The organism is Streptomyces sp. NPDC096048, from assembly GCF_044763415.1.
Classification (GTDB): Bacteria; Actinomycetota; Actinomycetes; order Streptomycetales; family Streptomycetaceae; genus Streptomyces.
On the sequence record NZ_JBIWGG010000005.1, the window covers coordinates 444235 to 549972 of the forward strand.

Annotated in this window: 102 protein-coding genes and 2 pseudogenes (1 of these 104 only partly in view); 48 read left to right on the forward strand and 56 right to left on the reverse strand. The window is 72.7% G+C overall.

Annotated features, from left to right (window positions below; translation table 11 throughout):
- Window positions 1-1450: the 5' portion of a glycoside hydrolase family 65 protein gene (locus tag ACIQ6R_RS16415; RefSeq protein ID WP_404221970.1), read on the reverse strand. The gene continues 905 nt to the left of window position 1, outside the view; 1450 of the gene's 2355 nt are visible here — the first part of the coding sequence; its start codon is at window positions 1448-1450; the stop codon falls past the left edge of the window.
- Entirely contained in the window at window positions 1447-2187 is a 741-nt protein-coding gene (locus ACIQ6R_RS16420) for a beta-phosphoglucomutase family hydrolase (RefSeq protein WP_404221972.1), read from the reverse strand. The genes ACIQ6R_RS16415 and ACIQ6R_RS16420 overlap by 4 nt, the downstream gene beginning before the upstream one ends.
- Window positions 2188-2241: 54 nt before the next feature.
- Here ACIQ6R_RS16420 and ACIQ6R_RS16425 point away from each other — a divergent pair, with 54 nt between their 5' ends.
- The gene (locus ACIQ6R_RS16425; protein WP_404221974.1) at window positions 2242-2940 is read left to right on the forward strand and encodes a nucleoside/nucleotide kinase family protein; all 699 of its coding nucleotides are present in this window, start codon (window positions 2242-2244) and stop codon (window positions 2938-2940) included.
- A 176-nt stretch (window positions 2941-3116) separates the two neighbouring features.
- Here ACIQ6R_RS16425 and ACIQ6R_RS16430 read toward each other — a convergent pair whose 3' ends face one another.
- Both ACIQ6R_RS16430 and ACIQ6R_RS16435 read right to left on the reverse strand, forming a co-directional pair.
- Window positions 3117-3554 (reverse strand): DUF3662 domain-containing protein, encoded by a 438-nt coding sequence (locus tag ACIQ6R_RS16430; RefSeq protein ID WP_404221976.1) that lies wholly within the window; start codon window positions 3552-3554, stop codon window positions 3117-3119.
- Window positions 3555-3630: 76 nt separating this feature from the next.
- Window positions 3631-3792 (reverse strand): hypothetical protein, encoded by a 162-nt coding sequence (locus ACIQ6R_RS16435; RefSeq protein WP_404178259.1) that lies wholly within the window; start codon window positions 3790-3792, stop codon window positions 3631-3633.
- Between the two features lie 274 nt (window positions 3793-4066).
- On the opposite strand from ACIQ6R_RS16435, the gene ACIQ6R_RS16440 reads away from it, so the two are divergent.
- Entirely contained in the window at window positions 4067-4984 is a 918-nt protein-coding gene (locus tag ACIQ6R_RS16440; protein WP_404178256.1) for a MurR/RpiR family transcriptional regulator, read from the forward strand.
- Between the two features lie 362 nt (window positions 4985-5346).
- Complete coding sequence (locus ACIQ6R_RS16445) at window positions 5347-5730, forward strand: hypothetical protein (protein WP_404178253.1); 384 nt, start codon at window positions 5347-5349, stop codon at window positions 5728-5730.
- A gap of 186 nt (window positions 5731-5916) precedes the next feature.
- Here ACIQ6R_RS16445 and ACIQ6R_RS16450 read toward each other — a convergent pair whose 3' ends face one another.
- Entirely contained in the window at window positions 5917-6405 is a 489-nt protein-coding gene (locus tag ACIQ6R_RS16450) for a flavin reductase family protein (protein WP_404221978.1), read from the reverse strand.
- 24 nt (window positions 6406-6429) lie between these two features.
- Window positions 6430-7266 carry a hypothetical protein gene (locus ACIQ6R_RS16455; protein WP_404221981.1) on the reverse strand — a complete coding sequence of 279 codons (837 nt, stop codon included), beginning with the start codon at window positions 7264-7266 and terminating at the stop codon, window positions 6430-6432.
- 137 nt (window positions 7267-7403) lie between these two features.
- Here ACIQ6R_RS16455 and ACIQ6R_RS16460 point away from each other — a divergent pair, with 137 nt between their 5' ends.
- Entirely contained in the window at window positions 7404-8138 is a 735-nt protein-coding gene (locus tag ACIQ6R_RS16460) for a TetR family transcriptional regulator (RefSeq protein WP_404221984.1), read from the forward strand.
- A gap of 174 nt (window positions 8139-8312) precedes the next feature.
- The gene (locus ACIQ6R_RS16465; protein ID WP_404178241.1) at window positions 8313-8726 is read left to right on the forward strand and encodes a Zn-ribbon domain-containing OB-fold protein; all 414 of its coding nucleotides are present in this window, start codon (window positions 8313-8315) and stop codon (window positions 8724-8726) included.
- Window positions 8727-8927: 201 nt separating this feature from the next.
- Here the strand turns inward: ACIQ6R_RS16465 and ACIQ6R_RS16470 are convergent, their stop codons facing one another.
- Window positions 8928-9608: a TetR/AcrR family transcriptional regulator gene (locus ACIQ6R_RS16470; RefSeq protein ID WP_404222183.1), complete on the reverse strand. Its 681-nt coding sequence runs from the start codon at window positions 9606-9608 to the stop codon at window positions 8928-8930.
- A 113-nt stretch (window positions 9609-9721) separates the two neighbouring features.
- Between ACIQ6R_RS16470 and ACIQ6R_RS16475 the strand changes: the two genes are divergently transcribed.
- Window positions 9722-10675: an NAD(P)-dependent alcohol dehydrogenase gene (locus ACIQ6R_RS16475; protein ID WP_404221986.1), complete on the forward strand. Its 954-nt coding sequence runs from the start codon at window positions 9722-9724 to the stop codon at window positions 10673-10675.
- Between the two features lie 20 nt (window positions 10676-10695).
- On the opposite strand, the gene ACIQ6R_RS16480 is transcribed toward ACIQ6R_RS16475, so the two are convergent.
- The 3 genes from ACIQ6R_RS16480 to ACIQ6R_RS16490 form a co-directional block, all read right to left on the reverse strand.
- A protein-coding gene (locus ACIQ6R_RS16480) for an IS5 family transposase (RefSeq protein WP_404221988.1) occupies window positions 10696-11572 on the reverse strand; the annotation gives its coding sequence in 2 pieces (ribosomal slippage) (window positions 10696-11013 and window positions 11015-11572; 876 coding nt in all).
- Window positions 11573-11664: 92 nt separating this feature from the next.
- Window positions 11665-12051 carry a PPOX class F420-dependent oxidoreductase gene (locus tag ACIQ6R_RS16485; protein WP_404178238.1) on the reverse strand — a complete coding sequence of 129 codons (387 nt, stop codon included), beginning with the start codon at window positions 12049-12051 and terminating at the stop codon, window positions 11665-11667.
- Between the two features lie 42 nt (window positions 12052-12093).
- Window positions 12094-13272: a MalY/PatB family protein gene (locus ACIQ6R_RS16490; protein WP_404221990.1), complete on the reverse strand. Its 1179-nt coding sequence runs from the start codon at window positions 13270-13272 to the stop codon at window positions 12094-12096.
- A gap of 609 nt (window positions 13273-13881) precedes the next feature.
- Here ACIQ6R_RS16490 and ACIQ6R_RS16495 point away from each other — a divergent pair.
- Window positions 13882-15264 carry a S1 family peptidase gene (locus ACIQ6R_RS16495; RefSeq protein ID WP_404221992.1) on the forward strand — a complete coding sequence of 461 codons (1383 nt, stop codon included), beginning with the start codon at window positions 13882-13884 and terminating at the stop codon, window positions 15262-15264.
- 251 nt (window positions 15265-15515) lie between these two features.
- On the opposite strand, the gene ACIQ6R_RS16500 is transcribed toward ACIQ6R_RS16495, so the two are convergent.
- The 5 genes and pseudogenes from ACIQ6R_RS16500 to ACIQ6R_RS16520 all read right to left on the reverse strand — a co-directional run bounded on the left by ACIQ6R_RS16500 (window position 15516) and on the right by ACIQ6R_RS16520 (window position 18874).
- Complete coding sequence (locus ACIQ6R_RS16500) at window positions 15516-16340, reverse strand: EamA family transporter (protein ID WP_404221994.1); 825 nt, start codon at window positions 16338-16340, stop codon at window positions 15516-15518.
- A gap of 56 nt (window positions 16341-16396) precedes the next feature.
- Entirely contained in the window at window positions 16397-16582 is a 186-nt protein-coding gene (locus ACIQ6R_RS16505; RefSeq protein WP_404178227.1) for a hypothetical protein, read from the reverse strand.
- A gap of 150 nt (window positions 16583-16732) precedes the next feature.
- Window positions 16733-17041 (reverse strand): annotated as a pseudogene (locus ACIQ6R_RS16510) (MarR family transcriptional regulator); the annotation flags it as partial.
- Window positions 17042-17207: 166 nt separating this feature from the next.
- Window positions 17208-17903, reverse strand: a complete 696-nt coding sequence (locus ACIQ6R_RS16515) for a L,D-transpeptidase family protein (protein WP_404178224.1) — start codon at window positions 17901-17903, stop codon at window positions 17208-17210.
- Window positions 17904-18073: 170 nt separating this feature from the next.
- Window positions 18074-18874 (reverse strand): SDR family NAD(P)-dependent oxidoreductase, encoded by an 801-nt coding sequence (locus tag ACIQ6R_RS16520; RefSeq protein WP_404221996.1) that lies wholly within the window; start codon window positions 18872-18874, stop codon window positions 18074-18076.
- 49 nt (window positions 18875-18923) lie between these two features.
- Between ACIQ6R_RS16520 and ACIQ6R_RS16525 the strand changes: the two are divergent.
- Window positions 18924-19465 (forward strand): annotated as a pseudogene (locus ACIQ6R_RS16525) (hypothetical protein).
- On the opposite strand, the gene ACIQ6R_RS16530 reads toward ACIQ6R_RS16525, so the two are convergent.
- The 3 genes from ACIQ6R_RS16530 to ACIQ6R_RS16540 all read right to left on the reverse strand — a co-directional run bounded on the left by ACIQ6R_RS16530 (window position 19449) and on the right by ACIQ6R_RS16540 (window position 22213).
- Window positions 19449-20387, reverse strand: a complete 939-nt coding sequence (locus tag ACIQ6R_RS16530; RefSeq protein ID WP_404221998.1) for an SDR family oxidoreductase — start codon at window positions 20385-20387, stop codon at window positions 19449-19451. The pseudogene ACIQ6R_RS16525 and the gene ACIQ6R_RS16530 overlap by 17 nt on opposite strands.
- 108 nt (window positions 20388-20495) lie before the next feature.
- Window positions 20496-21125, reverse strand: a complete 630-nt coding sequence (locus tag ACIQ6R_RS16535) for an MBL fold metallo-hydrolase (protein ID WP_404178214.1) — start codon at window positions 21123-21125, stop codon at window positions 20496-20498.
- Window positions 21125-22213, reverse strand: a complete 1089-nt coding sequence (locus ACIQ6R_RS16540; protein ID WP_404222000.1) for an S-(hydroxymethyl)mycothiol dehydrogenase — start codon at window positions 22211-22213, stop codon at window positions 21125-21127. Before ACIQ6R_RS16540 ends, ACIQ6R_RS16535 begins: the two co-directional genes overlap by 1 nt.
- Window positions 22214-22346: 133 nt before the next feature.
- Here ACIQ6R_RS16540 and ACIQ6R_RS16545 point away from each other — a divergent pair, with 133 nt between their 5' ends.
- Window positions 22347-24104, forward strand: a complete 1758-nt coding sequence (locus ACIQ6R_RS16545) for an ABC transporter ATP-binding protein (RefSeq protein ID WP_404222002.1) — start codon at window positions 22347-22349, stop codon at window positions 24102-24104.
- A 78-nt stretch (window positions 24105-24182) separates the two neighbouring features.
- Here ACIQ6R_RS16545 and ACIQ6R_RS16550 read toward each other — a convergent pair whose 3' ends face one another.
- Window positions 24183-24467 carry a hypothetical protein gene (locus ACIQ6R_RS16550; protein WP_404178206.1) on the reverse strand — a complete coding sequence of 95 codons (285 nt, stop codon included), beginning with the start codon at window positions 24465-24467 and terminating at the stop codon, window positions 24183-24185.
- A gap of 176 nt (window positions 24468-24643) precedes the next feature.
- Here ACIQ6R_RS16550 and ACIQ6R_RS16555 point away from each other — a divergent pair, with 176 nt between their 5' ends.
- The gene (locus ACIQ6R_RS16555) at window positions 24644-25009 is read left to right on the forward strand and encodes a nuclear transport factor 2 family protein (protein ID WP_404178203.1); all 366 of its coding nucleotides are present in this window, start codon (window positions 24644-24646) and stop codon (window positions 25007-25009) included.
- Window positions 25010-25104: 95 nt separating this feature from the next.
- On the opposite strand, the gene ACIQ6R_RS16560 is transcribed toward ACIQ6R_RS16555, so the two are convergent.
- A complete protein-coding gene (locus ACIQ6R_RS16560) occupies window positions 25105-25773 on the reverse strand; it encodes a TetR/AcrR family transcriptional regulator (RefSeq protein WP_404178201.1) in 669 nt (222 codons plus the stop codon).
- Between the two features lie 172 nt (window positions 25774-25945).
- On the opposite strand from ACIQ6R_RS16560, the gene ACIQ6R_RS16565 reads away from it, so the two are divergent.
- The gene (locus ACIQ6R_RS16565) at window positions 25946-27199 is read left to right on the forward strand and encodes a YncE family protein (RefSeq protein WP_404222004.1); all 1254 of its coding nucleotides are present in this window, start codon (window positions 25946-25948) and stop codon (window positions 27197-27199) included.
- 277 nt (window positions 27200-27476) lie between these two features.
- On the opposite strand, the gene ACIQ6R_RS16570 is transcribed toward ACIQ6R_RS16565, so the two are convergent.
- From ACIQ6R_RS16570 to ACIQ6R_RS16590, 5 genes are all read right to left on the reverse strand, one after another.
- On the reverse strand, window positions 27477-27977 hold the full coding sequence (locus ACIQ6R_RS16570; protein WP_404178197.1) for a metallophosphoesterase family protein: 501 nt from the start codon (window positions 27975-27977) through the stop codon (window positions 27477-27479).
- A 51-nt stretch (window positions 27978-28028) separates the two neighbouring features.
- Window positions 28029-29000, reverse strand: a complete 972-nt coding sequence (gene rfbB / locus ACIQ6R_RS16575) for a dTDP-glucose 4,6-dehydratase (protein WP_404222006.1) — start codon at window positions 28998-29000, stop codon at window positions 28029-28031.
- 159 nt (window positions 29001-29159) lie between these two features.
- Window positions 29160-29339, reverse strand: coding sequence for a hypothetical protein (locus tag ACIQ6R_RS16580; protein WP_404222007.1), 180 nt, complete (start codon window positions 29337-29339; stop codon window positions 29160-29162).
- An 85-nt stretch (window positions 29340-29424) separates the two neighbouring features.
- The gene (locus tag ACIQ6R_RS16585) at window positions 29425-29844 is read right to left on the reverse strand and encodes a CBS domain-containing protein (protein ID WP_404222009.1); all 420 of its coding nucleotides are present in this window, start codon (window positions 29842-29844) and stop codon (window positions 29425-29427) included.
- 68 nt (window positions 29845-29912) lie between these two features.
- The gene (locus ACIQ6R_RS16590) at window positions 29913-32369 is read right to left on the reverse strand and encodes a SpoIIE family protein phosphatase (RefSeq protein WP_404222011.1); all 2457 of its coding nucleotides are present in this window, start codon (window positions 32367-32369) and stop codon (window positions 29913-29915) included.
- Between the two features lie 263 nt (window positions 32370-32632).
- Between ACIQ6R_RS16590 and ACIQ6R_RS16595 the strand changes: the two genes are divergently transcribed.
- Window positions 32633-34747, forward strand: a complete 2115-nt coding sequence (locus ACIQ6R_RS16595; protein ID WP_404222185.1) for a SpoIIE family protein phosphatase — start codon at window positions 32633-32635, stop codon at window positions 34745-34747.
- 301 nt (window positions 34748-35048) lie between these two features.
- Here ACIQ6R_RS16595 and ACIQ6R_RS16600 read toward each other — a convergent pair whose 3' ends face one another.
- On the reverse strand, window positions 35049-36398 hold the full coding sequence (locus tag ACIQ6R_RS16600) for a S1 family peptidase (RefSeq protein WP_404222013.1): 1350 nt from the start codon (window positions 36396-36398) through the stop codon (window positions 35049-35051).
- 567 nt (window positions 36399-36965) lie between these two features.
- Here ACIQ6R_RS16600 and ACIQ6R_RS16605 point away from each other — a divergent pair.
- The 9 genes from ACIQ6R_RS16605 to ACIQ6R_RS16645 all read left to right on the forward strand — a co-directional run bounded on the left by ACIQ6R_RS16605 (window position 36966) and on the right by ACIQ6R_RS16645 (window position 46579).
- On the forward strand, window positions 36966-37181 hold the full coding sequence (locus tag ACIQ6R_RS16605) for a hypothetical protein (RefSeq protein WP_003978108.1): 216 nt from the start codon (window positions 36966-36968) through the stop codon (window positions 37179-37181).
- 193 nt (window positions 37182-37374) lie between these two features.
- Entirely contained in the window at window positions 37375-38181 is an 807-nt protein-coding gene (locus tag ACIQ6R_RS16610) for an HlyD family efflux transporter periplasmic adaptor subunit (protein ID WP_404222015.1), read from the forward strand.
- Window positions 38178-40400, forward strand: a complete 2223-nt coding sequence (locus tag ACIQ6R_RS16615) for an NHLP family bacteriocin export ABC transporter peptidase/permease/ATPase subunit (RefSeq protein WP_404222017.1) — start codon at window positions 38178-38180, stop codon at window positions 40398-40400. Before ACIQ6R_RS16610 ends, ACIQ6R_RS16615 begins: the two co-directional genes overlap by 4 nt.
- Before the next feature lies 1 nt (window position 40401).
- Window positions 40402-43224: an NHLP bacteriocin export ABC transporter permease/ATPase subunit gene (locus ACIQ6R_RS16620; protein ID WP_404222020.1), complete on the forward strand. Its 2823-nt coding sequence runs from the start codon at window positions 40402-40404 to the stop codon at window positions 43222-43224.
- A 107-nt stretch (window positions 43225-43331) separates the two neighbouring features.
- Window positions 43332-44342, forward strand: a complete 1011-nt coding sequence (locus tag ACIQ6R_RS16625; RefSeq protein ID WP_404178174.1) for a Ppx/GppA family phosphatase — start codon at window positions 43332-43334, stop codon at window positions 44340-44342.
- A 68-nt stretch (window positions 44343-44410) separates the two neighbouring features.
- Complete coding sequence (locus ACIQ6R_RS16630) at window positions 44411-44590, forward strand: hypothetical protein (RefSeq protein ID WP_375907968.1); 180 nt, start codon at window positions 44411-44413, stop codon at window positions 44588-44590.
- A gap of 56 nt (window positions 44591-44646) precedes the next feature.
- Window positions 44647-45678 carry an iron-containing redox enzyme family protein gene (locus ACIQ6R_RS16635; protein WP_404178168.1) on the forward strand — a complete coding sequence of 344 codons (1032 nt, stop codon included), beginning with the start codon at window positions 44647-44649 and terminating at the stop codon, window positions 45676-45678.
- A gap of 30 nt (window positions 45679-45708) precedes the next feature.
- The gene (locus ACIQ6R_RS16640; RefSeq protein WP_404178166.1) at window positions 45709-46353 is read left to right on the forward strand and encodes a HemK2/MTQ2 family protein methyltransferase; all 645 of its coding nucleotides are present in this window, start codon (window positions 45709-45711) and stop codon (window positions 46351-46353) included.
- Window positions 46334-46579, forward strand: a complete 246-nt coding sequence (locus ACIQ6R_RS16645; protein ID WP_404178163.1) for a CDGSH iron-sulfur domain-containing protein — start codon at window positions 46334-46336, stop codon at window positions 46577-46579. The genes ACIQ6R_RS16640 and ACIQ6R_RS16645 overlap by 20 nt, the downstream gene beginning before the upstream one ends.
- A 158-nt stretch (window positions 46580-46737) precedes the next feature.
- On the opposite strand, the gene ACIQ6R_RS16650 is transcribed toward ACIQ6R_RS16645, so the two are convergent.
- Window positions 46738-47172 carry a protease inhibitor gene (locus tag ACIQ6R_RS16650; protein ID WP_404222022.1) on the reverse strand — a complete coding sequence of 145 codons (435 nt, stop codon included), beginning with the start codon at window positions 47170-47172 and terminating at the stop codon, window positions 46738-46740.
- Window positions 47173-47531: 359 nt separating this feature from the next.
- Here ACIQ6R_RS16650 and ACIQ6R_RS16655 point away from each other — a divergent pair, with 359 nt between their 5' ends.
- Window positions 47532-48701 carry a lactate 2-monooxygenase gene (locus ACIQ6R_RS16655; RefSeq protein ID WP_404222025.1) on the forward strand — a complete coding sequence of 390 codons (1170 nt, stop codon included), beginning with the start codon at window positions 47532-47534 and terminating at the stop codon, window positions 48699-48701.
- A gap of 260 nt (window positions 48702-48961) precedes the next feature.
- Here the strand turns inward: ACIQ6R_RS16655 and ACIQ6R_RS16660 are convergent, their stop codons facing one another.
- The 5 genes from ACIQ6R_RS16660 to ACIQ6R_RS16680 form a co-directional block, all read right to left on the reverse strand.
- On the reverse strand, window positions 48962-50569 hold the full coding sequence (locus ACIQ6R_RS16660; RefSeq protein WP_404222027.1) for a ricin-type beta-trefoil lectin domain protein: 1608 nt from the start codon (window positions 50567-50569) through the stop codon (window positions 48962-48964).
- A 413-nt stretch (window positions 50570-50982) separates the two neighbouring features.
- On the reverse strand, window positions 50983-51360 hold the full coding sequence (locus ACIQ6R_RS16665) for a toxin Doc (protein WP_404178151.1): 378 nt from the start codon (window positions 51358-51360) through the stop codon (window positions 50983-50985).
- A gap of 3 nt (window positions 51361-51363) precedes the next feature.
- Complete coding sequence (locus ACIQ6R_RS16670; RefSeq protein WP_404178148.1) at window positions 51364-51612, reverse strand: hypothetical protein; 249 nt, start codon at window positions 51610-51612, stop codon at window positions 51364-51366.
- A 97-nt stretch (window positions 51613-51709) separates the two neighbouring features.
- Window positions 51710-53953 (reverse strand): glycoside hydrolase family 9 protein, encoded by a 2244-nt coding sequence (locus tag ACIQ6R_RS16675; protein WP_404179079.1) that lies wholly within the window; start codon window positions 53951-53953, stop codon window positions 51710-51712.
- Between the two features lie 155 nt (window positions 53954-54108).
- A complete protein-coding gene (locus ACIQ6R_RS16680; RefSeq protein WP_404222029.1) occupies window positions 54109-57198 on the reverse strand; it encodes a glycoside hydrolase family 2 TIM barrel-domain containing protein in 3090 nt (1029 codons plus the stop codon).
- Window positions 57199-57464: 266 nt separating this feature from the next.
- Between ACIQ6R_RS16680 and ACIQ6R_RS16685 the strand changes: the two genes are divergently transcribed.
- Together ACIQ6R_RS16685 and ACIQ6R_RS16690 are read left to right on the forward strand one after the other, a co-directional pair.
- Complete coding sequence (locus tag ACIQ6R_RS16685) at window positions 57465-59843, forward strand: SpoIIE family protein phosphatase (protein WP_404178142.1); 2379 nt, start codon at window positions 57465-57467, stop codon at window positions 59841-59843.
- A 139-nt stretch (window positions 59844-59982) separates the two neighbouring features.
- Window positions 59983-60645 (forward strand): DUF4232 domain-containing protein, encoded by a 663-nt coding sequence (locus ACIQ6R_RS16690; protein WP_404222031.1) that lies wholly within the window; start codon window positions 59983-59985, stop codon window positions 60643-60645.
- A 16-nt stretch (window positions 60646-60661) separates the two neighbouring features.
- Here the strand turns inward: ACIQ6R_RS16690 and ACIQ6R_RS16695 are convergent, their stop codons facing one another.
- The 3 genes from ACIQ6R_RS16695 to ACIQ6R_RS16705 all read right to left on the reverse strand — a co-directional run bounded on the left by ACIQ6R_RS16695 (window position 60662) and on the right by ACIQ6R_RS16705 (window position 62731).
- Window positions 60662-61630 carry an aldo/keto reductase gene (locus ACIQ6R_RS16695; protein WP_404178136.1) on the reverse strand — a complete coding sequence of 323 codons (969 nt, stop codon included), beginning with the start codon at window positions 61628-61630 and terminating at the stop codon, window positions 60662-60664.
- Between the two features lie 78 nt (window positions 61631-61708).
- Window positions 61709-62287: a flavoprotein gene (locus ACIQ6R_RS16700; RefSeq protein WP_404178133.1), complete on the reverse strand. Its 579-nt coding sequence runs from the start codon at window positions 62285-62287 to the stop codon at window positions 61709-61711.
- A 9-nt stretch (window positions 62288-62296) separates the two neighbouring features.
- Window positions 62297-62731 (reverse strand): nuclear transport factor 2 family protein, encoded by a 435-nt coding sequence (locus tag ACIQ6R_RS16705; RefSeq protein WP_404178130.1) that lies wholly within the window; start codon window positions 62729-62731, stop codon window positions 62297-62299.
- A 121-nt stretch (window positions 62732-62852) separates the two neighbouring features.
- Between ACIQ6R_RS16705 and ACIQ6R_RS16710 the strand changes: the two genes are divergently transcribed.
- Window positions 62853-63461: a TetR/AcrR family transcriptional regulator gene (locus tag ACIQ6R_RS16710; protein WP_404222033.1), complete on the forward strand. Its 609-nt coding sequence runs from the start codon at window positions 62853-62855 to the stop codon at window positions 63459-63461.
- On the opposite strand, the gene ACIQ6R_RS16715 is transcribed toward ACIQ6R_RS16710, so the two are convergent.
- A complete protein-coding gene (locus ACIQ6R_RS16715; protein WP_404222035.1) occupies window positions 63436-63630 on the reverse strand; it encodes a hypothetical protein in 195 nt (64 codons plus the stop codon). The genes ACIQ6R_RS16710 and ACIQ6R_RS16715 overlap by 26 nt on opposite strands.
- 116 nt (window positions 63631-63746) lie before the next feature.
- On the opposite strand from ACIQ6R_RS16715, the gene ACIQ6R_RS16720 reads away from it, so the two are divergent.
- Window positions 63747-64196, forward strand: coding sequence for a nitroreductase family deazaflavin-dependent oxidoreductase (locus tag ACIQ6R_RS16720; RefSeq protein WP_404178121.1), 450 nt, complete (start codon window positions 63747-63749; stop codon window positions 64194-64196).
- 64 nt (window positions 64197-64260) lie between these two features.
- On the opposite strand, the gene ACIQ6R_RS16725 is transcribed toward ACIQ6R_RS16720, so the two are convergent.
- Entirely contained in the window at window positions 64261-65181 is a 921-nt protein-coding gene (locus ACIQ6R_RS16725) for a cation diffusion facilitator family transporter (protein ID WP_404179076.1), read from the reverse strand.
- 220 nt (window positions 65182-65401) lie between these two features.
- Here ACIQ6R_RS16725 and ACIQ6R_RS16730 point away from each other — a divergent pair, with 220 nt between their 5' ends.
- Entirely contained in the window at window positions 65402-66427 is a 1026-nt protein-coding gene (locus tag ACIQ6R_RS16730) for a glutathione S-transferase family protein (protein ID WP_404178118.1), read from the forward strand.
- A 68-nt stretch (window positions 66428-66495) separates the two neighbouring features.
- Complete coding sequence (locus ACIQ6R_RS16735) at window positions 66496-66798, forward strand: DUF4235 domain-containing protein (RefSeq protein WP_121745504.1); 303 nt, start codon at window positions 66496-66498, stop codon at window positions 66796-66798.
- 45 nt (window positions 66799-66843) lie between these two features.
- Here ACIQ6R_RS16735 and ACIQ6R_RS16740 read toward each other — a convergent pair whose 3' ends face one another.
- Together ACIQ6R_RS16740 and ACIQ6R_RS16745 are read right to left on the reverse strand one after the other, a co-directional pair.
- Window positions 66844-67236 (reverse strand): VOC family protein, encoded by a 393-nt coding sequence (locus ACIQ6R_RS16740; protein WP_404178115.1) that lies wholly within the window; start codon window positions 67234-67236, stop codon window positions 66844-66846.
- A 77-nt stretch (window positions 67237-67313) separates the two neighbouring features.
- Complete coding sequence (locus ACIQ6R_RS16745) at window positions 67314-67778, reverse strand: pyridoxamine 5'-phosphate oxidase family protein (RefSeq protein WP_404178112.1); 465 nt, start codon at window positions 67776-67778, stop codon at window positions 67314-67316.
- Between the two features lie 237 nt (window positions 67779-68015).
- Between ACIQ6R_RS16745 and ACIQ6R_RS16750 the strand changes: the two genes are divergently transcribed.
- Window positions 68016-69047, forward strand: coding sequence for a 7-epi-alpha-eudesmol synthase (locus ACIQ6R_RS16750; protein WP_404178109.1), 1032 nt, complete (start codon window positions 68016-68018; stop codon window positions 69045-69047).
- A gap of 71 nt (window positions 69048-69118) precedes the next feature.
- Here ACIQ6R_RS16750 and ACIQ6R_RS16755 read toward each other — a convergent pair whose 3' ends face one another.
- Genes ACIQ6R_RS16755 through ACIQ6R_RS16775 form a run of 5 tightly spaced genes read right to left on the reverse strand, consistent with a single transcriptional unit; the run spans window position 69119 to window position 73574 of the window.
- Window positions 69119-70366, reverse strand: a complete 1248-nt coding sequence (locus ACIQ6R_RS16755; protein WP_404178106.1) for a cytochrome P450 — start codon at window positions 70364-70366, stop codon at window positions 69119-69121.
- Window positions 70363-70968, reverse strand: a complete 606-nt coding sequence (locus tag ACIQ6R_RS16760) for a GTP-binding protein (protein ID WP_404178103.1) — start codon at window positions 70966-70968, stop codon at window positions 70363-70365. The genes ACIQ6R_RS16755 and ACIQ6R_RS16760 overlap by 4 nt, the downstream gene beginning before the upstream one ends.
- Entirely contained in the window at window positions 70949-71320 is a 372-nt protein-coding gene (locus ACIQ6R_RS16765; RefSeq protein ID WP_345638037.1) for a DUF742 domain-containing protein, read from the reverse strand. Before ACIQ6R_RS16765 ends, ACIQ6R_RS16760 begins: the two co-directional genes overlap by 20 nt.
- Window positions 71317-71727, reverse strand: a complete 411-nt coding sequence (locus ACIQ6R_RS16770; RefSeq protein WP_404178100.1) for a roadblock/LC7 domain-containing protein — start codon at window positions 71725-71727, stop codon at window positions 71317-71319. Before ACIQ6R_RS16770 ends, ACIQ6R_RS16765 begins: the two co-directional genes overlap by 4 nt.
- A gap of 5 nt (window positions 71728-71732) precedes the next feature.
- Complete coding sequence (locus ACIQ6R_RS16775; protein WP_404222037.1) at window positions 71733-73574, reverse strand: ATP-binding protein; 1842 nt, start codon at window positions 73572-73574, stop codon at window positions 71733-71735.
- A 245-nt stretch (window positions 73575-73819) separates the two neighbouring features.
- On the opposite strand from ACIQ6R_RS16775, the gene ACIQ6R_RS16780 reads away from it, so the two are divergent.
- Window positions 73820-74770 carry an NADP-dependent oxidoreductase gene (locus ACIQ6R_RS16780; RefSeq protein ID WP_404178094.1) on the forward strand — a complete coding sequence of 317 codons (951 nt, stop codon included), beginning with the start codon at window positions 73820-73822 and terminating at the stop codon, window positions 74768-74770.
- A gap of 152 nt (window positions 74771-74922) precedes the next feature.
- Window positions 74923-75309: an anti-sigma factor antagonist gene (locus tag ACIQ6R_RS16785; protein ID WP_404178091.1), complete on the forward strand. Its 387-nt coding sequence runs from the start codon at window positions 74923-74925 to the stop codon at window positions 75307-75309.
- On the opposite strand, the gene ACIQ6R_RS16790 is transcribed toward ACIQ6R_RS16785, so the two are convergent.
- On the reverse strand, window positions 75275-76228 hold the full coding sequence (locus ACIQ6R_RS16790; RefSeq protein ID WP_404178088.1) for a ribose-phosphate diphosphokinase: 954 nt from the start codon (window positions 76226-76228) through the stop codon (window positions 75275-75277). The genes ACIQ6R_RS16785 and ACIQ6R_RS16790 overlap by 35 nt on opposite strands.
- Before the next feature lie 210 nt (window positions 76229-76438).
- Here ACIQ6R_RS16790 and otr(A) point away from each other — a divergent pair, with 210 nt between their 5' ends.
- From otr(A) to ACIQ6R_RS16810, 4 genes are all read left to right on the forward strand, one after another.
- On the forward strand, window positions 76439-78307 hold the full coding sequence (otr(A), locus tag ACIQ6R_RS16795; protein WP_404179073.1) for a tetracycline resistance ribosomal protection protein Otr(A): 1869 nt from the start codon (window positions 76439-76441) through the stop codon (window positions 78305-78307).
- Window positions 78308-78488: 181 nt separating this feature from the next.
- On the forward strand, window positions 78489-79151 hold the full coding sequence (locus tag ACIQ6R_RS16800) for a DUF4230 domain-containing protein (protein WP_404222039.1): 663 nt from the start codon (window positions 78489-78491) through the stop codon (window positions 79149-79151).
- Window positions 79152-79234: 83 nt separating this feature from the next.
- Window positions 79235-79774, forward strand: a complete 540-nt coding sequence (locus tag ACIQ6R_RS16805; RefSeq protein ID WP_404178082.1) for a VanZ family protein — start codon at window positions 79235-79237, stop codon at window positions 79772-79774.
- Between the two features lie 128 nt (window positions 79775-79902).
- On the forward strand, window positions 79903-81150 hold the full coding sequence (locus ACIQ6R_RS16810) for a ricin-type beta-trefoil lectin domain protein (RefSeq protein WP_404222041.1): 1248 nt from the start codon (window positions 79903-79905) through the stop codon (window positions 81148-81150).
- A gap of 26 nt (window positions 81151-81176) precedes the next feature.
- Here ACIQ6R_RS16810 and ACIQ6R_RS16815 read toward each other — a convergent pair whose 3' ends face one another.
- Both ACIQ6R_RS16815 and ACIQ6R_RS16820 read right to left on the reverse strand, forming a co-directional pair.
- Window positions 81177-81413 carry a hypothetical protein gene (locus tag ACIQ6R_RS16815; protein ID WP_375907880.1) on the reverse strand — a complete coding sequence of 79 codons (237 nt, stop codon included), beginning with the start codon at window positions 81411-81413 and terminating at the stop codon, window positions 81177-81179.
- Between the two features lie 78 nt (window positions 81414-81491).
- On the reverse strand, window positions 81492-82301 hold the full coding sequence (locus tag ACIQ6R_RS16820; protein WP_404222043.1) for an SDR family oxidoreductase: 810 nt from the start codon (window positions 82299-82301) through the stop codon (window positions 81492-81494).
- Window positions 82302-82500: 199 nt separating this feature from the next.
- On the opposite strand from ACIQ6R_RS16820, the gene ACIQ6R_RS16825 reads away from it, so the two are divergent.
- The 4 genes from ACIQ6R_RS16825 to ACIQ6R_RS16840 all read left to right on the forward strand — a co-directional run bounded on the left by ACIQ6R_RS16825 (window position 82501) and on the right by ACIQ6R_RS16840 (window position 86844).
- Window positions 82501-83532 (forward strand): PHP domain-containing protein, encoded by a 1032-nt coding sequence (locus ACIQ6R_RS16825; RefSeq protein WP_404222187.1) that lies wholly within the window; start codon window positions 82501-82503, stop codon window positions 83530-83532.
- A gap of 56 nt (window positions 83533-83588) precedes the next feature.
- Window positions 83589-84245: an HAD family hydrolase gene (locus tag ACIQ6R_RS16830; RefSeq protein WP_404178073.1), complete on the forward strand. Its 657-nt coding sequence runs from the start codon at window positions 83589-83591 to the stop codon at window positions 84243-84245.
- 64 nt (window positions 84246-84309) lie between these two features.
- Window positions 84310-85500, forward strand: a complete 1191-nt coding sequence (locus ACIQ6R_RS16835) for an aromatic acid exporter family protein (protein ID WP_404222045.1) — start codon at window positions 84310-84312, stop codon at window positions 85498-85500.
- 312 nt (window positions 85501-85812) lie between these two features.
- A complete protein-coding gene (locus ACIQ6R_RS16840) occupies window positions 85813-86844 on the forward strand; it encodes an SDR family oxidoreductase (protein WP_404222047.1) in 1032 nt (343 codons plus the stop codon).
- A 121-nt stretch (window positions 86845-86965) separates the two neighbouring features.
- Here the strand turns inward: ACIQ6R_RS16840 and ACIQ6R_RS16845 are convergent, their stop codons facing one another.
- The gene (locus ACIQ6R_RS16845; RefSeq protein WP_404178064.1) at window positions 86966-87286 is read right to left on the reverse strand and encodes a hypothetical protein; all 321 of its coding nucleotides are present in this window, start codon (window positions 87284-87286) and stop codon (window positions 86966-86968) included.
- Window positions 87287-87361: 75 nt separating this feature from the next.
- Entirely contained in the window at window positions 87362-88651 is a 1290-nt protein-coding gene (locus ACIQ6R_RS16850) for an ROK family protein (protein ID WP_404222049.1), read from the reverse strand.
- Window positions 88652-88856: 205 nt separating this feature from the next.
- Between ACIQ6R_RS16850 and ACIQ6R_RS16855 the strand changes: the two genes are divergently transcribed.
- The 3 genes from ACIQ6R_RS16855 to ACIQ6R_RS16865 all read left to right on the forward strand — a co-directional run bounded on the left by ACIQ6R_RS16855 (window position 88857) and on the right by ACIQ6R_RS16865 (window position 91917).
- Window positions 88857-89351 (forward strand): FBP domain-containing protein, encoded by a 495-nt coding sequence (locus ACIQ6R_RS16855; protein WP_404222051.1) that lies wholly within the window; start codon window positions 88857-88859, stop codon window positions 89349-89351.
- Window positions 89352-89465: 114 nt separating this feature from the next.
- Window positions 89466-90722, forward strand: coding sequence for an FUSC family protein (locus ACIQ6R_RS16860; protein WP_404178055.1), 1257 nt, complete (start codon window positions 89466-89468; stop codon window positions 90720-90722).
- A 133-nt stretch (window positions 90723-90855) separates the two neighbouring features.
- Complete coding sequence (locus ACIQ6R_RS16865) at window positions 90856-91917, forward strand: hypothetical protein (RefSeq protein ID WP_404222053.1); 1062 nt, start codon at window positions 90856-90858, stop codon at window positions 91915-91917.
- 93 nt (window positions 91918-92010) lie between these two features.
- Here the strand turns inward: ACIQ6R_RS16865 and ACIQ6R_RS16870 are convergent, their stop codons facing one another.
- Entirely contained in the window at window positions 92011-92736 is a 726-nt protein-coding gene (locus ACIQ6R_RS16870; RefSeq protein WP_404222056.1) for a DUF2470 domain-containing protein, read from the reverse strand.
- 184 nt (window positions 92737-92920) lie between these two features.
- Window positions 92921-93529 carry a TetR/AcrR family transcriptional regulator gene (locus ACIQ6R_RS16875; RefSeq protein WP_404222058.1) on the reverse strand — a complete coding sequence of 203 codons (609 nt, stop codon included), beginning with the start codon at window positions 93527-93529 and terminating at the stop codon, window positions 92921-92923.
- 121 nt (window positions 93530-93650) lie between these two features.
- Here ACIQ6R_RS16875 and ACIQ6R_RS16880 point away from each other — a divergent pair, with 121 nt between their 5' ends.
- Window positions 93651-95201, forward strand: coding sequence for a cytochrome P450 (locus ACIQ6R_RS16880; protein WP_404222061.1), 1551 nt, complete (start codon window positions 93651-93653; stop codon window positions 95199-95201).
- Here the strand turns inward: ACIQ6R_RS16880 and ACIQ6R_RS16885 are convergent.
- From ACIQ6R_RS16885 to ACIQ6R_RS16905, 5 genes are all read right to left on the reverse strand, one after another.
- Window positions 95163-95993 carry a pentapeptide repeat-containing protein gene (locus ACIQ6R_RS16885; RefSeq protein WP_404222063.1) on the reverse strand — a complete coding sequence of 277 codons (831 nt, stop codon included), beginning with the start codon at window positions 95991-95993 and terminating at the stop codon, window positions 95163-95165. The genes ACIQ6R_RS16880 and ACIQ6R_RS16885 overlap by 39 nt on opposite strands.
- Window positions 95994-96078: 85 nt before the next feature.
- Window positions 96079-97026 carry a sigma-70 family RNA polymerase sigma factor gene (locus ACIQ6R_RS16890; RefSeq protein ID WP_404222065.1) on the reverse strand — a complete coding sequence of 316 codons (948 nt, stop codon included), beginning with the start codon at window positions 97024-97026 and terminating at the stop codon, window positions 96079-96081.
- A gap of 4 nt (window positions 97027-97030) precedes the next feature.
- Entirely contained in the window at window positions 97031-97774 is a 744-nt protein-coding gene (locus tag ACIQ6R_RS16895; protein WP_375925207.1) for a PIG-L deacetylase family protein, read from the reverse strand.
- A gap of 57 nt (window positions 97775-97831) precedes the next feature.
- On the reverse strand, window positions 97832-99133 hold the full coding sequence (locus ACIQ6R_RS16900) for an alpha/beta fold hydrolase (RefSeq protein ID WP_404178031.1): 1302 nt from the start codon (window positions 99131-99133) through the stop codon (window positions 97832-97834).
- Between the two features lie 115 nt (window positions 99134-99248).
- Complete coding sequence (locus tag ACIQ6R_RS16905) at window positions 99249-100274, reverse strand: LacI family DNA-binding transcriptional regulator (RefSeq protein WP_404178028.1); 1026 nt, start codon at window positions 100272-100274, stop codon at window positions 99249-99251.
- A gap of 245 nt (window positions 100275-100519) precedes the next feature.
- Between ACIQ6R_RS16905 and ACIQ6R_RS16910 the strand changes: the two genes are divergently transcribed.
- The 5 genes from ACIQ6R_RS16910 to ACIQ6R_RS16930 all read left to right on the forward strand — a co-directional run bounded on the left by ACIQ6R_RS16910 (window position 100520) and on the right by ACIQ6R_RS16930 (window position 105622).
- The gene (locus ACIQ6R_RS16910; protein ID WP_404222067.1) at window positions 100520-101275 is read left to right on the forward strand and encodes a (Fe-S)-binding protein; all 756 of its coding nucleotides are present in this window, start codon (window positions 100520-100522) and stop codon (window positions 101273-101275) included.
- Window positions 101272-102750, forward strand: coding sequence for a LutB/LldF family L-lactate oxidation iron-sulfur protein (locus ACIQ6R_RS16915; RefSeq protein WP_404222070.1), 1479 nt, complete (start codon window positions 101272-101274; stop codon window positions 102748-102750). The genes ACIQ6R_RS16910 and ACIQ6R_RS16915 overlap by 4 nt, the downstream gene beginning before the upstream one ends.
- Window positions 102747-103379, forward strand: a complete 633-nt coding sequence (locus tag ACIQ6R_RS16920; RefSeq protein WP_404222072.1) for a lactate utilization protein C — start codon at window positions 102747-102749, stop codon at window positions 103377-103379. Before ACIQ6R_RS16915 ends, ACIQ6R_RS16920 begins: the two co-directional genes overlap by 4 nt.
- Window positions 103380-103516: 137 nt before the next feature.
- On the forward strand, window positions 103517-104308 hold the full coding sequence (locus ACIQ6R_RS16925; protein ID WP_404222075.1) for an ABC transporter ATP-binding protein: 792 nt from the start codon (window positions 103517-103519) through the stop codon (window positions 104306-104308).
- A gap of 3 nt (window positions 104309-104311) precedes the next feature.
- Window positions 104312-105622 carry an FtsX-like permease family protein gene (locus ACIQ6R_RS16930; RefSeq protein ID WP_404222077.1) on the forward strand — a complete coding sequence of 437 codons (1311 nt, stop codon included), beginning with the start codon at window positions 104312-104314 and terminating at the stop codon, window positions 105620-105622.
- Window positions 105623-105738: the final 116 nt, after the last annotated feature.

Below are 105738 nucleotides of genomic sequence, written 5' to 3' on the forward strand. Positions count from 1 at the left end.
TGACGCCGTCGATGTGGAAGACGCCGTGGTGGTCGTGGTGTCCCAGCGAGCGCCACAGCCGGGCCGTCTCCACCAGGAGTTCGAGGGCGGTGTCGCGTTCGAAGTCGGTGTCGCCGGTCGCCGCCGTGTACCGCACCGCGGCGTGCGCGATGTCGGCGGCCACGTGGAACGCGGCCGTGCCGGCCGGCCAGTACGCGGAGCCCTCCGAGCCGTCGATGGTCCGCCACGGGAACGCGGCGCCGCGCAGCCCCAGCTGGGTGGCGCGGTCCCGGGCGGCGGGCAGGGTGTCCCGGCGCCAGCGCAGCGCCTCGGCGACGGCCTTGGGCTCGGTGTAGGTCAGCACGGGCAGCACGAACATCTCCGTGTCCCAGAACGCGTGTCCGTCGTAGCCGGAGCCGGTCAGTCCCTTCGCCGGGATCGCCCGCTGCTCGGCGCGGGCTCCGGCCTGCAGGACGTGGAACAGGGCGAAGCGCACGGCCTGCTGGATCTCTTCGTCGCCGTGCACCTCCACGTCCGCGCGCGCCCAGAAGTCGTCGAGGTAGGCACGCTGTTCCGCCACCAGTCCGTCCCAGCCGCTGTGCGCGGCGGCGGCGAGCGCGGCCTCGACCTGGTCGCTCATCGCGGGGCGGGAGCGGGCGCCCGACCAGCCGTGGGCGACCGTCTTCTGCACCCGCAGCCGCTGTCCCGGCGCCAGCACGGAGGTGATGGTCAGCCGGGCCACGTCCGTGTTGCTCTCGCTGCTGGTGGTGATCTCCCCGGAGGTGTCGACGACGTGGTCGGCGGCCACGGCGACCCTGAGTCCACTGCGCCGCGTCCGGTGGACCAGGCGCAGCCGCGAGCCCACGGCGAGGTCCTCCTCCGGCTCCAGCGGGGACTGGAGCGCCTTGGCCGTCCGGGGGTCGCCGTCCGGGGAGGGCAGGCTCTCGTTGGTGACCAGCTCCGACTGGATGACCACCCGGGTCCGGCTGTCGACGGGCTCGACCTCGTACTCCACGGCGGCGATGGCCCGCTGGGTGAGGGAGACCAGCCGGGTGGAGCGCACCCGGATGGTCGTACCGGCCGGGGAGGTCCACTCGCAGGTCCGCTCCAGCACGCCGCGTCGCAGGTCCAGGGTGCGTTCGTGCTTGACGAGCCGCCCGTAGCGCAGGTCGAAGGGCTCGTCGTCGACGAGCAGCCGCAGCAGCTTGCCGTTGGTGACGTTGATGACGGTCTGGCCGGACTCGGGGTAGCCGTAGCCCGCTTCGGCGTACGGCAGCGGGTGCAGTTCGTAGACGCCGTTGAGGTAGCTGCCGGGGAGGCCGTGGGGCTCGCCCTCGTCGAGGTTGCCGCGCCAGCCGATGTGCCCGTTGGACAGGGCGAAGACGGACTCGCTCTGCGCGAGGAGGTCGAGGTTGAGGGCGGTCTCGCGCACGGACCAGGGCTCGACGGTGTACGTCCGGTTGGTGATCACGCCTGGCCTCCCAGCTCGGCGAGGTCCTTGACGACGCGGTCGGCACCGTGGGCGTACAGCGCGTCGGTCTGGCCGACGCGGTCCACGCCGACGACGTAGCCGAAGTGCCCGGAGCGTCCCGCGTCCATGCCGGCCAGCGCGTCCTCGAAGACGGCGGCGCGGGACGGGTCGACGCCGAGGTCGCGGGCGGCGGCCAGGAAGGTGTCGGGGCGCGGCTTGCCCGGCAGCTTCCGGGTCCGGGCCACCACGCCGTCGACCCGCACGTCGAACAGGCGCTCGGCATCGATGGAGTGCAGCACGTCCTGCGTGTTGGCGCTGGAGGAGACGATCGCGGTGGCGAGGCCGGCGGCGCGGACCGCCTCGATGTAGCGCAGCGTGCCCTCGTACGGCTCCACGCCGTCGGTGCGGATCTTCTGGAGGAGCAGTTCGTTCTTGCGGTTGCCGACGCCGTTGACGGTCTGCGCGTCCGGCGGGTCGTCGGGGTCCCCGTCGGGCAGTTCGACGCCTCGGGAGGCGAGGAAGGAGCGCACCCCGTCGGCGCGCGGGCGGCCGTCCACGTACTCGGCGTAGTCGGAGTCGGTGAAGGGGCGGAAGTCCGCGCCGTCCCGCTCGCGCAGGAAGGCGTCGAACGTCTCCTTCCAGGCGGCGGCGTGCACCACCGCCGTCCTGGTCACGACCCCGTCGAGGTCGAAGAGGCAGGCCTGGATGTCGTCGGGAAGTCCCAGCTGCGTCGTCATAGCCGAGACAGTTCCCCGCCGGGGCGGGTCCGATCAGGTGACACACTCTGCGGTGTGCCGCTGACTTTCGACGACCTTCTCGACCGGGCCCGCTCCCTGCCGGGCGGCGGGCGGCGCGCGATCCTCGGCATCGCCGGAAGCCCCGGCGCCGGGAAGTCGACGCTCGCCGGCCATCTGGTGCGGGAGCTGAACGGGACGGGCGAGCCGTGGGTCGCGCACGTCCCCATGGACGGCTTCCACCTCGCCGACGCCGAACTGGACCGCCTCGGCCGCCGGGACCGCAAGGGCGCGCCCGACACCTTCGACGCGGCCGGGTACGCGGCGCTGCTGCGCCGGCTGCGCGAGGAACCTGACGACGAGGAGGCGGGCGGCGAGACCGTGTACGCGCCCGGCTTCGAACGCGTACTGGAGCAGCCGATCGCCGGGGCCGTGCCGGTGCCGGCGACGGCACGGCTGGTCGTGACGGAGGGCAACTACCTGCTGCTGGGGACCGGCGCGTGGGCGCGGGTGCGCTCCCGGCTCGACGAGGTGTGGTTCTGCGAGCCGGCGGAGACGGAGCGGATCCGCCGGCTGGTGGCGCGGCACGAGCGGTTCGGCAAGTCCCACGAGGACGCGGTCGCCTGGGTGCTCGGCACCGACCAGCGCAACGCCGACCTGGTCGCCGGGACCCGGGACCGCGCCGACCTCGTGGTACCGGCGGGGGCGATGCCGGGCGCGGACGGAGGGAGTGGGCGGGACCGGCCCGGTGCGTGACGTCCGGGTTTCCGGCGGGGGTGGGGCGTCACCGTGTGCTCGTCCTCGACCGGACGTTCGACGGCGTCGATGCCGCCCGTTCGGCCACGTCGCCACTCGGTCGCGCGTCGGCGTCTCTCGGTCGCGCCTCGGCGTCACTCGGTCGCGCGTCCGCGTCACTCGGTCGCGCGTCCGCGTCACTCGGTCGCGCGTCCGCCGTCGGTGGAGCGCGGCTGGGACTCCGCGTGCGGGAAGCCGACGGCGCTCACGTGCGGCATCACGCTGCTCGCCACGCGGTAGCGGCCGTTGGGCACGTCGTCCGACTCGGTGATGTGCACGGCCAGCGGGCCGGCCCACTCGTATCCCTGCCGTTCGGCGTGCCGGGCCAGGCTGTCGGTGAGCACCTGGCCCACCCGGCCGTCGCGGCGCGCCAGTTCCTCGTGGACGACGCCGGCGAGTGCGACGTCGTAGGCGTTGGGCACCATGACCCGCCCCTCGGGCGAGACCACGGCGTTGCTGTCGCATTCCGTGCGCAGGGCGTCGAGGAGTTCGACAGGGTCCCTGTCGAAGACCCGCGCCCACAACGCTTCCCAACCGTTTTCCAGGACCTTCTCCAGCGCGCTGATGGCGCCCATGCGGTACTCACCTGCCGGGTGTTCTCGGGGGTCGGCCGCCCGGGTGCGGCGCGGGCGCCGCGCGGGTGTCGGGCGGTCATTCCTCGTCGTAGTCGGCGGGGCGGACGTGCGCCTCCTCCAGGGCCTCGCGCATGGTCCGGCCGGTGCCACCCGGCGGGCGGGGCGCCTCCTCGTCGCGCTGCTCGAGAACGTCGTCGGTGGTGTCGGTCTTCGGCCGGTTCTCTTCCGGGACGGTCATGACGGCGGCTCCTCGTCCGTAGTGTGGCTTGCTTCCGTGACGGCGGGTTCCCGGACAGGCCCGTGCTATCCCCCCGCGGGCGCGGATGCCGTTTCGTGCGGGGCGGACGACGGCTGTGGGGCGGGGCGGATCTGACTCCCGAGCGGGGCGGTGTCCGGTCCGGGGCGGGGTGGATTCCGGCCCTCGCGGGCTCAGGGGCGGCCCATGACGCCGTCCTGATGGAAACAGGGGGTGAGCTATGTTGACCTCCGTGGGAGACAAAGGAGGCGGATCCGTGCCATCGCCGCAGCAGGCACGTGCGCAGGCTTCGGCGATCACCTCGGGGCGGGCGGTCCCGGAGACGGAGGTCTCCCCCACGACCCGGCTCAGGACGCTGTTCGACCGGCCTCGCCTCTCCCCGGGCCAGCGGCGCATCGCGCAGTACCTCATCGAGCACCTCACCGAGGCGGCGTTCCTGTCGATCACCGACCTCGCCGACCGGGTGGGCGTGAGCCAGCCCTCGGTGACGCGGTTCGCCTCGGCGGTCGGCTTCAGCGGTTACCCGGCGCTGCGGGAGCAGCTCCAGTCGATCGCGCTGGGCACCCGCGGCGCCGCTCCGGCCGAGGAGAACCGGGGCAACGAACTCCAGGCGGCCGTCGACGCCGAGATCGAGAACCTGGAGAACCTGCGGCGCGACTTCGCCGACGCCGACCGGGTGATCGACGTCGGACGGAAGCTGGCCGCTTCCGCGCCGCTGACCGTTCTCGGGCTGCGCATCTCCGTCTCGCTCGCCGAGTACTTCGCCTACGCCGCCCGCCGCGTCCACCCCGACGTGCGCCTGGTGACCCGGGGCGGCACCGTCGCCTACGACGCCCTGCTCCAGTCCCGGGAGGCGGGCGGCACCTGGGTGCTGGCCTTCTCCATGCCCCGGCACGCCCACGAGACCCTGGGCGCCGTCCGGGTGGCACGCGGTGCCGGACTGAAGGTGGCGTTGATCACCGACCTGGCGCTCGGCCCCCTCGTGGACGAGGCCGACGTCACCTTCGCCACCGGCACGGGGTCCCGGCTGGTCTTCGACTCCTACGCGGCGCCGGGCGTGATGTGCGCGGCGCTGCTCCAGGCCATGACCGACGCCGATCCCGAGCGGACGCAGGCCCGCCTGGAGGAGTACGAGCAGGTCGCCGACCAGCACCAGTTCTTCCTCCGGGACTGAGCCGGTCCCGGTTTCGGTCCCGGTTTCAGGCCCGGTGTCCGGCCCCGAGTTCCGGACCGGCAGGGCAATTGGTCGGCGCAGACGGGGGCCATCCCCGTCAAAGCAGGCATGAATGTTTTCATACGCCTTGCAAAGCAGATGGCATATATAAATACTGCTCACGGATCGCGACCCGGCCGCCCCGGAGCGCGTCCACACCTGCGCGAACATCCCTGGCCGCCGGCTCCTACCCGCTCCGGCGCACCCGGGGTGTTCCGCCGGGCATCGCCTGCGCGAGCGCCCGCGGCGGTCCCGGTCGTCCCCTGGACCGGGACCGCCCCAACCGTCGCCCCACCCCGTCGACGCCGCACACCCCGGAAGCGATGATCATGCCCCTGACGACCACGCGCATCAGCCCGGACTGGCCGTGCCAGGTCAAGACGCCCGGCAGCTACGACTGGGAACGCTCGGCGGCCAAGTGGCTGCGCGAGCTGGTGCCGGCCCGTTACGCGGGCTACCCGGCGCTGATCCGCCATCCCGTGCTGCTCGCCCGCCATGCGCAGATCCAGGTCCAGCACGAGATCCGGGTGGCCCGCACCGCCCTGCAGACCGCCCGGGCGGACCTGCCCCGGCTCGGCCTGCCCGAGTCGGTCATCGAGCACACCATCAAGCTGTACGCGGCAGAGGTCCTGCAGTTGCAGCACATCGCGCGCAGCGTGCGGGCGGTCACCGACGCACTGGCCGAACGGGGCACCGCCGGACGCTGACCCGCCCTGTCCTGTGCTGTTCCGGGTTGCCCCGCATGGGTCCAGTCTGTCCCGTACGGTCCCGGCCCATCCCGTACAGTCCCGTACAGTCCCGGGCTGTCCCGCACGGACCCGGGCGAGACCGCACGGACCCGGGCGAGACCGTACGGATGTCGACCGAACCGGCCGCGTCCCCGTCGGCGCCGGTCAGTCCACCGGGTGCCCCGGCCGGATGGTGTGGGCGTCGGCCAGCCGCAGCAGCCGTCCGCCGGCCGTCTCCCGCCCGCCCCACTCGACCGGGTCGAGCACGAAACCGACGTGATCACCCCCGGCGGCCCGCTCCACCACGCGGCCGACGAACCACGCCTCGGCGTCGTCCAGCACGACCGCCCCGCCGTACCCCTCACGCCAGCCGACTTGCCGGAACTTGTCCACCCGGTCGCCGGTCTGCCCGCCGAAGATCTCGGCCGTCCCGCGCTGGTCGCGGGCGAGCAGATGGACGGCCAGGACGTCGGCGGACCGTGCCACCCGGAAGGTCCGGTTGACCTCGGAGAGCCATACGACGAAACGCACGGGGTCGAGGGAGCACTGCGAGGAGAAACCGACCAGGCAGCCCGCCCGTTCCCCGTCCGCCGCGGCCGTCACCACGCACATGTCCGGGTCCAGTCGGCCGAGAAACGCGTCCATGACGGCCATGCTAGGCGCCCTCCCCGGACGGGCTCATGCCGCGAGGAGGTGTCGCAGGGCCGTCCGCAGGGCGGTGACGAAGGAGTTCCGGCCCGCCTCGTCGAGGGCGTCCAGGGACAGGTAGGGGTTCAGGTCCTCCAGTTCGACCAGGAGCAGCTCACCGCCGGGCGCGCGGCAGGCGTCGACGCGCTGGATGCCGTGTTCGACGCCGTTCCAGTCGATGAACCGCCGCGCGAAGTCGAGGTCCTCCGGTGAGGCGTCGTACGGCTCCAGCCGCCAGCGCCGGTCGGGACGCGGCGCGTACAGGGCGTACTGGAAGTCGTGGTCGACGAAGTAGAAGGAGACCTCGTAGGCGAAGTCGACGCGCGGCTGGACGAGTATGTCTCCGGCGTCGCCGCGCACCGTCTCCCGTACGCGGTCCGCGGGCACGAACCGCAGGCCCACCGAGTCCGCGCCGAGCCTGGGCTTGACGACGTACTCGTCCGACGGGGGCAGCCGGTGCAGGTCCTCCGGCCGGCCGACGGTGGGGATGACCGGGTATCCCGCGTCGGTCAGGTCGATGAGGTATTGCTTGCCGGCCATGTCCGCCCGGCCGGTGAGCTGGTTGTAGACGCGGGTTCCGCGCTCGGCCGCGCGCTCGCGAAAGGCGTCGTGGGCGGCCTGGTACCCCAGCACGGGGCCGCTGTTGCGGACGACGACCGCGTCGAAGGCGTCCAACAGGGCGGCGGCCTCACCGGGGTGGCACAGGGCCAGGTCGAAGTCCTCGCGCAGACGGGAGGTCAGGAAGATGTCCTCGTCGCGGTAACGCCGACCGCGTGCCTCGTAGGCCAGGTCGGTGACGTACAGGATGCGGGGGCGGGCGGACGGCATGCGGAACTCCTCGGGGCTGACCGGAAGTGATCGTATGCGACCGGCGCAGCAAGGAAGCGAAACGTCGAGGGCACTCAGTTCCCTCTGATCACTGCACTGAGTGTCATGTGTGCCGGTGAGCTGCTACGTTCCCCTTCATGAGCTCCAGCAGTGCGGCGCCCCGCCGCGGGGACCGGACGGACACGGCGGGTATCCGGCCGCCGATGCGGGAGGCGCTGGTCGCGGCGGCCTTCCAGCTGTTTCTCGAACGGGGCTACGAGCAGACGACCGTCGACGACATCGTCGCGCTCGCCGGTGTCGGACGGCGGTCGTTCTTCCGCTACTTCCCCTCCAAGGAGGACGTGGTCTTCCCCGACCACGAGCGGTGCCTGGCCGACATGACGGCCTTCCTGGCCGCCTCCCCCGAGGACGCCGACCCGGTGACACGGGTCTGCGACGCGGCCCGGCTCGTGCTGCGCATGTACGCCGAGAACCCGGCCTTCTCGGTGCAGCGTTACCACCTCACCAAGAAGGTCCCCGGACTGCGGGCGTACGAGCTGTCGGTGGTGTGGCGCTACGAGCGGGCCCTCGCCGAGTACCTGCGCGATCGCCTGGGCGGGCGGCCGGACGGGATCCTGCGGGCCGACGTGATCGCGGCCGCGGTGGTCGCGGCGCACAACAACGCCCTGCGGTCCTGGCTGCGTTCGGACGGGCGGGACGACGCGGGCGCCGCGGTGGACCACGCGCTGGGGTACGCCCAGTCCACGTTCGGCGGTGCTCCCCTCGCGTTCCCCGACGAGGCGCCCGAGGACGTGGGGGTCGTGGTCTCCCGGCGCGGGACGCCCCTGTGGCAGGTCGTGCGGGAGGTCGAGACCGCGTTCGCCCGCGACTGACGGCCGACGGTCACGGCGTCACGGGTGCGGAATCGAGGGTACGCAGTGCCTTTACGAGTGACACTCAGTGCCATACGCTGTGGGGCGTGCACGGTGGCACGGCGAGCCGCGCATACGCGTGCCCGGGTGACCGCGCACGAGGGATTCCGGCCCGAGTGCAGGGAGTTGACCAGCGTGTACCACCACTCAGGAAACGTCGCTCAGCAGGCAGTCGGCTCCGCGACGGGCGTACTCGACCCCACAGCCCCGGACGCCGAGGCCGTCTTCTACCAGCGCTGCACCTGGTGCGGCACCGCCATGTACCACCGGGTGCTGTGCCCGGTCTGTCGCGGCAGCGACCTGCGGACCGAACGCAGCGAGGGCACGGGGACGGTGCGCCACGCCACGGTGGTGCACCGCAACACACCAGCCGCGCGCAATGTCTCCCTGATCGAGATGGCCGAGGGCTTCGTGCTGCGCGGCCGGGTCATGGGCCCGCTCATCGGCATCCACAGCGGCGACCGGGTGCGGCTGTCCACGGCCAAGGACCCGGTACGCGGCGAGCCCGTCTTCCAGCTGATCGACGAGCCGTACCGGGCCTGGACCTGAGAGCCGGTCAGCCCTCCGCGGGGGCGCTCCGCCCCGGACACCAGCGCGCCGGTGGGCACCGGCGTCCGTGTCCGCCGGCGGGCCGCCCCACCCCGGTCGACGGGGCGGCCTACTCCCCCGGATCACCGAGTCACTCCTAGGGCCTGTTGCGAAAGTGGAGTTATCGGGCTGGATGTGCTCTGCGGCAAGTACCGTTTCTTGTCAGGCTCGGGAGGGTCGTTGCCCCTGAGGACTGTCTGTCGCAATCGGGAGGCTGCGCAGTGTCAGTGCAGCCGGTGGGGGCAGCGGTTTGTTGGCCGGGTCGGTGCGGAACGACTGGAGCAGATAGGCCACCAGGCGCCGGGACGCTGCACCGTCATCCGGTAGGGCGGTCGCCAGACCGCAGTGTGCCAATAGGGCCACGGCGAGGTCGGAAGGGTGAAAATCGGACCGTAGCGCGCCCGACGCCTGGGCCCTGCGTACCAGAGTTGTGAAGTCCCGCTCGGCTCGTTGCCGGGACTGCGCGTGTTCCGACGCGGTTTCCGGGAAGGCCGCGACGAACGCGGCCGGGAACCCGCGTTCCTCCCGTTGCAGAGCGCAGACCGTCTCGACCAGCTGCTGGAAGCCCTGCCACGGGTCAGGGGCGGCCAGAGCCTCGGTGAGCGCCCGCGCGCAGGTCTCCATCTGCTGCGCGAACGCTCCTCTCACCAGGGCGTCCCGGGTCGGGAAATGCCGGTACAGCGTCGCCACGCCGACCCCGGCCCGTCGGGCCACGGTCGCCATCGGGGCGTCGATCCCGTGCTCCGCAAAGACCGCACGGGCGGCGACGAGGACGCGCTCTCGGTTGCGCCGGGCATCCGCCCGCACCCCGTCCCGGGCTGTGATCCGAGAGGATTCCGCCATCACTGTCTCTCGCTTCCGGTCCAAGCGGACGATTGCGTCCACTTAAGAGCTTACGGTCGATGCCAGATCCCTGTACGGCCCCCGGCGGCAAAGGCAGAACGGTGAACGACCGCATGATGAAGGCAGTGCTCTACGACCGCTATGGCGGCCCCGATGTGCTCTACACGGGCTGCATGCCACGCCCTGAGCCGACCCCCGGCGAGGTCCTTGTGAAGGTGCGCGCGTTCAGCGTCAACGGCGGCGAACTGGCAGCACGTGCCGGCCGTCTCCGCCTCCTGAGCGGCCGGAGATTCCCCAAGCGCGTCGGCTTGGACTTCACCGGCGAGGTCGCCGCACTGGGCGCCGGAGTCACCCGGTTCGCGGCAGGCGACCGCGTATGGGGGGTCTTGGGCCGCACCTCCGGGTTCGGCAGCGCCGCCGAGTACGTGACCGTACCCGCTGAGCGGGTCGGCCCGCTCCCCGACGGCCTTGACCTGGTGGACGCCGCCGCGCTGCCGGTAGCCACCACGGCCATCACCGCGCTGCGGGACAAAGCCGGGCTGCGCCCCGGCGAACGACTCCTCGTCCGGGGTGCTTCGGGCGGTGTCGGCAACGCCGCCGTCCAGCTCGGACGGGCGTACGGCGCCGAGGTCACGGCCCTGGCCCGTGCAGCCAACCTCGACTTCGTCCGCGGGCTCGGCGCGCACAAGGCAGTCGACCACAGGACCGTGCTGCCGGCGGAACTGGGGCGCTTCGACGTGGTCCTGGACACCGCGGGGACCGACCTACGGGCCTTCCGGCGCCTACTGAATCCGGGCGGGCGCATGGTCACCATCGCCTTCGACCTGAAACGGCCCGCGGCGTCGCTCGGCTACCTCGCGGCCAGCACGGTCCACGGACACGGCCGGGTGCGCTTCTTCAGCGGCAACCCCACGCGGGCGGACTTCGACGACCTCGCCCGCCATGTGGTCGAGGGCAAGCTAAGCCCTGCGGTGGACACGGTCTTCGCCCTGGAGGAGACAGCAGCGGCACACCAGGCGCTGGAAGCGGGCGGCGTCCAGGGCAAGTACGTGGTCAGGGTCGCGTAGGACGGCTGTGGAGGTGCTGATCACAGCCACTCGTTGATGGCAGCGATGAGGACGGTCGCCTCGTAGCGGACCGCCAGCTTGTCGTATCGCGTGGCGACGGCGCGGTGCCTCCTGAGGCGGTTGATCCCACACTCGACCGCGTGCCGCTGTTTGTAGTCGTCCTTGTCGAACTTCGGCGGCCGGCCGCCACGCGATCCACGCTTAAGGCGGTTGCGCGCCTGGTCGGCTTTGTCGGGGATAGTGCAGCGGATTCCGTGGCGGCGCGGGTAAGCGCGGTTTCTGCGGGAGGCGTATGCCCTACAAGCGCGGACTCGATGGGGACGGACACGTGGCCGCCCCGGCCACAATGGGGGGCACGCGGATCTTCTCCAGGACAGGTTCGAACTGCGGCGAGTCCCCGCGCTGCCCAGCGGTCACCACGATCGGCATGGGCTTTTGGCCCTGCTCGACGGCCAGGTGGAGTTTGGTGGTGAACCCGCCGCGTGAGCGTCCCAGCCCGTGATCACCAGGCTCGGTGAAGATGCCGCCTGGTGGTTCTTTCTGTGAGTCACCCCGCTTGCGGACCCCGGCCCCGTGCTGATGGGCACGGCATACCGCGGAGTCGACGCTCAGGTCCCACGTGATCGCGCCTTTCGCGTCGGCCAGGGACTGGAGCTGGGTGAGTATCCGGTGCCAGGTGCCGTTCCGCTGCCATCGGCGGAACAGGTCGTAGACCCGGTTCCATGGTCCGTACTCGACGGGCACGTCCCCCCATGGGACTCCCGTCCCGGCACGAAACCGTATGCCGTCGATCAGCTGCCGCCGAGGCCAGACGGGTGACCACACCGTCCTGGCGCCCTTCGGCAACACCGGCTCCAGCACCGACCATTGCTCGTCCGTGAGATCTCCCCGGCCCATGAACGGTGATCATTCACAGCCCAAGACCTACTTTCGATAAACGGCCTGGCGCAACCGCCGGTTACCGACGGCGGGTCGTGGCCGCCGGGCGTTCAGGAGGCGAGCGTGATGCGGATCCCCAGGGTGCCGTCCAGGCCCCGGCGCAGCCGACTGCCGAGCAGGGTGAGCCGGCCGATGACGCCGTACTTGCGGGCGATCAGCCGGCGGTAGCGGCCGGTGGTGGCCGGGTCGCAGATCTCCGCGGTCGCCGGGACCTGCTCGCCGGTCGGCCTCCCGCGCACGTCGCAAGGGCCGACCAGGACGTCGGCACGGTTGCGCACGCGCTTGACCTTCCAGGAGTCGGCGGCCGTCCAGACGCCGAGGGTGCCCTCGTCCCGCACGACCCACACCGGGGTGGCGACCGGCGTGCCGTTCTTCCGGTAGGTGGTGACCAGCAGGTACTTGCCGGCGCCCAGCCGGGCGAGTGAGGCGTCGTCCATGGTCCGGAAGTATAGGTGCCGGACGTTGTCGCGCCCCACGGCTCAGGCCAGAGCCGCCGCCATCCTACGCACCGCCTCCGTGATCACCTCGGGCGAGGTCGCCAGGTTGAGGCGCACGTGTCCCGCCCCGCCGGCGCCGAAGGGGATACCGGAGCTGAGGGCCACCCGGCCGCGGTGGAGGAAGATGTCCGCAGGATCGTCGCCGAGGCCGAGCGCGCGGCAGTCGAGCCAGGCGAGGTAGGTCGCCTCCCCGGGACGGTGGACGACACCGGGCAGATGCTCGGCCAGCAGGTCGGTGAGCAGCCGCCGGTTCTCGTCGATCCCGGCCAGCACCGCGTCCAGCCAGGCGGCGCCGTCGCGCAGGGCGGCGGTGTGGGCGAGTACGCCGACATGGCTCGGTCCGTGGCCGACCTCCTCGGGCATCCGCGCCAGGTCGGCGGCGGCGCCGGGTCCGGCGAGGGCGAGCGCGGCCTTGAGCCCGGCCAGGTTCCAGCCCTTGGACGCCGACATCAGCGCGAGACCGCGCTCCGCGCCGGGCACGCTCAGGTACGGCACGAACCCCGCGCCCGAGGTCACGACCGGCGCGTGGATCTCGTCGGCGACGACCCGGACGCCGAACCGCTCGGCGAGGGCGGCGACGGCGGCCAGCTCGTCGGCGGTGTGCACGGTTCCGGTCGGGTTGTGCGGGCTGCACAGCAGGTAGGCGGCCCGCCCGCCGTCGGCGACGGCGCGCCGGAGCGCCTCCTCCAGTGTCCCGAGGTCGATGCGCAGGTCATCGCCGAGCGGCGCCTCGACGACGCGCCGGTCCAGGTGCGTCACGAACTGGTAGAACGGCGGGTACACGGGCGGGTTCACGATCACCGGGTCGCCCGGCCCGGTGACCAGCTTGAGCATCTCCACGACGCCCAGCATCACGTCGGGCACGATCGCGGTGCGTTCCACGGCGAGGTCGTCCCAGCCCCACCGCTTGCCGGCGAAGGCGGCCAGGGCCTCGGCGTAGGCGGTGCCGACGGGGTAGCCGGTGTCGCCGAGTTCCATGGCCTCGATGACGGCGCGCGCGACGGGTTCGGCGAGCGGCACGTCCATCTCGGCCACCCACAGCGGCAGCACGTCGGCCGGGTGGGTGCGCCACTTCATGCTCGTACGGCGGCGCAGCTGGTCGAGGGTGAGTGCGCGCAGGGGGTTCGATTCACCGGGCTGGTGCTGCGGGATGCTGGTCATGGGGCACAAGATAGGCGCCGTGGTGCGACCGGGAAACGGGGCAACGGGCCGGGGACGGCGCCGGTGCCGGTCGGGGGCGGGGGACGTCGTGGGAGGTCGCGTGTGACGAGCGCGGGCGAGTGTTCCGACCCGCGCACGACCGGCGGCACGTGGTGACGCCGGAGCACATCGCCCGGGTCGAGGAGACGGCCGGCTACCAGCGTCCGGCCCGACCACCCGGAGCCCGGCCTGGCTGTCCAACGCCCGGCCCGGCTGCCCGGCGTCCGCCTCGGCAGGCTGCGGCCGGTTCGCGTGGACCTGGAGCCCGGGTGCGGCTCGCCGACTTACTCGCCGGGACCGCCCGCCGGGTCGCATCCGACGAGCTGGGCCGGAGGCGGTGACACCGCGTTCACCGCGCTGCCGCGGCAGCCCTGCGTCGACGTGCCCTCCGTGTCCCGGGACGAGAGGAGACGGCCCGGCCGAGGCGGGCCACCGCGCCCGCCGCGGGATCGACAAGACCGCCGGCCGGGTGAACACGGGCGGGCCCGCCCCCGTATGGGAGGGAGGGCGCTCGACGTCCGGAGGCCCCCGCGGCGGCGACGCCGTGTGTTCGGGTTCGGGAGCGCACGCATGAGGCACGCACGACGACGCATCGTCCGGCGAGTGGCACGGCTGGCGGCCGTCGGCGGACTCCTGGTCGGGGGGACGATGGTCACCCGGGCGGTGGCGAGCGAACCCCCCGACACGTCCGCCGCTCCGCACACGCTGGCGCAGCCCGCGTCCGGTACCGGCGCCGGCCTCGTGTCACGGTTGGGCGCCTCCCGTACGGCGGGCCACTGGGTCGGCTCCGACGGGCGGCCGGTCGTCGCGGTCACCGACGAGGGCACGGCCGAGGAGGTGCGGCGGGCCGGTGCCGAGGCGAAGCTCGTGCGGCACAGCATGTCCGAGCTGAAGTCGGCGACCTCGACGCTGCGTTCGGCGCCCCGGGTGCCCGGTACGGCGTGGGCCCTCGACTACCGGTCGAACGAGGTGGTGGTACGGGGTGACAGCACGGTCTCCGGATCCGACTGGTCCCGGCTGACGGGCGTCGCGGAGGGCATCGGCGGCTTCGTCCGCATGGAGCGTACCGAGGGCACGTTCACGACCCGGTTGAACGGCGCGGAGCCGATCCTGTCCACGGCGGGGCGGTGCTCGGCGGGCTTCAACGTGACCGACGGACAGAGCGACTTCGTCCTCACCGCCGGCCACTGCGGGCCGACGGGATCGGTCTGGTTCGGCGACGACGGGGGTGACCGGCAGGTCGGCAAGACGGTCGCCGGGAGCTTCCCAGGGGACGACTTCTCCCTCGTGGAGTACGCGAACGGCAAGGCGGGCGACGGCGCCGACGTGGTGGCGGTAGGCGGTGGCAAGGGGATACGGATCACGGGCACCGGTGAACCGGCCGTCGGGCAGCGGGTGTTCCGCAGCGGCAGCACCAGCGGGCTGCGCGACGGTCAGGTGTCCGCGCTCGACGCGACGGTGAACTACCCGGAGGGCACGGTCACCGGTCTCATCGAGACCGACGTGTGCGCCGAGCCCGGGGACAGCGGGGGGCCGATGTTCTCCGAGGGCATCGCGCTCGGTGTGACGTCGGGTGGCAGCGGCGACTGCGACAAGGGGGGTACGACGTTCTTCCAGCCGCTGCCGGAGGCCATGAAGTCGCTCGGCGTACAGCTGATCGTCTCGGCGGAGAAGGGGGCGGCGCCCGGCGCCGCGCCCTCCTCGCCGGCCGCCACCGGTGGCGGTGGCGGTGGCGGTGAAACCGCGCCGGGCGCTGCGGCACCCGGCGCCTCGGCGCCCGTGACGGGCGTCAACGGCTCGACCCTGCTCTCCCGCCTCACCGACCGCCGCAACGTCGGCCCGGGCATGCTCGTCGTCGCGGGCAGCCTGATCGCCCTGGTGGCGACCCGGTGGATCCGCGCGGAACAGGACCGCAAGGCCTATCGGCGGCACTACTCGGCGACGTGGGGCTGAGCCGCGGGCGAGCACGGGCGGGCGAACCGGCAGACCGGCGTCCGCCCCGGGCGGTACCCGCCGAGGACCGTCGCTGTCGCCGCGCCGCTCGGCCGTGCCCCTCGGACCGCCGTGACGCACGGCCCGCGGGCCCGAGCCGCCCGGACGGCGCCGGGCCGTCCGCGGCGCCCCGCTCAGCCGCCACGGCCGCCCGTGTCCGCCCGTGCCCGGGCGTGGGGCGGCGACCTTCGCCGCAGAGGGCGCCCCGGGTCTCAGCCCAGCGTCAGCAGCACCGTGGCCGCCGCCGCGCCGATCAGGCCCACGGCCTGCCGCCGGTCGACCCGTTCGTGGAGGAGGGCGAGGCCCAGGACGACGGGAAGTGCCGGGTAGAGAGAGGCGAGGACCACCGCGACCGACAGCAGTTGCTGCTGGGCGGCGAGGAGGTACAGGATCAGGCCGAGTGCGGCACCGGCGCCGATCAGCAGTGCCTCGACGGATCGACGCGGCGGCAGCCGCAGGCGCCCGGTGTGCCGGGCGACGCCGGGAAGCAGCAGGAGTACGGCGGCGACGCGGCCGGCCGCCACGGGCCACAGGCCGCTTTCGGGGCCCGCCTGCCCGAGGGCGAGGTACTGGACGGCGACGCCCGCGCTGGCGAGCAGACCGTCGGTGACGGCGTGGCCCGGGCCGGTGCCGCCGCCGGAGACGAACCAGAGCGCGGGCACGGTGACGGCGATCCCCGCCCATGCGAGGGCGCCGGGTCGGTCTCCGAGGACGAGTACGCCGCACAGGACGGAAAGCGCGACGCCTGTGACGGCGCTCACCGGCACCACCACGCTCATCGCGCCGCGGCTCAGGCCCCGGTTGAGGAAGTGCATGGCGGCGCCGCTGCCCATGCCGGACAGGGCGCCCCACAGCAGATCCGCGGAGCGGACGTCGGGGGCGGTCACGAGGAGGCCGGCCACGCAGGCGAGCGCGAGCCCGCCGACCTGGCCGAGGAAGGTGACGGCGGCGAAGTGGACGCGCCGGGACAGCAGGCCGCCGGCGAAGTCGACGACGCCATAGCAGACAGCCGAGGCCAGTGCGAGAAGGGCACCCATCCCGAGGGGGTGCCCGGGGCCGGGGCTCCGATGCGCCGAGGAGCCTCAGCCTCCGCTCAGGCGGCCCTCACAGGCTCCGGGGCCGCTGTGGCCCACTCCATGACCAGCCGCTGGTACTCCGCGCGCTGCTCGACGCTCAGTGTCCCGCCCGACCGGAGCCACAGGGCCCGGATCTCCTCGTTGACCTCGGCAGCCGATCGCTCGGAGGAGGGTTCAACAGTGGTGGACATGCTGTGAAGCATACGGCGCCCGGCGTGAAGACGATGTGAGTAATGCCGAACCAAACGGACATACCGGACCGTGTTGCTGATCACGTCGATCTTCTCATCTGTCAAGGTCTACGGGCGAGTTCGTTCACAACGACTGTGTTCCGCCGCACACGGCCCGCCACTTCACACCTGTGCGGCACCCAGCACCAGCACCAGCACCAGCACCTGGATCGCCGACACGGCGGCACCGCGCGCCCAGTCGTGGAAGTCGGACACCCTGGTCTCCGGACCGACCGGTGCCGCCTGCGGATGCCGGTCGGCGCGGATGGTGTTCTCCACCACATCGCCGGCCATGTCCCTCAGGCCGACCCCCTCCCCGGCGAGCAGGATCCTCTGCGGCATCACGAGGCCGGCGGTCTGCGCCACCAGGGTGCCCAGGGCCCGCCAGGCCTCTTCGACGACCCGGGCCGGCAGGGGCTCCCCCTCGGCGGCGGACATGCCAGGCGGCGCCCAACGCGTGGGGCGCCGCCCGCTCCACCCTGCCGGGCGTCATCGCGCACGAGTCCGCGCGGCAGGGTGGGGCCAGGCTGGAGGTCCCGGACTTCGGGGACGCGCCGGTGCTGTGACGCGGCCGCGCGAGCCGGGTGCCCGCCTTCCGTCAGGTGCCCGGCTTGCGGCCGTACACGTAGACGTCGTCGCCCTTCTTCAGCAGCGACCAGTACTTCTTCGCGTCGGTCTTCGTCATGTTGACGCAGCCGTGCGAGCCCGGCGGGTTCCACATGCTGACGCCGGCCGAGTGGAAGGCCTGCCCGCCGTCGAAGAACTGGCTGTAGGGCATCGGCACGTCGTAGATGGTCGAGTGGTGGTCGATGTTGCGCCAGTAGACCTTCTTCAGGCCGGTGCGGGTCTCGTATCCGTCGCGGCCGGTGCGGACCGGCACGGGGCCGTACACGAGCTTCTTGCCGTCCTGGATCCAGCTCAGCTGGAGGGTGAGGTCCACACAGGCGATACGGCCCTTGTCGACCGGGCATCTGCCCGACTTGTTGGGGTTCTTGCCGACGGCCTTCTGCTTCGTCATCAGGTTCATCACGCCCCAGGTGACGGGGCCCGCGTAGCCGATGTTCGGCTTGATGCCGTGCTTGGTCTGGAAGGCGCGGATCGCCTTGCAGTCGGCGGTGGACTGCTTGCCGTCGGCCGGGCGGCCGAGGAACTTCTCCACCTTCTTCTGGTACGGGCCGGTCTGCGTGGTGCAGCTCGCCGCCTGGGCCGGTGCGGCGCCGAGCGCGAGCGTGAGCGGTGCCACCAGTGCGGTGACCGCGAGTGCGACGGCTCCCCGTCTGATTGTGTCCCCCATGGCCGGTCAGCCTTTCGCGTCGAAGCGGTGGAAATCGGGCGGAGGTGTCGCCCGTGGTGTGCTCCCCGCCTGCTAGACCGCCGTCCGGCCGCTTCGGTTGCCCGCCGCACCCGCGTCGCGACGAAACCGTGACGAACGCCACCGGGCGTCCGCGAACCGTCGACCGGCCGTCAGTCCGTGCCGCCCCACTCCTGGAACGCCCGCCGGAACCCGGTGTTGACCGCGGTCAGGCCGCCGTCGACGGCCAGCGTGGTGCCGGTGATCCAGGCCGCGTCCCGCGAGGCGAGGAAGGCGACGGCCGCCGCGATGTCCTCGGGTTCGCCGACCCGCCCCAGCGGGTACAGCCGCCGGACCGCCGCCAGGTCGTCCTCCCGGCCCTCCCAGGCCGTGGTGCGCACGGTGCCCGGTGTGACGAGGTTGACGCGGACGCCGCGCGCGGCCGCGTGTCCGGCGAGAGTGCGGGTCAGGGAGCCGAGACCCGCCTTGGCGGCGCTGTACGCGTGGTTGCCGAAGTCCTGGACGCCGTTCACCGAGCCGACACTCACGATCGCGCCGCGCCCCGAGGCCGCGAGGTGCGGCAGCGCGGCACGGCAGCAGCGGTAGGCGCCGGTGAGGGTGACGTCGAGGTCGCGGGCCCAGACCTCGTCCGGTTCGTCCTCGAAGAGCGGGGCGTCGGGTGAGCAGGCGTAGGCGTTGTTGACCAGCACGTCGAGGGCGCCGAAGGCCTCCACGGCGTGGGTGACGGCCGCCTCGACGGACGCCCGGTCGGCCACGTCGCAGACGAACGCCTCGGCGGTGAACCCCTGTTCCGTCAACTCCCCCGCCGTGCGCCGCGCGGCGGGAAGGTCCACGTCGGTCAGCAGCACCCGCGCCCCCTCGGCGGCGAACCGGCGGGCGGTGGCCGCGCCGATGCCCCGGGCGGCGCCGGTGATCAGTACTCCATGGCCGGTGAAACGCCCTGTGTCCGTCATGGCCCGACGGTACTGCCGGAACGATCACTCGGACAGATAGCGTGCCTCCATGTCCGCGTTCTTGCAGCAACTCCCCGCGCTCATCGGTGTCGTCATCGGCGCGCTCGGTTCGTATCTCGCCGTGGTCCGCGGCGACCGGGCCCGGTTGCGCGGTGAGACCGCGGCCCGCTGGGAGGAGCGCAGGCTCGCGGTCTACGCCGACTACGCGCGGACCCTCAAGACCTCCGTCACGCTGACGTACCGGATCGCCGCCCACCTCGGCAACGACCCGCACCCGCACCCGCTGAGCCCCGAGGAGGCCGCGCCGGCCCAGGCCGAGGCGACCCTCGCCCGGGACCCGGCCGGGGAGGCGCTGCTCCTGCTCGGCGGCAGGGAGGTCGTGGAGAAGGCACGGGCCTGGGTCGTGACGGTGCTGGAGATGGAGCGCTTCCTGCGCGAGGAGACGCGTGACCCCGAGGCCTGGCAGGCCCTGCTGGAGCGGCAGCGCGCCGGTCGCGAGGGCTACTACACGGCCGTACGGGAGGACCTGGCCCTCCCCCCCCGGGTCATCCGGCCCGCTGGCCGCTGCCGCCCGTCAGCGGTAACCGGTGACGTCGGCCGGCTTGTCCGCGTCCTGGACCTCGACCAGGTAGCGCCAGGCGTCCGGGCGGCTGCCGTCCAGGTCCGTGAAGCCGTACTCCTGGGCGAGGCCGCCGCTGGAGAGGGAACGGCCGTTGAAGCGCGCCACGTCCGGGTCGGCGGCGAGGGCGGTGACGGCGCGGCCGACGTAGCGGGGCGTCTCGGAGATGGCGAAGTGCGGGACGCGGTCGAGGGCGTCGCGCCAGTTCTCCTCGCGTACGCCGAAGTGGTCGAGCATGATCTCCGAGCGCAGCCAGCCGGGGGTGAGCGCGACGGCGGTGGCGCCGCGCGGGCCGAGTTCGTGGCCGAGGGCGAAGGCCATGCGCAGGACGGACGTCTTGGCGAGGTCGTAGAAGAAGGAGACGCGGTAGTGGTCGCGGTTGTAGTCGTCGGTACCGTCGGTGAGCTCGACGACCAGTCCACCGGGGCGGCGCAGCAGCAGCGGCAGGGCGTGGTGGCTGGTGACGGCGTGCGTCTCGACCGCGAGCCGCAGGAGTCTGAGGCCCTTGTCGAGGTCGTGCTCCCAGAGCGGGCTGTCCCACTCGAAGAGGTTCTCGCCGCCCCAGATGTCGTTGACCAGGATGTCGAGGCGGTCCTGTTCGCGGGCGACGCGGTCGACGAGCGCGGCGACCTGTGCCGGGTCGAGGTGGTCGGTGGGTACGGCGATCCCCTGGCCGCCGGCCTCGGTGACCAGGTCGGCGGTGTCCTCGATGGTCTCGGGGCGGTCGTACTCGGAGCGCCGGGCGCGGGTGCTGCGGCCGGTGACGTAGACGGTGGCGCCGGCCGCGCCCAGTTCGACGGCGATGCCGCGCCCGGCGCCCCGGGTCGCACCGGCGACCAGTGCGACCCTGCCCGCCAGCGGCTTCTCCAGCGGCTCTTTCGGTGACGTTGTCATGTCCGGCTCCCGTTTCTCTCCCGCACGAGCGATGTCGTGATCGAGACTGCCCGGGAAGCCGGACATCTTCTGTCACCTTTTACGCGTGTCCCCCGGCGGGTCGGTGCCTCAGTGCCCGCGCTTGATCCACTCGTCCAGTTGCGGGGCCTCGGCTCCGATGGTGGTCGGGTCGCCGTGGCCGGTGTGGACCTTCGTCTCGGGTGGGAGCACCAGCAGCCGGTCGCGGATCGAGTCGATGATGGTCGGGAAGTGGGAGTAGGAGCGGCCGGTGGCGCCGGGCCCGCCCTGGAAGAGGGTGTCGCCGCTGAAGAGGGCGCCGAGACCCGGGTCGTAGAGGCAGACGGCGCCGGGGGCGTGCCCAGGGGTGTGCAGGACCGTCAGGTCGGCGCCGGCGGCCTCGATGACCTGGCCGTCGGTCAGCCAGGCGTCGGGGTCCCGGTCGGGATGGGTCTGCTGCCACAGCGGCAGGTCGTCCGGGTGCAGCCAGATGACGGCGCCGGTGCGCTCGGCGAGGGCCGGCGCGGCGTTGACGTGGTCGTTGTGGGCGTGGGTGCACACGATGGCCGTCAGCCTGCGGTCCCCGACGGCCTCGGCGATCGCGTCGGCGTCGTGGGCGGCGTCGATGACGATCACCTCGTGGTCGTCGCCGACGAGCCAGACGTTGTTGTCGACGTCCCAGGTGCCGCCGTCGAGGCTGAACTGTCCGGAGGTGACGAGGCGTTCGATGCGGGCGGCCATCACAGCACCACCACCGAACGCAGCACGTCACCGGCGTGCATCCGCTCGAAGGCCTTCTCGACCTCGTCCAGCTGGATGGTCTCCGTGACGAACTTGCCGAGGTCCAGGCGGCCCTGGAGGTGGAGGTCGATGAGCATCGGGAAGTCCCGGGAGGGCAGGCAGTCGCCGTACCAGGACGACTTCAGGGATCCGCCGCGCCCGAAGACGTCGAGGAGCGGCAGTTCGAGCTTCATCTCGGGCGTCGGTACGCCGACGAGGACGACGGTACCGGCCAGGTCCCGGGCGTAGAAGGCCTGCTGGTAGGTCTCCGGGCGGCCGACCGCCTCGATGACCACGTCGGCGCCGAAGCCGCCGGTCAGCTCGCGGATCGCCTCGACGGGGTCGGTCTCGCGGGAGTTGACGGTGTGGGTGGCGCCCATGGAGCGGGCGGTCTCCAGCTTACGGTCGTCGATGTCCACGGCGATGACCTTCGCCGCCCCGGCCAGGTGGGAACCGGCGATCGCCGCGTCGCCGACGCCGCCGCAGCCGATGACGGCGACCGTGTCACCGCGGCCGACGTTCCCGGTGTTGATGGCGGCGCCGATGCCGGCCATCACCCCGCAGCCGAGCAAGCCGGCGACCTGCGCGGAGACGGCCGGGTCGACCTTGGTGCACTGTCCGGCGGCGACCAGCGTCTTCTCGGCGAAGGCGCCGATGCCCAGGGCCGGGGAGAGCTCCTGGCCGGTCGAGGCGAGGGTCATCTTCCGCTCGGCGTTGTGGGTGTCGAAGCAGTACCAGGGCCGCCCGCGCAGACAGGCCCGGCACTTGCCGCACACCGCGCGCCAGTTGAGGATCACGAAGTCGCCGGGGGCCACGTCGGTGACGCCGGCGCCGACGGACTCCACGACGCCCGCGGCCTCGTGGCCGAGCAGGAACGGGTACTCGTCGCTGATGCCGCCCTGCTTGTAGTGCAGATCGGTGTGGCACACCCCGCAGGCCTGGATGGCGACCACGGCCTCGCCCGGTCCGGGATCGGGCACGACGATCGTCTCGATCCGCACCGGTTCGTCCTTGCCCGGTGCGATCACGCCGCGTACTTCCTGCGCCATGGTCTGGACTCCTTCTTCGGCCACTCGATGAATCACTCCGACCCTACGCTCAACTGATCGGTACGGGCCGACGACAGGGCGACATAACCTGAGTCGTCCGCCCGTCCGCCCGTCCAGCCATCGAAGGAGCGTCGTGAGCATCGCAGAGACGGAGACCGGTCCGCCCGCCTGGCGGCTGCTGCTGGGTTACGTCCGGCCGCACCGCCGCGCGCTGTTCGCGGGCGCTCTGCTCTCGCTGCTCACCGGAGGGACGGGGCTGCTGCTGCCGCTGGTGGCCCGCGGCCTGATCGACGACCTGTCGCACGACCGCGCCATCACCGGCGCGCTGCTCGCCATGTCCGGTCTGGTCGTGGCCAACGCGGTGGTGGGCGCGCTGGGTTCCTACGTGCTGCGGCGCACCGCCGAGTCGGTGGTGCTCGACGCGCGGCGCACCCTGTCGTCGTATCTGCTGCGGCTGCGCGTCGCGGCCGTGGACCGCACCGAGCCCGGTGACCTGATGGCCCGGATCACCTCCGACACGACGCTGCTGCGCACGGTCACCTCCGAGTCGCTGGTCGGCCTCGGCACCGGCGGGCTCACGCTGGTGGCGACGATCGTGATGATGGGGCTGGTCGACCCGGTGCTGCTCGGGGTGACGCTGGCGGTGATCGCCGGAGCGGGGACGGTGATCGGGCTGATCGCACCGCACATCAACCGGGCGAGCAAGGAGGCCCAGAAGGCCGTGGGTGTGATGGGGGCGGCGCTGGAGCGGGTGCTGGGCGCCCTGCGCACGGTGAAGGCGTCGGGTGCCGAGCACCGGGAGGAGCGGGTGCTGCACGACGCGGCCGAGGAGTCGTGGCGGCAGAGCGTGCGGGCCGCCAAGTGGTCCGCGGCGGCGGGCAACACGGCGGGGCTGGCCATCCAGATCGCCTTCATCACGGTGCTGGCGGTGGGCGGTGCGCGGGTGGCGACCGGGGCCGTGGACGTGGGCACGCTGGTCGCGTTCCTGCTGTACGTGTTCTTCCTGATATCCCCGCTGCAGGAGGTGATCGGCGCCGTGGCGCAGTACCAGACGGGTGCGGCGGCGCTGGTGCGCATCCAGGAGGCGCTGCGGCTGCCCGTCGAGCCGCCGGTGCGGTCGGCCGCCCCGCTGCCCTCCGCCGGGGACCGGCCCGCCGCCCTCGCCTTCCACGACGTCCGCTTCCGCTACGCGGACGATCTGCCGTACGTCCACCACGGGGTGACCTTCGACGTGCCGGCCCGGGGGATGACGGCGTTCGTCGGCCCGTCCGGTGCGGGCAAGACCACCGTGTTCTCGCTCGTCGAGCGGTTCTACGACCCCGAGTCGGGGGGGATCACGCTGGACGGGCGGAGCCTGGCGGACTGGGACCTGTCCTCGCTGCGGGCCGCCATCGGCTACGTGGAGCAGGACGCCCCTGTGCTGTCCGGGTCGCTGCGGGACAACCTGTTGCTGGGCAACGGGGAGGCGGCCGACGACACGCTCGCCGGGGTGCTGAAGACGACCCGGCTGGACGGGTTGGTGGCCAAGCTGCCGAAGGGTCTCGACACCCTGGTCGGGCATCGCGGCACCAAGCTGTCCGGCGGCGAGCGTCAGCGCGTCGCCATCGCCCGCGCGCTGCTGCGCCGTCCCCGGCTGCTGCTGCTCGACGAGGCCACCTCACAGCTGGACGCGGTCAACGAGGCGGCACTGCGGGACACGGTGGCCGACGTGGCCCGGACGACGACGGTGCTGGTCGTCGCCCACCGGCTGTCCACGGTGACGATGGCCGACCGGATCGTGGTGATGGACGCGGGAAGCGTCCGCGCCGTCGGCACGCACCGGGAGCTGGTGACCGCCGATCCGCTGTACGCGGAGCTGGCGGCGACCCAGTTCCTGGCCACCGGCGGCTGAGCCGCGCCGGAGTCCGTCCGGACGCGCGTGCGGGCCGCCCGGACTCGGGCGGCCCTCGACGGCGGGTCGGTCCGGCGGTCAGCCCAGGGCGGGGACGGCACCGAACAGCGGCGAGACCAGGCCGGTGACCTGCTGGAGCTGCTGGAGGTCCTGGAGCCGGTTCAGCTGCTGGGAGGGCCGCGGCATCTGGGCGCGGTCCTCGGCGGGCATGTCACCGACCGCGAGCGAGTCCAGTGTCTGCGTCACGCTGAGCTTGTCCATGCCCAGCGCGCCTCCCTCGGCCGCGCTCGCCATCGGCGCGGCGAGGCCGGTGACACCGGCGGCGAGCCCGACGGCGGCGACGATACGTCGTGTTGAGATCATGCTCTGAGCAACGCGCGCGGGCCGGTCCCGGACACGGGCGGGCGGCGCCGCTCACTCGTGAGGACCAGTGGCCCGGCCGCGATTGCCGTGGGCGTCCGGACGGAGGAAGCTCGAAGGAGAGGGCCACGGCGGCCCGTTCCTCCCTCCCCCGGGCCGCGGCCTTCGAGGAGGTCGTCATGGGTACCACGGCAGGCCCCGGCTTCGACAGCGAAGCGCTGCGCCGGGGCATCGAAGGAGAGACGGCGGCACCCCTGGTGTCGCTCTACGCGCCGGACGCGGAGGTCCGCATCGTCGACAGGTTCGACCAGCCCAGCCGCCCCAAGGTCCTGCACGGCCGGGACCAGATCGCCGAGATGCTCGACGACGTGTACAGCCGCGACATGACGCACCGGCTGGACCGCTGCGTCGTCCAGGGCGATCACGCCGCGTTCACCGAGGAGTGCACGTATCCGGACGGTGAGCGGGTCCTCGCCGAGTCGATGCTGTCGCTGCGGGACGGCAGGATCGTCGAGCAGACCACCATCCAGGTCTGGGACGAGTAGCGGGGCGGCGGGCCTGCCGACTGCTGAACGGCTCTCCGCTGGGCCGGTGTGCGGTGCCGGGGTGCGCGGGGGCGCTGGCCCTGGCCCGTGCGTGATCAGCCCGGCGGGGCGGCCGGGCTCCATCCCGGCGGGCGGAGGACGGCCAGGAGCTGGCGGACCAGTTCGTCGACGACCTCGTCCAGGGTCGCGTCCACCCAGCCCGCGCTGTAGTCGTGGAGCAGGCCGTTGACGCCGCCGATGAACGCGGTGGCGGCGAGCCGGTAGTCACGGGGCGCCGCCTCCCCGCGCGCGGCGGCCGACTGGGCCTCGGCGCAGATGAGGTCGACCCAGCGGGCGCGGCGGGCCAGCCGCTGTTCCTCCAGACGCGGGCTGACGCCGATGATCTCGACGAAGGTGATGCGGACGCGGCGCGGATCGCCGGTGACGTCGGCGGCGTAGGCACGGAAGATCGCGGCGGCACGTTCGACAAGCGGCAGTTCGCGCGCGTCGGCCGCCGCGGCGAGGACGGCTTGCTCTGCCCAGGCGTTGACCTGGAGGTGGAGGGCGGCGAGCACGTCCTCCAGGGTGCGGAACTCCTCGTAGAACTGCCGGGTGGACAGGCCCGCGGCCTCGCTGAGGGCCGCCACGGTCGTGGCGCGGTAGCCGGGGGTGTCGCCGAACAGTCGGAGCGCGGCGGCGAGGAAGCGGTCGCGCCGCTCCGCCTGCCGCTGCGCGGCGGACTTGCCGCCGTAGCGGCCCGTCGGCGCCCTGAGCCTGCCCGCCACCCGGTCCCCTTCCCGCGCCAACTCCCCACCCCGCGTCCGATTTTGTCGTGAACGCGGTCTTGTGGAGAAGGGCACCTCGTCCTTACTTTGCAGTAAGTTCACTCTGAAAGCGGCTGTGTTCAGAATGCGCGCCCCACCGCCCCCATCACGCCCACTGCCAGAGGAGAGCAGCATGCCTGCCTTCGGTACCAGGCACCTTTGCGCCGTAGCCGCCGCCCTCGCCCTCACCGTCACCGCCCCCGCGACCACCGTCGCGGCGGCCCCGGACGCCCCGGACGGCCTGCGCGAGGTGATGTTCGTCGGCAACAACTGGGACGGCACCGCCGACGTCATCCGCTCCACCGGCGACTTCGCGAGAATCGGCCGGATCGACGTCATCCCGGACCGCGACGAGCGGATGGCCGAGATCAACGCCGATCCGATCAAGTGGATCTACTTCCAGGCCATCCGCAACAGCGTCGGCGAGGGACACGACCAGTTCGTCGACGACATGTACTCGACGCCGGACGGCGGGTCGGTGGTCGTCTCCCGGCCGAGCTTCGCCGACATCGTGTCCATCGACCTCGCCACCGGTGACATCGACTGGCGCTTCCCCGTCTCGGGTTACCGCTCCGACCACATGGCGGTCTCCCCCGACGGCACCCGGGTCGCGGTGTCGGCCTCGACCTCCAACACCGTGCACGTCCTGGACATCGGGACGGGCGAGGAACTCGGCTCCTTCGGCACGGGTGACAAGCCGCACGAGAACATCTTCACCGGCGACGGCAAGTACATCTGGAACATGTCCATCGGCGAGGTGAACACCGCGCTCGACGCCCCCTGGCTGGACTGGACGAAGGGCAACCGGCGCATCACCGTCGTGGACGCGACGACGTACGAGCAGGTCAAGGTGATCGACATGCGCGAGCGGCTCGACGCGATCGGTCTCGGGAAGCACTCCGACGCCGTCCGGCCCGCCGCCTTCTCGCCCGACGAGTCCAAGCTGTACTTCCAGGTCTCGTTCTTCAACGGCTTCTTCGAGTACGACGTCGCCACCGACCGGATCACCCGGACGAAGACCCTGCCGAAGAACCCGGCCACCAGCGAGGACCGCACCACCTGGGTCAACGACTCGCGGCACCACGGCATCTCGATGAGCCCGGACGGCGCCAAGCTGTGCGTGGCGGGCACGATGGACGACTACGCGACGGTCGTCGACCGCACGACGCTCCAGGAGGGTCCGCTCGTCCCCGCCGCCAAGCCGTACTGGGCCACGGTCAGCGGCGACGGCTCCCACTGCGTGGTCTCCGAGAGCGGGTCGGACCAGGTCACGGCCATCGACTTCGCCACCGGTGAGAAGTCGGTGTCCGTCCCCGTCGGCGACCACCCCCAGCGCGTCCGGCTCGGGCATGTGGCGGCGGACTGGACGGGGTCGTCGGCCGACTGAGGTACCGCGCGGCCCGTGCCGGACATGTCGTCCGCATGCGCGTGTGTGAGCCGGCCCGGGAGGGGTAGTCGCCCGGCAACGGATGAGGCATGCATGTCCTCGGCACTACTCCCCTCGGAAGGAGGTCCGTGACAGCGCACTCCAGAAGCGCCCGGGCCGCTTCCTCCGACACGGAGCGTCCCGGGCCACACCGGGCAGCGTCCTCGCGGGCGCTGCCCCCTCTCTTTCTCCCCGATCCCGGCCCGGCCCCCGCCCTCGCCCTCGCCGGAGCGATCGCCTACCGCCGCGGCAGCCGGTGCAGCTCGACGTCCCCGAGTCGGCCGTCGGCGATCTCGGCCGTCATGTAGGTGCAGTGGGGCTGACGCCGCCGGTCGGTCGGCGAGCCGGGGTTGAGCAGGCGCAGGCCGGTGTCGGTCGTGGTGTCCCAGGGGATGTGGCTGTGCCCGAAGACCAGGACGTCGAGGTCGGGGTAGCGGTCGGCGCAGCGTCTCTCGCGTCCCTGGGCGGCGCCCGTCTCGTGGACCACACCGAAACGCAGGCCGTCCAGGTCGGCGTACGCCACCTCGGGCAGCCGGGCGCGCAGCTCGGGTCCGTCGTTGTTGCCGTACACGCCGAGGAGTCTGCGGCTGCGGCTCTCCAGCAGGTCGAGGGTGGCCGTGTCGACCCAGTCGCCCGCGTGCAGGACGACGTCGGCCCCGGGGATCTCGGCCAGTAGCCGCGCGGGCAGTTCCCTGGCCCGCTTGGGCAGGTGGGTGTCGGACATGAGCAGCAGGCGCACGGATCCAGCCTAGGGGAAGGGGCTGATGTGACTTGTGCGGCGCAGCGGCACCTACGAGGCGGTGCGCCGCTTGAGCGGCTCCCACCAGGACCGGTGGTCCCGGTACCAGGCGACGGTGTCGGCCAGCCCGGCCGTGAAATCGTGGCGGGGGCGGTAGCCCAGTTCGTCGCGGGCCTTGCTCCAGTCGAGGCTGTAGCGCAGGTCGTGGCCCTTGCGGTCCTCGACCCGCACGACCCGGTCCCAGTCGGCGCCGCAGGCGTCGAGGAGCAGGCCGGTGAGGTCGCGGTTGCTCAGTTCGGTGCCGCCGCCGATGTTGTACACCTCGCCGGCCCGGCCCCGGGTCCGCACGAGGTCGACGCCCCGGCAGTGGTCGTCGACGTGCAGCCAGTCGCGGACGTTGCGCCCGTCGCCGTAGAGCGGGACCCGTCGGCCGTCGAGGAGGTGGGTGACGAACAGCGGCACGAGCTTCTCGGGGAACTGCTGCGGGCCGTAGTTGTTGGAGCACCGGGACACCCGCACGTCCAGGCCATGGGTGCGGTGGTACGAGAGGGCCAGCAGGTCGCCCGACGCCTTCGAGGCGGAGTACGGGGAGCTCGGCCGCAGCGGGTGCTCCTCGGTGGCCGAGCCGGAGTCGACGGAGCCGTAGACCTCGTCGGTGGAGACGTGCACGAAGGGGCCCACGCCGTGGCGCAGGGCCGCGTCCAGCAGGGTCTGGGTGCCGACCACGTTGGTGAGGACGAACTCGGCGGCGTCGTGGATCGAGCGGTCCACGTGGGACTCGGCGGCGAAGTGCACCACCTGGTCGGCCTCGGCCATCAGCTTGTCGACGAGTGCCGCGTCGCGGATGTCGCCGTGCACGAACTCCAGCCGGGGATGGCCGAGGTCGAGGTTGTCGAGGGTGCCGGCGTAGGTGAGACCGTCCAGGACCGTGATCCGCGGTGGTTCGGGCGCGTCGGAGGCGAGGAGCGTCCGGACGTACCGCGAGCCGATGAATCCGGCGGCGCCGGTGACCAGAAGGTTCATTGACGGTTCTGTGCCTTGCCGCGGTCGGAGGGGAGCGGACGGTACGGGACGGCCCCGACGATACCGGCGTGCCCCGCGTGGTCCGCGACCGGCCCGGACGCGCACCGCGCCGGCGCATGGCCGGCGCGCTGGGCCGCTTCCGTCACCCTCGGGGCGCGGTCAGTCCTCGCCCCTGACGATGTTCGACTCCTGGCCCCCCTGCGGTGCGCGTGCGACGTTGCCGTCCTCGACGGCCGGTATCCAGGTGCGCATGACGCCCCTGCCGCGCAGGCGGCGGGCTTTCGACCACCCTGTCTCCAGGCGACGCACAACGGGTTTCTCGCTGGTGTCCGTGGTCACGAGGCATCATCTTCCTTCTGCGTCCGGTGCCGTTGCCCTGCGGGTCCCCGGGCGTGATCCCGCGAAACACCGGGCGCCCGCGCCCCTACGGGTTGGGCCGGGCCACGCTGATGTCGCCCAGCGCCGACTCCGGGTCGCGTTCCATGGCCAGGTCTCCGAGGGAGACGATGCCGACGGGGCGTCCGTCGTCGACGACCGGGACACGTCGTACGGCGTGCTCGCGCATCAGCTCGACGGCGTGGTTCAGCTCCTCGTCGGGCCGCACGGTCACCACGTCGTCGCTGCACGCGCCGGCCACGGTGGTCTGCTCCGGGTCGCCGCCCTCCGCGACGGACCGGATCACCAGGTCACGGTCGGTGACCAGACCGCGCAGTTCGTCGCCGTCCGTGACGAGGACGGTGCCGAGGTCCTGGTCGCGCATGATGCGGGCCACCGCGGTGACGGAGGTCTGCGGCTCCACGGTCACCGGGTCGCCGGTCATGATGTCGCGGACGTACTGGGTCATGTCGTGATCCCTCGTTCCCTCGCTCGTGGTGTGGCGGGCCGGGTACCCGGCGAAGGGGCGGCGGCAACCTATCGCGGGGCGCGGCGCAGGGGGATCTCGCTCCAGACCTGCTTGCCCCCGCTGACCGGCAGCGTCCCCCACGTCGCCGACATCGCCTCGACGAGGAGGATGCCGCGCCCGCCCGTCGCCTCCCAGCCGATGCTGGTCGGCTTGACGGGCGTACGGGGCGAGGCGTCGGCGACCGCGACGCGCAGCCGGCCGCCGATCAGGGTGAGGTCGAGGCGGACCTTGCCGTCGGTGTGCACCAGGGCGTTGGTGACCAGTTCGGAGACGATCAGCAGGACGCCGTCGATGTCGTCGTCCGGCACTCCCCAGGAGCGCAGGGTGCGGCGGGTGAAGCGGCGGGCGTGCCGTACGGCCTCGGGCAGCCGCCACACCGACCAGCTCTCCCGCAGCGGGCGCAGGGCCATACCGTCGTAGCGCACCAGCAGCAGGGCCACGTCGTCGCTGCGACGGGCGTCGCCGAGCAGGGCGTCGGCGACGAGCCCGAGGTGAGCGGGGTCGGAGGCGGCCAGGGCGTGCGCGAACCGTTCCATGCCCTCGTCGATGTCGGCGTCGTGGGACTCCACCAGGCCGTCCGTGGTGAGGCCGATCAGCGTGCCGGGCCGCACCCGCAGCGGACTCATCGGGAAGTCGGCCTGTGTCACCACGCCCAGCGGCGGGCCGCCCTCCACCTCCGCGATCTCCGTCGTGCCGTCGGAGTGGCGCAGCACCGGCGGCAGGTGTCCGGCCCGGACGCACCAGGCGGAACCCTCCTCCATGTCGAGGTCGACGTAGACGCAGGTGGCGAAGAGGTCGCTCTCCATGTCCACCAGCAGCCGGTTGGCGTGGGAGACGACCACGTCCGGTGGGTGGCCCTCGACGGCGTAGGCGCGCAGGGCCGTGCGCATCTGGCCCATGAGGGTGGCGGCGCCGGCGCTGTGGCCCTGGACGTCGCCGATGACGAGGGCGACGTGGTGGTCGGGCAGCGGGATCACGTCGTACCAGTCGCCGCCCAGCTCCAGTCCGGCCGTGCTGGGCAGGTAGCGGGCGACGGCGACCGCGCCGGGCAGTCTGGGCAGGCGGCGCGGCAGCAGCTGGCGCTGGAGCATGCCGACGAGTTCGTGCTCGGCGTCGAAGGCGTGGGCGCGCATCAGGGCCTGCCCGGCGAGGCCGGCCGACGCGGTGAGCAGGGCGCGTTCGTCGGGGCCGAAGTCGTGCGGGGTGTCCCAGCCGATCAGGCAGGCGCCGGCCATGCGACCGCCGGCGGGCAGTGGCAGGACGGCGAGGCCTCCGGGGCCGACGTCGGCGAGGGCGGGTTCCAGGTCGCCGGTGCCGGCGGGCCAGATCCGGGCCCGGCCCTCGCGCAGCGCGGCGGCGAGGGTGGGCATGGCCCGCACGGGCGCGTCGGGCCACTCGGTGCGCCACTCCAGCCGCCACAGCTCGGGCCAGGACTCGGGCTCGGGCGGGTCCAGGACGGTGACGACGAGCCGGTCGTTCTCCAGTTCGGCCAGCGCGATCCGGTCGGCGCGCAGCGGCCTGCGCAGCGCGGCGACCACGGCCTGGCTGACGTCCCGGACGGTGCCGGCGGTGGCCAGCGCGGCGGCCAGCCGTTGGACGCGGGCCACGTCGGTCACGTCGGGGCGCAGGGTGGAGGCGTCGGCGACGGTACCGACGAGGCGGGCCGGTTGGCCCTCGCCGCCGGGCAGCAGGCGTCCGCTCAGCCGGAGCCACTTGGGCGGGCCGGTGGGCTGGAGCACCCGGAACTCCAGCTCGCGATCGCCGATGGACATGTGGTCGGCCTCCGTCACCGACATCAGCGAGGGCAGGTCCTCGGGCACGGTCAGGCCGAGCAGGGTCTCGACCTTGCCGTCGAACGCGCCGGGGGCGAGTCCGAACAGGCGCAGGACGTCGTCGCCGATATCGACCCGGCCGGTGTCCATGGCCAGGGTGAAGGCGCCCGGCCGCAGCTCCGCTCCCTCGGCGACCGCGGCCGGGGCGGGGCAGGCCACGGCGTCGGCCACCAGTTCGAGGCAGGCACGGTCGTCGCCGTCGAAGCCCTGCGGGCGTTCGGTCAGGGCGAAGAGACAGCCGCCGCCGTCCCCGTGGACGGGCAGGGTGGCGAGGGAGAAGCCGCTCGACGGCACGCGCCGCGACTCGGCCGATCCGGCGAACTCCTCGGGCCCGAGCCAGACCGGCCTCCCGCCGCGGTGGGCGTCGGCGACCGGGGAGCCGCCGGACGCGGGATAGCTGTCGCGCACCCCGTACAGGGTTCGCGGCACGCCGGCCGACTCGACCAGGCAGAGCAGCTCCCGGTTCTCGCCGGGCGTGTAGAGGGCGACGAAGGAGGCGCCCGCGAAGACCAGCGCCTGTTCGAGGACGCGGCGCAGCCGCTCGCCCGGGTCCGGGCCGGACGCGATCGCCTTCAGGGCACCCTCGGCACGCAGCGTTCTCGATCCGCGTTCCGCAGCGCCCTCACTGACCACGCCGCCATTACAGCGCTTATGGGACACCTGCGCAGCCCCTGCGGACGGGGAACGCGGCGATCAGTCGTCCGGAAGGACGCGCGGGCGCGGTGCGGGCCGCACTCGGCGAGGGTGCGGAACCACGCCCCGCTCGCGCCGCGGGAACGCGCCGGTACGGCGCTCGCCGTGCGCGGCGGGCTCTCGGGGAGGAGATTTGAACCCGGGGTCAAGGGCGCCCGGGCGAGGAGGTGGTCGGTGTGTCCGACGATGGGTCGACCTCGCCGATGCCCGTGGACGCGAGAGCGTCGGGCGGCCATCCGGTGCTGTCCATGGCGCTGGCCGCGATGATGGAGGACGTCCACGCGCACTCCGGGGCGGTGTATCTGCTCGGTGCCGATCCTCCGGTGCTGGAGATGGCGGTGATGGCGGGGCTGCCGAGGGCGTTCGCGGCGCCCTGGGAACGGGTGACGCTGCACGCGCGGGTGCCGGTGGCCGACGCGGTGCGTGGGCGGCGGCTGATCTGGGTCGGCGACGAGCAGGAGATGGCGCGGCGGTATCCCCGGGTCGCGGTGGTCCTGCCCTATCCGTTCGCGCTGGTCGCGCTGCCGGTCGCGACCCGGTCCACGGCGTACGGCGCGGTCTTCCTGACCTGGCCCGGTACGCGCACCCCGGAGTTGTCCGACCGGGAGCGCGTCCATCTGACGGCGGCCTGCGAGCGCCTGGCGGTGCGGCTGGAGCGGGCGGCCGCGGCGAGTATCCCCGTGCACCCCGAGCCCGATCTGCTGGCCGCCCCGGTGGTCGGGGGCGCCCCGGGCACGCTCGGTTCGCTGGAGGCCGTGCGGATGGTGGGGCGCCTGCCGTACGGGCTGTGCTCCCTCGACCTGCACGGGCGGGTCGGCTTCGCCAACCCGGCGGCGGCCGAGCTCCTGGACGTACCGGTCGCCGGACTGCTGGGCACGCAGTTGTGGACGTCGGTGCCGTGGCTCAACGACCCCGTGTACGAAGACCGGTACCGGGCCGCGCTGTTCAGCCAGCACCCCACGTCCTTCGTCGCGCTGCGCCCGCCCGGCGACTGGCTGTCGTTCCGGCTGTATCCGACCCGGACCGGGCTCAGCGTCCGCATCAGCCGGGCTCGGGGCGTGTCGCGGCCGGGCTCCGCCGATCCGGTGCCGGACGAGGGCGCCCCGCCACGGCTGGTGACCATCTCCCAGGTGGTCGGTCTGACCGGCGCGCTGTCCGAGGCGGTGGGTGTGCAGGACGTGGTGCAGCTGATCGCGGACGAGATCGCCCCGACCGTGGGCAGCCAGGGCCTGGTCGTCCTCGGCTCGCGGGCCGGCCGGCTGCACGTCCTGGGGCACCGCGGCTATCCGGACCGGCGCAACGCGGAACGCTTCGACGGTACGCCGCTGACCGAGCGGATCCCGGGCGCGCAGGTCCTCCGGACGGGGGTGCCCGCGTTCTTCGAGTCCTGGGAGCAGCTGGAGCGTCTGTACCCGGCGCGACGGGGTACGCACGACGGCTTCGCGGCCTGGGCCTTCCTGCCGCTGATCGCCTCGGGGCGGCCGGTGGGCACCTGTGTGCTCGCCTACGAGCGCCCGCACTCCTTCACGACGGAGGAGCGGGCGATCCTGACCAGCCTGGCCGGGCTGGTGGCGCAGGCCCTGGACCGGGCCCTGCTCTACGACGCGAAGCACCGGCTGGCGCACGGGCTGCAGGAGGCCCTGCTGCCGCACTCGCTGCCCGCGCTGCCCGGTATCGAGGCCGCCGCCCGCTATCTGCCCGCCAGCCGGGGCATGGACATCGGCGGCGACTTCTACGACCTGGTACCGGCCCGGGACACGGCGGCGGCGGTGATCGGGGACGTCCAGGGTCACAATGTGACCGCGGCCGGGCTGATGGGACAGGTCCGCACCGCGGTCCGTGCGTACACGGCCGTCGGCCAGACGCCCGAGGAGGTGGTGCGCAGCACCAACCGGCTGCTGATCGACCTCGGGACCGAGCTGTTCGTCAGCGCGCTGTACCTGCGGCTCGACCCGGGGCGCGGGCGGGCGGTGCTGGCCCGCGCGGGTCACCCACCGCCGCTGCTGCGCCGTCCTGACGGGCAGGTCGGGGTGCTGCACGTCCCCGGCGGCCCCCTGCTGGGCATCGACCCCGCGGCCGAGTACCCCCGCACGGAGGTCGCTCTCGCCCCCGGCTCCCTGCTGGTCCTCTACACCGACGGCCTGGTGGAGTCCCCCGACGTCGACTTCGAGGATGCCCTCGCCGACCTGGCCCACCGGCTGTCCGACGCCGGGGACCTGACGCTGGACGAGCTCGCCGACCATCTGGTGGGCCACGAGGCGGGCGCGGAGGAACGCCCCGACGACATCGCGCTGATGCTGCTGCGGGCTCGCGAGTGACGCGGGCGCCTGGCCGGCGGGGCGGGCGGGGGCGTGAGTGGGGCTCTGCCATGGGCGGGGCTGGGTCGAGGGCGGGGCGGGCCCTGACCTAGAACGGGGCCGGGAAGAGGGTGGGGCGACGCGCGGCGCGGGGCCCTGGCCTGGAGGAGAGCGGCGGCGCGTGGGGATGAGGGGGCGGGCATGGGGACGGCATGTGCGGCCCGGTCCTCCCGCCGGAGGGCCGGACCGCTCACCGCCGACCGGTTCCGTGAGGAGCCGGTCGGTGGTCCCGAGCCGGAGCCGGAAGTGCGGGGCCTGCGAATCAGCCGGTCAGGCCGGAGCCGTTCCCGCTGCCGGTGCCCGTGCCGTCACCTGCGTTCCCGGTACCGGCACCGTCACCGGCGTCCCCGACGCCGTCCCCGGCACCTGCGCCACCCGCATCGTCACCGCCGCCGCCGACGGCGTCGCCGCCCCCGGCCTCTTCGCCGCCGGCCTGGTCACCCGTGCCGGCCTCCTCACCGCCCGCCTCTTCACCCGCGCCGCCCGCCGCGTCGCCGCCGAGGGTGGCGCCGACGGCTTCCAGGGCCGTGGTGACCGGCTGGAAGAAGGTCTCGCCGCCGACCGCGCAGTCGCCGCTGCCGCCTGAGGTCAGGCCTATCGCGAGGCCGTCCTGGGTGAAGAGGGAGCCACCGCTGTCGCCGGGTTCGGCGCACACGTCGGTCTGGATGAGGCCGGTGACCGTCCCCTCGGGGTAGTTGACGGTGGCGTCCAGGCCGAGGACCTGGCCGTCGGCCAGTCCGGTCGTGCTGCCCATGCGGAAGACCTGCTGCCCGACCGTCGCCTCCGCGGCCTGACTGATCTGGACGGTCTGGTCCCCGAGGTCGACCTCGCTCGGCGCCTCGGTGGCGGGGTCGTCGTACGTGACGAGCGCGAAGTCGCCCTCACCGGGGAAGACCGCCTGGTCGACGGTGGCGATCGGCTGTCCGTCCTGCGCGTCGGACCACTGGTCGTCCGCGACACCGCAGTGACCGGCCGTCAGGAAGGCGGGTGAGCCGTCGCCCGCGGTGACGTTGAAGCCGAGGGAGCAGCGCGCGCCGCCGCCGAAGATGGCGTCGCCGCCCGACACGAAGGTCTTGAAGGTGCCCTCGGACTTCCTGATGGTCGCCATGCCGGAGCCGAGGTTCTCGACGGTGGACTCCAGCCGGTCCCAGGAGGCGCCGGTGACGGTGCTGTCGGCGGTCACCAGGATCTTGTTGGTGCGCGGGTCGATCGCCCACGAGGTACCCGGGATGGTCGCCTCGGACTTCAGCGTCTGCGCGCCGGTCCGCAGCTCGCCCATGCTGTTCTCGACCTCGCGGACGTCCGCGCCCGCCTTCTTCGCCTGCACGATGACCTGGTTGTTGTCGCCGGGTACGACGTTGACGACGAGTTGCTGTTCGCCCGCGTCGTAGTAGGACCCGGCGAAGGCGTCGCCGAGCAGACCGGCGAGCTGCGAGGCGAGATCCGACGCGTCCCCCGCCTTCAGGGTCCTCGGCGCCGCCGCGGCGTCGTCCGAGGACCCGCCGTCCTGCGAGGCGTTGGCGTTCGGCAGCAGGATGGCGGCCGCGCCGAGCGCCACCACACCGCCTGCCGCCATCGCGGCCTTGCGCTTCGGAATTCGCTTGTGACTCAACCTTCTCGACCTCCTGGGACGGGGTCCGTGCCGCCGGTCCGGCAGCTGTTGGGGGCGCCTGGATGGCTGTTGGTACGCACGGGCCGGACGGGCCGTTCAATCGCACCGGATCGGCACACTCCGCAATCGGCCGGCGACGTTCCGTTCCGATCACGGAGCGGAATGCATGCTTCAGCGAATCTGCACATCGAATGCCCAACCCAGTCATCCTCGTTGGGGGATCTGCACAAATCCGAAGCGCCGCGCACGCCTTTGGGGCGGGTGTGCCGGATTCGCCTCCGTACCGGCAAGGGGTCGCACGGGACGATGTCGCGCCTCGTGTGAAGAAGTCGCCGCGAAGGCGTGCCCGCTCCTGCACGGTTGGACGCCCGGGCGTTGCAAGTGCCCTGGTGGGGCGGGTGATTGATTGGAAGCGCGGACCGGCCGCGTGCTTTGATCCATCGCACCGCGGGGGCCGCGGAGGGCTCCGGAAAGGGGCGCCCGGCGCCTGCGGTCGCGGCCGTCATCTGTCCCCAGAGGGGGCCGCTCCCCCCTTGTGAAAATGGCTATACGAAGGGAAGTTCCATCATGAACTCCACCCCCCAGGTTGAGACCGTCGAGATCTCCGACGCCGACCTCGACAACGTCTCCGGCGGTCTGAACGTCAACGCCGTCGGCACCGTCACCGGCCTGGTGGACGGCATCGCCCCGGTCTCCGGCCTGCTCAACACCGCCGTCGGCACCGTCGAGGGTGTCACCGGCCTGAACACGGCCCCGGTCACGGGCCTGGTCGCCGGTCTCTGATCGCGCCCATGTGCCGCTGAGTCCCGGAGCCATCCAGGCTCCGGGACTTCTCGGCCGTTCTCCCGCGGCTGTTTCTCCGCCGCTACTTCTCTGCAGCTCTCTCTGCGGCATCCACTCCGCGGCTTCTTCTCCGCGACTCCTTCTCCGCGCCTTCTTCTCCGCGGCTCTCCGGAAACTCTGGGATACGTCCGACGTGCAGTTCCGCCAACAGGCCCTCGCAAAACTCCAGTCACCAGAAGAACTCGACCTTCCGGTGCGTTTCGCCCGCCCGCAGGGCTGGCTGGTGCTGTCCGTGACCGTGGTCGCGATGGCCGCCGCCTCCGTGTGGGCGGTGAGCGGCTCGGTGGCCTCCACGGTCGGCGCGCCCGCCATCCTCACGCACGGACAGGGCAGTTACCTGCTGCAGAGCCCGGTCTCCGGCCAGGTCACCGCCGTCCTCGCGCGCCAGGGTGAGCGGCTCGCCGCCGACTCCCCCGTGCTGAAGGTGCGTACCAGCGAGGGCGAGACCGTGGTCCGCACGGTCGACGCCGGCCGGGTCAGCGCGCTCGCCGCCACCGTCGGGCAGATCATCCAGACCGGTGCGAACGTCGCCTCCGTCGAGAAGGTCGCCCACGCGGACGACCCGCTCTACGCCACCGTCTACGTCCCCGCCGAGAAGGCCGCCGCCATCCCCGCCCACGCCTCGGTCGACCTGACCGTCCAGTCCGTGCCGACGCAGCAGTACGGCGTTCTGCACGGGAAGGTGAAGTCGGTCGACCGCTCGGTGCAGTCGGCGCAGACGATCGGCGCGTTCCTCGGCGACAGCCAACTCGGCGAGCAGTTCACCAAGGAGGGCAGGCCGGTGGCCGTGACGGTTCGGCTGGACACCTCGAAGTCCACGAAGAGCGGTTACGAGTGGTCGTCCGCGGACGGGCCGCCGTTCGACCTGACCTCCATGACCATGGCCACCGGTTCCATCCGGCTGGCCGACGAGCGTCCCGTCGATTGGCTGCTGCCGTGAGCACCGCACAGGAGACCCGGGGCAGACGCCGCGCCGCCCCGCCGAAGCGCAGGGTGCCCAGGAGCCGGGCGAAGACCGTCCGTACCCCCACCGTCCTCCAGATGGAGGCCGTGGAGTGCGGCGCCGCCTCGCTCGCGATGGTGCTCGGCCACTACGGCCGGCACGTCCCGCTGGAGGAACTGCGCATCGCCTGCGGTGTCTCCCGGGACGGCTCGCGCGCCAGCAACCTGCTCAAGGCCGCGCGCGGCTACGGCCTCACCGCCAAGGGCATGCAGATGGACCTGGCCGCCCTCGCCGAGGTGACGGCGCCGGCCATCCTCTTCTGGGAGTTCAACCACTACGTCGTCTACGACGGCGTGGGGCGCCGTTTCGGCCGCCGCGGGGTGTTCATCAACGACCCGGGCAAGGGCCGCCGCTTCGTCTCCCTGGAGGACTTCGACGGGTCCTTCACCGGGGTCGTGCTGACCATGGAGCCCGGCGAGGACTTCACCCGGGGCGGCCGGAGACCCGGCGTGCTGGGCGCGATGCCGGCCCGGCTGCGCGGCACCGCGGGCACGCTGCCCGCCGCCCTGCTGGCGAGCCTGCTGCTGGTGGCGGTCGGCGCGGCGGTGCCCGCGCTCAGCCGCACCTACATCGACATGTTCCTGATCGGGGGGCAGACCTCGCTGCTCGGCGTGCTGTTCGCGTCGATGGGCGCCTGTGTGCTGCTCACGGTGGTGCTGACGTGGCTCCAGCAGGCGAACCTGCTGCACGGCCGCATCATCTCCTCCACTCTCTCCAGCGCCCGCTTCCTGCGCCACCTGCTGCGGCTGCCGGTGACCTTCTTCTCCCAGCGCAGTCCGGCCGACCTGGTACAACGCCTCCAGTCCAACGACGCCGTCGCCGAGACGCTGGCCCGCGACCTCGCCGCGGCGGGCGTCGACGTGATCGTCGTCGTCCTGTACGCCGTGCTGCTGTACACGTACGACCCCCAGCTCACCTTCGTCGGCATCGGTGTGGCGCTGCTCAACATCCTCGCGATGCGCGTCGTCATCCAGCTGCGCGCGACCCGTACGGCGAAGCTGCGCGCGGACACGGCGCGGCTGACCAACACCGCGTACACCGGCCTCCAACTGATCGAGACGATGAAGGCGACCGGCGGTGAGGACGGCTACTTCCGCAAGTGGGCGGGGCAGCACGCCACCACTCTGGAGGAGCAGCAGCGGCTCGGCGTGCCGAGCGCCTGGCTGGGCGTGGTCGCGCCGACGCTCGCGACGCTCAACAGTGGGCTGATCCTGTGGATCGGCGGCATGCGGGCGGTCGAGGGACACATCTCGGTCGGCCTGCTGGTCGCCTTCCAGGCGCTGGTGGTCCGCTTCACGGCCCCGCTGACCCGGCTGAACGGTGTCGCGGGCCGCATCCAGGACTTCGCGGCCGACGTGGCGCGGCTGAAGGACGTGGAGAACTTCCGCGCCGACCCGCTCTACGACCGTCCCGGCGGGATCGAATCCACCCGGCGGCTGCACGGCCACGTCGAACTGCAGAACGTCTCCTTCGGCTACAACCCGCTCGACAAGCCCCTGCTCACCGGCTTCGACCTGACCGTCGGGCCGGGGCAGCAGGTGGCCCTGGTGGGCGGCTCGGGCAGCGGCAAGTCCACCGTGTCCCGGCTGATCTCGGGGCTGTACGCCCCCTGGGACGGCGTGATCCGCATCGACGGCCGGCGCCTCGAGGACATCCCGCGCGGGGCGCTGGCGTCCTCCGTCTCCTTCGTCGACCAGGACGTGTTCCTCTTCGAGGGCTCCGTCCGCGACAACGTGGCGCTGTGGGACCCGTCGGTCCCGGACGACGCGGTGGTGGACGCCCTGCGGGACGCCGCGCTGTACGACGTGGTGATGCGCCGCCCGGGCGGTATCCGCAGCAGGGTCGAGCAGGACGGCCGGAACTTCTCCGGCGGACAGCGCCAGCGCCTGGAGATCGCGCGGGCGCTGGTGCGCCGGCCCAGCATTCTCGTCCTCGACGAGGTGACCAGCGCCCTGGACGCGGAGACCGAGCTGGTGGTCATGGACAACCTGCGCCGGCGCGGCTGTGCCTGCGTGGTGATCGCGCACCGGCTGAGCACCGTACGGGACAGCGACGAGATCGTCGTCCTCCAGCACGGCACCGTCGTGGAGCGCGGGCGGCACGGGGAACTGGTCGCGCACGGTGGCGCGTACGCGGCGCTGGTCAGGGAGCGGTGAGATGACGACCGTGCACGAAGGGCAGGGCGACCTCGTCCTCGGAGCGCTCGGCTCGCTGGGCACCCGCGTCGACTGCGCCGGCTTCAACCGCCTGGACCTGGAGGGTCCGCAGGTGCTGTGGCTGGTGGCGTCCGGCGCGGTCGACCTGTTCGCGGTCGACGCCGAGGAACAGGGCCACTGGCACCACCTGGGCCGTCTGGAAGCGGGCTCGGTGCTGCTCGGGCCGGTCGCCGGGCCCCAGCACACACTGGTCGCGCGTCCGCTGCGGGACTGCGTGGTGCATCGCATCGGGCTGCGCGAGCTGTACCAGTCGGCCGGCACCCAGACGTGGTCCTACGACGAGTACGGCAACCCCCAGTACGTACCGCCCACGACGAGTCCCCTGGAGTACGCCCTCGCCCTCGGAGTGGGCCGCAGTCTGACCGTTCTCTTCCAGGCGCCGATGGCGACCGAACGGGCCGCGGCGCCCACCGACGACGACGTCTTCTGGATGCAGGTCCCACCGGGGAGCGTGCAGTACGGGTCGCTGTACGGCGACGAGGCGGCCGCCGACCTGCTGATGGACCCCGCGCTGTGGCAGAGCATGGTCGACCAGCAGTACCGGCTGCTGACCACGCTGGACCGCTGGATCGAGCAGTTGGAACGCACCCACGAGACCCGTACGGCGGCCGGCATCAAGGCCGGTGAGGCGGTACGCGCCCGGGCCGACCGGACGCTGCTGGCCTCCATCGGCAAGCGGTCGGACAAGCGCACCACGGCCGCCGACGCCGACGCCACGTACGCGGCCTGCGGGCTCGTCGCCCGCGCCGCCGGGATCCCGCTCGCGGAGCCCGCGCGGAACGGCACGGAGAGCGACCGGCTCGACCCGGTGGAGCGGGTCGCCGTCGCCTCGCGCGTGCGCACCCGCACCGTGCGGCTGGACGGCCGCTGGTGGCGGGACGACGTCGGGCCGCTGATCGGTCACCGCGCCCTGTCGGGGGCGCCGGTGGCGCTGCTGTGGCGGCGCGGCGGCTACGTGGCCGTCCACCCCGCGACCGGCCGCGAGACGCCGGTCGAGAAGGCGAACGCCGAGGAGTTCGAACCGCGTGCGGTGATGTTCTACCGGCCGCTGCCCGAGCGCCGGCTCAGCCCTTTGCGGCTGCTGCGGTTCTGGATACGGGGCACGCGCGGTGATCTGACCGGCCTGCTGCTCGCCGGACTGGTGACGGTGGGACTCGGCGCGCTGGTGCCGATCGCGACCGGCAAGGTGCTGGGCGAGTTCGTGCCGAAGGCGCAGACCGGGCTGATCGTGCAGGTCTGTCTCGCGGTGATGCTGAGCAGCGTCGTCGCGGCGGCCTTCATGCTGATGCAGAACCTCACCATCCTGCGGTTGGAGGGACGGGTGGAGGCGACCCTCCAGCCCGCGGTGTGGGACCGGCTGCTGCGGCTGCCGACGAAGTTCTTCAGCGAGCGTTCCACCGGTGAGCTGGCCAGCGCGGCGATGGGCATCAGCGCGATCCGCAGGCTGCTGGCGGGTGTCGGTCCGACGGTGGCCCAGTCGGTGACCGTCGGGGCGATGAACCTGGGGCTGCTGCTCTGGTACAGCGTGCCGATGGCGCTCGCGGCGATCGGCATGCTGGTGGTGGTCGCCGCCGTGTTCCTGGGGCTCGGGCTGTGGCAGGTGCGCTGGCAGCGGCGGCTGGTCAAACTCACCAACAGACTGAACAACCAGGCGTTCCAGACCCTGCGCGGACTGCCCAAGCTGCGCGTCGCGGCGGCCGAGAACTACGCCTACGCGGCGTGGGCGGAGCAGTTCGCGCGCAGTCGTGAGCTCCAGCAGCAGGCGGGGCGCGTCAAGAACCTGAACGCCGTGCTCGGCGCGGTGTACCTGCCGCTGTGCACGCTGCTGATGTTCATGCTGCTGGCCGGTCCGGCACGCGGCTCGATGTCGGCGGCCGAGTTCCTCACCTTCAACGCGGCGGTGACGATGCTGCTCACCTCGGTCACCCAGCTGACCGGCGCGTTCGTGTCGGCGGTGGCCGCGCTGCCGCTGTTCGAGGAGATCAGGCCGGTCCTGGACGCCACGCCCGAGGTGCGCACGGGGAGCAGCCGGCCGGGGCCGCTGTCCGGGGCGATCGAGGCGCGGCGGCTGTCGTTCCGGTACACCGACGACGGGCCGCTGGTCCTGGACGACGTGTCTTTCGGCATCCGGCCGGGCGAGTTCGTGGCGGTCGTCGGTCCCAGCGGCTGCGGCAAGTCGACCCTGCTGCGGCTGCTCATCGGCTTCGACCGGCCGCTGTCGGGCAGCGTCCTGTACGACGGCCAGGACCTCGCCGCCCTCGACCAGTCGGCGGTGCGCCGGCAGTGCGGGGTGGTGCTCCAGCACGCGCAGCCGTTCACCGGCTCGATCCTGGACGTCATCTGCGGCACCGAGCCGTACACGCCGGAGGAGGCGATGGCGGCGGCCGAGATGGCGGGGCTCGCGGAGGACATCAAGCGGATGCCGATGGGCCTGCACACGATCGTCTCGGGCAGCGGGGCGGTCTCCGGGGGCCAGCGGCAGCGGCTGATGATCGCGCAGGCGCTGATCCGCCGGCCGCGCATCCTCTTCTTCGACGAGGCGACCAGCGCCCTGGACAACGAGACGCAGCGCACGGTGATCGAGTCCACCAAGGCCCTCAACGCCACCCGGATCGTCATCGCCCACCGTCTGTCCACGGTGCTGGACGCCGACCGCGTGATCGTGATGGAGGACGGCAAGGTCGCCCAGCAGGGGCCGCCCGCCGAGCTGCTCGCGGACACCGGCGGCCGGCTGCACGAGCTGGTGCGGCGACAGCTGGCCTGACAGGGTTGCCGGGACGGCGGCAAGGCCCGTGCTCCGGACCGTCCGGTTTCCGGCCGTCCCGCCCCGGTGACCGTTGGACCGGCGCCAAAATGGGTACCTGCGCCTTCATGCGTATCAGCGTGGTGGATGTGGGGTCGAAGACGGTCCGGCTCATGGTGGCGGACGCGGAGGGCGGGGTGCCGCTGCCGGTCCACACCGCGAAGTGGCGGCTGCGGCTGTCCGAGCAGGTCGAGCCGGGGGGCCCGGTCCCCGAGGAGGCCGTGGAGCGGCTCGTGGAGGCGGTCGCCGACGCGAACCGGACCGCGGCCCGCTGGGGGGCGGCCGACCCGCTGGCCTTCGCGACCGCCGTGGTGCGCGCGGCGCCCAACCGCCTCGAGGTACTGCGCACCGTCCGGGCCCGTACGGGCATCGCCCTGTGCACTCTGCCGGGCGAGGTGGAGGCGGAGCTGACGTTCCTCGGGGCCCGGCGCTGGATGGGCTGGCGGGCCGGACCGCTCGCCCTGCTCGACATAGGCGGCGGCTCACTGGAGATCGCCTTCGGCCGCGGCCGGCTGCCCGACTTCGTGGCCTCGCTGCCGCTGGGCGCGGCCCGGCTGACCCACGAGTTCCTCGCGGGCGGCGAGGACGCGCCGGAGCCGGAGCAGGTCCGGGCACTGCGCCGCAAGGTCCGCCATCAGCTGCGGGACGTCGCGGCGCGGATCCGCTGGGAGGGGCCGCGTACCGCGGTGGCCACCTCGCGGACCTTCCAGCAGCTGGGACGGCTGTGCGGGGCGCTGCCGGGCCGGCACGGTCCCTTCGTGGAGCGGCGGATGCGCTGCTCGGACCTGGGAGAGGCGGTCGGTCGGCTGGCCGCCCTGAGCGCCGCCGAGCGGGCCCGGCTGCCCGGCATCTCGGCCCCGCGGGCGACGCAGAGTCTGGCCGGGGCGGTGGTCGGGCACACCGCCATGAAGCTGACCGGACTGGAAACGGTCACGCTCTGTCCCTGGGCGATCCGTGAGGGGATCCTGCTGCGCCACATCGAGGACGGCCCGTCCTGGTGGGCGGAGGTCATCCGCCGCAACGACGAGGTGGCCGTCCCCGCTCCGATGCCCCTGCGCATCGCGACCACGCCCGGCTGACCACGCGGAACGGGCCGTGCCCGAGCCGCGAACACACGACCGAACGGTACGAGGAAGAGGAGGCATTCGTGTCCCAGGACGGCGACCGCAGCGACAAGCAGCCCGAGACCGCCATCGAGGAGGTGCTGCGCGAGATCAAGGAGTCCAGGCCCCGCGACGCGGAGTCCGACGAGGGCCCGCACCGGGGTGAGGCGGGCGACGCCACCTCGCCGAACACCGGGGCCCAGCAGGACTCCGAGGGAGAGTGAGGCGGGACCGCGCGCGAACGGGGGTGCCACGGCGGTGTCCGGGTACTCGCGGCGCCATGGAGTACGACCGCGAAGGACCACAGCTGCCGACGGCCCGGGGCCCGCTCTCCGCGGCCGTCGGCGCTTATCTGCTCGGGGCGGGCCCGCTGCCCGGTACGGAGTCCGTCACCGCCGCGCCGGCGTACGGCGACGACCTGCAGCTCGCCCTGTACCAGTGCTACGAGCTGCATTACCGGGGTTTCGCCGGTGTCTCCCCCGGCCTCGAATGGGACCCCGACCTGCTGCGCACCCGGGCCGCGCTGGAGCACCGCTTCCTGTCCGCGCTGCGTGCCGACACCCGGGCCCACGACAGCGTGGAGGAAGCGGTCGGGGCGCTGCTCGTCGAGCCGGTCGACGGGAAGGGCGTCAGCCACTTCCTGCGGGACGAGGGCGAGTTGTGGCACCTGCGCGAGTACGCGGCCCAGCGCTCCCTGTACCACCTGAAGGAGGCCGACCCGCACGCCTGGGTGCTGCCCCGGCTGTGGGGGCGCGCGAAGGCGGCGATGGCGGCGGTGGAGTTCGACGAGTACGGCGGTGGCCGGCCCGACCGGGTGCACGCCCGCCTGTTCGCCGACCTGATGACGGACCTGGGTCTGGACACCACGTACGGGCGCCATCTCGACGCGGCCTCCGCCGAGTGCCTGGCCACGGTGAACATGATGTCCCTGTTCGGCCTGCACCGTGCTCTGCGCGGCGCCCTGGTGGGCCATTTCGCGGCGGTCGAGATCACCTCGTCGCCCGGTTCCCGGCGGCTCGCCGAGGCGATGCGCCGCACCGGCGCCGGGCCCGCCGCCGAGCACTTCTACGACGAGCACGTCGAGGCCGACGCGGTGCACGAGCAGATCGTGCGGCACGAGGTGATCGACGGCCTGCTGGAGCAGGAACCGCACCTCGCGGCGGACGTCGTCTTCGGCATCGAGGCCACCGGCCACGTCGAGGACCGCTTCGGCGCCCGGCTGCTCGCCGACTGGCGGGCCGGCCGGTCGTCCCTGCGCACGGCACTGCCCGACCCGCACCGCGAACCTTCCGAAACCTCCCATATTCCGTGACTGCCGGGGTACGTGGGTTCCGTGAATTTCATGGTGCTACCGGGCGTCTACGCCCCTCAGGAGGACACCGCCCTGCTGGCCGGGGCGCTGTCCGACGAGTCGCTCCCACCGGGCGCGGCCGTACTCGACGTGGGGACCGGCACGGGCGCCCTGGCCCTGGCGGCGGCACGGCGGGGTGCGCGGGTGACCGCGGTGGACGTGTCGTGGCGTGCGGTGTGCGCCGCCCGGGTGAACGCCGCGCGGGCCGGGCTGCGGATCCGCGTCCGGCACGGCAACCTCTTCACGCCCGTACGCGGTGAGTCGTTCGACCTCGTGCTGGCCAATCCGCCGTACGTACCGGCGCCGGGGGCCGGCCGCCGGCCGCGGGGTGCCGCACGGGCCTGGGACGCGGGCCACGACGGACGACTGGTCCTGGACCGGATCTGCGGGGAGGTGCCCGCCCTGCTGCGTCCGGGCGGTGTGCTGCTGCTGGTGCAGTCGGCGCTCAGCGACCCCGAGCGGACCGTCGGGCTGCTGCGCGAGGCGGGTCTGAAGGCCGCGGTGACCCGCCGGCAGCGGATCGCGTTCGGTCCCGTGGTGCGCGGCCGGGAGCGCTGGCTGCGGCAGCGCGGGCTGCTGGCCCTGACCGAGAACGAGGAGGAACTGGTGGTCGTCCGTGCCGAACTCCCCGTCTGACGCCCCCCGCCCGTCCGCCACCCCGCGCCGGATCAAGGTCCAGCGCCGGGGGCCACTGCTGGTGGAAGGTCCGGTGGAGGTGGAGCTGGAGGACGGGACGACGGTGTCGTCCGACCGCTTCCGGGTCGCCCTGTGCACCTGTCGCCGCAGCCGGCGCTTCCCCTGGTGCGACACCAGCCACCGCGCCAGGTCGTCCGGCACGGGTGACGGGCCGGCGCCGGGCTGACGGTCCCCGTCCTGTCTGCCCCTCGTTCCGGGAGAACGGCGGACGGCCCCACTCCGTCCGCCGCTCCCGGTGCGGGACCGCTGGATCCGTACGGAGGCGCTCGCACTCCCCAGTAGCGAGCCGCCGGTCACGCCGCACGGGCCGGGCGGTCCCGGTCCTCAGAACGTGAAGACGCTCGCGCTGCCCGCGTTCTTCACGCACTCGTTGGCAAAGGTGCGCTCGTAGGAGACGTGCCGGCCCTGCCAGACCCCGTCGACGGTGACGACCACGGGGGCGTACTCCCGTGTGCACAGCACGCCGTGGTCCGCGGTCAGGGCGTCGAAGTCGCCGCGCACGCCGCGCAGTTCCGCGCAGGCCGATTCGACGGCGGGATGGGTCCCGGAGGCCTCCGGAGCACAGGTCAGAGTGACCGCGCGTACCGGTGCGGCGGTGGCAGCGCTCTCTCCGTGCCCCACGGTCAGCACGAGGGCCGAGGGGGCGTAGAGCGACGCGGGGGCGGTGGCCGGGGAGGCTTGGGAGGCCCCGGCGAGGGGCCCGCAGACGGCGGTGGCCGTCAGGCCCAGAGTCGCTGCCCAGCGCGCGGTGTTCCGCATTGTGTGCATCCTTCCGCTCGATATGAGGGTGTCGCCGGACCGGCTCGGTCGGTGCCGGAACGGCGAGCGCGAGTCTGCCGAGTCCGTCGCCGAAACTCATCTCGACCCCACGGGTTTCGGTAACCTTGCGTATTGAATCAGTGGCGCGAAGTCACGGAATTCGAACGTTCCAAGTCCGGAACGGGGCGGTTCTTGATCGGTTATTGAGGCATGAACTGGCCGGATGGCGTGATCCGCTCCTTCGCCAATAGGCCTGAAACACCCCTGAAACATGACCGTTCCCCTGACTGACGGCCCCTCGCGTACTCATCGGTATGGTCTGACGGCGCGAACTCGACGACGAGAGACGGTGGCTGGGGATGGCGAAGCACTGGGCGGACTTCCAGTACGAGATCTATCTCAACGGGATGACGGGTGCCGTGCCGCGGCTGCCCACGGACCTGACCCGGCTGGAGGAACTCACCGAGCGACGCCTCGGCCCCGGTCCCGTCGGGTACGTCGCGGGCAGCGCGGGTGACGGCAGCACCGCGCGCGCCAACCGGGCGGCTCTGGACCGGCGCCGGATCGTCCCGCGCATGCTGCGGGACGTGCACGCACGCGATCTCTCGGTCGAGGTGCTGGGCCGTCCCCTGCCCGCTCCGCTGGCGCTGGCGCCGGTCGGTGTCCTGTCGGTCATGCATCCGGCAGCGGAGCCGGCGGCCGCCCGGGCCGCGGCCGCGCAGGGCGTGCCGTACATCCTGTCCTCGGCGTCGAGCACGCCCATGGAGCAGGTCGCCGAGGCGATGGGCGACGCCGAGCGCTGGTTCCAGCTGTACTGGCCGAAGGACCGCGAGGTGGCCCGCAGCTTCCTGGACCGGGCGAGGGCGGCCGGATACAGCGCGCTGTTCGTCACGCTGGACACGCCGCTGCTGTCCTGGCGCCCGCGCGATCTCGACCAGGCGTATCTGCCGTTCCTGCACGGGGTGGGCACCGCCAACTACTTCTCCGACCCCGCCTTCCTGGCGGGCCTGGCGAAGCCGGTGCACGAGGACCCGAACGCCGCGGTGATGCATTTCGTCGGCATGTTCTCCGATCCCGCCAAGACCTGGCCGGATCTGGCGTTCCTGCGGGAGAACTGGGACGGCCCGATCGTCCTCAAGGGCGTCCTGCACCCGGACGACGCCCGGCTCGCCGCCGACGCGGGCATGGACGGCGTGGTGGTCTCCAACCACGGCGGCCGTCAGGTGGCGGGCTCCGTCGCGGCGGCCGATGCCCTGCCGCGCGTGGTGGAGGCGGTCGGCGACCGGCTCACCGTGCTGTTCGACAGCGGCGTCCGCACCGGTGACGACGTCTTCAAGGCGCTCGCGCTCGGCGCGCGAGCGGTGCTCCTGGGTCGCCCCTACGTCTACGGCCTGGGTCTCGACGGACAGGCGGGCGTCGAGCACGTGATCCGCTGCCTGCTCGCCGAACTCGACCTCACCCTGGCCCTGTCCGGGCACGCTTCTCCGGCCACCCCCGGCCCGGCGGACCTCGTCGAGGATCCCGCCTGACCCGGAAGGCGTACGCACGGCCGACCCACCCCGCGGGCGGCCCGCCCCGCGGGCGACCGTGCCGCCGGCGCGGGGCTCGCCGCCGTCATCGCGGTGCGGGTTCCGGTCGCGGGCGCGGGTTCGGGGGACGACCGGTGCGTCGACCGCGGGACCGTCGTGGCCGGGCACACCGACGCGGCGGTAGGCGCACGTCTGATCCGATCCGACCCCGCGCCCCTGCTGAGCGCCGTCCGAACGCACCGGGCGTCGCCCGGCCCGCCTCAGCTGTCCGGCAGCTCGACCCGCCGGGCGTCCGGGGCGCCGGTACCGGCGATCGACAGGGAACCCTCCGCCGTCGGTACCGGGTCGGTCCGCCAGCGCTGGCCGTCGGAGCCGTCACGCACCTTGACGACTATGTCGGCGTCCGGGCGACCCGTGGTGGCGTCGAGGGCGAGCTGCTTCTGCCGGCGCGGCACCAGCTCCCCCTGTCCGGTCAGGTCGTAGCGCACGTCGTCGCCCCGCTCGGTGCCCTCGTCGGCGCAGGTACCGAGAACGACGACTCCGGCGTCCGCCTGCGAGTCCAGACACAGCCCCGGGTCGGCGACGCTGCGCAGCAGCCCGTCGTCCTCGTAGGTCCACTGCTGGGTCCACGCCTCGGAGCACCGCGCCAGCCGGGCGCCCGCGCCGGCCCTCGGCTCGCCCCGGACGTCGAGGCACAGGTCCGCGGCGACGTTGCGCAGGCGCGCCCTGTCCGCCGCCGTGGGCAGCCCGGCCGCGTCGGGCGGCTTCGGACGGCTGGTCCCGGACGTGGCGCCGTCGCCGCCGACGGCACTGGTGGAGGCGGCCGGATCGGCGCCGCCGCCGTCGTAGGACCACACGCTCACCACGAGCACGATCGCCAGCACCCCGGCCGAGGCGGCGCCGAACTGCCTGAGCACCGACCGGCCGGAACGCGGCCGGCCCGGCACCCCGCGCACGGGAACGGGGATCCGGGCCCGCAGCCCGGGGCGTCCGCCGCGGTGCCGGGCGGCGCCCTTGGCGAGCGCGCCCAGCGTCGCGCGCCCCGGACGGGAGTCGAGATAGCGCCGGGCGCCCCAGCCGAGCACGGCTTCGGCGATCAGCGTTCCCAACTCACGCTCGAAGTGGCTGAGTTGTTCGGCCGCGTGCCGACAGTGGCGGCAGTCCGCCAGATGTTTCCGCACGTCCGGCAGCAGGGCGCCGCCCCGGCGAATCGGGACGTCGAGGAGACGGCTGTGGAAGCGGCAGTCCTGGTTCGGTGCGAGTTGCCGATGTGCCTGCAGACAACCCTCGCGGAATTTCTCACGCGCTTGTTCGAGTGTGGCCGACGCGGTGTCGGTATCCATGCCGAGCAGACCGGCCGGGACGCTTATGGGCTCACCCTCGACCTCCGTGTGCCACAGCAAACAACGGGCCGGTCCGGGAAGGGAAGCGAATGCCCGTGCGGCAAGCGTTCGGTTTTCCGGAGTCAGGGACTTCGCCGCCCGCATACCACGTCCGCCGGCAGGTTTGAGCAGGTGCGGAAGAACGCCGGATATCCCGTCGTCGGCGGACCACTGGCGGACCGTGTCCCGTACGGCCACCAGCAGTCGCGGGCGCAGGGCCGTGGCGGGCTCGCCCTCGGCGAGCCGGTCCAGGACCCGGTGCCAGGCGGCGGCGGTGACCATGGCGGTGACCTGGGAAGACGTGGCGAGGCAGATGGTCGCGTAGTCATGGGCCGGCTGCCAGTGGCGTGCCATCAGCAGCGCGGCGGTCTGGGCCGCCGCGCTCTCCGGGCCGTCCCTGAGCCGCGCGGCCAGGGACTCGTCGGACTCTCCGGGGCCCCCGCCGGACGGCGGGTACGCGGGTCGAGGGGGGTGGGGGGTGGGCACTGAGATGTTTCCTTCCCACACGCAGGTGACTCAGAAGTTCTGATCGCCGAAAAGGAATCCGGATTGGTGTATACCTTTTGGCGCGGTGTGGGGAGCGTGAATTCGCCACGGCGAAATCGGACCCGGCTCATCAAGACGCGTGCGAGACCCGGCCTTCACCCCCCGCACGGGTGCTTCACTCTCGCACAAACCACTCATGGTCAACAAGGCGACCGGGCAACATGAGCCGCCCTTTGAAAGAAGGTCAGATTCCGCGGCAACTCATGCAGCCGGCACCGGCTTTCTGCTTTCTCCCCGCGCCCTGTGCGAAACACCCGCACGCGCCGGTGCGCCACGCACGCCCCGCCGTAGTGGACTGTCCTCCCGCCCTCGGTCGGTGGCCCCTGAGAAACGGCCGCGCCTACCGCCAGGCCTCAGATCTGCCAGGAGCGCAGCCGGTCGGCCGCGCCGTAGACGTCGGCCCCACCGGACATCAGGTCACGCGCGAGGTCGACCAGGGCGCCGTAGGGCGGGTCGATGCCGACGCCACTGGCGAACATGTAGGCGACGGCCGTCGCGCAGGCGAAGCGGGCGTTGGCCGAGGGCAGGGGCTTGAGCACGGCGAGCGTGTGCAGCAGAGCGGCGGCCCGCCAGGCAGGGTCGGAGTCCACCCCGAGGCGGGGCGGGTCGACGCGGTGCCGGGCGACGGCGGCGACCAGCGCGGAGAAGTCGTTGACGGTGGGCTGCTCCGGCAGCACTTCCTCATGGCGCTGGAGCAGCCAGGGCACGTCGATGTGCAGGACCGGCGCCATGGGTCAGGCGGCCCGCCCCTCGCCCCTGACGGGCGGTGGTTCGTCGTCGGGAAAGGCGGCCGCGAACTCGTCGGCGTGGGCGGTGAAGAAGCGGCGGAAGGCCTCGGCCCCCTCCTGCAGCGCCCGGTGCCGGGCTATGTCGGCGGCGGCGGCGTCCCGCACGAGCGCCTTCATCGACGTACCGCGTTCCTTGGCGATCTGCCGCAGGTCCTCGAGCTCGCGGTCGCTGAACTCCACGTTCAGAGCTGGCATGCCTCCCACGGTACCGCGCGGGTACTGACCCGTAAATATCCGCAGGTCAGAGCAGCGCTACGGCGGTACCGCGGGAGGCGGCGGCGCGGTGGTGCGGTCAGCTCTGGTCCGCCACGAAGGAGGCCATCCGGGCCAGTGCGGCGTTCCAGTTGATGGTGTGCTCGTTGGTCGACCAGGACTGGATGTCGTCGATGAAGCAGAACTGGGCGACGCAGCCCTGGAGTTTGCTCTGTGCGTAGGGGTCCTGGATGTTCGAGTTGGGTCCGCCGGACAGGGTGCCGTCGGGCGGGGCGGGCAGCGCCGGGTCGAGCTGCTTGGCGTACCAGCGGCTGTGCTGGTTGTGGGCGTTGACCTCGCCGTAGCCGGTGACGTACGACATGTTCAGCGCGTTGCGGCCCAGGATGTAGTCCATGCTCTGGAGGGCGCCGTCACGGTACTTCGAGCCGCCGGTGATGTCGTAGGCGGTGGCGAGGACGACCGCGTTGTTCAGGATCTGGTGGCTGGAGCCCCAGTCGTAGACGTTGTCCTCGGGGGCGTAGGGCATGCCGTAGGGATGCGCCTTGAGCGTGGCCAGGTACTGGTCGGCGCCCTGGACGACGGAGCGGCGTACCTTGTCCCGGCCGGGGAGCCGATTGGGTACGGTCGCCAGGTCCAGCCTGGCCGCCGCCGCGGTGCGGGCCCAGTCGAAGCCGAGCGGGCCGAAGATGTCGGCGGTGTGGACCGGGGAGTTCAGCACGTACTCCTTGAAGTCCCGCTCCCCCGTCGTCAGGTACAGCTCGGCCGCCGCCCAGTAGAACTCGTCGTCGACCTTGCTGTCCGGGTAGGCCCCGCCGCCGATGCCGTCGCTCTCGTCGGCGAGCACGTCCGGGTGGGCCAGGGCCGCCGTCCAGGCCTGGCGGGCCGCGTCGAGCGCCTTCGCGGCGAACTCCCGGTCGTAGGGGCGGTAGAGGCGGGCCGCCTGTGCGGCCGTCGCCGCCAGGTTGAGGGTGGCCGCGGTGGTCGGCGGGTGCAGCTCGCGCTTCTGCGGGTCGTCGCTGGGAAGCAGCGGCAGCCCGGTCCACGCCTCGTCGTGGATCTTGTGGTGGGCCATGCCGGCCAGCGGCTGCCCGTCCGGCACCTGCATCTTCAACAGGAAGTCCAGCTCCCAGCGCACCTCGTCGAGGATGTCCGGCACCCTGTTCCCGCTCTCCGGGATGTCGAGCGTGCCGTCGCCGAGCCCGGCCGGCTCCCCGGTGCGGGCGTGCAGCGAGCGCTCGTAGGTGCTGAGCAGCTCCCAGGTGGAGATGCCGCCGTTGACGACGTACTTGCCGTGGTCGCCGGCGTCGTACCAGCCACCGGAGACGTCGAGGGTGTAGTCGCACACGCCGGGCTGGCAGGGCACCTCGGTGTCACCCTGGTTGGGTGCCACGCCCACGTGTCCGGCGGGGCGGGCGTAGCCCGGGCGCAGGTCGTCGCGGATCGGGGTGCCGCTGCGCTGCGTGTAGTAGTACTTCGCGGAGTCGGTGCGCAACCGCTCGTAGGCGGCCGAGCCGATGTCGAACGGGCGGCTGGTCTCCCCGTCGGCGACCAGTGTGTAGCCCTCGCCGCGGTTCTTGTAGCGGCCGAAGTCGATCGAGTGGACATTCTGCCCGGAGGAGACGTCGACGCCGCGCGGCTTGCTCCAGCCGTGGGCGACGACCCGGCCTCCGTCGTTCTTCAGCTGCCAGCGCAGGCGCGAGGTCGCGTCGGTGACCAGCGTGGCGTTCTTCGGTCCGGACGGCAGATAGCCGACCTGGTTGACCCGGACCCGCGGCCCCGTGTCGGGCACGTGCGGCTCGGGCGCCACACCGCCCAGCAGGGACACGTCGTCGACGCAGAACCGCCAGGGGTCGGGGGTGCCGCCGAGCTGGAAGCCGACCTGGCCCTGGGTGGTGTCGACGGGTGCGGTGAAGGTGTAGGAGTAGGTGTTGCCGGAGACGCTCAGCTGCGGGCTGACCTCGTGGTAGGTGTCGTACGGGGACACCGACAGGCCCACGATCGCCCGGACCACATGGTCGGCGGGTGTGCCGGTCGCGGAGAAGGAGAACTTGTACGACTCCCCCGCGACCAGGGTGATGTCGTTCTGGCCGACGGCCGCGTCCCAGCGGTTGGTGGTGCCGCCGGGGGCGTCGGCGCACAGCCGGCCGTCGGACACGCCCGCGGTGACGTTGCTGCTCGTCCACCAGGATTCGGTGCCGTTGTCGAAGGTGCCGTTCTTGACCTGCTCGGTCTCCTCGGCTCCGGCCGGTGCGGCGGGCAGCGCGGTGACGGCCGCCGCCAGCAGGGCCGTCAGGGAGACGAGGGCGGTTCTGCGTCGTGTCAGGCGTCTTGTCACGTCCGGGCTCCTCGGGGGAGGCGGCGCTCACCATGGATGGGAGCGCTCCCAAATGCGGTCGGGGGCCATGCTTGTGGGAGACATGACATCCCGTCAACGGTCCGGACGGGACTGGTTCCCGTCCGGACCGTTGACGGGATGTCTCAGGCGGCGGGCGCCTCCAGCCGGCTGACCCGGATCGCTCCCCGCGCCTCGCCGGGGTGGCGGCTGGTCAGCGTGAGCCGGACGCGGGAGCCGCGTACCTCGTCGAAGGTGATCACGGTGGGCGCGTCCGACTCGGCGGCCCAGTCGGTCCGCGCCCCCTCGGGCGCGCGCCAGGCGCGGCCGTCCCAGACGGCGACCTCGACCGCCGCGGGCAGGCTGTGCGAGGCATCCACGGTGAAGGAGACCTCGATCCGGTCGTAGGCGCGCCCGCGACCGTGGTCGACCGAGATCCAGTCCTCGGCACGGGCTCCTTCGAACGCGGGCAGCAGGGCGGTGGCCGCCTTGTGGAAGCCGTTGGACCAGCCGGTGGCCGGGTCGCCGTCGAGCATGGCGGCGGGAAGCGTGTCGGGCCGTCCGGAGTAGCTCGCGTCCGCGTGCGGGTGATCCACGGGCGCCGGATGCCCGGGCCGGAACTCCGGGGCCGGCGTGGTCGCACGGGACGCGGCCCGCCGGGCGCGCACGGTCGCCGTGTCCGTACGCAGTCCGTCCGCGCGGGCGGTCACCCGCACCGGCCCCGGCCGGGTGCCGGACCGCACGATGGCGAGTGCCTTGCCGTGGAAGGCGGTGCGGGTACTGGCCTGGTAGCGCTCGGCGCTCTCCTGGCGGCCGTTGTCGAGTCCGGCGAGGGAGCCGCCCGCGACGTCGAAGGAGATCAGGTGCTCGGCGCCGGGCACCACCACTCCGCGCCGGTCGACCACCTCGGCGGTCACGAAGACCAGGGAGCGGCCGTCCGCGGCGACGCTCTCGCGGTCGGGGGTGAGGCGCAGGGCGTGCGGCGCGCCGGCGGTGCGCAGGACGTCGGTGGCGACCGTCCTGCCGGCCCGCCGGGCGACGGCCTTCAGCTCGCCGGGCTCGAAGGGCACCCGCCAGGTCAGATGGAGCTTGCCCGCACTGCCGTTGGGACTGGTGTAACTACCGGGATAGGGGCCGTCGGTGAAGGTCTTGTCGTCACCGGTGGCCTCAGTGGTCTCCAGGTACGTCCGGCCGTCGACGGTCTTCTTCGTGTCGAACCGGCGGGTGCCGAGGGACCTGCCGTTCAGGAACAGTTCGACGGTGTCGACGTTGGCGTAGGCCCAGACCTCGACCGTGTCGCCCTCGCGATGGTTCCAGGTCTCCGGCAGCAGGTGGACCATCGGCTCGTCCGTCCACTGGCTCCGGAACAGGTGGTACATGTCCTTCGGGAAGCCGGCGGTGTCGACCGCGCCGAAGAAGGAGGCCTTCACCGGGAAGACGTCGTACGGCGTCGGCTCGCCGATGTAGTCGATGCCGGACCACAGGAACTGGCCGGCGAACCACTTCCGGTCCCGGTCCTTCTTGTGGCCGTACTCGCCGCTCATGGTCCAGGAGGCGAGGTTGTTGTCGTAGGACGAGGTGGCCCGGCGCCCGGGGGTGTGGTTCTCGCCGGTGTTCAGGTGCTCGGGCTCCTGGTAGGTGCCGCGCGTGGAGGTCTCGGACGACGACTCGGACTCGAAGAGGAACAGGTGCGGGTAGGCCGCGTGCAGGTCGTCCACGGACCTGGCGGTGTTGTAGTTGAGGCCGAGTCCGTCCAGTTTGGCCAGCATCAGGTCGGCCGCGGAGCCCTTGGCCGGCATCCGGCGGTACTTGTCGGAGCCGATGACGAGCGGGCGGGTGTCGTCGGCGGCCCGGATCGCGTCGATGATCCGGTCGGCCATGGCGAGTCCGGCGGTGGAGGTGGAGTCGGGCACCTCGTTGCCGATGGACCACATGACGACGGCGGGCGAGTTGCGGGCGGCCAGCACCATCTCGGTGGCGTCCCGCTCGCCCCACTCGTCGAAGAACCGGCCGTAGTCGTACCGGTTCTTGCCGGTGCGCCAGCAGTCGAAGGCCTCCACCAGCATCACGATGCCCATCTCCTCGCAGACCTCGATCATCTCGGGCGAGGGCGGGTTGTGGGAGGTGCGGAAGGCGTTGACGCCCATCGACCTCATGATGGTCATCTGGCGGCGGATCGCGTCGATGCTCACGGCGGCACCGAGGGCGCCGAGGTCGTGGTGCAGGTCGACGCCCTTGATCTTGGCGTACGCGCCGTTGAGGTGGAAGCCCTCCTCGGGGTCGACGCGGAAGGTGCGGATGCCGAACGGGGTGCGGTAGGTGTCGACGGTCCGGCCGCCGACGCGCAGTTCGGTGTGCAGGGTGTAGCGGTGCGGGGACGCGAAGTCCCACATCCGGGGGCGGGTGACGGTCAGCTCGTGGGTTTCGCTCGCCTCCTCGGCGACCCGGGCCGTGGAGGCGGCGCGGGCCACGGTGCGGCCGTCCGCGTCCTGGACCGTCGACCGGATCTCGACCTCGCGCGCGGTGCCCGATGCGTTCACGACGGACGTCTCCACGCGCACGACGGCGCGCTCCTCGCTCACCTGCGGTGTGGTGACGTACGTGCCCCAGCGCCGTACGTGCACCGGATCGGTGACGACGAGGCGGACCTCGCGGTAGATACCGCTGCCGGAGTACCAGCGGCTGCTCGGCAGCTGGTTGCGCACCTGGACCGCGAGGACGTTCTCGGTGCGGCCGTCGGTGTGCACCAGGTCGGTGAGATCCAGGGCGAAGCCGGTGTAGCCGTACGGATGGCGGCCGACCTCCCGGCCGTTGCAGTGGACGCGGGAGTCCATGTAGACGCCGTCGAACTCGACCGATATCCGCCGGCCGTGGAGGGCGGGCGGCAGAGTGAACGCGAGGCGGTACCAGCCGAGGCCGCCCGGCAGGAAGCCGGTGCCGCTGGTGGTGCCGTGCTCGGTGGTGGGCGTCTGTTCGATGCTCCAGTCGTGCGGTACGGCGACCTCGCGCCACGCCGAGTCGTCGTACGCGGGGTCCGCGGCGCCGGTGGCGTCGGCGGCGGAACCGTCGGGGTCGACCAGCAGGAAGCGCCAGCCGTCGAGCAGGGGGACGGTGCCGCGGCCCGCACCGCCCTCCGCCCCGTCGGCGGCCCATGCCGCCGGGGCGCCGCCCAGCACCGCCCCGGCGGCGGGCGCGGCGGCGGAGGCGATCAGAACCGATCTGCGCGTGACCGTCATGACGGATCTCCCTCATCAAGCTCGTCAGGGCCCAGAAGTACTCACAACTGATCGTGAACAAACAGATTCTGACGTTGTGCCACACGCGCCCGTCAAGAGTACGGAAAGCTCTTTCTATCCCGGGCGGCCCGGCCGCTCGGCGGCCCCCGCGTCCACGGGGCGGCCGCCGGGCCCGGTGGTTCGGGTCCGCACGGGGCCCGGACGCACTAGGCTGGGACTCAGGTGACGCGCTGTTCACTGAGGGTGTGCGCAATGGAGTGGCGACGATGAGTCCGGTCAACCCGTTCGACGATGCCGCCACGGCCCGCGCAGTCGTCGACGACTCCGGCACCCTGCTGGAGTGGAACGAGGGCGCCAGCCTGCTGCTGGGCCACCCGGCCGCCGACGTCGTCGGGCGCCCCGCCGCCGGACTGCTGGCCGACGGCGGCGACGGCACGCGCCCCGGGGCCGGCGACGAGCACTGGAGCGGCACCCTCGCGCTGCGGCACCGCGACGGGCACACCGTGTCCGTGTGGGTGCTCGCCCACCGCAGACCGTCGCAGGACGGCGCACCTCGTACGTGGCTCGCCGTCGCCTCGTTGGAGCGCGGTCCGGAACCGGCGGACGACCCGCTGGTCAGAGCGGCTCTCACCCAGTCCCCCTGCGCCATGATGATCTTCGACGACCGGCTCCTGCTGCGCGGTGTCAACGACGCCATGGCGCAGCTCGTCGGACTCCCGCCCGACCGCCTCCGCGGTCTGCGGGCCACCGACATGAGCAGCCGGCCGCAGAACGCGGAACTCGAACGGCACATGCGGCGGGTACTGGCCTCCGGCCGCCGGTACGACATGCAGACCCACCTCAAGGCCGTCGGCGAGAGCCGCGCCCACGCGTGGAACGCCCGTATCGCGCCGCTCACCGACGCCGGCGGACAGGTCCTCGGCGTGTGTGTGAGCGTCCATGACCTCACGGAGCAGCACCTCGCCCGGGAGCGCCTGCAACTGGTCAACGAGGCCAGCGTGCGCATCGGCAGCACGCTCGACGTCACCCGTACGGCACAGGAGCTGGCGGACGTGTGCGTGCCCGCGCTCGCCGACTTCGTGAGCGTCGACCTGCTGGACCCGCTCGAGCACGGCGGTGAGCCCGCCGCCGTGCTCGAACCACCGGTCGGCCTGCGCAGGACGGCCCACCGGTCGGTCGCCCCGGGCGGCCCGGAGGCGGTGGCCGAACCGGGACAGCTGGACGTCTACCCGGCCGGCTCGCCCCAGGCCGAGTGCCTGCTCTCGGGGCAGTCGATCGTCGCAGCGGAGGCCTTCGGTGACCTCGAACGGTGGCTGGAATGGGACCCCGCCCGCCTTCGACGGGTCAGGGAGTACGGCATCCACTCCACGATGTCCGTGCCGCTCCAGGCCCGCGGCACCACCCTCGGCGTCGCGGTCTTCACCCGGTTCCGGCGGCCCTACCCGTTCACCCACGACGACGTGCTGCTGGCCGAGGAGGTTTCCGCCCGCGCCGCCGTCTGCATCGACAACGCCCGCCGCTACTCCCGCGAGCGCGAGGCCACGCTGACCCTGCAACGCAGCCTGCTCCCGCGGTGGCTGCCGCCCACCGCCGCGGTGGAGGCCGCCTCCCGCTACCTCCCGGCGGCCCGTTCGGGGGTCGGCGGCGACTGGTTCGACGTCATCCCGCTGTCCGGGATGCGGGTCGCCATGGTCGTCGGGGACGTCGTCGGCCACGGTATCCAGGCCTCGGCCACCATGGGCCGGCTGCGCACCGCCGTCCGCACCCTCGCCGACATCGACCTGACGCCCGACGAGCTGCTCACCCACCTCGACGACCTGGTCGTCCGGCTGTCCGAGGAGTCCGGCGACGACAGCGCGGGCGAGGTCGGCGCCACCTGCCTGTACGCGGTGTACGACCCGGTGTCGCGGCGTTGCTCCCTGGCCCGGGCCGGGCATCCGCCGCCCGTCCTCGTCCCGCCGGACGACCCGCCCCGACAGGTCGAGCTGCCCTCGGGCCCGCCGCTGGGCGTGGGCGGGCTGCCGTTCGAGTCCGCCGAGCTGGAACTCCGCGAGGGCAGCGTGCTGGCGTTCTACACCGACGGGCTGGTCGAGAGCCGGGAACAGGACGCCGACACCGGCCAGGCCCTGCTGCGCGAGGCCTTGGCGGCCCCGGCCGAGTCGCTGGACGCGACGTGCGACCGGGTGCTGCGCGCCCTGCTCCCCTCGGGCAGCGCCGCCGACGATGTGGCCCTGCTGCTGGCCCGCACCCGGGGGCTGCCCGCCGGTCAGGTCGCGACCTGGGACATCCCGGCCGACCCGTCGCTGGTCGCCCCCGTCCGCAAGCAGGTCGTCGAGCAGTTGTCCGCCTGGTCCCTGCTGGAGGCGTCCTTCACCGCCGAACTGGTCGTGAGCGAGCTGGTCACCAACGCCATCCGGTACGGCTCCCCGCCCATCCGGCTGCGGCTGATCCACGACGCGGCCACGCTGATCTGCGAGGTCTCCGACACCAGCCACACGGCGCCGCATCTGCGCCGGGCCAAGACCTGGGACGAGGGCGGCCGGGGGCTGCTGCTGGTGGCCCAGCTCACCCAGCGCTGGGGCAGCCGGCACACGACCGAGGGCAAGACGATCTGGGCGGAGCTGGGGCTGCTCGACGAGGAGTGAACCGCAGGAGCCGCCCTGCTCCCGGAGTGCGTCCTTCGTTTCCCGGCCCGTGCGGCGGGACACTCGAAGACACACGGCGTACGGTGCCGCCTCGGACCGGGGACCGTACGCGAGAACCTGACGGGAGTGTGGAGAAGCGATGGCGAACACGTCCCAGCCCGTACACCGCACGGCCCTGCTGGCGAGCGCGGTCGCGCTCCTCGGCCTGCTGAGCGCCTGCGGCAGCGAGGGCAGCACGTCGAGCGCCCCCCAACCCACCGAGGCCCCGCGCACGACCAGTCCGGACACCGGTGCCTCCACCGCACCCGCGGTCACCACCGCACCCGCGGTCACCACCGCGCCCAGCGACACCGCCGGGTCGGCCTCCGCCTCCGCCCGCACCGACGGCCGCTGCCACACCTCCGAGCTGCGTGCCGCCGTCGGCCGCGTCGACCCGGGCGCCGGACAGCGGAACTTCCCGATCGTGCTGACCAACACCTCCGACCGCACCTGCACCCTGTACGGGTATCCCGGCGCCGCCTTCGTCGACGCGTCCGGCAAGCAGCTGGGCCCGGACCCCGAACGCGCGCCCGCCTCCCCCGAGACGGTCACGCTGACCCCGGGGAAGAGCGCGTGGGCCGGGCTGTCGTTCTCCAGCCCGCAGATCAGCGGCGCCCGCACCGCCACCCCGGCGGCGCTGCTCGTCACCCCGCCGGACGAGCGGGACCCCATCGAGGTCGAGTGGACGGCCGGTGAGGTCCCGGTGGGCGGCGACGAGTCGTCGGTGTCCGTCACCGCCCTGGACGCGGGCACGGGGCCCTGAGGCGTCGAGTCCCGGATCAGTGACCGGCGATCGGGTGCGGCGCGTAGGGCCGCTCCAGCTCCTCGGTCTCCTTCTCGGTGAGCGCCAGTTCGACCGCCGCGACGGCGTCGTCGAGGTGGCCGGGCTTCGACGCGCCGATGATCGGCGCGGTCACCGTGTCCTGGTGCAGCAGCCAGGCGAGCGCCACCTGGGCGCGCGGCACACCGCGGTCACCGGCGATGCGCGTGACGGCCTCGACCACGGCACGGTCGCCCTCCTGGTAGAGCGTGCTGCCGAAGTTGTCGGTGGCGCTGCGCTCGGTGGCGGTGTCCCAGTCCCGGGTGAGCCGGCCGCGGGCGAGCGGGCTCCAGGGCAGCACACCGACGCCCTGGTCCGCGCAGAGCGGCAGCATCTCGCGCTCCTCCTCGCGGTAGACGAGGTTGTAGTGGTTCTGCATGGACACGAACCTCGTCCAGCCGTGCCGCTCGGCGGTGTACTGCATCTTGGAGAACTGCCAGGCGTACATCGAACTGGCCCCGAGGTAGCGGACCTTGCCCGCCTTCACCAGGTCGTGCAGGGCTTCCATCGTCTCCTCGACCGGCGTGTGCGGGTCGAAGCGGTGGATCTGGTAGAGGTCGACGTAGTCGGTGCCCAGGCGCCGCAGGCTGTGGTCGAGCTCGGTCATGATCGCCTTGCGGGACAGCCCGGCGCCGTTGGGTCCGGGCCGCATCCGGCCGTTGACCTTGGTCGCGAGCACGATGTCGTCCCGGCGGGCGAAGTCGCGCAGCGCCTTGCCGACGATCTCCTCGCTGGTGCCGTCGGAGTAGACGTTGGCGGTGTCGAAGAAGGTGATGCCGGCCTCCAGCGCCTGCCGGATCAGCGGACGCGAGGCCTCCTCGTCGAGGGTCCACTCGTGCGTGCCGCGGCCGGGATCGCCGTAGGTCATGCAGCCCAGGCAGATCCGCGACACGTCCAGGCCCGTCGAACCGAGCTTCACGTACTGCATCGTTGCTGCTCCTGTCTTCGGGATGATCGGTACCGGGGGCGAGCGTACGTCTTCGTGCGGGCTCGAAGCCGGGGTGGGTCAGTGCTGTTCGAGCAGGTCCAGTGCCCGCTCCCAGCCGAACTCCGGGCGGCCGCCGTCCTCCCCCGCCGCTCCGGCGTACGGGTCGCCGAAGCGCACGCCCATCCCGCGCAGCCGTGTCAGGCTCTCCCGGTACGCGGGATGGGAGGCCAGCGCGTCGGCCACGCACGGCAGGACGGCGACGGGGACGCCCAGGCCGCAGGCCTCGCACAGGGTGGCGACGGCGAGGGTGTCGGCCAGGCCGGCGGCCCATTTGTTGACCGTGTTGAAGGTGGCGGGCGCGACCACGACGGCGTCCGGCGCCGGGAAGGGCCGCGGCTCGCCGGGGCGGCGCCAGGCCGAGCGGATGGGGCGGCCGGTCCGCGCCTCGACGGCGGCGGTGTCGAAGAAGCCGTCCATGGCGACCGGGGTCGCGAAGACGCCCACCTCCCAGTCGCGCTCCTGCGCGGCGGTGATCAGCTTGCTCACGTCGGAGGCCACGCCCGCGGCGCAGACGACGACGTAGAGAAAGGGCTTCTCCGGCTTCTCCCGCTTCTCCGGCTTCTCGGATTCCTCGGCGTTCCGGGCCTGTTCGCTCACCCGGGAAGCCTACTGAACCGGCCGGGGGCCGCGGATGCGGCGGTCCGACTCCTCGATGGGTACGTCGTTGATGCTCGCCTCCCGCCGGGTCATCAGGCCGTGCTCGTCGAACTCCCAGAGTTCGTTGCCGTAGGAGCGCCACCACCGGCCGTCGGCGTCGCGGGACTCGTACTGGAAGCGGACGGCGATGCGGTTGCCGTCGAAGGCCCAGAGGTCCTTGCGCAGCGCGTACTCCCGCTCGCGCGCCCACTTGGCGGTCAGGAACTCGACGATGGCGGCACGGCCCGTGAGGAAGGTGTCGCGGTTGCGCCAGACCGAGTCCTCGGAGTAGGCGAGCGCGACCTTGTGCGGGTCGCGGGTGTTCCACGCGTCCTCGGCGGCCCGCACCTTTCGGGCGGCGGTCTCCCGGGTGAACGGCGGCAGGGGCGGGCGGTCGGTCGTCATGGCTGGACCTCCGTGCGGAGAAGAGGAGAACGGCCGTTCTCCGTGTCGGCTGCTACCGTAGGAGAACGCTCGTTCTCTCGTCAAGGAACACATTCGGGCACGCACCGGGGAAGAGGTCTCCATGGACAGCGAGGTCGCCCGCGAGCGGGCTCTGGACGCGGCGGAGCGGCTCTTCTACGGGCGGGGCGTCCAGGCCGTCGGCATGGACGACGTCCGCGGCGACTCCGGCGTCTCGCTCAAGCGCCTCTACCGGCTGTTCCCGGCCAAGGAGCAGCTCGTGGTGGCCTATCTGGAGCGGCGCGACGTGCGCTGGCGGGAGCGGCTGGCGGAGCACGTCGACCGGTACGAGGAACCCGGCCCCCGGATCCTGGCCGTCTTCGACTGGCTCGGGCAGTGGTTCGCCGAACCGGACTTCCGCGGCTGCGCGTGGATCAACGCGTACGGCGAACTGGGGGCCACGTCCGCCCCGGTGGCGGACCGGGTGCGGGCGCACAAGAGGGCCTTCCGGGAGTTCCTCGACGGCCTGGCGGGCGACGCGGGACTGCCCGCCGCGGTGGGCGGGCAGCTGTTCCTGCTGGCCGAGGGCGCCATGGTGACGGCGGGCGTCACGGGCGGTACGGAACCGGCCCGGGCGGCACGTGAGGCGGCGCGGGTGCTGCTGGGTGCCGCCGGGGCGGACACCCCGGCGGCGGACGCCGGCGGTGTCAGCCGACCGTCCGGGACACGGTGATGGCGCCGACGGGGCAGGCCCGGGCCGGGGCCCGCGCAGCAGCCGACCGACGGGACTGCTCCTCGAAGAGGTCGTGGTCGGCGCAGGGGACGCCGAGCGGGGCGCGGATCGCCATCGAGGGCACGGGCCGCCCGGTGGTCGCGGCGGCTCGCCGGATCTCGCCGAGCACCGATCGCGTGGCCGTTGGAGATCGGCGGGCAGGACGGGGTACGGATGGATCCGGCACCGGTCGGTGTTGCACCACGGTGTCAGTCAGCCGTACGAGACGACGATGGGACGCAAGCCATGCCTCTTGAGGGCGAGTACGAACCCAGCCCGACGCAGTGGGTGCGGGAACAGGTGGAGCTCTACGAGAGCTCGGGCGGCACGAAGGGCACGACCCTGCTGGACACGGGGATGCCCGTGATCGTGCTGACCACGCGGGGCGCGCGGAGCGGCAGGCTCCGCAAGACGCCGCTGATGCGCGTCGAGCACGAGGGCCGTTACGCCGTGGTCGCCTCGCTGGGCGGGGCGCCCAAGCACCCCGTCTGGTACCACAACGTCAAGGCCGATCCCCATGTGGAGCTTCAGGACGGCCCGGTGAAGCGGGACATGACGGCCCGTGAGGTCACCGGTGCGGAGAAGGCCGAGTGGTGGGAGCGTGCCGTCGCGGCGTATCCGCCGTACGCCGACTACCAGAAGAAGACGGACCGGGAGATCCCGGTCTTCGTCCTGGAAGCGGCCGACGGCAGCTGAACCCGGCGCGCGGAGGTTTCCCGGATTCGGGTGCATGGACCGACGCCGGCCGGGAACACGCCGTTCAGGCCCCGCCGCGTTCCCCCGTCGCGGCGGGGCCTTCCGCTGCCTCCCGCGCCGGCCGGTCGGTGACGTCGAGGAAGATCTGCCGCGCCTCGGGAACCGTACGCGCGATCGATTTCTTGATGCGTACGGCGACCTCCTCCACCCGCTCGCTGTCGAGGCCCGGCACCAGGTCGATGCGGGCGGCCACCAGGGTGGAGTCGAGGCCCGTCTTCATGGTGAACAGCGCTTCGACGCTGTCGATCTCCGGCTGCGCCCGCAGCAGCGACCGGATCCGGCCGCTGGCCTCCGGGTCGGCGGCCTCGCCGATCAGCTGGTCGCGGGCCTCGCGGCCCAGCCGGTAGGCCACGAGCACGAGCAGCGCGCCGATCGCGAGCGAGGCGCAGGCCTCCCACACCACTTGTCCGGTCACCATGTGCAGGACCATCCCGGTCATGGCGAGGGACACGCCGAGCACCGCGGTGCCGTCCTCGGCGACGACCGTGCGCAGGGCCGGGTCACGCAGCCCGGTGGCGAGCCCGCCCTGGCCCCGCACCTGGTACAGGGCGCGCAGCAGCGATGCGCCTTCGGCGAGCAGGGCGACCGTGAGCACGATCAGGCCGGCCACGTAGCCGCTGAGCTCCTCCTGGCCGCCGGTGCGCAGGGCCTCGACGCCCTGGAAGAAGGAGAAGCAGCCGCCCATGACGAAGATGCCGACGGCCGCCAGGAGCGACCAGAAGAATCGCTCCTTGCCGTAGCCGAAGGGGTGCCGCCGGTCGGCGGGGCGACGGCTGCGGCGCAGTGCGGCGAGGAGGAAGACCTCGTTCATGCTGTCCGCCACCGAGTGCGCCGCCTCCGACAGCAGCGCGGGCGATCCGGCGATGAGCCCGCCCACCGCCTTGGCCATGGCGATCACCAGGTTGGCCGCCAGAGCCACCAGCACGGTGACGCGTGTCCTGCGGTCGGCCTTCCCGTCGGCCTCGCTTTCGGGGTCGCGGTCGGTCTTCCGGTCCTGATTCTCTTTCGAGGCTGTCCCACTCACGAGGGGCCGAATGCCCCCGGCCGACGCGGCTCACACCCTCTTGCGGGTGGCCCACCAGTGCCGACGGCCGAAAACGGGGAACGCGTCCACCAGGGCACACGAACGACTGGAAGGCAGGCCCATGAGCGGTGACGGCGGGACGCCCGGCAACAGCGGCTACGGCAGGAAGGCGTTCAAGCGTTCCAAGAGCCATTTCGCGGACCGGATCACCGCGGACGGCCGGGACGGCTGGCCGGTGGCGTCCGGCCGGTACCGGCTGGTGGTGAGCCGTGCCTGTCCGTGGGCGAGCCGCGCCCTGGTCTCGCGGCGGCTGCTCGGTCTGGAGGACGCCCTGTCCCTGGCGGTCGCCGACCCCATCCAGGACGACCGCAGCTGGCGCTTCACCCTGGACCCGGACGGCCGCGACCCGGTCCTCGGCATCCGCTACCTCAGCGAGGCCTACGACCGGCGCGAGACCGGCTACCCGGGCGGGGTGAGCGTGCCGGCGGTCGTGGACGTGCCCAGCGGAAAGCTGGTCACCAACGACTACCAGCAGATCACCCTGGACCTCGCGACCGAGTGGACGTCCCTGCACCGGCCGGGCGCGCCCGACCTGTATCCCGACGCCCTGCGCGACGAGATCGACGAGGTGATGGCGGGCGTCTACGAGGACGTCAACAACGGCGTGTACCGGGCGGGCTTCGCGACGGGCCAGGAGGAGTACGAGGCCGCCTGCGCGGGCGTGTTCCGGCGCCTGGAGCAGCTGACGCCCCGGCTGGAACGGCAGCGCTACCTGGTCGGCGACACGATCACCGAGGCGGACATCCGCCTCTTCACGACATTGGTCCGCTTCGACGCCGTATACCACGGACACTTCAAGTGCAACCGCTGGAAGCTGGCGGAGAACCCGGTGCTGTGGGGGTACGTCCGCGACCTGTTCCAGACGCCCGGCTTCGGCGACACCGTCGACTTCGACCACATCAAACGCCACTACTACCAGGTGCACACCGGCATCAACCCCACCGCCGTCGTGCCCCTGGGCCCGGACCTGTCCGGCTGGCTCACGCCCCATCACCGGCAGGAACTGGGCGGCCGGCCGTTCGGCGACGGCACACCGCCGGGACCGGTCCGCGCCGACGAGGCGGTTCCGGTGCGGGGCAGGGCCTGACCGTACGACCGACCACGCCGCCGATTCACTCACCGAGCACACGAGCACACGAGCACAAGGAGATCCACGTGGCCAAGAAGAAGAAGCAGAAGCTCCCCCTCGCCTACAAGCCCGTCGGCTTCGCCCTGGGCTGGGTGGGCGGCACGCTGGCCGGGCTGGCGTTCCAGAAGACGTGGAAGGTGATCCGGCACGAGGACGACGCGCCCGACGCGCTGGACCCGGACCGCGGCTGGGGGGAGATCCTGCTCGCCGCCGCGATCCAGGGTGCCATCTTCGCCGCGGTGCGCAGTGCCGTGGACCGGACGGGCGCCAAGGCCATCGAGCGCTCGACCGGTGTCTGGCCGGCCGGCGGGAAGGGCGGGCGGGACTGACCGCACCGGGCCCCTCCCCCAGCGACCGACGGCACCCGGCAGGCGCTAGCCCTGCTTGGGTGCCGTCGACGCGGTACGACGCAGGGTGAAGGAGTGGCCCGCCGGGTCGGAGTAGCCACGCTCCTCGTGCACCCCGAGTGCGTCCTTCGCCTCCACGGGGCGCCCACCGAGTTCGACGACGCCGCGCTCCGTCTCGTCCAGATCGTCCACCCAGAAGTCCAGGTGGGCCTGGAGGGAGTTCTCGGGGCGGGGCCAGCTCGGCGGTGTGGCGTTGACGTCCCGTCGGAACGCCATACGGAAGCCGTCAGCCGACCTGATCTCGATCCGGTTGGCGGTCGCGTCGGTCTCTTCAGCGCCCAGCAGTCCCTTGTAGAACTCGGCGAGCCTCTCGGGCTGGGCGCAGTCGAGCACCACGACGCCCGCGTTGACCAGTGCCATGTCTCCTCCGAAGGATTCCGGGCGCGGGACGATGGTGCCCGCGCCCTGTACCTTGCGGCTTTCCCGGCCCGGCCGATTCACTCGGTCGGCAGCCACCGGCCGTCGCGCATCAGCTCGCGCCCTGCGAGCTCGTCGGCCTCGCGCCACGCCTGGATCCGTCGCGGGTGGATGCGGAAGTACAGGTAGGGCGTGGCGAGTGAGCGCGGGTCGAAGCCGGTCTTGGCGGCGAACAACTCGGCGTCCTGCTCGGGCAGTTCGACGGGCGCCACCGTCTCGACGGTGCCCTCCACCATCACCACGTCACGGGTCGGTCCGATGCCGACGCGCGCCCGCCCGCTCGTCGCCAGGTTCCGGCCGGTGGGACTGGCGGCGGGGGTGGAGAAGAGCAGGTGGGAGCCGTTCCAGAGGAAGGACAGCGGGACGAGGTACGGCACGCCTGACGCGCCGTCGGCCGTGGCCACCCAGGCGTCCTCGTCGTGTTCCAGGCGGTGCAGGGTGTCGTGCTTGCGCTGTTCGGCGCTCCGGGCGGGTGACCGGGTCATCGGCGGACGGCCTCCTGACATGTCGTCATGATCGGTGTACCGATGGTGCCATGGGCGTACGCAGTAACGGAGATCACGAACGGGCGCCGTGTAGATCATTTAGGGTCGGGGCAGCCTCGTATCGCTTCTCGGTTCAACTTTCGAATCGGGGAGCCCAGTTCGAGTGCGCGGGCGGCCCGGCGGCCGCCCGCTCGCAGGGCGGGGGGACTCTGCGCTTCGTCTCCCGAAAGGAAGCACATGTCTCAGGACGTCCGGTTCGACCTCCCCTTCGACACTCCCGTCAGCCCGCATCTCGCCCGCGCCCGTGACCGCCATCTGCGGTGGGTGCGCGAGCGTGGCCTGGTGCGCAGCCGGGCCGGATTCGAGGAGTACCGGTCGTGGGACCTCGCCGAGGCCGCGGCCCGCACCTATCCCCACGCGTCCGCAGACGACATGGTCGTCCTGATGAACTGGTTCTCCCTCGCCTTCCTCTTCGACGACCAGTTCGACGCCGGCCGGCCGGACCGTGCGGAGCGCATAGCCGAGGTGGCGCGTGAACTCATCGCCACGCCGCTGCGCCCGGCGGGCACCGCGCCGCGGGTGGAATGCCCCATCACGCTGGCCTGGGCGGAGGTCTGGGCCCATCTTTCGGATGGCATGTCCCTGACCTGGAAGTCGCGGTTCGCCGCCTCCTGGGGGCGCTTCCTGGTGGCACACTGCGAGGAGGTCGACCTGGCGGCCCACGGCCGGGCCGGGACGCTCGGACTCGACGACTACACCGTCTTCAGACGCCGTACGGTCGGCATCCACCACAGCATCGACGCGGGCGAGCGCAGCCGCGGCTTCGAGGTGCCGGCCGCGGCGATGGCGCATCCGCTGATGGAGCGGATGCGGGACCTGGCCGCGGACACCATCGGCTTCATGAACGACATCCACTCCTTCGAGCGTGAACGCCGCCGCGGGGACGGCCACAATCTCATCGCCGTCCTGCGCCGGGAGCGGGACTGCTCGTGGCAGGAGGCCGCCGACGAGGCGTACCGCATGACGACCGGCCGCCTCGACGAGTACGTCGCCCTGGAGGCCCGCGTGCCGGCGATGTGCGACGAACTGGGTCTGGACGCGGACGAACGGGCCCGGGTGGCGATGGGCGTGGAGGCCATCCAGCACTGGATCAACGGCAACTACGAGTGGGCGCTGACCACCGGCCGGTACGCGGCGGCCAAGGAGGGCCCGGTGGCCACCGCCGAACTGGCCGGGCGGGGATCGGTGGACGACCTGCTGACCGTGTGAGGCGAGCGCGCCGTCCGGCCGGGCTCCGGCCGGACGGCGCCGCCGCGGGACGCGGTCCGCGCCGGTGGACGCTATACGGCGAACTCGACCGGCAGGGCGTCCAGTCGCGACTCCCAGGTGGACGCCGTGGAGGTGAGCTCGGCCGGGGGGACGGCCAGGCGGAGCCCCGGCAGGCGGTGCAGCAGGACGTCGACGGCCGTCTCGATGATGGCCTGGCCGATGCTCTGCCCCGGACACTCGTGCGGGCCCGCGCTGAAGGCGAGGTGCGAGGCGTTGCCCTGGACCGAGACGGCGGTGTCGGGACGGATCTCGGGGTCGTGGTTGCCGGCCGCGAGGCCCAGCACGAGCAGGTCGCCCTCCTTGACCGGGCAGCCGCCGAGTTCCAGGTCGGCGGTGGCGAACCGGCCCGGCAGCACGGCCAGCGGCGGGGAGTTCCACATCACCTCCTCCACGAGCGTGGACAGGTTCAGCTGGCCGCTCACCAGGCCGGACAGCCAGGAGGTGTCGGTGAGGAGGAGCTGGAGCGCCCGGGCCAGCAGGTTGCTGGTCGTGGTGTGGGCGGTGATCAGCACCAGGCGCAGATGGTTGACGATCTCGTCCTCGTCGAGACCGGAGTGGTGCTCGATGAGGCCGGAGGTGAAGTCGGACCCGGGCTCCTGACGCTTGCGCGCGGCGAGTTCGCCGAGGATGCCCATGATGCGCTCGTTGTGCGTCAGGGCGTCCGCGCCCCCCTTGATCACCTGCTTGCTGGACTCGGCGAGGCTGCGGCCCTCTCGCTCGGCGAGTCCGAAGACGCGGGTGAGGACCAGCATGGGCAGGTACTCGGCGAAGTCGGCCACCAGGTCGGCGCGGCCCGCGTCGGCGAACGCGTCGATCTGCTTGTTGGCGAAGTGCGTGGCGTGCCGGCGGATGCCCCGGCCGGCCACGGCGTACAGGTTGTCGGTGACCGCCCCGCGCAGCCGGCGGTGCGGTTCGCCGTCCTGGGACACGCAGTCGGGACGCCAGCCCACCATCTGCATCAGCGGGGACGTCGCCTCGACGCGGCCGTCCCGGAAGTCCCGCCAGATCCGCGAGTCGCGGCTGAACTGCAGGGGGTTGTCCAGCACCCGCCGGACCTCCCGGTACCCGAGCACCAGCCAGGCGGGGACGTCGCCCTCCAGCAGCACCGGTGCGACGCTGCCGTGCTCCTTGCGCAGCCGCGCGTAGATGTCGTGCGGGTCGGTGGCCGCGTCGGGGCCGTAGAGCCGGGTGACGTCCTCGCCGTGGGCGACGGGGCAGCCGCCGCCCACGGGGTCGGACGGGGTCTGGTCGTCGTTCATCGGGGCTCCAGGGCGGCGGCCGAGCGGTCCTTCAGGTGCCGTATCAGGGTGACGAGCACGTCGCGGCTGGCGGTGCGGTCGCGGGCGTCGAAGGTGACGACGGGCGTGTGCGGGGGGATGTCGAGGGCGTCCCGGATCTCGTCGACCGGGTAGTCGCGGGAGTCGGGGAAGACGTTGAGCGCGATGACGAAGGGGACCTTCTGCCGCTCCATCTCCTCGATCGCCCGGAAACTGGAGGCCAGCCGCCGGGTGTCCACCAGGACGACCGCGCCGAGCGCGCCCTTGAACAGACCGTTCCACAGGAACCAGAACCGCTCCTGGCCCGGGGTGCCGAACAGGTACAGCATCAGCGTGTCGTTGAGGCTGATCTTGCCGAAGTCCAGGCTGACGGTGGTCTGCGTCTTGTCGGTGACGCCGATGAGGTGGTCGACGTCGGCGCTGGCCTGGGTGAGGGTCTCCTCGGTGGTCAGCGGCTTGATGTCGCTGACGGAGCGGACCATGGTGGTCTTGCCCGTGCCGAAGCCGCCGGCGATCATCACCTTCACCGAGCGGGTGTCCCCGGCCGTCGGTGATCCCGGTCGGTCAAAGCCTTTCAAGTCCACTGAGTACCTCCTCAAGGAGCGCGAGGTCGGGCCCGCGGCCGGCGTCGTGTGCCGGGATGGGATCACGGGCTTCGACGCGGCCTGCCTGGAGCAGGTCGGACAGCAGCACCGCGAGAATGTTGAAGGGCAGGTCGAGGTGGGCGCCGAGTTCGGCCACCGACAGCGGTTCGCGGCAGCGCCGGAGGATCTCCTCGTGCTCGTGCTGCATGCCCGGTAAGGGGACGGCGCGGGAGACGACGAGGGTCGCCACGTCGAGGGTCGACGCCGAACCGCCCGGCCCGCTGCGTCCTCCGGTGAGGACGTAGTAGCGCTCGAGCCCGGACGGATCGGTCGGTCGGCGGGGAGCACTCATCCAGAGTGCTCCTCCTGGCGCGGAGTGGTGCCGAGGAGTTCACCCATCCTGCGGGCCAGGTCGCGCATCTGATGACCCAGCAGACCCTGGTCGAGGCCTTCGCGGGCGAGGACGCCGAGATACGTCTCCAGACCCGCGCGGACGACGAAGAGGTGCCCGCCGTCCACCTCGATCATCGCCAGCCGCAACTGCCCCGCGTGCTGCGGGAACTGCTCGGCGACCGGCTGGGCCAGCGCCTGCAGTCCGGCCACCACGGCGGCGAAGCGGTCCACGTCGTCGGGGTCTTCGGCCCCGTAGGAGGTGATGGCCTTGCCGTCGCTGGAGGCCACGATGGCGAAGCGGATCTCCTGGATGCTCTCCACAAGGTCGCGCAGCGCCCAGCTCACGTCGGTTCCCTGGTGCGTCATGGGGACTAGTCGCTCTCTTCAGTGCGTTGCTCGGTGGACGCGCCACCGGTGGTCGTGTCACGGAGGTCGGCGGTCTCCGGTGGCGGGGAGGCGCCGGTCACCACGCCGGGGTCGCGCCCGGCGGTCGCGAACGCGGCAAGCCCGGCGAAGGAGGCGTCCGGCGGAACGGACGGGACGGACGGGACGGCGGGGAGAGTGGCCCGTTCGGCCGGCTCCGCCCGGTCGGCGTACGCGGCCGGGGCGGGGTCCGGGGCCTGACCGGCGGCCGGCTCGCCTCGCCTGCTCCGGCGCCGGGGCAGGCCACCCGGGGTGGTCTCCCCGGAGCCGGTGCCGCCGGCGGTGCGGGCCGGGACGGTGGCCGGTGCGGGGCCCGGAGCCGCGATGGCGGGTGGCGCCGTGGCGGTCGGCGGGGCCTCCGGCGTCGTGACGTCGGCCGTGGCTGCGATGGCGGCGGTGGCCGTGGACGTGGCCGCGGCCGGCAGCGGACTAAAGTACTTGTGCGGCACAACGATTACGACGGAGGTACCCAGCCACGGCGAGTCGGCGAAGGTGACACGGATGCCGTAGCGGCGCGCCAGGGCACCGACGACGCGGAGGCCGATGTTGGCGTCCTCCGAGATGCCGCCGAGGCCCGGGCCGGGCGAGGTGCCCGCGAGGGCGTGTTCGGCCTCGCGCTTCTTCTCCTCGCTCAGGCCCTTGCCGGAGTCCTGGATCTCGATGCCGACTCCGTTCGGGACCTCCTTGCCCGAGACGACCACCGGCTCGGTGGGCGGCGAGTAGCGCGCCGCGTTGTCCAGCAGGTGGGCGAAGACCAGCGTGAGGTGGTCCACCAGGCCGCCGTCGACGCCGAGTTCAGGCAGATGTCGCAGCTGGACGCGGTGGAAGTCTTTGATCCGGCCGATGCCGCCACGCATCACGCTGAGCAGCCGCTGCGGCTCCTGCCACTGCCGCCCCGGGCGGTCGGACCCGCCGAGCACACCGATGCTGGCGGCCAGGCAGTCGGCGGGGCCGATGGCCTGGTCGAGTTCCATCAGACCCCGGGCGACGGCCGGCAGCCGTCCGTGCTCGCCCTGCATCTCGTGCAGGCGGCCACGGAGTTTGCTGGTCAGGACGTGGATGCGGTTGCCCACGCCGATGACCGCCTGTTCGGCGGAGGTCGAGCGGTCGAACTCCGCCTCGACGCCGATCAGCGCGGTCCTGAGCACCTTGCGCAGTTCGGCCTGGAGGTCGGCACCGACCTTGGCGCACTGTTCGACGGTCGGCAGGATGTCGTCGATGGCGTCACCGGCGCGCAGGGCGCGCATCGCGTCGGGCAGCTGCTCGTCGGCGAGCCGGGATACCGCGGCCAGCTGGTGGCTCAGCCGCTCCTGCCAGGCCTCCTCCTGCTCGGCGAGGCGGGTCTCGTACGTCGCGGCCTGCTCGGCGAGGCGGGTTTCGTACGTCGCGGTCCGGTCGGCCAGCCGGTCCTCGTAGGCCCGGTCGTGCTCCGTCAGCCGCATCTCGTAGGTCTGTGCCTGCTCGGTGAGCTGTGCGTCCAGCGCGGCGCGCTCGGCGGAGAACTTGCGCTCCAGGCCGGCCACGTGCTGCTGCCACTGCTGGGAGTGCTCGGCCTGCGCGGTGCGGTGGGCGTCCTCGGCCCGGCGCAGTTGTGCCCGGGTACGCAGGAGGAGGCGTACGCACACGGTGCCGGCCGCCGTCGCCACCACACCGGCGACGGCGGCGGTTATTCGCTCCGAGCTCATGAACGTGGCGGCCACCGTGCCGCCTCCCAGACCCAGTGGCATCAGCCACCAGCTGTACCAGGCGACAGGGGCCCGCGCCGCCGGTGGCGGAGTGGCGAGTTCCATCTGCATCCTTCGAACCAGAACGATCGAAACGGGGGGGGTTTGCAAGGGGACCGCACTCATGAGTACGCACCGCGGGCCGGCCCGTCGCGATCGCGTCAACTCGCAGCGCTGTCAGGGAGCTTATCGGTTGGGAAGCCTAAAAGATCAATTTCACGGCCCTGCGGAAGTGAGGATTCCGTCACGCTCCGCCCACGGATGAACGCGCTGTTTCCCCGACGTGGCGGAGCGAGGCAAGCTGGGTGACCATGAGCGACGTGAACACCATGCGAGCCATCAGCCAGGACGTCCTCGGCGGTCCCGAGGTCCTGAAGGAAGTACGACCCGAGCGCCCCGAGCCGCGCCCGAACGAGGTGCTGGTGCGGGTGCGCGCCGCCGGAGTGAACCCGACCGACTGGAAGCACCGGGCGAACGGCGGCTTCCTCGGCGAACCGCCCTTCGTGCTGGGCTGGGACGTCTCGGGCGTCGTGGCGGCGACGGGGATCGGTGTCGCCGCCTTCCGGCCCGGTGACGAGGTCTTCGGCATGCTGTCCTACCCGTTCGGCCACGGCTCCCACGCGGAGTACGTCACCGCGCCCGCGCGCGCCTTCACCCACAAGCCGGCCGGAATCGACCACGTCCAGGCGGGCGCGCTTCCCCTGGTCTCGCTGACGGCGTGGCAGGCGCTGGTGGAGCGGGCGGACGTCCGGCCGGGACAGCGGGTGCTGATCCACGCGGCGGCCGGCGGTGTCGGCCATGTGGCGGTGCAGATCGCCAAGGCCCGGGGCGCCCACGTGATCGGCACCGCCAGCGCGGGCAAGCACGAGTTCCTGCGCTCCCTGGGGGCGGACGAGACGGTGGACTACCGGGAGACCGACTTCGCCGAAGCCGTGAAGGACGTCGACGTCGTCCTGGACACGATCGGCGGCGACACGTCCCTGCGGTCGCTGCGCGTGCTGCGCCCGGGCGGGGTGGTGGTCTCGATCCTGCCGGTCGGGTCGGACGAGTTCTACCAGGAGGCGGAGCGGCTGGGTGTGCGTGCGGTGCGGATGCTCGTGGACGCCGACCGGGCCGACATGCGGGAGATCGCCGGCCTGGTCGAGTCGGGGAAGCTGCGGGCCACGATCGCGCGGACGTTCCCGCTGGCGGACGCGGCGGAGGCACACGCGCTCGGCGAGACCGGCCGCACCACGGGCAAGCTGGTCCTCGTGGTCGACTGACCGGCCGCATGTGAGATTTCGATGACATATGTCAATCGAACATGCTCAAACTCGCTCGATCGGGGTAACTTCTCGAGCGCAGTAGGTGCTTGAGCGCAGGTAGTCCAGCGTAGGTAGTCGAGCCCCCGGAACAGGCTGGAGGCAAGGTCGTCGTGCGGCAGCAATCCCCGTCGCCCACCCGGCATCTGCACGTGCGCCGCGACCGGGGGCACACGGTGCTGGAGTTCCGGGGCGAGATCGACATCGCGTCGGCCGCGGACATCACCCCGCGTCTGGACCGGGAGACGGAGCGCCCCGACGCTCTGGTCGTGCTCGATCTGAGCGGGATCGAGTTCTTCGACTGCTCCGGACTGCGGCTGCTGCACCGGGCCCGTCGCCGGGTGCTCGACCGGGGCGGGCAGGTGCATCTGGTGTGCGCCCACCCGCTGACCCTGCGCATGCTGCGGATCACCGGCCTGGCGCGGCTGATGCCGCCCCGGCCGACCCTGGAGGAGGTGCTCGGCGTCAGCCGGCCGGCGGGGCGTCGAACAGGGCGCTGACCGACTCGCCGTTGTGGATGCGGCGCACGGCCTCGGCGAGCGCGGGGGCGATGGAGAGGATCCGCAGCTTCTCCGTGTGGTCGTCGGCAGGCACCGGCACGGTGTTGGTGCACACGATCTCCAGCACGTCCGGCTGCTCGCTGAGCCGTTTGAGCGCACCGGCGGCGAACAGCCCGTGCGTACAGGCGACCCGGATGGTGCGCGGGCCCGCCTCCCGCAGCCGGTCGAGGAGTTCCAGCACGGTGCTGCCCTTGGCGATCTCGTCGTCGAGCACGATGACGTCCCGCCCGGCGACGTCCCCGATCACGGCGCTGATACTGACCCGGTCGTCGGCGTACCGCTGCTTGGCACCGGCCGCGACCTGGGCGCCGAGCATCCGGGCGAACGCCGCGGCCTCCTTGGCGTTGCCCAGGTCCGGCGAGACGACCGTGGTGCGGGACAGATCGTACTGACGGAAGTGCGCGGCCAGTTCGCGCAGCGCGTGCAGGTGGTCGACCGGGACCGAGAAGAATCCGTGCACCTGCGGCGAGTGCAGGGTCATGGCGAGAACCCGGCTCACGCCCGCCGCCACCAGCAGGTCCGCCACCAGACGCCCGCCCAGCGAGATGCGCGGCGCGTCCTTCTTGTCGGAGCGGGCGTAGGAGTAGTGCGGCACGACGACGGTGATGCGGCCGGCCGACGCCCCGCGGGCCGCGTCGCTCATCAGCAGCAGTTCGACGAGATGCTCCTGGACCGGCTTGACCAGTGGCTGGACCAGGAAGACGTCACGCTCTCGGCAGTTGGCCTGGAGCTGCACCTCCAGACAGTCGTTGGCGAACCGGCTCACCCGGGTGGGGCTGAGGGGGACGCCCAGCTGTGCGCAGACCTCCTCGGCCAGTTCCGGATGGGCACTACCGCTGAACACGGCGATGTCTCGCACGGACCGCTCCTAGCATGATCCTGACCGGCCGGGGGACCTCAGCTTACGGATATCCGGTTGCACCCGGCCCGGGGGGTGGCGCCATGATGACGCCGTCAGTGTTCCCTCAGGTCAGGATCCCCCGCATGCGCCGACTCCTCGACATCACCCAGTGCCCCTTCCGGCCCACGGTCATCGAGGACTCGCCCCCGCATGCACACCCCGAACGCGCTGAACACCCTGAACATCGGCATTCTGGCCCACGTCGACGCCGGTAAGACCAGCCTCACCGAACGGCTCCTGTTCGACCACGGCGCCATCGACCGGCTGGGAAGCGTCGACGCCGGCGACACCCGTACGGACGACGGTGGCATCGAGCGTCGCCGCGGCATCACCGTCCGCTCCGCGGTCGCCGCGTTCACCGTCGGCGACACCCAGGTCAACCTGATCGACACCCCGGGACACTCCGACTTCGTCGCCGAGGTCGAGCGTGCCCTGGAGGTCCTGGACGGCGCGGTGCTGCTGCTGTCCGCCGTGGAGGGCGTACAGGCGCGGACCCGCGTGCTGATGCGCGCCCTGCGGCGGCTGCGGCTGCCCACGCTCGTCTTCGTCAACAAGGTCGACCGGGCCGGCGCGCGCACCGAGGACCTGCTCACCGACATCCGGCGCCTGCTGACACCGCACGTCGCGCCGCTGACGCGGGTGACGGGCGCCGGCACCGCGGGCGCCCGGGTCACACGCCGCGCGCCGGACGAGGGGACCGCCGAGGCGCTCGCCGAGGTCGACCCGGACGTCCTCGCGGCCCTGGTGGACGGCCCCGAGCCGACCGCCGGGGACCTCGCCGCCGCTCTCGCCGCCCGCACCGCCGACGGCTCGTTCCACCCGCTGTACCACGGCTCCGCGCTCGGCGGCCAGGGCGTCGCGGAGCTGGTCGAGGGCCTGGTCGGACTGGTCCCGGCCGCCGCACCCGGCACGCCCGGCCCCGCCGAACCGAGCGGCACGGTCTTCGCCGTGCGCCCGGGACCCGGCGGCGAGCGGACGGCGTACCTGCGCCTGTACGACGGTGAGGTGCGCCCACGCCGGCGGCTGACGTTCCTGCGGCGCGAGGCCGACGGGCGGACCACCGAGGTCCCCGGCCGGGTGACGCGCCTAGACGTGGTCGGCGGGGCCGGCACACTCACCGCCGGGAACATCGCCGCGCTCACCGTTCCCGGCGGCCTGCGTGTCGGCGACCGGCTCGGCGGGCTGACCGACCGCGCCCCGCGGTTCGCGCCGCCGACCCTGCGGACCGTGGTCCGGGCCCGGCACACCGAGCAGGCGGCGCCGCTGCGCTCCGCCCTGCTGGCGCTGGCCGACCAGGACCCCCTGCTGCACGCCCGCCCGGCTGAATCCGGCGCCACCGCCCTGCTCCTGTACGGCGAGGTCCAGATGGAGGTGCTCGCGGCGACGCTGGCCGAGGACTTCGGCATCGAGGCGGAGTTCGCGCCGGGCCAGACCCGGTTCCTGGAGCGCCCGGCGGGCACCGGTGAGGCCGTGGAAGAGATGCCGTGGCTCGACCGCACCCGGTACTGGGCGACGATCGGGCTGCGCGTCGAACCGGGCCCGCGTGGCTCGGGCGGGGTGTTCGGCTACGAGACGGAGCTGGGCGCGCTCCCCCGCGCCTTCCACCAGGCGCTGGAGGAGACGGTCCACGCCGCGCTGCTGACCGGCCTGACCGGCGCCGCGGTCACGGACTACCGGGTCACGCTGATCCGCTCGGGCTTCAGCTCGCCGGTCAGCACCGCGGCGGACTTCCGCGGCTTGACGCCGATCGTGCTGCGCCGGGCCCTGCGGCAGGCGGGTACGCGGCTGTACGAGCCCTACCACGCCTTCGAGGTGGAGGTTCCGCCGGACGCGCTGGCGCCGGTGACGGCACAGCTCGCCTCGCTGGGCGCGGATTTCACCGGTACGACGGGCGGCGACCCCGCCTGGTTGATCACCGGCGAACTGCCGGCCCGGCGGGTGCGGGAGGCCGAGCTGCGGCTGCCTGGTCTCACGCGCGGGGAGGCCGTGTGGTCGTCCCGCCCGTCGGAGTACCGTCCGCTCAAGCCGCCGCACTGAATCACCCCCTGAATCGCCGCACGCACTCACCGCGCGGAATCGCCGCACGCGATCGCCGCCCTGTGCCGCCGTACGCGCCCCTCCGCCCCTCCGTGCCCCGCCTCCCGTCACCCTCCGCCAACTGCTCTGTCTGGCGCGGGAGATGGGGGGCATCCGGACAGTAGGAAGGAGGGCCGTCGCCATGACGACTCCCGTCAGGAAGCTCCCCCGGCGCATGCCCGGCTGGGCGAAGGTGCTGAGCGCGGTCGTGCTGGTGCTCGTCGTGCTGTTCGCGGGGCTCCGGCTGAGCGTCGTACCGGGGCTGAAGGATCTCTTCGGCACCGAGACCCACGACCGCTCCGGCCCCGCGCTGCTGGAGTCCGTCCAGGACATCAGCCGTTACGAGGCCGCGTCCGGCAACTTCCAGGTCGTCGTGGACCTGGAGAAGGACGCCAAGCTCCTGCCCGACGCGATCCGCGGCACCCGCACCCTGTACGTCGGGGCGGGCACCGTCGACGCCTTCGTCGATCTCGGCAAGGTGGGCGAGGACGACGTGAAGGTCAACGACGAGCGCACGTCGGCCACGCTCCGGCTGCCGCACGCGGCGCTCGGCGAGCCGGCCCTCGACCCCGAGCGCTCCTACGCCGTGTCCAAGCAGCGCGGGCTCCTCGACCGCCTCGGCGACCTGTTCTCGGACAACCCGAACGGTGAGCAGGCCGTGCAGAAACTCGCGGCCCGGCACATCGGCGACGCGGCGAAGGACAGCGAGCTGAAGGCGCGTGCCGAGAGCAACACCACGGCGATGCTCCGGGGCCTGCTGCACTCCCTCGGCTTCGAGGAGGTGCGGGTGACCTACGGATCCTGAGGGACGGAAACCGCCCCCGCATCCTCGCCGCATCCGCGGGTAACCGCCCCGGCACACGGGGAAGTTGACGACTGGAGGACCGAATGGCTCGTGCCACCTCAGGGCCGCGTTCCCTGCTGCGCCCCCGTGCCGCCAAGGGCGAGGACGCCGACCGGCGCGAACGGCGCCCGCTCGCCCTTCCGTTGCGCCTGCTGGCGATGGCGTGCGCGTTCGTCTTCATGGTGGCGTTCGCGGTGGTGCTGGCGCGGCTGACGCTGCACCCCTCCCCGGCCTCGGAGGCGCTGACGCACACCAACATGCGTCCCGGCAGCTCGCTGCGGGCCTACCTGGACCAGCCGGCGCTCCGGGACGCCGTGAAGCAGATCGGCGGCAACCTGCTGCTGGGCGTGCCGTTCGGCGTGCTGGTGCCGCTCGTCGCCCCGCGTACGCGGGGGCTGCTGAAGGTGCTGCTGCTGACGGCCGTGGTGATGCTGCTGGTGGAGTTCGCACAAGGCGCCCTGGTCACCGGGCGGGCCTTCGACGTCGACGACGTCATCCTCAACACCACGGGCGCGCTGGCCGGTTATCTGCTCCTGGGCCGGCGGATGAGCCGCGCGGTGCACGCGCGCCGGCCCCGCGACTGAGAGAAGGAAGGTGGTCCGTACCAAGGTATTGACCCCCTCTTACCTCACCCCTTAAATCAAGAGGCATCGCCCTTACCCCCCACCTCGGTCGGCGCCCCTCCCCGGGACGCCGTACGGAAGGGAGAGCCGTGGTCCGTCCACGCCTGCTCCGCAGATGCCTCCTCGCCGCCGCCCTGTCCGCCGGGCTGGCCGCGTCCCTCGTGACCGGCCCCGCCCAGGCGGAACCCGGAACCGTCGAGGCCGCCGGCGCCTCGGCCGCCGCCGTGACGTTCTCCGACACCTTCGACGGACCCGCCGGTGCGGCCGTCGACTCCTCGAAGTGGCAGATCGAGACCGGCGACAACGTCAACAACCACGAACGGCAGTACTACACCTCCGGCAACCGGAACGCCGCCCTGGACGGCCAGGGCAACCTGGTCATCACGGCCCGCAAGGAGAACCCGGCCAACTACCAGTGCTGGTACGGCACCTGCCAGTACACCTCCGCCCGGCTCAACACCTCCGGGAAGTTCACCGCGCAGTACGGGCACGTCGAGGCGCGGATGAAGGTGCCGCGCGGGCAGGGCATGTGGCCCGCGTTCTGGATGCTCGGCACCCCGGTCAACTGGCCGGACTCCGGCGAGATCGACATCATGGAGAACGTCGGCTTCGAGCCCTCCACCGTGCACGGCACCATCCACGGTCCCGGCTACTCCGGCGCGGGCGGCATCGGCGCCGGCTACACGCTGCCGGGCGGCCAGGCCTTCGCGGACGGCTTCCACACCTTCGCCGTCGACTGGGCGCCCGACTCGATCACCTGGTCGGTGGACGGCAACGTCTACCAGCGGCGCACCCCGGCCGACCTGGGCGGGAAGCAGTGGGTGTTCAACAGGCCGTACTTCCTGATCCTCAACCTGGCGGTCGGCGGCTACTGGCCCGGCGACCCGGACGGCTCCACCGTCTTCCCGCAGTCGCTGGTGGTGGACCACGTCTCGGTGACGACGAGCGACTCGTCGACCGGCGGCGCGATCCGGGGCCTGGCCGGCAAATGCGTGGACGTCGCCGCGGCCGACTCCGCCAACGGCACCCCCGTACAGCTCTACGACTGCAACGGCACCGCGGCCCAGCGGTGGACGGTGGGCTCCGACGGAACGATCCGGGCGCTCGGCAAGTGCCTGGACGTCAACGGGGGCGGCACGGGGGACGGCACGGTCGTCCAGCTGTGGGACTGCAACGGCAGCGCCGCCCAGCGGTGGGTCGTCACCGCGGCGCGCGACATCGTCAACCCGCAGGCCGACAAGTGCCTCGACGCCACCGGCAACAGCTCGGCCAACGGCACCCGCCTGCAGATCTGGACCTGCACGGGCAGCGCCAACCAGAAGTGGACGGTCGGCTGAGGCGTCCGAGGGGGCAGGGCCTGCCCCTAACGCGGCGTCCAGGTGAACTTGTCCCCGCCCACCCAGCGGACCACGTCCGGATCGTCCAGGTCGTGGACCGTGATGCCGAAGGCCGCGGCGGCCACCAGTACGTCGGTGACCGCCTTGGCCTCACCGACCACCTGGCCGTCGATCTCCACGATCCGGAACGGCGGCGTGCCCGGCTGCACCTGGAGCACGAGGATCCGCGGACTGCCGATGTGCGGGCTCTCGATTTCGGTCATGCCTAGAGGGTAGGCCGCGACCCGGGGTAGCGGCCGGGCGGACGAGCCCGCGGCAGGTCCAGGCGGTGGCGCGGTCCCTCAGGGTCGCCGCCAGTCGTCGCCCGACAGATGGGATCCGGCCATCGGGCCCATCCGGAGCATGCCTCCGTCTACGCTCCAGGACGCACCGGTGACGTACGAGGCGTCCGGCCCGGCGAGGAAGGCGATCACGGCGGCGACCTCGCGGGCGTCGCCGGGCCGGCCGAGCGGCACACCGGGACGGCGCTCGGTGTGCGGGTCGGTGTCCTCCTGGGCGGTCATGGGCGTGGCGATCTCGCCGGGCGCCACCGCGTTGACGGTGATGCCGTGCTCGGCGAGCTCGATCGCCATGACCTGGGTGAGCAGTCCGAGGCCGCCCTTGGCCGCGCAGTACGGGGCGGCGCCCACCCGCGGCTGGTGCTCGTGGACGGAGGTCACATTGACGATCCGGCCGCCGTCGCCCTGCCGGATCATGCGCCGGGCCGCGTTCTGCCCGCACAGGAACGGCCCGGCCAGGTCGACGTCCAGGACGTGCCGCAGGTCGTCCAGGCCCAGGTCGAGGAAGGGCGTGGCGGTGCCCGTACCGGCGTTGTTGACCAGGACGTCGATCCGGCCGAGCCGTCCGCACAGCGCGTCGACCGTGTCCGCGGCCTCGGGCAGCCGCGTCAGGTCCACGCGGGCGGTCTCGGCCCGGCGTCCCAGGGCACGGACCTCCTCGGCGGTCCGTTCGGCGCCCTCCTCGTCGGTGTGCCAGGTGATGCCGATGTCCATCCCCGCCTCGGCCAGGCGTACGGCGGTGGCGCGGCCGATGCCGGAGTCGGAGCCGGTGATGACGGCCACCTTGGCGTCGGACGGGCTGGGACTGGGCATGACGGCCTCCTCTTCGGCGCGCCTTGTCTCATCGGCGCTCCTCGGCTCTGCGGCTTCCCGGCCCTGCGGCACGGAGCAGTGCGCGGGACGTCGCGGTACCCGGGTGCGGTGAGCACAAACCGGCCGGCCCGTGGTGCGGGCACGGGCGCGCTGGGGAACCCTGGACGTGCCGGAGCAGGCCGTGCAGGAGGAGGTGGCGATGGAGCCCGTCGAGGCGCTGGAGCGGATCGCGTTCCTGCTGGAGCGGTCCCAGGCGCCGACGTACCGTGTCCGCGCCTTCCGCACCGCGGCCCGGGTGCTCGGTGAGCTGCCCGCCGACGAGCTGCGTGAGCGGGCCGGGTCGCTGGAGTCGCTGAAGGGCGTCGGACCCAAGACGGCTCAGGTCGCGCGCGAGGCACTGTCCGGGCAGGTTCCCGGCTACCTGGAGAAGCTGGAGGGCGAGGCGCGGGCCCCGCTCGCCCGGGGTGGTGAGCGGCTGCGGGAGCGGCTGCGCGGCGACTGCCATCTGCACTCCGACTGGTCCGACGGCGGCAGCCCGATCGAGGAGATGGGGCGGGCCGCGGCGGCGCTCGGGCACGAGTGGGCGGCCCTGACCGACCACTCACCGCGGCTGACGGTGGCGCGCGGCCTGTCCCCCGAGCGGCTGCGCGAACAGCTGGACGTGGTGGCCGGGCTCAACGAGACCTGGGCGCCGTTCCGGCTGCTGACCGGCATCGAATGCGACATCCTCGACGACGGTTCGCTGGACCAGGAGCCGGAGCTGCTGGAGCGGCTCGACGTCGTCGTGGTGTCCGTGCACTCCAAGCTGCGGATGGACTCCCGAGCGATGACCCGCCGCATGGTCACCGCCGTACGTGATCCGCACGCGGACGTCCTGGGCCACTGCACCGGGCGGCTGCTGACCGGGCGGGGGCGGCCGGAGTCGGAGTTCGACGCGGACGAGGTGTTCGCCGCCTGCGCGCAGTCCGGCACGGCCGTGGAGATCAACAGCCGGCCGGAGCGGCTCGATCCGCCGCGTCGGCTGCTGCGCCGGGCGGTGGAGGCGGGCGTGCTGTTCTCCGTCGACACCGACGCGCACGCGCCCGGCCAGCTGGACTGGCAGATCCACGGGTGCGCGCGGGCGGAGGAGTGCGAGGTGCCGGTGGAGCGCGTCGTCACCACGTGGTCCCTGGACGAACTGCTGGCCTGGACGCGGGAGGGCCGTACACCGTCCGGAGTGGCGGGCCGCTGACGTGGTACCCGCCGGGCCACACAGGGACCAGTGACGGACCAGGAAGGGAACAGTGCATGGAACGGGCGGCCGTGTTCGACGTCGACGGAACCCTCGTCGACACCAATCACCTGCATGTGGCGACCTGGTGGGAGGCGTTCCGGCAGGCGGGGCACCGGGTGCCGATGCACGCCATCCACCGTGCGGTGGGCCTCGCCTCCACCGACCTCCTCGCCCATCTGCTCGGCGAGGACCGGGACACGGACCAGGACGCGCGGCTGAGCGCCGCCCACAAGGCGCTGTACGGGCAGTACTTCGACCGCCTGCCGGCGCTGCCGGACGCCGGGGACCTGCTGCGCCGCCTGGCCGGTGACGGCTGGAAGGTGGTCCTCGCCACCTCGGCGGGCGGCCCGGAGCTGGGCGCGCTGCGGCGGGCGATCGACGCGGACGACGCGATCGCCGCCACCGCGAGCGCCGACGACGTCGACGCGGGCAAGCCGTCGCCCGAGCCGGTGGAGCACGCCCTGGAACTGGCCGGTGTGCCGGCCGAGCGGGCGGTATTCGTCGGCGACACCGTCTGGGACATGCGCGCGGGCAGCCGGGCCGGGGTGCGCTGCGTGGCGGTGCTGTGCGGCGGGCTGCCCCGTGCCGACCTGGAGGAGGCGGGCGCGGACGCGGTCTACGCCGACCCGGCCGACCTGCTGGCCTCCCTGGGGCGGAGCCCGTTCGCATGAGCCGCCGCCGAGCCGTAGGTCACACCCGGATGTACCGGCCCGATCCGTGGACACCCGGTACCGCATGACCGCGGCGACAGAAACGGGCAGGCAGCGTCTGCGCGGGTGGCGACCCTGGGACGCGGTGTGGCGGGAGACGTGTGCGGTCGGACGGGCCGCCCGTGCCGCCTGGCGGGCACCGGGCCGCGAACGCGACCTCGTCGTCCAGTCGCTGAAGGCCGCCGGCGCGGCGCTGCTGGCGTGGCTCGTGGCCGGGGTCTGGATGGACGATCCGATGGCCCTGATGGCGCCCTGGGTGGCGCTGGTCCTCGTCCAGGCCACCGTCTACAGCTCGGTCCGGCTGGGCACGCAGCAGTTCGCGGCGATCTGCGCGGGGGCGCTGCTGGCGTCCGGGGCACAGGTCCTCACCGAGGACAACACGGGGGCACTGGCGCTGTCGCTGCCGGTGCTCATGCTCATCGCCAACTGGTCCCGCTTCGGCCAGCAGGGCATCTACGCGGCCACCACCGCGGTGTTCGTCCTGGTCTCGGGAACAGCCGTGTCGGCCTCGGCGGTCGGGCACCGATTGGGGCAGGCGGCGCTCGGGGCGTTCATCGGCGTGGCGGTCAACGCCCTCGTCCTGCCGCCCATCCATCTGCGTGACGTACGGGAGAACCTCTCGGCTCTGGCGCGGGAGGCGGGTGATGTCCTGCACTCCGTCGCGGACGACATGTGCAAGAGCGAGTGGGACGCGCAGACCGCTGCCGGCTGGTCGAGCGCCTCCGCGCGACTGCAGCGGCGGGTGGAGACGCTGAGGTCGGCACGGTCCTGGAGCCAGGAGAGCCTGCGCCTGACCTACGGCCCGCTGCGCATGCTCAACCGCGCGCCCGCCGCCGTTCCGCCCGAGGAGGAGGACCAGCGCTGGAGTCGCGCCACCGGCCACATCACGGCACTGACCCGGACGCTGGCGGTCGCGGCCGACGAGAACCGGACGCCGACTCCGCCCGAGGGACCGGTGCTGGACCTGTGCGCGCGCCTGTTGCGCCTGATCGGCGACACCTGCCTCACCGAGGCCGACCGGCTGCTGGGTAAGATCGATGAGTCCCGCCCGGGGGAGACCACGGAGGCGACGATGAAGGAACTCCACGAGCGCTTGCAGGCAGAGCTGCGGGAACACGCCGGGCAAGGGGCCGCGCGGGCCGCGGTGCTCGGCACGCTGCTGCTGCAGGCCGAGAACCTGTGGGCCGAGATCGTCCCCGAACAGCAGACACAGTGACGCACATGCACAGTGACTCACATCACCCCAAAACGTCACAGACGGTGGAACACCGACAGCCCCTTCCCCGTTGAAAGAGGCGTGGGTACGGACGGGACAGTGTCCCCGGGCCTCACCTATCGCCCACAGGGACGATCGTTCGGCTGAAGCCCTGTGGAGCCTTTCGCCGAGAGGCGACCGCCGTCCGTATCCACCTCGTACCGCCCCGATCGTGATTCCCCCGTCGCGATCGGGGCTTCTTCTCGCGTGCCTCGCCCGCAAGGCGGGTACCCGGTGACCTCCCTACGGGCAGGCGGCGGAGAGGAGCGCAAGGTGAGCAGCGCAGCGGGCAGCAGGATCGTGGTCACGGGTGCCACCGGCAACGTGGGCACCAGTGTGGTGCGGCTTCTGTCGGAGGATCCGGAGGTCGCGTCCGTGCTGGGGCTGGCCCGGCGGATTCCCGACTGGTCGCCCCGGAAGACGGAGTGGGCCGCGGTCGACCTGGCCTCGGAGCGGGCCGACCTGACCGGCCACTTCGCCGGCGCCGACGCCGTGGTGCATCTGGCCTGGGCGTTCCAGCCGACGCGCGACCCGGCGACGACCTGGCGCACGAACGTGCTCGGCTCCATCCGGGTCTTCGAGGCGGTGGCCGCGGCCGGGGTGCCGGCTCTGGTGCACGCCTCGTCGGTCGGCGCCTACTCGCCGGGGCCGAAGGATCACGCGGTGGACGAGTCCTGGCCGACGCACGGCTGGCCGGACGCCGCGTACTGTCGGGAGAAGGCCTACCTGGAGCGCGCCCTGGACACCTTCGAGCGCGACCACCCGGGGATCCGGACGGTACGGATGCGGCCGGCCTTCCTCTTCAAGCGGGAGTCGGCGAGCGAGCAGCGCCGGATCTTCGGCGGCAAGTTCCTGCCGGGGCCGCTGGCGCGTCCGGAGCTCCTCCCCTTCCTGCCGGACGTTCCCGGCCTGCGGGTGCAGGCGCTCCACACGGACGACGCGGCCAACGCGTACCGGCTGGCGGTGCGCTCCGAGGACGCGAGGGGTCCCTTCAACCTCGCGGCCGAGCCCACGGTCGACGCCGAGCTGCTCGGCGAGATCTTCGGTGCGCGTCCGGTGCGGCTGCCCCGCACCGCGGCCCGCTCGGCGATCGCCGCCGCGTGGGGGCTGCACCTGCTGCCCGCCTCTCCGCACCTCTTCGACGCGGTGCTGCGCCTGCCGCTGATGGACTGCACGCGGGCGCGGGCGGAGCTGGGCTGGCGCCCGGAGCACACGGCCACGGAGGTGTTGGAGGAGTTCCTGCAAGGCTTCCAGCAGGGCGCGGGAGCGGCTACGGCGCCCATGCGGGGGCGCAAGGTCGGCTGAGCAAGCGCGGTAGGAGGCGGGGCGGGCTGTGCCCGCCCCGCCTCCTACCGCGCGGCCGCCGTGTGTCCGCGCGGTCGCGCGGATGCCGTACGCTGCGGCCGCCGTGTGCCGTACGCCCCGGTCAGCCCGAGGACTCTTCGGGCGCCGGGTGCTCGGGGTGTACGGCGCCCGAGTGCGGTTCGCCGTGCCGGCCGGTCCCCGCCTCGTCCGTGTCGGGAACGTCGGCGGCGGGCCCGGCCTCCGGTTCCCCCGTGTCGTCGTCGGTGTCGCCCGTACGGGCGTCCTCGTCGCCCTCGGGGCGCTGGCCCTGCTCGAGCTGCTCACGCGTGGGCGCGGCGGCCTCCCACGGGTCGTCGCCGGTGCCGGCCTGCTGATCAGGCATGTCCCGCGGGACGGGGGCGGCACCGTTCTCGCCCGGTCCTTCGAGGCGGTGGTCGGTCACGGCGCACTCCTTCTCACTACGGTCCTCCTGGTCATCCGAGCGGCTCCGGGTACCTTTGCGGCGACCGGCGAAACCTCAGTGCGGCGCCCGCTCCTCGATCGCCGTGCGCCAGGCGGGGGCCGGGTACTCGGGCACCGGTTCGGGGCGCCGGCCGCCGCGCGAGAAGAAGTCGGCCAGCGGCAGGATCGCGGCGCCGACGGTGACCGCGTCGGGGCCGAGTCGCCCCAGCTCGACCGTCACCTTCCCGGCGGGATGGCGCAGCGCGTACGACAGCGCGTGGCGGCGTACGGCGGGCAGGAAGCGGGTACCGAGCTGGAGCCCGGCCCAGCCGCCGATGAGGATGCGCTCGGGTTGGAAGAGGTTGATCAGGTCGGACAGGCCCGCACCCAGATACTCGGCGGTCTCGTCCAGGACGGCGAGCGCGACCGGGTCGGCCGCCTCGTCGTCGGCCGGATAGGCGGCGGCGAGCATGGCGGTCAGGGCGGCCTCCTCGTCGACACCCTCGGGCACCCGGCCGCCCTCCTCCCGCCAGCGGGCCAGCAGGGACTCGGCGCCCGCGTACGCCTCCAGGCAGCCGAGCGCGCCGCAGCGGCAGCGGCGGCCTCTGACCCGGACCGTCAGGTGCCCCCATTCGACCGCGCGGCCGTGCTCGGCCTCGGGGGTGACGAGACTGGCGCCGACGCCGGAGCCGAAGAGGACCACGACCGCGTTGCGGGCGCCGCGACCGGCGCCGAACCACATCTCGGCCTGGCCGAGGGTCCTGGCACCGTTGTCTATGAGGTAGGGGACGGTGTCGGGCAGGGGGGAACCGGCGCGGAGCAGGGCCTCCAGCGGGACCGCGTCCCAGCCGATGGTCTGGCCGTGCACGACGGCCCCCCGGTCCGGGGTCTGCTCGACGATGCCGGGGACGCCGATTCCGGCGCCGAGCAGCCGCTCGGGTGCGAGGCAGGCCGTGGCCAGCACCTCGGCGATCCCTTCGCGGATGTGGCCGACGATCACCTCGACGTCGTACCGCTGCTCGGTCAGGGGGCGTTCGGCGCGGGCCAGTTCGGTGAGTGTCAGATCGAACAGCTCGACGCGGACCCGGGTCTCGCCGACGTCCACGCCGATCATGTGGCCGCTGCCCGGGGCCACGCGCAGCAGGGTGCGGGGCCTGCCGCCGTCGGAATCGACGCTGCCGGCCTCCTCCACCAGGCCGTCGGCGACCAGGTCGGCGACGACGTTGCTGACGGAGCCGGAGCTGAGCCCGGTCGCCGGGCCCAGTTCGAAGCGGCTGAGCGGCCCGTCGAAGTAGAGCCGTTGCAGCACGGCCGCACGGTTGGCCCTCCTGAGGTCGCGCACCGTGCGCCCGTTTCGCCCCGCCATGTGGCTCCTCCCGTACTGTGCCCGGTCTGCAACATACCTCTGCCGGACCGCGGCCCGCGACTTCCCTCTCTTCTTAATTCATGCTATGAACTCGCGCCGCCGAAATTCACTGGCGTCACCGCCCGACGGCTTTCTACGCTAGGTGAAAACCTAGACCCCCTAGGTTTCACTACACCGGCCGTCGATACGTGATCGGAGTTCCTCCATGAGAGCACTCACCGAGCAGGACATCCGCAGCTCCTTCATCAACTGCTCGAAGGGCGAGGCCAAGCGCCTGGCCGTCCCCCGCGATCTCGGCGAGCGCCCCTGGGACGATCTCGACTTCCTGGGCTGGCGGGATCCCGGGGCTCCCGACCGCAGCTATCTGGTCACCGACCACGGCGACCGCCTCACCGGCGTCGCCCTGCGGTTCCAGCAGGCTCGGCGCGGCTTCTTCCAGCGCAGCATGTGCGCGCTGTGCCTCACCACCCACCCCCGGGGCGGGGTGTCGCTGATGACCGCGCCCAAGGCGGGCCCGGCCGGCCGCGAGGGCAATTCGGTCGGCCTGTACATGTGCACCGACCTCGCCTGTTCCCTTTATCTGCGGGGCAGGAAGACGCCGGAGAGCAGTACCCGCTTCGAGGAGAGTCTCCCCCTGGAGGAGCAGGTCGCCCGGACCATGGGCAACCTGTCGGCTTTCCTCGCCAAGGTGACCGCCTGACGTTCCCGGATGCCCTCCGACGTACGGCGCGTGAGAACCGCTCTCACCCCCTTTGTCCGGTTACCGTCCTGTCCGGATACGTTCGAGGCGCCTGGGGAAGGGAACAGCCCGAGGATGCGGGATGTGCGTAAGAGTGCGGCGGCGGCTCTGCGACGGGTGAAGTGGCTCAGGGACCCCATGGTCGTGCAGGCGCTGCGATCGGCCGCCGCGGCCTCGATCGCCTATGTCATCGCGGTGCGGCTGACCCCCGACAAGTCGGCGGCACCGCTGACCGCGCCCCTGACCGCGCTGCTGGTCGTCCAGGTCACCCTGTACGCCACGCTCAAGATGAGCTTCCGCCGCGTCAACGCCGTGGTGGCCGGTGTGCTGGTCGCCATCGCCTTCAGTCAGCTGGTCGGGCTGAGCTGGTGGAGTCTGGCCCTGTTGATCGTGGCGGCGCTGGGCGTGGGGCACCTGGTGCGGGCGCACGAGTTCGTGGCCGAGGTGGCGATCAGCGCGATGCTGGTGCTCGGCGTGACCTCGCACGGCAGCCTGGCGTGGGCGCGGGTGGTGGAGACACTGATCGGGGCGATCGTCGGACTGTCCTTCAACCTGATCCTCGCTCCTCCGGTGTGGGTGGAGCAGGCCGGCGAGTCCATCGAGGGGCTGGCCCGGCGGGTGCGGCAGCTGATGCTGCGCATGGGTGAGGAGGCCGCCGACAGGACGCCGTTCCACGAGGCGGCGGCCCGGCTGCACGAGGCCCGCCGGCTCGATCACGACATCGGCGAGGTGGACGAGGACCTGCGCCAGGCCGAGGACAGCCTGCGGTTCAATCCCCGGGTACGCGAGGGGCTGCTCCACCGGGTGGTGCTGCGCACCGGTCTGGACACCCTGGAGATCTGCACGGTGGTGATGCGGGTCCTCGCGCGCACCTTCACCGACCTCGCGAAGGAACGTGAACCGGAGCCCCTGTTCCCGCCGGAGACGGGCGCCACCATCCAGCAGCTGCTGTCCGAGATCGCCGACGCCGTGGTCAGCTTCGCGGTGCTGGTGACCACCAGCGCGAGCGAGGACGCCGAGTCCGCGGAGGAGCGCCTGGCCACCGAGCTGCGGCAGGCCGCGGTCACCCGGGACAAGCTGGCCCAGCTGCTCCTGACGGAGGTGCAGCGCAGTCCGCTGCACTGGCAGTTGCAGGGCGCGGTGCTGACCGAGGTCAACCGGATCATCGACGAGATGGACACCGAGCACCGCTCTCGCCGGCTCCTGGAGGAGCTGGACCACCACACGCGCGAGCTGCGCGAGCGCATGCCGCGGCTGACCCGGCTGCGGGACCGGGTGCGGACTCGGCTCCGGAAGCGGAACCGTGGCGCCGCCGCGCGTCGTTCTCCTTGAGGAAGTCGTTGTCCTCAGGGAAGTCGTGGCCCTCGGGGAAGTCGCTGTCCTCGGGGAAGTCGCCGTCCTCGGGGAGCGGCGTCCTCGGGGAAGAGGACGAGGGACAGCAGGACTCGGAAGAGGGGGCGTACGGATGACCGACACCAGCGTGCGGATCGACGGGAACAGGCTGCTGCTGCCGGGCGGGGCGGCGGTCCGCTTCGTCCGCACCCTGCGACTGCCCGAGACGGGTACCCACCCGCTGCCGCCGGGCCTCGGCGAGTTCCCGGTCCGCCGCGTCACCGACTACGCCGACACCGTGCCCGAGGCGTGGCGGGCGCGCGGGGGCGTGATGCTGCCGGTGTACCTGCGCGAGGCCATGTGGCTGAGTTTCGCCGGCACGACGGAGCCCGCCGCGCTCCAGGTCGGAGTGGGCAAGGTGTGCGCGGTCTCGGGCAGGCCCTGGAGCGACCGGCTCGCCCGCGATCCGCAGAACTACGTGGTGCTCCCCCGCCAGCCCTGGCTGGACGGCATCAACTCCGGGACGGGCACGGTCCGCCAGTTCGTGGCGGTGCCGCTCGGCATGGGGGCGACCGTCGAGGGCCAGGTCACCGGCGAGGAGGTCTGGGGCGGCGTCCAGTTGCAGGCCTTCCCGCTCAATGACACCGAGCTGGCCCGGTGGCGTGAGGAGGAGCGGCGCCGGACCGAGCTGGCGCGCAGGGCGGCCCGGTCGGGCGGAGCCTTCGGGGCCGCGATGCCGATGTCCGCTCCGGCCGCTCCGGGCGCGGCCCCGGCCTCCGCGGGCGCGGCCCGGGCCCGGTCCGCGCCGGCGATGGGGCTCGGTGTCGGAGGATCCATGCGGCAGGAGGTCTACCGGGACGACCGGCCGCTGACGGACTGGGCCGAGCGGCCCGCGGGCCGGGTCTTCGTGCACCTGGTGACGCCGCCGGAGTGGCGGCGCATCACCGGCGAGGCGCCGCCGCCGTCCCCCGTGGACCGGGCCGCGTACACGCGGGCCGGTCTGCCCTGGTACGACTACTACGACCAGGACGCCCACGACCTCGCGCCGACCGATCCGCTCCAGGACGTCAAGCCGGTCGGGGACTGGATCGGGGACGACCACGAGCCGTGGCAGTCGCCCGCACCGCAACAGGTCCAGCCGCTCAAGGACGCGCCCGGCGCACCGGGCGCACCGGTGGAGGACGGGAACTGGTAGTCACGGGGCCGCCGGGGAGGCGCGGGCCGCGGGCACGGGGGCGGGCGGGCACGGGGGCGGCCGCACCCGCCGGCGCCGGCGAGGCCGTCCGCCTCACCCGTCGCCGTCGGTGCGCTGCCGCTGCAGGGCCCGCGGGCAGGAGGCGGCACTCGCCTGCGCGAGCAGCACGTGCATCCGCTCGGTGAGCTGCGCGATGTCGTCGGCGGGCGCGTGGAAGGGCAGGCGTACGTCCCCGTGGGCGCGGGCCCGCTCGACGCGCAGCGTCAGTCCGTGCCGGTCGACGGCGAGCGGCCGCACCCGGACCGCGCCGTGCAGGCTGTCGGCGTCGACGAGTCGGGTCAGCCGCTCCACGGCGTCGCCGTGGCAGTCGGCGAGATGGGTCAGCAGCCGGGCCTCGGCCAGGGCCAGCGGGTCGGGCTCGGCGGCGGCGAACTCGTCGACGCCGACGACCACGGCGCCGGACGGCTGCCGCAACACCACGCGGGTGGGCGTGAACGCCACGTGGCCGTCCTCCGAGGCGAACCATCCCGCGAGCCAGAGCCGGGCCCTGATCCGGCTCCGCACCGGGACGGGCGCCACGTCGGCGAACTCCAGCACGGCGGACGGCTCGCCCCGGGGCGCGCAGATCGCCGCCGCGAGCAGGGCGCTGTCCTCGGGCACGCGCAGCAGCACCCGGCCGTCGTCGGCCACGGAGTGCGCGCCGACGAACTCCTCACGGCCGCCCTCCGCGGTCACCGCGCAGGACCAGGCGGCGGCGAGTACGGAACGGGCCTGCTCCGCCGTGGCGGGCGCGGCCGTCCAGGTGTGGCTGTCACCCATCCCCGACCTCCTTCGTCAGTTCATTGAGCACAGATCATCCGGTTCATTAGGTAAGGCTCACCTAACCTATCGGAGATCCAGGTGTGCGCCAACCAGGACGGGTGACCTTCGCGGAACCTTGTCAGCGCACCAGAGGGCGCCTTTCAGCGACTTGAGCGCGCCTTTCGCAGCGCGACGGGGGCGCTCACGGCGCGATGGCACCCAGCAGAGCCCGTGCGCACAGGTCGCGCACCTGCTCACGGGCCGGCTCGGGATCCCGCAGCCACTCCAGGCAGACCGCGGTGGTGAACGCCAGCCAGCCCCGCACCGCCAGCCGTACATCGGTCCGCGCCTCGAAGGCCGGACCGAACTCGGGGTCCGCGGACAGGGCTTCGAGGATCTGCCGCTCCTGTGCCGCGAGGGCCTGCCGATAGACCCGGCGCACCGCCTGGTCCCCGGTCGCGTCGGCCCGGTGGAAGGCGCGGTAGCCGTGCGCGTGGGCCCGGACGTACTCCAGGTACGCGTCGAGTCCGGCGGTGAGCTGCTCCCGGACCGGAACGCCGGGCACGGCCGCCGTCATGCGCAGCATGCGCTCGCTCTCGCGCTCGACGACCGCCGCGAAGAAGTCCCGTTTGGTCGGGAAGTAGTGGTACAGCAGTCCCCGGGAGACGCCGGCGATCTCGGCGACCCGCTCGATCCACACGTCGTCGTAGGGGCTGTCCGAGAACAGCCGCGCACCCACCGACAGCAACTGCTCCCGTCGCTCGCCGGTGCTGAGCCGGCGGCGCGTGCGCTCGCCCTGGTTCGCGGCCATGTCCGCACCTTACTTGACGTCGGTTCAACAACGGGACGAGACTGAGGCGCGTTATTGAATCCATGTACAACAGGCTTGCCCGGCACCTGCGACACGCCGCTGCGTCAAGGGAGATCGCGTCATGGCGGAGACGACGAACGGAACGGCACCGGACGGACTGCCGAAGGGGTTCCGCAGCGCCGAGCTGGGCTGGCCCGAACTGCGGCGAATACCGCGTCCGCCGTATCGGCTCCCCTTGCTGGGGGACGTGGTCGGGGCCGGCAGGCGCACTCCCATGCAGGACTCGCTGCGCTACGCCCGGCGCCTGGGGCCGATATTCCGGCGGCGGGTCTTCGGCAAGGAGTTCGTGTTCGTGTGGGGCGCCTCGCTCACCGCCGACCTCGCCGACGAGGAGCGGTTCGCCAAGCATGTGGGACTCGGCGTGGCCAACCTGCGGCCGGTCGCCGGGGACGGACTGTTCACGGCGTACAACCACGAGCCCAACTGGCAGCTCGCGCACGACGTCCTGGCGCCCGGGTTCAGCCGCGAGGCCATGGCGGGCTACCACGTGATGATGCTGGACGTGGCCGGACGGCTGACGGAGCACTGGGACCGGGCCCAGGTGGCGGGTCGGGCGGTGGACGTGCCCGGCGACATGACCAAGCTGACCTTGGAGACGATCGCGCGCACCGGATTCGGGCACGACTTCGGGTCCTTCGAGCGCGCCCGGCTCCATCCCTTCGTGACCGCGATGGTGGGCACACTCACCTACGCCCAGCGCCTCAACACCGTGCCCGCCCCGCTGGCCCCGTGGCTGCTGCGCGGCGCGAGCCGCCGCAACACCGCCGACATCGCCTACCTCAACCGCACGGTCGACGACCTGGTCCGCGCCCGCAGGGCCGCCGGCGGCGACGGGGGCGCAGGCGACCTGCTCGACCGGATGCTGGAGACCGCCCATCCCGAAACCGGTGAGCGGCTGTCGGCGCAGAACGTCCGCCGCCAGGTCATCACCTTCCTGGTGGCCGGGCACGAAACCACCTCGGGCGCGCTCTCCTTCGCCCTGCACTACCTCGCCCAGCACCCCGACGTCGCGGCCCGGGCCCGCGCCGAGGTGGACCGGGTGTGGGGCGACACGGAGACCCCCGGTTACGAGCAGGTCGCCAAACTGCGCTACGTGCGCCGGGTGCTGGACGAGTCGCTGCGGCTGTGGCCGACCGCGCCCGCCTTCGCGCGGGAGGCCCGCCGGGACACGGTGCTGGGCGGGACGTACCCGATGCGGCGCGGTGCCTGGGCGCTGGTGCTCGCGGGGATGCTGCACCGCGACCCGCGGGTCTGGGGACCGGACGCCGAGCGGTTCGATCCGGACCGCTTCGACGCCAAGGCCGTACGGTCGCGTGCCCCGCACACCTTCAAGCCGTTCGGAACGGGGGCGCGGGCGTGCATCGGGCGGCAGTTCGCGCTGCACGAGGCGACGCTCGTCCTCGGGCTGCTGCTGCGCCGCTACGATCTGCGGCCAGAACCGGACTACCGGCTCCGGGTGACCGAGCGGCTGACGCTGATGCCGGAGGGGCTGCGGCTGCGGCTGGACCGGCGGACCGCGGCCGGCCCGCCCGGTGCGGCGCCCGAGCGCGGGGCCGTCGCCGAGGACGCCGCCTCAGAGCCCCGCTGTCCAGTGCACGGGACGGGTGACTGACCCCGGCAGCCTGGTGCCGGAGCCGCCCCGGGCCGCGGTGAGCTGCGGCTGGGTGAGGAAGAAGGCGCCCGTCAGGTCCGCGTCCGTGAGGTCGGCGTCGCGCAGATCGGCGCCGATCAGGTCCGCGCCCCGCAGATCCGCGCCGGTGAGGTCGGCGGCGATGAGGTAGGCCCCGCGCAGATCGGCCCCGCTGAGATCGGCGCCCTTGAGGCGGGCGCCCATGAGGTCGGCGTTGCGGCGGTTCTTCTTCTTGCCGCGTGTACCGGCCCGCACGAGTTCGCTGGTGCGCAGCAGCAGGGCGTTGATCCGCTGACGGTGCGCGGCGACGTCGAGGGCGGCCAGCTCGTCGGGGGTCCCTTCGCTGAGGCGCTCGGTGTCGGTCAGGGCGCGGCGCAGGTCGGCGTGGACCGGGCGGGCCGCGGGCAGGGTCAGCGCCTCGGTGAGGTACCAGAGCAGTTCGTGCAGTTGGCGGACGACCGGGAACACGTCGAAGACGCGGCGGGTCCGCTCCGGTGGGCCGGTGCGCCAGTCCTGGCCGCCGAAGGTGACCTGCGAGACCTTCTGACCGGCGCCGAAGCAGTCGTAGACCGTGCAGCCGGTGAAGCCGCTCTGCCGCAGCCGCGCGTGGACTCCGCAGCGGTGGTCGCCCTGGAGGTTCGGGCAGGGCTTTCCGGCGTCCTTGTCGATGGCGAAGTCCGCCGAGCGGGAGAAGGGCAGGGCCACGCAGCACAGGCCGAAGCAGCGCTCGCAGTCGCCGCGCAGTTCTGCCTGGTCAGTCGTGTTTCCTTGCATGCCGTCGAGGATACGGGCCGTCGGCGCACCCACGCCGACGGCCCTGGCGAGCGGCCCGGTGAACCGCCCCCGTGAGCGGCGCCGGTCAGGCCTCCAGGTCGGGCAGGTCCAGCCGGGCCAGCCGCTCGGGGTCGGACAGGATGTAGAGGCCGGTGATGAGTCCGTCGACGACGGTGACGTAGGTGACCGACCGCGGACGTCCCTCGGACACGGCGACGGTACCGACCGCGCCGTTGACCAGGACGAGACGGGCGAGTCCGGCGAGATGGCGGAAGTGGAACGCCCCGGTGGCGACCGTCCGCGCCCCCCGCGCCACCTTCGACGCCGCCACTCCCGAGGCCAGCGCGCCGGCGTCGGCCCGCAGCACCACGTCCGGGTGGAGGACCGCCACCAGGGCCTCGAAGTCGCCGGCGCGACTGGCGGCCAGGAACGCCTCGACGGCCTGCCGCTGCCGGCCGAGGTCGGGATCGGCCGCGGGCGTGGCCCCCCGGGCCCTACGGCGGGCCCTGCTGGCCAGCTGCCGGGTGGCGGCCGGGCTGCGCTCAACGATCGTCGCGATGTCGTCGAAGGGCACGGAGAACATGTCGTGCAGCACGAACGCCAGCCGCTCGGCGGGCTCCAGGGACTCCAGTACCACCAGCAAGGCCAGCCCCACCGAGTCGGTGTGCAGGGCCTCCTGCTCCGGATCGCCCTGCGGCAGTGCCCTCAGCACGGGATCCGGCACGAAGGTGTCGAAGCCCTCGGTCATCGGCTCCTCGCGGCGCGCGGTGCGTGAGCGCAACAGGTCCAGGCAGACCCGGCCGGTCACCGTGGTCAGCCAGGCGCCGAGGTTGTCGATGCCGTCCGCGCCGGTGCGGTCGAGGCGCAGCCACGCCTCCTGCACCGCGTCCTCCGCCTCGGTCAGTGAACCGAGCATGCGGTAGGCCACGGCCTTCAGCTGTCCCCGGTGCTCCTCGAACCGCTCCGCCAGACGCTGCTGCCCGCGCACGTCGCGCTCCCCCTGCTCCCTCTGCTCCCTCTGCTCCCCCGCCATGCCGCTACCGTCCGAAGACTTCGAAGGTCACGGCCGGCTTCCCGCCGAACCGCTCGCCCGCGGCCTCGGCGAACCCGACGAGGAATCCGCGCACGTACGTCTCCGGGTCCTCGTCGGTCAGCACCTCGATGTACGTGCGGTGTTCGAGCAGGGAGCGCACCGCGCGCTCCAGCCCCGGCGTGGCGTCCACGGCGTGCGTGGGCGAGGAGGAACCCGCGACGGCGACCCAGCGCACGCCGTTCCAGGGTTCGAGGCCCTGCTCGGTCAGTTCCGGGAAGATCCACCGGTTGCCGGCGTCGGACGCCGCGTCGAGCGTGGCACGGCCGACGGCGACGTGGTCCGGGGTGTTCCAGGCGACGCCGCCCCAGGTGTCCCGGTGGTTCATGGTGATGACCAGCTCGGGGCGGTACCGGCGGATCGCGGCGGCGATGTCGCGGCGCAGGGCGGTGCCGTACTCGACGACGCCGTCCCGGTGGTCGAGGAACTCCACCTCGCTCACCCCGACGACGGCCGCGCTCGCCCGCTGCTCACGCTCCCGGAGGGGGCCGCACTCGGCGGGCGCCAGTGTGTCGATGCCCGCCTCGCCGCGGGTCGCGAGGACATAGGCGACCTCACGGCCCTCGTCGGTCCAGGCCGCGATCGCCGCCGAGCAGCCGTACTCCAGGTCGTCCGGGTGGGCGACGACGGCCAGCGCGCGCCGCCAGTCGCCGGGCATGGGCTCCAGTTGCGTGATCGTCGGCTCCGTCATGCCCGCACACTAACCCGCGCCACCGACACCCCGCCCGGAATTCGAACGCGTCGCCCTTCAGGCCTCGTCGCGGGCGAGCGCGAGCAGCCGGTCCAGGACGCGGGGGCCGCCGGCCCGCACGCCGTCGTGCTCGAACTCGTCGGTGACCCAGGTGCGCAGGCCGCGGATCGCGCGTGCGGTGGTCAGCGCGTGGCCGGTGTCGACGTACATGTCGTCGTGGTACACGGCGGCGGCGGCCGGCACCTCGTTGGCGGCGAGGCGGGCCGGGTCGTACAGGGGCGTCCAGTCGGTGCGGGCGGCGAGCAGTTCGGCGGTCTCGCGCAGCGGGCGCAGGGCCGGGTCGCAGTCGAACATCCAGGGGTGGACCGACTCGCCGGTGAACAGCAGCGGTTCGTCGCCGGCGAGGGCCTTGGCGGCGTCGAAGCGCGGGAACTCGGCGCGGACCCGCTCGGCCGACCAGTCGGTGGGGCGGGCGTCCTGGGCGTAGATGGCCTCGTGGACGAGGGCGTAGAGCGGGTGGCCGGCGTACGACAGCAGGCCCTGCACCTGCTCCTGCCATGCGTCGGACAGCTCGAGTCCGCGCGGGGTGCGGACGAAGGCGTCCTCCAGGAGGAAGTGCAGGCGGTGGCTGCCCTCGCTGCCGCCGAGGAGGATGCCGAGGGACTGGAAGGCCTCCACGGTGAGCCGGTAGCCGTTCGGCAGGACCACGTCGTGGGTGAGCAGGTGCTCGGCGATGCGGCGGGCGCGCTCGATGTCCTGCGGGTAGCGGGCGTAGTGCGCGACGACCTTGCGCTCGATGCGGGGGTAGGCGGCCCGGTAGACGTCGTCCGCGTGGGCGTCGAGGGAGGGCAGGCCGCCGGTGATCAGGACGGTGCTCAGCCCCTCGGGGGCCAGTGACAGGTAGGCGACGGTGCAGAAGCCGCCGAAGCTCTGGCCGAGGACGGTCCAGGGGGCGCCCCCGGTGACCTCGGAGCGGATCGCCTCGCAGTCGCGGACGATGGCGTCGGCGCGGAAGTGGGTGAGGTGGTCGGCCTGTTCGGCGGGGCCGCCGCGCAGCGGGAGCGTCTGGCGGTTGACGGGCGTGGAGGCGCCGGTGCCGCGCTGGTCCAGGAGCAGCACCCGGTAGTCCTTCAAAGCGCGACCGAGCCAGGCGGGGCGCCCGATGAAACGGTTCGCCCCGAAGCCGGGGCCGCCCTGGAGATAGACCAGCCACGGCAGGTTCTGGCCCGTTCTGTCGCTCGCGACGGCCTCGCGGGCGTACAGCTCGATCGTCTCCCCGGAGGGGTTCGCGTGGTCGAGGGGCACGGTGAAGCGGCGGTCGGTGAGGACGACGCCGGGCTGACGGTAGCTGACGCTCAACGGGGCTCCCGGAACGGAGGGACCATACGGACGGATCTTTCGACGGTGCCCCAGTTCAGCACATGGTTCTGCGGGCCGAGACCCCCGGGAGGGGAAATTCGTGCTGAACGACGGGTCAGCGGGCGGCGAGGCTGGAACGCCGCACCACCAGTTCGGGCTGGAGCACGACCCGCCGGTGTGTGTGGGCCCGGTCCGCGCCCTGCGACTCGGTCTCCTCCAGGAGCAGCTCGGCGGCCATGGCGCCCATGGTGACGGCCGGCTGGCGCACCGAGGTGAGCGGGACGGCCGCGGCGGCGGCGAACTCGATGTCGTCGTAGCCGACGATCGCGAGGTCGTCGGGGACTGCGACCCCGGCGGCGTACACGGCCTGGAGCACGCCGAGGGCGAGCAGGTCGTTGGCGCAGAAGACGGCGGTCGGCCGGTCGGAGAGCCCGAGGAGGCGGGCGCCGGCGTCCCGGCCCGCGGCGACGTCGAGCCGCTCGGTGGGCAGTTCGCGCAGCGCGCCGGGACCGAGTCCGGCCTCGGCGAGCACCCGCAGGGCGCCGGTGCGGCGGTCGCGCACCTGGTGGAGACCGGGCGGACCGCTGACGTAGGCGATGGAGCGGTGTCCGGCGTCCACGAGGTGACGTACCGCCAGCGCGCCGCCCGCGACGTCGTCGACGGAGACGGAGCACTCGGTGGTGCCCTCGGCGACACGGTCGACCAGCACGAAGGGGATGTTGTGCCGCCGGAAGCCCTCGATGTTGCGGCCGGTGGCGTCGGCCGGGGTCAGCAGTACACCGCGGACCCGCTGCTCGGCGAAGAGCGAGAGGTATTCGGCCTCCTCCCCCGGGTTCTGGGCGCTGTTGCAGACCATCACGCCGAGCCCGGCGTCGCGCGCGGCCCGCTCGGCGCCGCGCGCGACGTCGACGAAGAAGGGGTTGCCCATGTCCAGCACGAGCAGCCCCATGATGCGGCTGCGGCCCGCGCGAAGCTGGCGCGCGGACTCGCTGCGGACGTAGCCGAGCCGGTCGATCTCGGCCTGTACGCGCGCGCGGGTCTCGGTAGCGACCGTGTCGGGGCGGTTGATGACGTTGGAGACCGTGCCCACGGATACTCCGGCGGCGCGGGCGACGTCCTTGATACCCACCGAATGGGCCATCGTGCAGGGACCTCCAGGGTCGGGCTGGGGAACGCATCAGGGACGCGGGGCGGCCGGGAGCACTTCACATTACCCGCGCCGCCCCGCGAAGGTCCCCGCCAGGCGGGCAGGCGGAAGCCGGCGAGTGGCCCCGGCCCGACCCGCCGACCGGTGAACGGGGGTCTCCCCCGGCCCCGTCCCGCCGACTACCCTGCGGTTCATCCGATGATCACGATGTTCGAGCCGGTCGATCACAAGGAGCCGCGATGCGTGTCGCCCTGTTCCTGACCTGTGTCAACGACACGCTGTATCCGGACACCGGCCGTGCCGTGGTACGGCTGCTGACCAGACTGGGCGTCGAGGTCGACTTCCCGATGGCCCAGACCTGCTGCGGCCAGGCGCACTACAACACCGGGTACCGGCACGAGGCGGAGCCGCTGGCCCGGCACTTCGCGGACGTCTTCGGTGAGTACGAGGCGATCGTGACGCCGTCGGGTTCCTGCGGGGCGATGGTGCGGGAGCTGTATCCGCGGATGGGTGAGCGGGCGCGGGCGGAGGGACGCGGGGACACGCTCGCGGCCACCCTGGCGCCGGTGGTGCCGAAGACGTACGAGCTGACGGAGTTCCTGGTGGACGTGCTGGGCGTCACGGACGTGGGGGCGTACTACCCGCACACGGTGACGTACCACCCGACCTGCCACGGGCTGCGGAGCCTCGGCCTCGGCGACCGGCCCCGACGGCTGCTGGAGGCGGTGAAGGGGCTGGAGCTGGTCGAGCTGCCCGGCGCCGAGGAGTGCTGCGGCTTCGGCGGCACCTTCGCCGTGAAGAACTCGGACGTGTCGGCGGCGATGGGCACGGACAAGGTGCGCAACGCCGAGTCCACCGGCGCCGAGGTGCTGTGCGCGGCCGACAACTCCTGCCTGATGCACATCGGCGGGACCATGACGCGGCTGCGGACAGGCATGCGGCCGGTGCACATCGCGGAGATCCTGGCCGGCACGGAGGAGGCGGTGACCGTATGAGCGGGACGTTCGTGGGGATGCCGGCCTTTCCGGAGGCCGCGCGCACGGCCGTGCACGATCCGACGCTGCGCGGAAACCTGCGGCACGCGACGCACACCATCCGCGCCAAGCGTGCGGCGGCGGTCGCCGAACTCGACGACTGGGCGCAGCTGCGCGAGGCCGGCATGCGGATCAAGGATCACACGCTGCGCCATCTCGACCGGTACCTGGTGCAGGTGGAGGAGGCGGTCACGGCGGCCGGCGGGACGGTGCACTGGGCCGCCGACGCCGATGAGGCCAACCGGATCGTCGCGGATCTGGTGAAGGCGACCGGGGAGGCGGAGGTCGTCAAGGTCAAGTCGATGGCGACGCAGGAGATCGGTCTCAACGAGGCGCTGGAGGCGGAGGGCATCCGCGCCTACGAGACCGATCTCGCCGAGCTGATCGTGCAGTTGGGTAAGGACCGGCCCTCGCACATCCTGGTGCCGGCGATCCACCGCAACCGCGGCGAGATCCGGGACATCTTCCGTTCCGAGATGGGCGAGTGGGGCCGCCCGGCCCCCGAGGGCCTGACCGACACGCCCGCCGAACTCGCCGAGGCCGCCCGCCTCCACCTGCGGGAGAAGTTCCTGCGCGCCAAGGTCGGCATCTCCGGCGCCAACTTCATGGTCGCCGAGACCGGCACACTCGTGGTCGTGGAGTCCGAGGGCAACGGCCGCATGTGCCTGACCCTGCCCGAGACCCTGATCTCGGTCGTCGGCATCGAGAAGATCGTGCCGACCTGGCAGGACCTGGAGGTCTTCCTGCAGACCCTCCCCCGCTCCTCGACGGCCGAGCGCATGAACCCGTACACGTCCATGTGGACGGGCACGACCGACGAGGACGGCCCCCGCACCTTCCACCTGGTCCTGCTGGACAACGGCCGCACCGACACCCTCGCCGACGAGGTCGGCCGCCAGGCACTGCGCTGCATCCGCTGCTCGGCCTGCCTGAACGTCTGCCCCGTCTACGAGCGGGCCGGCGGCCACGCCTACGGCTCGGTGTACCCGGGCCCGATCGGCGCCATCCTCAGCCCTCAGCTCCGCGGCACGGGCAGCGCGATCGACGCCTCGCTGCCGTACGCGTCCTCGCTGTGCGGTGCCTGTTACGAGGTGTGCCCGGTCGCCATCGACATCCCCGAGGTGCTGGTGCACCTGCGGGAGCGGGTGGTCCAGGGCGGGCCGGCCGTCCGGCAGGGCAACAAGGTCGTCCTGAGACCGGCGAAGGGGCATGCCGCCGAGCGGGCGGCGATGCGGGCGGCGCAGTGGGCGTTCACGCACCCCGGCGCGGTGCGGGCCGGCCAGCGACTGGCGTCGCGCACCCGCCGCCTCCATCCGCGCACCCTTCCGGGACCGGGACGCGCGTGGAGCGGCGGCCGGGACCTTCCGGAGGTGCCCGCGGAGCCGTTCCGGGACTGGTGGCAGCGCACGCACGGCGGGAAGGACGGAGCCAAGTGAGCAGCAGGGAACGCGTCCTGGGCCGCGTGCGGCGCGCCCTCGCCGACGTGCCGGACGACGAGGCCCCGGTCACCCGGGACTACCTGCGGGAGCACGGGCGGCGGACCGCCGCCGAGACGGTGGAACTGCTCGCCGAGAACCTGGCGGACTACCGGGCGATCGTGCACCGGTGCGCGGACGGGCAGTTGCCCGACCTGCTGATGCGGCTGCTGGCCGCTCGCGGCTCGCGGAGCGTGGTGGTGCCGCCGGGATTGCCGCCCGGCTGGCTCGCGGCGGTCGACGCGACCCGCGTCCACGACCGCGCGGCGAACACCCCGCAGGACCTCGACCGGGTCGACAGCGTGGTCACGGGCTGCGCGGTCGCCGTCGCCGAGACCGGCACGATCGTCCTGGACGGCTCCCCCGACCAGGGCCGCCGCCGCGTTACCCTCGTCCCCGACCACCACGTCTGCGTCGTACGGGTGCCCGACCAGGTGGTGTCATCGGTTCCCCAGGCCCTCGAACGCCTGGACCCCACCCGTCCGTTGACCTGGACCTCCGGTCCGTCGGCGACCAGTGACATCGAGCTGGACCGGGTGGAGGGGGTGCACGGTCCGCGCACACTGGAGGTGGTGCTGGTGGAGGGCTGAGCGGGCGGGTCCGGCCGACCGGCCGGGGTGTCGCTGAGTACACCCCCCGATACGGGTTCTGCGCCCCGTGTGCCTGGGCCACGCTCTCCGTAGCGTCGTCGGCGAGGCACCGCACAGGGCGTGCCGCACGGAGGGTGATGACGATGTTTCGCACCGGCGCACGAGGCGACCACGAGCCGGGCCCCGCCCCCGAGGCGCTCCGCCTCGTCAAGGTGACCAGGACCTACGGCACCGCGGAGAACGCCGTGACCGCGCTGGACGGGGTGACGCTGAGCCTGGGGCGCGGCACGTTCACCGCGGTGATGGGACCGTCGGGCTCGGGCAAGTCCACGCTGTTGCAGTGCGCGGCGGGTCTGGACCGGCCGGACAGCGGCATCGTGTGCGTGGACGGTACCGAGCTGACGGGGGGCAGCGAGGCGGAGCTGACGAAGTTCCGGCGCGGCCGGGTCGGGTTCGTGTTCCAGCAGTACAACCTGCTGGAGACCCTGACGGTGGCGCAGAACACGGTGCTGCCGCTCAAGCTCGCCGGACGCCGTGTCGACCGGAAGCGGGCGCGGGAGATCCTCACCGGCGTCGGGCTCGGGGACCGGCTCGGGCACCGTCCCGACCAGCTCTCCGGCGCCCAGCGGCAGCGGGTGGCGATCGCCCGTGCCCTGGTGACCGAGCCCCGGGTGATCTTCGCGGACGAGCCGACGGGCGCGCTGGACACCCGCAGCGCACGGCAGGTGATGCTGCTGTTGCAGGAGTCGGTGCGGGTGCGCGGCCGGACCGTGGTGATGGTGACGCACGACCCGGTCGCCGCCTCGTACGCCGACTCGGTCGTCTTCCTCGCCGACGGGCGGCTCGCGGGGCGGTTGGACGCCCCGACGCCGGACGCGGTCGCGGAGCGGCTGGCGCACCTCGGCGACGACGTGCCGGCGGGGGTGTGAGCCGTGTTCGTCCTGGCCCTGCGGTCCGTCCGGCGACGCCCCGGACGGTTCATCGCGACGCTGTTGTCCGCCTTCCTGGGCGCGGCGATCATCATGGTGTTCAACTCGATGCACGACACGGCCGGACAGGACGGCGTGGATCCGGTCAGCTCGGAGACGCTGGGCACGGCGGCGGGGGTCGTGGGCGGCTACGGAACCCTGCTGGTGTTCTTCGCCGTGGCCTCGACGCTGACGGTCAACGTGCGTCAGCGGGCCGCCGAGTTGGAGCTGTTGCGCTGCTCGGGGGCGACGCCCGCCCAGATCAAGCGGATGATCGTGGGTGAGGCGGTGGCCGTGGCGCTGCTGGGCGCGGCGCTGGCGATCGGTCCGGCGACGCTCGGTGGCCGGGCACTGCTGGGAATGTTCCAGGACGGCGGCCAGGTGGCGCGGTCCGTCGAGTACTCCTTCGGTCCGATCGCGCTGCTGAGCGGCGTGGACATCACGCTGCTCGCGTCGGCGGGCGCCGCGTTCCTCGCGGTGCGGCGGGTGACGCGGGGCAGCGGGGAGCGGGCGGGGGCCCGGCGGTTCCTGACGTACGCCGCGCTGGTCACCGGTGCCGCGGGGGCCTGCTCGACCTTCCTGCTGTCCGAAACGGACGAGGCGCTGATGGCGCCGCCGGCCTACGGGGCGATCCTGCTGTCGGTCGGCTTCGCGCTGCTGTCGCCCCGGCTGCTCAGGGGCGTGCTGAACCGGCTGTCGCTGAGCGGCGCGAGCGGCTGGCTGGCCGTGCGCAACCTGCGCGAGCGGGCCGGTCACCTCGCCGGGATCCTGATGTCGCTGATCCTGTTCACGGCGGTGTCGACCGCGACGGTCACCATGCAGGCGGTGGAGAGCGACGCCGTGAAGGCATCCGGTCTGGTCAAGTCGGTCGACGCCAAGAACCTGGAGACGCTCAACCTCACGGTGGTCGGCATCATCGCGGTGTTCGTCTGCGTGATGCTGGTCAACTCCCTGTACGCGGCGACGACGTACCGCTCCCGTGAGTTCGGGCAGCTGCGGCTGGCGGGGGCGACTCCGGGACAGGTGCTGGGCACGGTCGGCGCCGAGGGCGTGGTCCTGACGGTGACCGGGGTGTTCTTCGGGACGGTGGCCGCGCTGGCCGGGGTGGTGCCGTTCACGGTCGTGCGTACCGACGCGGTGCTGCCGGACCAGTTCCTCGGGGTCTGGCTCGCGATGGTGGCGGTGTCGGCGGTGGTGACGCTGGGGACCAGCCTGGTGACGGCCCGGCGGGTGCTGCGTACGCCGGCGGTCGGGGCGGTGGCGCTGGCCGCGTGAGCCGTGTGTGGCGGGAGGAGGGGGTGGCCGGGGGGCCCGGCCCCCCCCCCCAACCCCCCAAAACCCACCCCCTGGGTGGTTGGCGGAATCCAAAATTTACGCGATTGGGTAAAAAT

Excerpts from the sequence above, each read along its gene's own strand:
- ACIQ6R_RS16420 (WP_404221972.1), bottom strand. The coding sequence starts at position 2,187 with ATGACGACGCAGCTGGGACTTCCCGACGACATCCAGGCCTGCCTCTTC.
- ACIQ6R_RS16430 (WP_404221976.1), bottom strand. The coding sequence starts at position 3,554 with ATGGGCGCCATCAGCGCGCTGGAGAAGGTCCTGGAAAACGGTTGGGAA.
- ACIQ6R_RS16435 (WP_404178259.1), bottom strand. The coding sequence starts at position 3,792 with ATGACCGTCCCGGAAGAGAACCGGCCGAAGACCGACACCACCGACGAC.
- ACIQ6R_RS16445 (WP_404178253.1), top strand. The coding sequence starts at position 5,347 with ATGATCATGCCCCTGACGACCACGCGCATCAGCCCGGACTGGCCGTGC.
- ACIQ6R_RS16450 (WP_404221978.1), bottom strand. The coding sequence starts at position 6,405 with ATGGCCGTCATGGACGCGTTTCTCGGCCGACTGGACCCGGACATGTGC.
- ACIQ6R_RS16455 (WP_404221981.1), bottom strand. The coding sequence starts at position 7,266 with ATGCCGTCCGCCCGCCCCCGCATCCTGTACGTCACCGACCTGGCCTAC.
- ACIQ6R_RS16460 (WP_404221984.1), top strand. The coding sequence starts at position 7,404 with ATGAGCTCCAGCAGTGCGGCGCCCCGCCGCGGGGACCGGACGGACACG.
- ACIQ6R_RS16470 (WP_404222183.1), bottom strand. The coding sequence starts at position 9,608 with ATGGCGGAATCCTCTCGGATCACAGCCCGGGACGGGGTGCGGGCGGAT.
- ACIQ6R_RS16475 (WP_404221986.1), top strand. The coding sequence starts at position 9,722 with ATGATGAAGGCAGTGCTCTACGACCGCTATGGCGGCCCCGATGTGCTC.
- ACIQ6R_RS16485 (WP_404178238.1), bottom strand. The coding sequence starts at position 12,051 with ATGGACGACGCCTCACTCGCCCGGCTGGGCGCCGGCAAGTACCTGCTG.
- ACIQ6R_RS16490 (WP_404221990.1), bottom strand. The coding sequence starts at position 13,272 with ATGACCAGCATCCCGCAGCACCAGCCCGGTGAATCGAACCCCCTGCGC.
- ACIQ6R_RS16495 (WP_404221992.1), top strand. The coding sequence starts at position 13,882 with ATGAGGCACGCACGACGACGCATCGTCCGGCGAGTGGCACGGCTGGCG.
- ACIQ6R_RS16500 (WP_404221994.1), bottom strand. The coding sequence starts at position 16,340 with ATGGGTGCCCTTCTCGCACTGGCCTCGGCTGTCTGCTATGGCGTCGTC.
- ACIQ6R_RS16505 (WP_404178227.1), bottom strand. The coding sequence starts at position 16,582 with ATGCTTCACAGCATGTCCACCACTGTTGAACCCTCCTCCGAGCGATCG.
- ACIQ6R_RS16515 (WP_404178224.1), bottom strand. The coding sequence starts at position 17,903 with ATGGGGGACACAATCAGACGGGGAGCCGTCGCACTCGCGGTCACCGCA.
- ACIQ6R_RS16520 (WP_404221996.1), bottom strand. The coding sequence starts at position 18,874 with ATGACGGACACAGGGCGTTTCACCGGCCATGGAGTACTGATCACCGGC.
- ACIQ6R_RS16530 (WP_404221998.1), bottom strand. The coding sequence starts at position 20,387 with ATGACAACGTCACCGAAAGAGCCGCTGGAGAAGCCGCTGGCGGGCAGG.
- ACIQ6R_RS16535 (WP_404178214.1), bottom strand. The coding sequence starts at position 21,125 with ATGGCCGCCCGCATCGAACGCCTCGTCACCTCCGGACAGTTCAGCCTC.
- ACIQ6R_RS16540 (WP_404222000.1), bottom strand. The coding sequence starts at position 22,213 with ATGGCGCAGGAAGTACGCGGCGTGATCGCACCGGGCAAGGACGAACCG.
- ACIQ6R_RS16550 (WP_404178206.1), bottom strand. The coding sequence starts at position 24,467 with ATGATCTCAACACGACGTATCGTCGCCGCCGTCGGGCTCGCCGCCGGT.
- ACIQ6R_RS16555 (WP_404178203.1), top strand. The coding sequence starts at position 24,644 with ATGGGTACCACGGCAGGCCCCGGCTTCGACAGCGAAGCGCTGCGCCGG.
- ACIQ6R_RS16565 (WP_404222004.1), top strand. The coding sequence starts at position 25,946 with ATGCCTGCCTTCGGTACCAGGCACCTTTGCGCCGTAGCCGCCGCCCTC.
- rfbB (WP_404222006.1), bottom strand. The coding sequence starts at position 29,000 with ATGAACCTTCTGGTCACCGGCGCCGCCGGATTCATCGGCTCGCGGTAC.
- ACIQ6R_RS16585 (WP_404222009.1), bottom strand. The coding sequence starts at position 29,844 with ATGACCCAGTACGTCCGCGACATCATGACCGGCGACCCGGTGACCGTG.
- ACIQ6R_RS16595 (WP_404222185.1), top strand. The coding sequence starts at position 32,633 with ATGCCCGTGGACGCGAGAGCGTCGGGCGGCCATCCGGTGCTGTCCATG.
- ACIQ6R_RS16605 (WP_003978108.1), top strand. The coding sequence starts at position 36,966 with ATGAACTCCACCCCCCAGGTTGAGACCGTCGAGATCTCCGACGCCGAC.
- ACIQ6R_RS16620 (WP_404222020.1), top strand. The coding sequence starts at position 40,402 with ATGACGACCGTGCACGAAGGGCAGGGCGACCTCGTCCTCGGAGCGCTC.
- ACIQ6R_RS16625 (WP_404178174.1), top strand. The coding sequence starts at position 43,332 with ATGCGTATCAGCGTGGTGGATGTGGGGTCGAAGACGGTCCGGCTCATG.
- ACIQ6R_RS16635 (WP_404178168.1), top strand. The coding sequence starts at position 44,647 with ATGGAGTACGACCGCGAAGGACCACAGCTGCCGACGGCCCGGGGCCCG.
- ACIQ6R_RS16640 (WP_404178166.1), top strand. The coding sequence starts at position 45,709 with ATGGTGCTACCGGGCGTCTACGCCCCTCAGGAGGACACCGCCCTGCTG.
- ACIQ6R_RS16650 (WP_404222022.1), bottom strand. The coding sequence starts at position 47,172 with ATGCGGAACACCGCGCGCTGGGCAGCGACTCTGGGCCTGACGGCCACC.
- ACIQ6R_RS16655 (WP_404222025.1), top strand. The coding sequence starts at position 47,532 with ATGGCGAAGCACTGGGCGGACTTCCAGTACGAGATCTATCTCAACGGG.
- ACIQ6R_RS16665 (WP_404178151.1), bottom strand. The coding sequence starts at position 51,360 with ATGGCGCCGGTCCTGCACATCGACGTGCCCTGGCTGCTCCAGCGCCAT.
- ACIQ6R_RS16670 (WP_404178148.1), bottom strand. The coding sequence starts at position 51,612 with ATGCCAGCTCTGAACGTGGAGTTCAGCGACCGCGAGCTCGAGGACCTG.
- ACIQ6R_RS16680 (WP_404222029.1), bottom strand. The coding sequence starts at position 57,198 with ATGACGGTCACGCGCAGATCGGTTCTGATCGCCTCCGCCGCCGCGCCC.
- ACIQ6R_RS16685 (WP_404178142.1), top strand. The coding sequence starts at position 57,465 with ATGAGTCCGGTCAACCCGTTCGACGATGCCGCCACGGCCCGCGCAGTC.
- ACIQ6R_RS16690 (WP_404222031.1), top strand. The coding sequence starts at position 59,983 with ATGGCGAACACGTCCCAGCCCGTACACCGCACGGCCCTGCTGGCGAGC.
- ACIQ6R_RS16695 (WP_404178136.1), bottom strand. The coding sequence starts at position 61,630 with ATGCAGTACGTGAAGCTCGGTTCGACGGGCCTGGACGTGTCGCGGATC.
- ACIQ6R_RS16705 (WP_404178130.1), bottom strand. The coding sequence starts at position 62,731 with ATGACGACCGACCGCCCGCCCCTGCCGCCGTTCACCCGGGAGACCGCC.
- ACIQ6R_RS16710 (WP_404222033.1), top strand. The coding sequence starts at position 62,853 with ATGGACAGCGAGGTCGCCCGCGAGCGGGCTCTGGACGCGGCGGAGCGG.
- ACIQ6R_RS16720 (WP_404178121.1), top strand. The coding sequence starts at position 63,747 with ATGCCTCTTGAGGGCGAGTACGAACCCAGCCCGACGCAGTGGGTGCGG.
- ACIQ6R_RS16730 (WP_404178118.1), top strand. The coding sequence starts at position 65,402 with ATGAGCGGTGACGGCGGGACGCCCGGCAACAGCGGCTACGGCAGGAAG.
- ACIQ6R_RS16740 (WP_404178115.1), bottom strand. The coding sequence starts at position 67,236 with ATGGCACTGGTCAACGCGGGCGTCGTGGTGCTCGACTGCGCCCAGCCC.
- ACIQ6R_RS16745 (WP_404178112.1), bottom strand. The coding sequence starts at position 67,778 with ATGACCCGGTCACCCGCCCGGAGCGCCGAACAGCGCAAGCACGACACC.
- ACIQ6R_RS16750 (WP_404178109.1), top strand. The coding sequence starts at position 68,016 with ATGTCTCAGGACGTCCGGTTCGACCTCCCCTTCGACACTCCCGTCAGC.
- ACIQ6R_RS16755 (WP_404178106.1), bottom strand. The coding sequence starts at position 70,366 with ATGAACGACGACCAGACCCCGTCCGACCCCGTGGGCGGCGGCTGCCCC.
- ACIQ6R_RS16765 (WP_345638037.1), bottom strand. The coding sequence starts at position 71,320 with ATGAGTGCTCCCCGCCGACCGACCGATCCGTCCGGGCTCGAGCGCTAC.
- ACIQ6R_RS16770 (WP_404178100.1), bottom strand. The coding sequence starts at position 71,727 with ATGACGCACCAGGGAACCGACGTGAGCTGGGCGCTGCGCGACCTTGTG.
- ACIQ6R_RS16775 (WP_404222037.1), bottom strand. The coding sequence starts at position 73,574 with ATGGAACTCGCCACTCCGCCACCGGCGGCGCGGGCCCCTGTCGCCTGG.
- ACIQ6R_RS16780 (WP_404178094.1), top strand. The coding sequence starts at position 73,820 with ATGAGCGACGTGAACACCATGCGAGCCATCAGCCAGGACGTCCTCGGC.
- ACIQ6R_RS16800 (WP_404222039.1), top strand. The coding sequence starts at position 78,489 with ATGACGACTCCCGTCAGGAAGCTCCCCCGGCGCATGCCCGGCTGGGCG.
- ACIQ6R_RS16805 (WP_404178082.1), top strand. The coding sequence starts at position 79,235 with ATGGCTCGTGCCACCTCAGGGCCGCGTTCCCTGCTGCGCCCCCGTGCC.
- ACIQ6R_RS16815 (WP_375907880.1), bottom strand. The coding sequence starts at position 81,413 with ATGACCGAAATCGAGAGCCCGCACATCGGCAGTCCGCGGATCCTCGTG.
- ACIQ6R_RS16820 (WP_404222043.1), bottom strand. The coding sequence starts at position 82,301 with ATGCCCAGTCCCAGCCCGTCCGACGCCAAGGTGGCCGTCATCACCGGC.
- ACIQ6R_RS16825 (WP_404222187.1), top strand. The coding sequence starts at position 82,501 with ATGGAGCCCGTCGAGGCGCTGGAGCGGATCGCGTTCCTGCTGGAGCGG.
- ACIQ6R_RS16830 (WP_404178073.1), top strand. The coding sequence starts at position 83,589 with ATGGAACGGGCGGCCGTGTTCGACGTCGACGGAACCCTCGTCGACACC.
- ACIQ6R_RS16835 (WP_404222045.1), top strand. The coding sequence starts at position 84,310 with ATGACCGCGGCGACAGAAACGGGCAGGCAGCGTCTGCGCGGGTGGCGA.
- ACIQ6R_RS16850 (WP_404222049.1), bottom strand. The coding sequence starts at position 88,651 with ATGGCGGGGCGAAACGGGCGCACGGTGCGCGACCTCAGGAGGGCCAAC.
- ACIQ6R_RS16855 (WP_404222051.1), top strand. The coding sequence starts at position 88,857 with ATGAGAGCACTCACCGAGCAGGACATCCGCAGCTCCTTCATCAACTGC.
- ACIQ6R_RS16860 (WP_404178055.1), top strand. The coding sequence starts at position 89,466 with ATGCGGGATGTGCGTAAGAGTGCGGCGGCGGCTCTGCGACGGGTGAAG.
- ACIQ6R_RS16865 (WP_404222053.1), top strand. The coding sequence starts at position 90,856 with ATGACCGACACCAGCGTGCGGATCGACGGGAACAGGCTGCTGCTGCCG.
- ACIQ6R_RS16870 (WP_404222056.1), bottom strand. The coding sequence starts at position 92,736 with ATGGGTGACAGCCACACCTGGACGGCCGCGCCCGCCACGGCGGAGCAG.
- ACIQ6R_RS16875 (WP_404222058.1), bottom strand. The coding sequence starts at position 93,529 with ATGGCCGCGAACCAGGGCGAGCGCACGCGCCGCCGGCTCAGCACCGGC.
- ACIQ6R_RS16880 (WP_404222061.1), top strand. The coding sequence starts at position 93,651 with ATGGCGGAGACGACGAACGGAACGGCACCGGACGGACTGCCGAAGGGG.
- ACIQ6R_RS16885 (WP_404222063.1), bottom strand. The coding sequence starts at position 95,993 with ATGCAAGGAAACACGACTGACCAGGCAGAACTGCGCGGCGACTGCGAG.
- ACIQ6R_RS16890 (WP_404222065.1), bottom strand. The coding sequence starts at position 97,026 with ATGGCGGGGGAGCAGAGGGAGCAGAGGGAGCAGGGGGAGCGCGACGTG.
- ACIQ6R_RS16895 (WP_375925207.1), bottom strand. The coding sequence starts at position 97,774 with ATGACGGAGCCGACGATCACGCAACTGGAGCCCATGCCCGGCGACTGG.
- ACIQ6R_RS16905 (WP_404178028.1), bottom strand. The coding sequence starts at position 100,274 with ATGGCCCATTCGGTGGGTATCAAGGACGTCGCCCGCGCCGCCGGAGTA.
- ACIQ6R_RS16910 (WP_404222067.1), top strand. The coding sequence starts at position 100,520 with ATGCGTGTCGCCCTGTTCCTGACCTGTGTCAACGACACGCTGTATCCG.
- ACIQ6R_RS16915 (WP_404222070.1), top strand. The coding sequence starts at position 101,272 with ATGAGCGGGACGTTCGTGGGGATGCCGGCCTTTCCGGAGGCCGCGCGC.
- ACIQ6R_RS16925 (WP_404222075.1), top strand. The coding sequence starts at position 103,517 with ATGACGATGTTTCGCACCGGCGCACGAGGCGACCACGAGCCGGGCCCC.